This is a genomic window from Kitasatospora sp. NPDC127116 (genome assembly GCF_042677365.1).
In the GTDB taxonomy this organism is placed as follows: Bacteria; Actinomycetota; Actinomycetes; order Streptomycetales; family Streptomycetaceae; genus Kitasatospora; species Kitasatospora lactacystinica.
On record NZ_JBHXTL010000012.1, the window covers coordinates 36786 to 125246 of the forward strand.

Genomic DNA, 88461 nt, shown 5'->3' on the forward strand with positions numbered 1-88461 from the left:
GGCCGGCTCGCCCTCGCCGTGGCTCGGGCGCTTTTGGGTGGCGGCCCCGGGCCCGCGGCGCGCGTGCTGGGGTTCCGGGGCCCCGGCCCCGCCGCGGGTGGTGCCCAGGTGGTGGTCGGCGGGTGTGCAAGCCGTGTCGGAAGCCGCCCGCCAGGGCTGGAATCGTCGGACACACCCCAGGACGGCCACCCGCCCGGGACTCAGGACAGCCGCCGCCCGAGCGGGATGCGGGAGCGGGTGAACAGCGCCGCGAGCAGCCCCGCGACCACCGGCAGCAGCAGCACGATCAGCAGCAGTTCGCCCCAGGGCGCGGTGATCAGCGCCGGCTTGGCCCCGAACCCGCCGGCCCGGGACTTCAGCAGCCCCACCGCCGGCACGAAGCCGTTGACCGCGCCGAGCAGTGCGCCCAGCAGGGCGATCAGCGTGCACTGGAGGCCCGCCATGCTCCGCCGGATCCGCGGCGGCGCGCCGACCGCGGCCAGGGTGGCCTGGTCCTGCCGGGAGTCGGCGGCCGCCAGGCCGGTGGCGATCCCGGCCGCGCCGAGCACGACCAGTCCGGCGAAGCCGGTGAGCGCCAGGGTGAGCGCGTCGCTCTTCGGCTGGTAGCCGCGTTCCACCTCCAGCGTGGAGAAGCGGTCCAGCCGGGCGGCGGCCGCCTCGGCCCGTTGCTGCGCCTTGCGGTCGGGCGGGGTGGCGGGCAGCCAGACCGAGCCGGTCGGCCGGGCGGCGAGCCCGAGTCCGGGCAGCGCGGAGGGCAGTGCCAGGCCCTGGGCGAAGTCGGCGGCGGCCGGGTTGTCCACCAGCACCGCGTCGACCGGGACCTCCTGCAGGTCCGGCTTGGGTATCTCGCCGGGCTGCAGCGGAGCGCCGCCCCCGCCGCGAAGGATCATCACGGCCTTGCCGTCGGCGCCCACCAGGGCGCGGTCGAAGACCAGCAGCTTCCCTGCGGCCAGCGCCTGTTCGGCGGCCGGGTCATGGATGCCGAACAGGTTGTGCAGCACGGTCGCGTCACCGGTGGCGAGGTGCGGCGGTGCGCCCAGGCCGCGCCGCTCCGGCGGGCCCTTGAGCTGGACGGTGCTGGCGCAGTTGTCGCAGAAGCGGTACTCCACCTGGCCGAGGTCGCCGCGCGGGCCGAGCCCGGACAGCTGCTTCTCCAGCTCGGCGCGCTCCTCGGCGAGCCTGGGCCCCTCGGCGTGGCTGGTCAACTGGACGGCGCCGTAAGGGGCCTGGGGGCGGTAGTCGCGCCGGTTCTCGGCGTCGGTGCTGGTGGTGTAGACGCCGATGGCGACGGCCCCGGCCACCGCGGCCATCACCGCGGCCACCGCCGGAGCGGTGCGCGAGCGGTGCCGGGCGGAGTCGCGCAGAGCCAGCCGGGGGCCGAGCGGCAGCCGGCCGGCGGCCCGGCCGATCAGCGCGATCAGCATCGGGGTGCACAGCAGCAGGCCGAGTTCGGCGATCACCGAGCCGCCGAGCACGGTGAGGGTACGGGTGTCGTAGCCGCCGACGCCCGGCTGGTCGCGCTGCACCGAGGCCGCGCCGTACATCGCGAGCACCGCGCCGAGGGCGAGCAGTGCGACGCCGGACACGGTGACCAGGCGGTTGGGTCCGCGGACGGTGTCCCGGCCGGTCAGCCCGGCGGTGACGCTGCGCCGGGCGGCCTGCAGCGCGGGCAGCGCGGCCGCGAGCAGCGCGGTGACCAGGCCGATCCCGGCGATGGCGATCAGGTCCAGCGGCGGTACGGCGAAGTGGCCGAAGCGCGCGCCGCCGATCTGCTCGATCCACGGCCGCAGCACGGCGACCACCGCGGTGCCGAGCACCACGCCGACCACCGCTCCGGCCGCGCCGAGGACCAGGCCGCCGCCGAGCACCACCGCACCGACGTGGGCACGGCTCCCGCCGGCCGCGCCGAGCAGGGCGAGCTGGCGGCGCGAGCGGCGGGCGCCGACGGCGAACGCGGGCCCGGCGAGCAGGGCGACCTCCAGCAGGGCCAGGCCGGTGACGGTGGCGACGACCATCCTGGTGTTGTTGGCGGCCGTCGGGTCGCTGTAGCGGTGGGCGTCCCGGTAGTAGGGGACGGCCTGCTCCGGCGGCGGGGAGAGCGCCACCGAGCGTGCCGTGAGCGTGTAGCCGTGGGCGTTGAACCGCTGCACCTCGGACCAGCCGAGCGGGGCGCCGGCCGGCAGCCGGACCAGCCAGGCGGACCGGGCGGCCGAGGGCTTCTGCGCCGTGGGTCCGGCGGCGGCCAGCGCGGTGCTCAGCGGGTCGACCAACTCACCGGGCCGGGCGACGAGTTCGACCCGTCCCAGCTCGCCCGGGTGCTCCACGACACCGGTGATGGTGAAGGTGGTGCCCTCCAGGCCCTGGACGGTGGTGGTGGCGCCGGGCCGGAGCCCGGAGCGGTCCAGGAAGGCCCGGGTGACGGCCACCTCGTGCGGGGCACTCGGCGCGCGGCCCTCGACCAGGTCGAGCCGGCCGCGCCAGACCGGGTCGCCGAGATCGGCCTCGGTGGTGAGGGTGCGGACCAGGCCCTCGGGCGAGGTCGCGCCGGCCTCCGGACCGGGCCGGGCCGGGGTGAGCACGCTGCCGGGCGGCAGCAGGGAGGCGACCAGGGCGGCCGGGTCGGTGCTCGCGCCCTTCGCCTGCTCGGCCGTCGGCTGCTCCCCGGGGCGGGGCTGGACGGAGAAGGCGCCGTCCTCGGCGATCGGGGCCTGCTCGACCGTCTGGCCCGGGTCGAGCGAGGTGACCAGGGCGTCCGCGCCGCCCACCACCCGCTCGACCCGTTCGGCCGGGGTCAGCTGCCCGCTGCGGTGAACCACGTCGGCGCCGGTGACGCCGAGGACGGGCAGTGCGATCATGGCGGCGATCAGCGCGCTGCGGCCCTTGGCCCGCAGGGCGTCGCGGCGGGCGATGCGCAGGGCGACCCGCCAGGCTCCGATCCTCACGGTGCCACCTCGCCGAGCACGCCGGTCGGGTGCACCGCGGCGAGGCGGGCGGAGGACCGGCGGCCGGGGGTCTCCGAGGCGACCGCGCCGTCCCGCAGGTGGACCACCCGGTCCGCCCAACTGGCGTGGGCCGCTTCGTGGGTGACCATCATGGCGGCGGCGCCGGCGTCGCAGCGGGCGCGCAGGACGGCGAGCACCGCCTCGCCGGTGGCCGAGTCGAGGGCGCCGGTCGGCTCGTCGGCGAGCACCAGCCGGCGTTCGCCGATCAGGGCCCGGGCGATGGCGACGCGCTGCTGCTGGCCGCCGGACATGTCGTCCGGGAAGCGGTCGGCGAGTTCCCCGATGCCCAGCTCCTCCAGGGCGGCCAGCGCCTCGCGGCGGGCCCGGCGTCCCGGGACGCCGTCGAGTTCGCGCGGCAGGGAGATGTTCTCGGCGGCGGTCAGGGCCGGGATCAGGTTGTAGTCCTGGAAGACGTACCCGATCGATCGCCGCCGCAGGTCGGCGAGCCTGCCGCGGCCGAGGCCGCCGAGCGCGACCCCCTCCACCAGCACCTCGCCGTCGCTGGGCTGGTCCAGCCCGCCGGCCAGGGTCAGCAGGGTCGACTTCCCGGAGCCGGACGGGCCCATCACGGCGACGAACTCGCCCGGGTGGACGGCCAGGTCGATGCCGCGCAGGGCGTGCACCTCGGCGGCGCCCCGCCCGTGCACGCGGGTGACGCCCGCCAGGCGCAGGACGGGTGCGGGCCGGGTCGGATCGGTGTGGGACACACTTCCCCCTCGTGAGCTGCTCAACTGCATATGTCGGTGAACTATATATGCCGGAGGACGTGCTGCGCGGCGGGGTGGTTCCCGGAGGTTTCCGGATGGTTCTCCGGCGGGGGCGATCGGGTTCGGTCAAACTTCTACAAAGCTGTCGAGGATGTGGGCGAAAACCCGGCCCGGGTCGTTCGGGGGCGGTCTATGCTCGGGGCGGCTCGCGGCTCGCGGTTCACCGCTCGGGGGTCCGTGCCGTGTCGTGTCGCCGAGCGCGTCACCCGACGCGCGGTCAGCCCCGTGTGCGGCAACCGGCGGGGGGTCGGTACGACCGCCCTGCGCGCCTACCCGTCGGCCGCGGGGGCGATGGCCATCATCGAGGTCGTCAAGACCGCGCGCCGAACCGTCGGCGGTGCCGACCGCACGTCACCGCCCGCCCCGCACGGACGGTCGGTGGGCGGCGGCTCGCCACCCGTCCGTCCCCTCCTCCCGTGAAGGAGGTGCCGTCGTGCACACCCTGACCACCGTCGACTTCCTCGTCCGGCTCGCCACCGGCGTCGCCTGCGGCGCGCTGATCGGCGTCGAGCGCCAGTGGCGGGCCCGGATGGCCGGCCTGCGCACCAACGCCCTGGTCGCCGCCGGCGCCACCCTCTTCGTGCTCTACAGCGAGGCCGTCGTCGACACCGGCAGCCCCACCAGGGTCGCGTCGTACGTCGTCTCCGGCATCGGCTTCCTCGGCGGTGGCGTCATCCTGCGCGACGGCGCCGGCGTGCGCGGCCTCAACACCGCGGCCACGCTGTGGTGTTCGGCCGCCGTCGGGGTGCTGGCCGCCGCCGGCAAACTGCAGCTGGCCGTCCTCGGCACGCTCGCCGTGCTCGCCGTCCACCTGGTGCTGCGCCCGGCCGGGCGACTGCTCGACCGGGCCCCGCAGTCCGGCAGCGACCCGGACTCCACCAGCCGCGCCACCATCCACCTGGAGTGCGACCGCAAGTCCGAGACCCACATCCGGGCCCTGCTGCTCCAGGCCCTCGCCGCCTCCGGACTCGCCCCGACCGGTCTGCGGGCCCGCCGCACCGACAGCGGGGACGCCACCAGCCTGCGGGCCACCGTCGCGATCACCGGGTCGGTCGCCCCGGCGCTCGAACAGGTCGTCACCCGGCTGTCGTTGGAGCCGGGCGTGCGCGACCTGCACTGGCACCTGGAGGACGAACCGGAGGACCCCGGCAACCCGGCGCTCGCCTGAGGCCGTAGCGCCGTAGCGCCGTAGCGCCGTAGCGCCGCAGTGCCGCAGTGCCGCAGTGCCGTGCAGCCGTGCCGCCGTGGCACCGCAGGCCCCGCACACCCCGGAACCGCCGCCCGACCCCGCCCGAACCGACTGGAGGCCCGATGCCGACCCCCGACCCCGAGCACGGGCCGCTGGTTCCGATGCTGCTGGTGCTGACCGTGGTCACCGGAGTGGTGGACGCGGTCAGCTACCTCGAACTCGGCCACGTCTTCGTCGCCAACATGACCGGCAACGTGGTGTTCCTCGGCTTCGCCCTGGCCGGTGCGGCCAACCTCTCCGCCACCGCCTCGCTGGCCGCCCTCGCCGCGTTCCTGCTCGGCGCGCTGGCCGGCGGTCACCTCGCCCGTCGCCTGCCCGGTCACCGCGGCCACCTGCTGACCGTCGCCGTCGCCGTCCAGTCGGCGCTGGTCGCGGCGGCCACCGTGCTGGCGGCCGTGGCCGGCCACACCGGCGACCCGGCCCGCTACACCCTGATCGGGCTGCTCGGCTTCGCCATGGGCGGCCAGAACGCGGTGGTCCGCGCCCTGAAGGTGCCCGACCTGACCACCACCGTGCTCACCATGACCATCACCGCCCTGGCCGCCGACCGCACCGGCCCCCGCCGTCTCGCCTCCGCCGTCTGGATGTTCGCCGGCGCCCTCCTCGGCGCCGTCCTCGTCCTCCGTGCGAACGTCCCGCTCGCCCTCGCCCTGGCCCTCGCGCTGCTCCTCGCCGTCGCCGCCCTCACCCACCGCGCGGCCGGGTCCACCCCCGCCCCGGCCTGGACCCGCCCCCGCTGACCGGGCGGCGACGGCCCCCCGGAGCCGCGGTCCTCCCGGTACGCTGTCGTCCCGGCAGGCCGCGGCCTGCGGATCGTCGTGAGGGACAGGAGAGTTGCATGGGCGCCAGCGCCTGGTCGTACGCGGTTCCCCACCGGGAGGACCTCCAGGCCGCCCTGGACGCGCTGAGGGAGAAGGTCTTCAGCGAGGACGAGTCCTACCGGGAGGAGGGGCTCGGATCGCTCGCGGAGCTCATGGTCTCCGGCCGGCTCGACGAGCAGGGAGCCCACTCCGTGCTCGACGTGGTCACCGTGGTCCACTGCGCCGTCGACGAGGAGGACCACGGCGACGTCCGGGTGGTGGAGGGTGCCGAGGTCGTGGAGCTGTTCGGCACCGGCCGGCCTTCGCTGGACATCGTCCGCGCCGCCGAGGAGAAGGGCGTGGGTGACATCGACTTCCCGCCCTCCTTCCGGGGCTCGGGCTGCTGCACGGTCACCTACGGGCCGGACGGCGCTCCTGACGGCCTCTACTTCTGGGGCGTCACCGGCGACTGACGGGCCGGGCCCCGGGCCCGGTCAGTCCTCGCTGCGGTGGCCGGCGCGGCCGCTCCAGCGGGGTTCGAGGCGGGCCCAGCCGGTGCTCCAGGCGGTCTCGGCGCGGCGGTCGAGGGCGTGCAGGCGCAGCCGGAGGGCGAGCGCGAGCAGGGCCAGGAGAGCGAGGAGGGCTCCGGCGCCCGTGCAGGCGGCGGAGACCGCGAGGGCCGCGCGGTCGGCCGGGGGAGCGGAGACGGCGCCGGCCGGGTCGACCCAGACGGGGACGTGGCTGCCGGTGACGGCGGAGTGCGGGGCCTGGACGGTGCCGACGTGCCGGGTACCGTCGGGGGCGGTCCAGGCCGCGTCGGCGTCGATCCGGTTGCTGTAGCCGCCGGCGAAGCGGCTGCCGGCGGCGGTGGCGCGGTCCGGGACGCCGCGGACCACGGCGTCGACCTGCTGCAGCCGTGCGCGGTCGGTGTCGGCCAGGTGGGCGGTGGAGCGGTAGAGCAGCAGGGAGCCGCCCGCGGCGAGGGCGAGCGCGAGCACCGCGCCGAGCAGGGCGGACAGCCAGGCGCGGGCCCGGGAGCGGTCGAGGGGGCGGACGAGCGGCTCGTGCCGGGCACCGAGGGCCCGCCGCAGCTGTCGGCCGGCGCGTCGGGGGAGCGACGCGGGCCGGGCCGGACGGGGTGTGCTGGACACGGTGAGGGCTCCTCAGGGACGCGGGGGCGCGGGGTGGTTCCCGCCCCAATGTCCCCCCGGCGGGCCTCCGCGCACAAGACTCGTGCGCGCCCGGAGGATCGCCAGGGCCGCTCGGCCCCGCGGTCGGGACGTTCGGCCCTCGGCATTCGCCGGGCGGTCCGGGCAGGCTGGGTAGCGGCGGCGCCCTCCCGGTGCTTGGGCGCGGCCGTGGCCCGGTTCGGCCGTGGGGGCGCCGGGTCGAGGTAGGGGGCAGGGGGTGGTCGTGGGGTCACCCCCTGCCTGTGCCGTGCCCGGTACCTGCCCGCTCTCCGCCCCTGCCCCGCAGGGAAGCTGACGACGTCCCAGGTCATGGCTGTATTCTGCCCGGATATACACTCGGGGTATACGCCGGGTGTATGTTTCCCTCCATGAGTGTTCCTTTGACCCTCCTGGGGCTGCTGGAGCGTGAGCCCAGCCACGGCTACGACCTCAAGCGCGACTACGACTCCCTCTTCGGCCGCGGCAAGCCCCTTCCGTACGGTCAGGTCTACGCGACCCTCGGCCGACTGGCCCGCGACGGCAAGGTGATGGCCGGCGAGGCGGAGCCCGGCGACGGGCCCGAGCGCAAGCGGTACGTCATCACCGAGACCGGGGCGACCGAGTTCGAGACCTGGCTGCGGGAACCGGTCGCACCCGAGCCCAACCTCCAGTCCGTGCTGTTCACCAAGGTGGTGCTGGCCCTGATGCTGGGCCGCGACGCCGAGCACTACCTGGACACCCAGCGCGCCGCCCACCTGCGCCGGATGCGCGAACTCACCGAACTGCGCCGCACCGGCGCCCTGGTGGACGCCCTGCTCGCCGACCACGGCCTGTTCCACCTGGAGGCCGACCTGCGCTGGATCGACCTCACCGCCGCCCGCCTGGACGCGCTCGCCGCGGAGGTGAACGCGTGACCGCCGTGATCGAGGCCCGGGACATCGCCCTCGCCTTCGGGGAGACCCCCGCCCTGCGCGGGGCCAGCCTGTCCGTCCAGGCCGGCGAGGTGCTCGCCATCATGGGCCCCAGCGGCTCCGGCAAGTCGACGTTACTGCATTGCCTGGCCGGCATCCTGGTGCCCGACGCGGGGGAGGTGCTGTTCGACGGGCAGCGCCTGGACACCATGCCGGAGGCCCGGCGCAGCGCCCTGCGCCGGGACAGGTTCGGCTTCGTCTTCCAGTTCGGCCAGCTGGTACCGGAGTTGACGACCGAGGAGAACGTCGCGCTGCCGCTGCTGCTGAACGGCGTGCGCCGCTCCGCCGCGCTGGCCCAGGCCCGCCCCTGGTTCGCCCGGCTCGGCCTGGACGGCCTGGAGGAGCGCCGCTCCGGCGAGCTGTCGGGCGGTCAGGCGCAACGGGTCGCGCTGGCCCGCGGGCTGGTGGCCCGCCCGCAGGTGCTGTTCGCCGACGAGCCGACCGGCGCGCTGGACTCGCTGACCGGCGAGCAGGTGATGGAGCTGATGGTCGCCTCGGCCAAGGAGCAGGGCACAACCGTCGTCCTGGTCACCCACGAGGCCCGGGTCGCCGCGTACGCGGACCGCGAGGCGGTCGTCCGCGACGGCAGGGCCCGTACGCTCTCGGCCGGAGCCGGAACGGTGGCCCCGTGATCGCCTTCTCGCTCCGACTGGCCGTCAGCGGCGGCCGGGAGGCGGTGGCCCGGCTGCTGATGATCGCGGCGGCGGTCGCGGTCGGGGTCGGGCTGCTGCTGTCGACCTGCTCCGGAGTCAACGCGATCGGCCGCGCCAACGCGCGGCAGCTCTGGATGAACACGGGCGTCAAGGACGCGACCGCGGCCACCACGGCGGACCCGCTCTGGTGGGGCGCCCGGGCGGACTACTACCGCGGGAGGACCGTCTTCCGGGCCGATGTCGCCCCGACCGGTCCCACCTCGCCGCTGCCGCCCGGCCTGAGCCGGCTGCCCGCGCCCGGCGAGTACTACGCCTCGCCCGCACTGGAGAAGCTGCTGCGCGACACCCCGGCCGTCGAACTGGCCGACCGCTTCCCGGGGCGGCTGGTCGGCACCGTCGCCGACGCCGGGCTGCCCTCCCCGGACAGCCTCGTGGTGGTCGTCGGCCGCACGGTGGACGAGGTCAGGGCGCGGCCGAGGCCCACCACCGTCACGAGCATCGCCACCGCGATGCCCGCCGACTGCTCCCGCGACTGCTACGGCGCGGGCGTGCACGGCGACGCGCTCCTGCTGGTCCTCACCGTGGTCGCGGCGGCGCTGATCTTCCCGGTGCTGATCTTCATCGGCACCGCGACCCGGCTGTCCGCCGCCACCCGCGAGCAGCGCTACGCCGCGATGCGCCTGGTGGGGGCGACGCCCGGCCAGGTGTCGGTGATCTCGGCGGTGGAGTCCACGGTGGCGGCGGTGCTCGGCACGGCCGTCGGCTTCGGCCTGTACGTCGCGCTGAAACCGCTGGTGGCCGACGTGCCGTTCACCGGCGACCGCTTCTTCGCCTCCGACCTGAGCCTGACCCTGCCGCAGGTGGCCGGGGTGGTGCTGGGCGTGCCGACGGCGGCCGCGCTCGCCGCCCGGTTCGCGCTGCGCCGGGTCACCATCTCGCCGCTCGGGGTCTCCCGCCGGGTCACCCCGAAGCCGCCGAGCGCGTGGCGGCTGGCGCCGCTGGTGGCCGGTCTCGCCGAGCTCGGCTACTTCGTCGGCGACCATCCGAAGACCACCAACGGGCAGTCGTTGGCGTACCTCAGCGGCTTCGTCCTGGTCATGCTCGGCCTGGTGATCGCCGGTCCGTGGCTCACCATGGCGACCGCCCGGGCGGTGGCCCGGCGGACCAGCCGACCGGCCTCGCTGATCGCGATGCGCCGCCTGTCGGACGACCCGAGGGCGGGCTTCCGCTCGGTCGCCGGCCTGGTGCTGGCGCTGTTCGTGACCACCGGGACCCTGGCCATCATGAGCACCATCAACGCCAACCAGGGCATGCTGGACGGCGCCCCCGAGGTGCGCAAGGCGATCGTGGCCACCCCGTTCGGCAACCGGGAGGACGCGACCCCGCTGCCCTCGGTGCCCGATCGCGTGCTGGCGCAGGCCCGGGCCGTCCCCGGGTTCCGGGGGATCGCCCTGGTGCACGACAACCCGGCCGGGATCGGCGCGTACCAGCGGGGCGAGCGACGGATGGTGCCCAGCCTGGTGAACTGCTCGGAACTCGCGCAGATCCCCGTGGTCGGCCACTGCGCGCCCGGAGCCGCCGTCGCGGCCGTCGACCCGTTCCAGTTCGTCGACCTGCTGGACGCCTCCCAGCACGAGTGGCCGGCCGCGCAGATCCCCGCGGCGGAGGTGGCCGAACTTCCGGTGCGGATGCTCTACGCCACCACCGACGGGGCCGAGGCGGCCAAGGAGCAGCTGCGGACGCTGTTCATGAAGGAGTTCCCGACCTACGAGCCGCGGTTGGCCGAGGACTGGGCCTCCGGCGGGCAGAAGAAGCTCCAGGGCTGGCGGCAGCTGGCGAACGTGGTGCTGCTGACCACCCTGCCGGTCGCCGGGTGCAGCCTCGCGGTGAGCGTGGTCGCCGGACTGTCCGACCGCAGGAGGCCGTTCGCGATGCTGCGGCTGACCGGCGCACCGCTGCGGCTGCTGCGCCGGGTGGTCGGGCTGGAGAGCGCGCTGCCGCTGCTGGTGGTCTCGGCGCTCGCGATCGGTACCGGCTTCGCCGCGGCGGCGATGTTCCTCACGGCGCAGATGGGCTACGACCTGGTGTCGCCGGACCTGACGTACTACGGACTGACCGGCTTCGGCATCGTCGCCTCGCTCGGCATCATCGCCTCCACCCTGCCGCTGCTGAAGCGGATCACCGGGCCGGAGGCGGCCCGCAACGGCTGACCGCCCCGGCCCGGGGGCTGCCCCGCCGCCCGCCCTCAGCGGGCGACGGGGTAGCCGTGCGTCCCGGCCCGCACCCGCGGGGACAGCCCCGGCAGCCAGCTGCCGAGGACCAGCGCGGACGGGTAGAACATCGGCTCCGGCAGCGCGTCCACCGGGAAGCGCTCCCAGCCGGCGCAGGCGTGCGGCTCGGTGACCACGGCCTCGGCCAGGCTGGGCGGCGCCAGCACGGCCGCGGTCAGCCGGGGCCGGCCGAGCTCGTGGTCGAGGTGGACGGCGAGCACCCGCATCTCCTCGGCGGGCAGCACGATGCCGGTCTCCTCGGCGAGTTCGCGGGCCGCGGTCCGCTCGAAGGACTCGCCGAGGTCGACCTTGCCGCCGGGCAGGCTCCAGGTGGGCGGCTCGTCGGCGGTGGTCCGGCGGCCGATCAGCACCCGGCCGTCCCCGGTGGGCACGATGATCCCCGCGCCGAGCAGCGGTGCGGTCGGTGCTGTGCTCAACTCGCCATCTCCTTCAGCAGGTCACCAGTTGGCGCGGTCGTAGTCCTTGAGGAAGCAGCCGTACAGGTCCTCGCCGGCCTCGCCGCGCACGATCGGGTCGTACACCCGCGCCGCGCCGTCGACCAGGTCGAGCGGGGCGTGGAAGCCCTCGTCGGCGAGCCGCATCTTGTCCGGGTGCGGGCGCTCGTCGGTGATCCAGCCGGTGTCCACGGCGGTCATCAGGATGCCGTCGGACTGGAACATCTCCTCCGCGCTGGTGCGGGTGAGCATGTTGAGCGCGGCCTTGGCCATGTTGGTGTGCGGGTGGCCGGCGCCCTTGTAGCCGCGCGCGAACACGCCCTCCATCGCGGAGACGTTGACCACGTACTTGCGGCGGGACGAGGAGGCGGCCATCGCCGGGCGCAGCCGGCTGATCAGGATGAACGGCGCGGTGGAGTTGCAGAGCTGGACCTCCAGCAGCTCCATCGGGCCGACCTCCGAGACGGTCTGCACCCAGCTGTTGGTGTCCGCGAGGTCGGGCACCAGGCCGCCGGCGTCGATCGCGGTGCCGGCCGCGATCCGGGCGGGCGTGGCGGAGCCGGTGACCAGGGCCAGCGAGGTGACGTCCTCGGCGGTGATCCGCTCCACGTCGCCGCCTGCCTGGTGGGGGAGTGCGGGCAGGTCGACGCTGCCGCTGCCGAAGCGGCCGATGGTGGTGGCCTGCGGCAGCTCGCCGGCCGGCAGCGGCGCGGACTCCGCGTTCACCAGCTCGCGGTAGGACTCCGGCGGGCGGCGCACGGTCTGCGCGGCGTTGTTGATCAGGATGTCCAGCGGGCCGTCGGCGGCGACCTCGTCGGCCAGCGCCAGCACCTGGGCCGGGTCGCGCAGGTCGATGCCGACGATCTTGAGGCGGTGGATCCACTCGGCGCTGTCCGGCATCGCCTTGAAGCGGCGGATCGCGTCGTTCGGGAAGCGGGTGGTGATGGTGGTGTGGGCGCCGTCGCGCAGCAGCATCAGCGCGATGTACATCCCGATCTTGGCGCGGCCGCCGGTGAGCAGCGCGCGCTTGCCGGTGAGGTCGGCGCGGGCGTCCCGGCGGGCGCGGTTCTTGACCGCGCAGCTCTGGCAGAGGTTGTGGTAGAAGGCGTCGACCTCGACGTACCGCTGCTTGCAGGTGTAGCAGGAGCGCGGGCGCTCCAGGATGCCGGCGATCTCGGTGGTGGTGACGGTGGTCAGGCCGAAGGCGCCGGCCGTCTCGTCGTCGATCCGGCTCGGCGCACCGGTGGCGGTGCGGGCGGTGACCTCGCGGTCGTTGGCGGTCTTGCGGGCCCGGGTCTCCTGGCGGCGACGCTGCTTCAGGGTGCGGAATATGCCGCCGACGGCCTGGCGGACGGTGATCGCGTCCGGGTGGTCCACGTGCAGCTCGTCGAGCTCGGCGATCACCTCCAGGCAGAGCTTCAGCCGCTCGGGGTCGAGGCCGGGACCGTAGTCGATCTCCTCGGCGTCCCCGATCCGGTCCGGCGCGAGGTCCGGCCGCGCGATGTCCGTCTGTTCGATGTCCGTCTGCCCGATGCTCACGCCTGCTGCCGCTTTCCCGTTCGCCACGCCCACACGCGTGAAGCCATGCCCGTTACCGCGTGAATGCTACGGGAGCGGTCCGGACCGGGGCGAAAACCGGACGTCGGAGGGGGTCTTTGGATGATCCTCCATGTCTACGCGCGGAGCATTGATCACGGTTTGTGGACAGCCCCAGCAAAGCTCCTCGAACTGGCTTTTGACCCCGCCCTCACGGAGAATCGAATGCTGGGTGCCGGGCGCCCGAGTGCGCTCCGGCGGCATCGCCGCAACCGCACCCGAGGTGTATCCCCCAGCCAGAGAGCCCTTCTTCATGCGCTTCCTGAACGACCTCAAGCCCTCGTACGACCTGACGTACGACGACGTCTTCATGGTCCCCAGCCGTTCCGCCGTGGGCTCCCGGCAGGGCGTGGACCTCTCCTCGAACGACGGCACCGGCACCACCATCCCGCTGGTCGTGGCCAACATGACCGCCATCGCCGGCCGCCGGATGGCCGAGACCGTCGCCCGCCGCGGCGGCCTGGTCGCCATCCCGCAGGACATCCCCACCGAGGTCATCGCCGAGGTCGTCTCCTGGGTCAAGCAGCGCCACCTGGTCTTCGACACCCCGATCACGCTCGCCCCGGGCGCCACCGTGGCCGAGGCCATCTCGCTGCTGCCCAAGCGCGCCCACGGCGCCCTCGTGGTGGTCGAGGACGGCAGGCCGGTCGGCGTGGTCACCGAGTCCGACTGCCAGGGCGTGGACCGCTTCACCAGCCTGGCCGACATCATGTCCCGCGAGCTGCTGGTGCTGGACGAGGGCATCGACCCGCGGACCGCCTTCGACAGGCTCACCGAGGCGCACCGCAAGCTCGCCCCGGTCGTGGACGGCGAGGGCCGGCTGGTCGGCCTCCTCACCCGGAAGGGCGCGCTGCGCGCCACCCTCTACACCCCGGCCGTGGACGCGGCCGGCAAGCTGCGGATCGCCGCCACCGTCGGCATCAACGGCGACGTCGCGGGCAAGGCCGAGGCGCTGATCGAGGCCGGCGCCGATGTGCTGGTGGTCGACACCGCGCACGGCCACCAGGAGTCCATGATCAGCGCGCTGCGCGCGGTGCGCGGACTGGACCCGCAGGTCCCGATCGTGGCCGGCAACGTGGTCTCCGCCGTCGGTGTCCGCGACCTGGTCGAGGCGGGTGCCGACATCCTCAAGGTCGGCGTCGGCCCCGGCGCCATGTGCACCACCCGGATGATGACCGGCGTCGGCCGGCCGCAGTTCTCCGCCGTCCTGGAGTGCGCCGCCGAGGCCCGCCGGCTCGGCAAGCACGTCTGGGCGGACGGCGGCGTGCGCCACCCGCGCGACGTCGCGATGGCGCTGGCCGCCGGCGCCTCCAACGTGATGATCGGCTCCTGGTTCGCCGGGACCTACGAGTCCCCGGGCGACCTCCAGACCGCGGCCGACGGCCGCCAGTACAAGGAGAGCTTCGGCATGGCCTCGGCCCGTGCGGTGAGCAACCGCACCGCCCAGGACTCCTCGTACGACCGCGCCCGCAAGGCGCTGTTCGAGGAGGGCATCTCGCACTCCCGGATGTTCCTCGACCCGGCCCGCCCGGGCGTCGAGGACCTGATCGACTCGATCATCGCGGGCGTCCGCAGCTCCTGCACCTACGCGGGCGCCGCCAGCCTGGAGGAGTTCCACGAGAAGGCGATCGTGGGCGTCCAGAGCGCGGCCGGCTACGCCGAGGGCAAGCCGCTGCACTCCAGCTGGGCCTGATCGCCGCCGGCGCCCGCCGCGCCCGCGTCCGTACCGCCGGCCGTCCGGTTCCTCGCCTCGGGGAGCCGGGCGGCCGCGGCCGTCACGGGGGCCTGCCGCCCGGTGCCCGGCACGCCGTCCGGCCCGGTGCTCGGCACGGGTGGGAGCAGTGCTCCGAGCGGGAGCAGCAGGGCGCGGCCGAGCAGTCCGACCGAACCGTCCAGCGCGGCGGCGAAGGCCCGGGCCGCGCCCGGCAGGTACCGCAGCTCCCACAGCGCCTCCACGGCGCTCCAGGCGCCCTCCCGGGCGGCCCCGACCGACCAGACGCCGAGCAGGTGGGGGAGCGGCTCGGCGAGCTCCAGCAGGTCGGGCCCGGGCATCAGCTGCTCCCGGACGGCCGTCTCCACCTCGGCCAGCACCCGGTTGATCCGGTGGTAGTCCTCCTCGACGGCGGCGGGCTCGCAGCCCCGGCGGCGGCAGGTGTCCACGACGGCCAGCGGCAGGTCGTGCTGGATGTGGGCGTTCATCCCGGCCAGTGCGAACTGCAGCGGGTGCACTCCCGGGTGGGCGCGCAGCGCGAACAGCGGCCGCCAGCAGGCGGGCGGCTCCCGTCCGGCCGCGTCGGCGGCCACGGCCCGCAGGTAGTACCCGGCGAACACCACGTCCAGCTCGGCCGTCGCCCGCGGGTCGACGAAGCACCCGCGGTCCAGCCGGTCGCGGACCGCCTGCGTCACGGTGAGGTAGATCCGGTTGAAGACCGCCACCCCGTCGGCCGGGGGCAGCCCCGCCCCGATCCGCCGCAGCCGGTCGATCACCCGCCCGACCGCGGCCGTCCTCGTGGCCGCCCGCGCCCCCGCTGCCGTCGTACGATCCACCGTCGTGCCGGGCATGCGCCACCCTCCGATGCCGATCGTGCACTGATCGCATCATCGTGACAGCGCGGGCGGGTGCCCGGTGGACGCAGCACGAGCCCGTCGAGCCGGTGTCACACGATCAGGCTGATTCCGTCCGCGGCACGGCACGTATTCGGTCATGACGTTGCAGGGGCTTTGCCGATCCCCCACCTCCTGCCATCATCCCTGCCGTGATCAACCGACGAACCCTCATCGCCGCGTTCGCCGCGGCCCCGGCCCTCGGCACCCTCGGTGCCGTCGTGGGAAGCACCCCCGCGAGCGCCGCCGCCGACCTGTACCCCTCCAACACGGCCCTCTACGCCAGCCCGACCGTGGTCGAGGGCGTGGACTACGGCCGCCGCTACCGCCGGCACCTGATGGACGACCAGAGCCTGCAGGGCCGCACGTCCGTCGTCCGGACGACCGTCATCGCCCCGCACGGCGGCGGCATCGAGGTCGGCACCTCCGAACTCTGCCTGGCCGTCGCCGGCTACCACCCGGCCGATCTCGCGCCGACGCCGGCCGCCGGGCCGACGCACGACTTCTGGATGTTCGAGGGCCTGCGCTCCTCCAACAACAGCGAGCTGCACGTCACCTCGACCCACTGCGACGACGGCGTGGCCCGGGCGATGTGCGGCGGCAGCCTCAACGTGGTGTCGCTGCACGGCTGCACCGCCGCCCAGGCCGGCCTGGAGGCCGGTGCCCAGGCCGTGCTGGTCGGCGGCCTGAACGCCACCCTCCGCCAGTACCTGATGGAGGAGTTCGCGGCGGCGGGCATCCGGGCGGTGACCGCCTCCGGCGAGGAGGAGATCGCGGGCATCTCCCCGGAGAACATCTGCAACCGCAGCCTGCTCGGGATGGGCGCCCAGCTGGAGATGACCACCGAGCTGCGGGCCGCGATGTTCGCCCCGGGCAAGAACACCCGCGCCGACCGGGCGACCAACACCCTGCCGCTGTTCTGGAGCTTTGCGACCGCGGTCCGGGCCGCGATCCGGCGGCTGGAAGCGGGCCAGCCCGTCCTCTGACGGGCCGACAGCCGGACAGTCGGACAGCTGGGCAGCTGGGCAGCTGGGCAGCCGGCCGCGGCGCGCGCGGCCGGCGTCAGCCCGGCTCGTACGCCAGGACGTGGCGTCAGCCCAGCTCGTACTCCAGGACGTAGGTGTGGGTGCCGGACCCGTCGACGGCCAGCCGGAACTCCCCGGTGATCCCGGCCAGCTCGCCCGCGCCCGTGCCCGGCACCACGCGTATCGTCGTGCCGGTGGCGTCCCAGGCCGTGTGCTGGAGCACGAACGAGCCCGCGCGCCCGTCCAGTTCACCCGTCACGTGCTCCACCGCGACGTACGAGGCCGGGCTGCCGGAGGGGCCCGTGACGGAGAGCATCCGCACCTCGCTCGCCCCGCTCAGCCCGCCCGTGAAGGTCTTGGCGATCCGGACCCGCCCGAAGGCCGCGCCCTCCCGCTCCTCCGTCTCCACCGGCTCGAACGCGGTGAGCTCGAACGACCCGCTCGCCCTGTTCCCCATGGCACCGTCCCCTCGTCGACCGTCCACTGCTGGGCGGTCGGCTCCCCGCCGACCGCGAACCGAGCCTTGCACACCCCTCTGACAATCGCGTCCGGGCCGCTCGCCGGAGCCGCCGGAGCCGCCGGAGCCGCCGGAGCAGCCGGAGCGGCCGGAGCGGCCCGGTCACGGCTCCCAGCGGATCGCCAGCACCGCCGCGTCGTCGGCCAGCCCGGTGGCCCCGACCCAGTCGCCGACGTCCTCCAGCACGGCGTCCAGCAGGTCCGCCGGCGAGCCGCCGTGCAGGCCGGGCAGCCGCTCCGCGATCGGGTAGAACCGGCCTCCGGCGTCCCGGGCCTCGGACACCCCGTCGGTGTGCAGGAGCAGGACGTCACCCGGCTCCGGCTCGAAGCGCCGGTCCGGGTACCCGCCGCCGGTGAGCCCGAGCAGCCCCAGCGGCGGCGCCGGGAACGGCGGCTCCAGCTCGCTCACCCGGCCCGCCCGGCGCAGCAGCGGGGGCGGGTGGCCGCAGTTCACCAGCCGCACCGGCCCCCGGTCCGCCGCCACGTCGAGCAGCAGCGCGGTGGCGAACCGCCCCTCGTCCGACGGACGGGCGGCGAGCGCCGCGTCCAGCCGCTCGGCGAGCCGGCCGGGATCGGGTTCGGTCCGGGCGGCCTCCCGGAACACCCCGAGGACGTCCGCCGCCGTCTCCACCGCCGGCAGTCCGTGCCCCTGGACGTCCGCGAGCAGGATGCGCACCCCGAAGCGGGTCTCCACCACGGCGTACAGGTCCCCGCCGATCCGCGCCTCGGCGGCCGCCGCCACGTACCGCACCGCCACGCGCAACGGCCCGATCCGCTCCGGCGGCGGGCGCAGCAGGGCCCGCTGCGCCGCCTCGGCCACCGTCCGGACCTGGAACAGCTCCCGTTCGCGGGCCGCCACCAGGACGACACTGGCGGCGCTGGCCAGGGTCGAGGCCAGGACGGTGACCGGCACGCTGATCCGGACCGAGAGCGGCAGCTGCGCGTTGGCCGACTCCAGCAGCCCGACGGTGAGCAGCGCCACCGCACCGACCAGCAGCGGTACCCGGGCCCGCCGGGTGGTCGCGCCGGCCAGCACCGGGGCCACCGCGAGCAGCGGGGCCAGGGTGGTTCCGGGCCCGATCGCCAGTGCGGCCACGACGGCGGCGACCAGCAGCAGGAGCGCGCCGTAGAGCAGCAGCCGGGTCCGCCTCGGCAGGTGCAGCGGCGGCACCCCGTCCGGGCCGTCGGCGGTCACGCGTCCTCCAGTGGTGCCGGTCGGTCGCTCCGGCGGGTCGATCCCGGGGGTGGTCCGGCCGGTCGGTCTGCTGATCGGTCGGTCGGTCGGTCGGGGCGGGTCCGGCCGGGTCGGTCCGGCCGCACCCCGGTCCGCCGGCCGCCCGGCGTACGGTCGGAGGCCCCCGGCGGAACGAGGGCCTCCGGTCCACTGTCCCCGCCCGGACCCGGGTCAGCACCTCGGCCGCGGGCCGCGCGCCGGCGCGCACTACGCTGGGCCGGGAGATGAGACGCAAGAGCCGCCGACCGGCCTCCCCCCTTCCGCAGCGCCACGGCGTGGACCCGGTGCACCTCCGGCTGCCGCTCGAAGGCCCCTGGCCGACGGTGCGGGACCACCTGGTGGACCGGCTGCCCGCCGTCCCGGCCGAGCGGATCGACGCGGCCCTGCGGGACGGCGAGATCGTCGGCGAGCACGGCCCCGTCGCCCCGGCGGAGCCGTTCCGGCCCGGCGCCCACCTCTGGTTCCACCGGGACCGGCCCGAGGAGGTGCGCGTCCCCTTCGAGCTGGTCGTGCTGCACCGCGACGAGCACCTGGTGGTCGTCGACAAGCCGCACTTCCTGGCCACCACCCCGCGCGGCCGGCACGTGGCCGAGACGGCGCTGTCCCGGCTGCGGCACAGCCTCGACCTGCCCGCGCTCAGCCCCGCCCACCGCCTGGACCGGCTCACCGCTGGCCTGGCCATGTTCGTCGTCCGCCCGGAGGACCGCGGCGCCTACCAGACGCTGTTCCGGGACCGCCTGGTGCGCAAGGAGTACCGGGCGATCGCCGCGTACGACCCGGAGCTGAGCCTGCCGCGCACCGTGCGCAGCCACATCGTCAAGGAGCGCGGGGTGATCGCCGCGCGGGAGATCGACGCCCCGCCGAACAGCGAGAGCCGGATCGACCTGCTGGAGCGCCGCGACGGCCTGGCCCGCTACCGGCTGCGGCCGCTGAGCGGGCGCACCCACCAGCTGCGGCTGCACATGTGCGGCCTCGGACTGCCGATCCTCGGCGACCCGGTCTACCCGGTGGTGCTGCCCGAGCCGGCCCCGGACGACTTCCGCGGCCCGCTGCAGCTGCTCGCCTCGACCGTCGAGTTCACCGACCCGCTGACCGGCCGCGAGCGCCGTTTCGAGACCCGCCGCACGCTGGCCGCCTGGACCGACCCCCAGGGCTGGGCCGACGGCGCCGCGACCGGGTCCCAGGACGTTCACGGCCCCTGAGGGGCGGTCCGCGCGGAGCGGGCCGCGGTCAGGCCAGCAGCGTCCGGGCCACGTGGTCGGTGTCCAGGTACTCGCGGACGGCGGTGATCAGGCCGTCCGTCACGGTGAACACCCCCAGGCAGTGGTTCTCGTACGCGGCGCCGTTGGCGGCCGTGCCGACGGTGGTCCACTCGGCCACCGCCTGCGGGCCGTCGGCGAGGACGTGGGTGAGGGTGATGACCGGCAAGCCGTCGGCGGCGAACAGGGCACCGACCCGGCCGAGGAAGTCCCCGAAGATCTCCTGCTTGCCGTGCCAGGTGCGGGAGAGCGGGAGATCGCCCGGGTAGCTCCAGGTGGCGTCCTCGGCGAACAGGGCGATCGCGGCCTCGCGGTCGCCCGCCGCGAGGAGGGTGACGTAGTCGGTGACGACGGTGCGGGCGTCGGGGTGCTGCACGGTGGGCTCCTGCGGTTCGTCCGGGCGGGGCCGTCCCGCTCGTGGCACCAGACAACCGCCGGGGCGGCCCGCCGGGCCAACAACCGCGGCGGCGGCCCGACAACCGTCCGTTGTCCATGCGGGCGGGGCGGCCGCCCGGGCGGGTGGGCGGCTGCTCGCGCGGGTGGGCGGCCGTTCAGGCGGGCGGGGCGGTCCCCGGGGGCAGCTCCAGCTCGAACCAGACCACCTTGCCGTCCTTGGTCCGGCGGCTGCCCCAGCGGTGCGCGAGCTCGTTGACCAGGTGGATGCCCCGGCCGCCCTCGTCCTCGGTGCGGGCACGGCGGATCCGCGGTACCTCGGACTCCTGGTCGGCGACCTCGACGGTGAGCACCCGGTTGCAGTACAGCCGCAGCTGGGTGGGCGATCCGGCGTGCACCAGGGCGTTGGTGATCAGCTCGCTGGTGAGCAGTTCGGCCCAGTCGGCGAGCGCGTCGAGCCCCCAGGCGGTCAGCGTCTCGCGGGTGAAGCGGCGCGAGTGGGCGACCATGGCGTGGTCCCCGGTGAGCGGGAGGGTGGCGATCCGGTCGGCTCCCCGCGGCCGGACCTGCGCCATGATGACGGCGATGTCGTCCTCGCCGGTGGTCTCGGTGAGCCGGCTCAGGACGGCCTCGCAGGTCTGCTCCAGCGAGTCGCGCCGGTCGGCGACGGTCCGGCAGAGCAACTCCAGCCCCTCGTCCAGGTCCTGGCCCCGGCGCTCGACCAGGCCGTCCGTGTAGAGCGTGAGGATGCCCTCCTCGGGGAGGGTGAACTCGGCGTTCTCGAAGGCGACTCCGCCCACCCCGAGCGGAATGCCGGACGGCAGCTCGACCAGGTGCGCCCGCCCCTCGGTGTCGGCGACCACGGGCGGCAGGTGCCCGGCGCTGGCCGCGGTGCAGTGGCGGTCCACCGGGTCGTACACCACGCAGACGCAGGTGGCGAACTGGCCCTCGCCGACCGTCGCGGTCGCCTCGTCCAGCCGGTACAGCACCCGCGCCGGGTCCAGGTCCAGGGTGATCAACGTCCGTGCCACCGTGCGGAGCTGGCCCATCGTGGCGGCGGCCCGGATGCCGTGGCCCATCACGTCGCCGACGATCAGCGCGACCCGCCCGGAGGACAGCGGCACCACGTCGAACCAGTCGCCGCCGACCTCGCTGACCACGCTGCTCGGCAGGTAGCGGTAGGCGAGGTCCAGCCCGAGGGTGCGGTGCACCTCCTGCGGCAGCAGACTGCGCTGGAGGGTGAGCGCGGTGTCCCGCTCGCGGCGGTAGAGCCGGGCGTTGTCGATCGCCAGCGCGGTGCGGGCGGCCAGCTCCTCGGCCAGCGAGCGGTCCTCCGGGCCGAACGGTGCCGGGTTGCGGGTGCGGACGAACTCCGCGCCGCCCAGCACGTGTCCGCGCGCCACCAGCGGCACCATCAGGTACGAGTGCACCCCGGCGTCCAGGCTCGGCTGCACCCGGTCGGGCGAGGCGACGATCCGGCTCAGCTCCTCCTCGGTCACCTCGGCGACCAGGATCGAGCGCCGGGTGCGCAGGCTCTGCGCGTACAGGCCGGCCGACTGCGAGGTCTCGCCCACCTCGTCGGCGGCCTCGTGCATGGCGCCGTCCGAGCCGGTGTCGCCGACCGCGACCGCCCGCATCAGCACCGGTCCCTCCGCCGGGACGGCCCCGGGCTCCTCGCCGCTGAGCACCGCCTCGCGCAGGTCCACGGTGACGAAGTCGGCGAAGCGCGGGATCACCACCTCCACCAACTCCCGGGCCGTGCGGTACAGATCGAGCGTGGTGCCGATCCGGTTGCTGGCCTCGTTCAGCAGTGACAGCCGCTGCTGGGCGGCCCACGCCTCGTCCAGCGCCCGCTGCCGGGCGGCGGCCGCGTCGCGCTCGCGGGTGAACAGCAGCGCGTTGTCGATCGAGACGGCCGCCCGCAGCGCCAGCTCCCCGGCCAGCGCCACGTCGGCCTCCTCGTACGGGCGCTCGACCAGGGTGCGGTAGAAGCCCGCCACGCCGACCGGCGTGCCGCGCGCGATCAGCGGGACCGCCATGAACGACTGCACGTTCTGCTCCCGGACGGCGGCCCGGCGCACCGGGTCCTCGGCGAACCAGGCCATGCCCTCCTCGTCCATCCGCGGCACCAGCACTGGCTTGCGGTGCGCCAGGCACCACGCGTACGGCGAACCGGGCAGGAAGCGGTGCAGGTTGCCGGTGCGGTCGATCGGGGCCAGGGTCGAGCCGCGCACCGAGTGGAAGGCCATCCGCCGCAGCAGCGCCGAACCGTCCACCGGGGCGGTCGCCTCGCGCTCGCCGCGGACCAGTTCCTCCAGCACCTCCACCACCACCGTGTCGGCCAGCCTCGGCGTCGCCACCTCGGCCAGCTCCTGGGCGGTCTGGGCGAGATCGAGCGTGGTGCCGATCCGGGTGGAGGCCACGTTGACCAGCGCCAGGCGCTCCTGCGCGGCCTTGGCCTCGCGCAGCGCCTGCTGCCTTGCCAGCACCGTCCGGTGCTGGCGCAGGTACAGCCGGGCGTTGTCGATCGCGACGGCGGCGCGCGAGGCCAGCTCGTCGCCGAGCGTGATGTCGGCCGCCGCGAAGGACTCCCGCGAGCCGCGCCGCGAGTACACCACCATGCCGAGCGTCGTGCCGCGCGCCACCAGGGGGGTGATCCGCACCGAGCGCGGGCGGTCGCCGAAGAAGGCCTGGCGGCGGGTCTCGTTGAGGCGCTCGCTCAGCGCCGGCAGCTCCCAGGACGGTACCACCACCGTGCGCCCGCCGGTCAGCGCCCGGGCGTACGGGGAGTCCGGCGGCAGCTCGTACACGGCGTCCAGCGGCAGCGCCTCGGCCGGGTACTGGTTGTCGGCGGAGGCGATCGCCAGGCGCCGTACCAGCAAGGGGGTGTCCGGCGGGGACGGCTCGACGCTCCGGCCGGCCACCAGTTCCTCCAGCCCGAACACCGCGCTGATGTCGGCGACCCTGGGGACCATCGCGTCGACCAGTTCCCGGGCGGTCTGCCGCAGGTCCAGCGTGGTGCCGATCGAGGCGGTCGCGTCGACCAGCAGGGACAGCCGCTCCTGGGCGCGGGCCGCCCGGGCGTCGGCGTGGAACCGCTCGGTGATGTCGATGACGGTCGCGCACACCCCGAGCACCCGGCCGCCGCGGTCCCTCAGCCGGAAGTAGGAGGCCGACCAGGCGTGGTCGTGGCTCGGGTCGCCCGGGGTGCGGCCGTGCGCGAGGTCGTCCACCACCGGCTCGCCGCTCTCCAGCACCCGGCGCATCACCGCCTCGGACTCGGGGCCGTTGATCCTGGGCAGCACCTCGGTGAGCCGTCGGCCCAGCGGGCCTTCGACGCTCAGGCCGTTGGCGTCCGCCAGCGCCTCGTTCAGCCGGACGAAGCGCAGGTCGGTGTCGAACACCGCCATGCCCACCGGGGACTGGGTGAAGAACCCGTCGAGGAGGGCCAGGTCGGCCTGGAGCCGGTGCAGCGTGGTCACCTCGGAGGCGACCGCCAGCACCATCGGGGCGCCGCCGGGGCCGAGGATCGGATGGGTGCGGAACTCCAGGTCCACCAGGTGCCCGTCCCGGTGCCGGACCGGGAAGACCCCGGACCAGGGCCGGCCCGCCAGGATCTGCCGGAACAGCTGGAGCACCTCCGGCCGGTGCTCGTCGGAGGTCAGCAGGGTCGCCGCCCGGGCACCCACCGCCTCCCGCGCCGGGTGTCCGAGCAGTGCCTCCGCGTCACTGCTCCAGTGCAGGATGCGTCCGTCGGCGTCGATCAGCGCAGTGGCGATCGGCACCATCAGCAGGGCGTCCTGCCGAGGCTGCCCCGCGCGCTGCGCGTAGTGGTCCACCATGGCCAGAGAACCGTCCCAGAAACCGTCCGGAGATCGTTCCCACCAGCAACTGCCATCTTCGCACGCGCTCCCGGGCGGCCGCTCACCGTGGCAGCGGGCGCCCGGGGCGCTCCGGGAGGACGTCCGGCCACGGTCCGGGGTCGGCGTCCGGCGACCGGCCCGGGTGGCGCCCGGGCGGCGGCGCCGGTGGGAGCCCGGTCCGGTGGGAGCCCGGTCCGGTGGGTGGTCCGGTGGGTGGGACGTCGGGCGGGCCGACGTCCGGTGCGTCACCGCAGGGCCGTGCGCCGGCGGGCCGGCCGTGCGGTGTCCGTCCCCGCGCCCGAGCGGGCTTCGGCGGCGCGGGCGGCGAGGGCGAGCAGCGCGCCGGCCAGGCAGAGGGCGGCCGCGACCAGGACGGCCCGGTCGGCGCCCGCCGCCAGGGCGCGGGCCGCCGCCCCGGGGCCGGGCGAGCCGGGCCGGGCGGATCCGGCGACGGCGACCGTGACCGCCACGCCGAGGGCCGAACCCAGGTAGCGGGAGGTGTTGTTGGCGCCGGAGCCCATCGCCGCCCGGTGCGCCGGGACGCTGCCGATCGCCAGCCGGGCCAGGGCCGCGTTGAGCACCCCGCTGCCGACGCCCGCGACCGCGAGCCCCGGCACCAGCCGCAGCCAGGACGAGCCGGGCGCGAGCCCGTACAGTCCCAGCTCGCCCGCGCCGCAGACCAGCAGGCCGAGGGAGACCTGGGCGGTGGCGGACAGCCGGGCGGCCAGGCGGCGGGCCTGGAGCGCGGAGACCACCGACAGGCCCGACCACAGGGCCAGCACGCCGGCCGCGGCCGGACCGGACAGGCCGAGCACGCCCTGGAGCAGGCTGGGCAGGCAGCTCATGAAGCCGACCAGCGACAGCCCGGTGAACAGCGCCCCGCCGGTGGCCGCGACGAAGCCGGGATCGCGGAACAGGGCGAGGTCCAGCATCGGTTCCCGAACCCTCGCCTCGACCACCGCGAACGCCGCCAGCAGCAGCACCCCGCCGGTCAGCAGCGCCACCGCGGTGGGCCGCCCCCAGCCGTCGCGGCCCTCGGCCAGTCCGGCGATCAGGCAGGAGGTGCCGGCGGCGAGGGTGAGCACCCCGTACGGGTCGAGCGCTCGCGGCCGCTCGGCCCGCGACTCGGTGAGGACGGCGACGGCGAAGCCGGCCACCACGGCCGAGCCCGCCGCGATGCCGCCGCCGACCGCGCGCCACCCGGCCCACTGCTGGACCAGCGCGCCGTACACCGGCCCGACCGCGATGCCGAGGCCGACCGCCGCGCCCCAGACGCCGAGTGCCCGGATCCGGTCGGGCCCGGGCGGGTGGGCGTGGCCGATCAGGCCGAGCGCGGGGGCCAGGACGGCCGCCGAGGCGACGCCGAGGAGCACCCGGGAGGCCAGGTAGACGGCGCCGCCGGGGGCGAGTGCGGCCAGTGCCTCGGCGGCCGTGAACAGCAGCACGCCGAAGGTGAAGACCCGCTTGCGGCCGTGGTCGTCGGCGGCGCTTCCGGCGGTGAGCAGCAGCGCGGAGATGCCGACCAGGGTGCCGGTGAGGATCCAGGTGCGGCCGGCGGCGCCCAGGTGGACGGCCTGGGCGGTGGCGGCGAGCGAGGCGGTGGGGGCGGTGTACGCGACGGTGGTCAGGGCGGTCGCCGCCGCGGTGGTCGCCAGCGTGGCGGCGGGCCGGAGGAGCGGGCCCGGGGCGGCGGGTGAGGCGGGTGAGGAGCCAGGTGGTGCGGGGGACATGGGTGTTCCCTCCGGGGGCCGGACCCATTGGTCTGGTGAATGAACCTTCATCTCGGGCGGCACGCTACCACCGTCAGTCTGTTCATTGAACCCGCAACGGGGGTGGACTAGGCTGACGCCCATGGCCCTGGGAACCGACTACGAGCTGCAGGAGTGCGCACTGGCCCGCGCCCTGGAGGTGGTCGGCGAGCGCTGGAGCCTGCTGATCGTGCGCGACGCGTTCTACGGGGTGCAGCGTTTCAACGACTTCCTCGCCCACCTCGGCATCCCGCGCGCCGTCCTCACCTCGCGCCTCAACGCCCTGGTCGCGGCCGGGGTGCTGCGCAAGGAGCCGTACCAGCGGGCGCCGCTGCGCCACGGCTACCTGCTCACCGGGACCGGCCTCGAACTCTGGGGCCCGCTCTACCAGCTGAGCCGCTGGGGTGGCCGGCACGCCACCGACGGCGGCTCGTACCACCTCTTCGCGCACGCCGACTGCGGCACCGACCTCGACCTGGTCGGCGTCTGTCCCGCCTGCGGCGGCGGGCCCGTCCCGCCGACCGCGGTCGTCATGCGCCCCAACCCCGCCCGCGCCGGCTCCCACCGGGAGGACCCGGTCTCCCGCGCCCTGGTCCGCCCCCACCCGCTGCTCGAACCGATCGCCTCGGCGGCGCCCCCGACCGGCTGACCCGCCGGCCCGCACGCCGACGGGGCCCGCACGCCGACGGGGCCCGCACGCCGACGGGGCCCGCACGCCGACGGGGCCGCCGGCGTCGTGCCGACGGCCCCGCCCGGGCCGCTGTCACCCGGGAGCCAACGACCGGGGACAGCCCTCAGGAGGTGAAGCGCACCTCAGGGTTGGCGGCGCTCGGCCCGTCGAGCAGCGGCTGCGGGACGCCCTTCAGCTGGAGGTCGAAGAAGGCCCCGACGTACTGCCGGGTGAGCGCGAGGGCGCGCCCGCTCCCGAGGGTGGTGTACGGGCCCTTGGGGAGGCCGAGTCCCTCGAAGAAGACCGGGAGGTCGGTGAAGCTGCCGTGGTCGGAGCCGTCGACGGTCAGCAGGCGCTTCCAGCCGTCCAGCCGGGCCCAGCTCGTGACCCAGGACGGGTCCTCGGCGCCGTCGGCCAGCGGGTGGCCGATCATCATGAACGGCTTGCCGCCGAGGCCGGACTCGGGCACCAGGTAGTGCATGGTGCCGTCCAGGTTGACCCCGGCCCGGATCCGGTCGTCGGTGAGCAGGGCGGGGACGGTGGAGGCGCCACCGGCGGAGTGCCCGGCCATGCCGATCCGGTCGCGGTCGATCAGCCGGGCGTAGCGCCAGGCCGGGTGCGGGCGGTCGGTCAGCCGGTCGATGACGAAGGAGACGTCCTTCGCCCGGCCCGCCTCAAGGCGTGCCGCGGCCGCGTCACCGACGACGATGCCGCAGGCCGTGCAGGGGAGCGTCCGCCCGTCGGGGAAGGTGGTCCCGGTGTTCTCGTAGGTGTGGTCGATCACCGCGACGACGTAGCCGTGGCTGGTCAGGTCCTCGGCGAGGCCGCTGAGCGTGGCGCGCGGCATGGTGAAGCCGGGCGACAGGACCACCAGCGGGTAGTGGCCGCCCTGCGGGCGCGCCCCGGACTCCGACCACGTCCGGGTTCCGGACACCGCCTCGGTCGGGATGGTGTTGCCCGCCACCTTTCCGTCCAGCAGCGCCCGGGCGGCCGCGGGCGTCATGTACGGGGCGGGGGTGCCCGTCCCGGCGTGCGCGGGGTAGTACATCGAGACCATCAGCTGACGCGGACCGGAGGCGGGCACCCACGGGTCCGGACGGTTCCGGTCCACCAGGTGCAGGACCTCCTGCCCGACCGCGTAGGGCCCGGTCGGGCGGGGGAGTTCGATCCGGGCGGCGGCGGTGTCGGCGGCTGTGGTGCCGGAGTTGACGGGCGGCGCGGCCAGGGCCGGCGCGGCGGCGGCGACGGACAGCGGAAGTGCGAGCAGCAGGGCCGCCGCGGCGGCGGTCGTACGGAGTCGGCTCATGCCAGCGACGGTAGGTCGTGGGCAAGGGAACTGACGTCCACTCAGCGGCGTACTGATCCCTTCCGGGGAGGGCTGCCGGCGCCCCTTAGGGGTGGGCGCCGGAAGGGCGGGCGAGTGCCCTCCCGGCGGCGGTAAACCGACCGGGGTCAACCGGCGGCGGCCGCCCGGAGGTCCTCCAGGAAGTCCGCGGCCGCACGGGCGTTGGGCACCGCGAGGGCCAGCGGGAGACCGGCCGAGTGGGTCCGGATCTCCAACTCGCCGAGACCGGACGCCCGGGCCGAGCGCACCTCCGCCCACCGGTGGGCCTCCGTCGCGGCGAGCGGGTGCGGCGGCCGGTGCACCAGCCCGCCGGCCGTCACCGTCAGCCGCCCCCGGACGAAGCGCACGCTCCCCTCGGTGCGCAGCGTCTCGTGCAGCGCGGCCCGGAACCCGGGGGAGAGGCGCTCCTCCAGCTCCCGGAACAACGCGCCCAGGCCGCGCAGGTGCGCCAGCTCCAGCGGCTCGTCCGCGCCCGCCGGCCATATTCGCCCGTGCTCGGGCACCCCGCGCGGCCCGCCGGGGGAGTACTCGGTGGCCTCCACGGCGCCCCAGGGCAGCGACGTCTCCCCGCCCTCGGCCGGGACCAGCACCAGCCCGCCCTCGTGGACCCGGACGGAGCGCAGCCCGGGCGCGGGGCGCAGCCGCTCGTACCCGCTCACCGCCACCACCGCGGCGGCGGCCAGCACGGGCGAGGGCCACCACCCGCCGAGTGCCACGCAGACCGCCACGGAGACGACCACCCCGCAGGAGTGCAACCACACCCGCGCCGGCCAGGACAGCGGCCGGCACCTCCGGTGCACCCGCACCACCGGGCCGAGCCGACCGGCACCACCGCTCGTCCCGGTGGTGCGGGAAGCGCCGGTCGCACCGGCCGAACCGGAAGCGCCGGCCGACCGCACGCGCGTCGGCGACCACGTCACCGCCATGGCGACCCCCTCTCACTCGGCGGAATCCCCCGTCGGAACCGCGACCGCCGGATCCCAGCATCAACCGCTCGTCGCCGCTGGCGACAGTGCCGATCGGCACCTTTTGGCCCGAATCGGCCCCGCCATCATCGCGCCCCGGCCGGGGCCGCCCACCAGCGGGGGTGCGAACGGGGCGGGCCCGCCCTCACCCCGCCGTCGCGAACCCGTTCTGCAGCCCGCGCAGCAGCGCCGTGCCCGCCGGATCGGCCGACCGGCGGGTGTTGACCAGCACCACCACGCCCACCTGCTTCTCCGGGTCGAAGGCGACGAAGGAGCGGAAGCCGCCCGTGCCCCCGTTGTGCCAGATCTGGAGGTGCCCGCCCTGCTGGGCGCGCAGCCGGTGCCCGAGCCAGCCCAGGTGCGTCCAGGCGAACGGGTTGACCCGGTGGCGGGTGTCCCGGGTGAGGGCGATCGCCGGCGACAGCGGCGCGTCCGGCTCGCGCGCGGCGGCCAGTTGGGCCCGCAGGAACACCGCCAGGTCGGCGGCGGTCGAGCGGAGCCCGCCCATGCCGGGCACGGCCGCGAAGGTCCAGGGCGGCACCGGCCGGCCGCCCGGCGTGTGACCGTGCGCCAGGCGTGCGGACCGTTCCCCGTCCGGCCGCAGACCGGTGTCCGCCAGGCCCAGCGGCGCACCGACCTCGCGCGCCACCAACTCCTCGTACCCGAGGCCGGAGCGCTGCGCGAGGGCCAGGCCGAGCAGGCCCGCACCGAGGTTGGAGTAGCGGAATCCACGCCCGGGCGCGGACCGCAGTCGTGTCCGCGCGAGCCCGTCGAGCACCCGCTCGGCGGTGCAACCGGCGTACGGATCGGGCACGTTGGGGGACAGCAGCGACTGCAGCGCCATGCCCCGGGGCAGTCGGGGGAGCCCCGAGGTGTGGGTGGCGAGGTGCCGCAGGGTGATCGGGTCCAGGCCCTTAGCCGGGACGACGGCACGACCGCCCGAGGGCCCGGTGAGCACCTCGGCGAGCGGGTCGTCCAGCCGGACCGCACCGTCGAGGGCCAGCCGCGCGAGCACGAGCGAGGTGAACACCTTGGTGACGGAACCTATCTCGAACAGGGTGCGCGGCCCGGGCACCCCACCACCCGGACCGGTCCGCCCGGCGCCGCGGATCTCCACGTCACCACCGGCCAGCCCGGCGACCACCGCGCCGACGTGGCGGCCCGCGAGCCGGTCGGCCGTCTGCTGCACGAGGCAGGCGAGTTCGTTCATGGTCGCGAGCCTAGACACCCTCACCGGCCGGATCGTCCGCCCGGAAAACGATATCGACCCCCGCCGGTGCTCCCGCGGACGTATCCCCGCCGGTGTTCCCGCAGGCGCACGCCCGGCAGTGGCCCGCACGCCGGCGACGTCCTCGACCCGCCGCGCCGCTCAGTCCTCCAGCGCCTCCCGCAGCCGGCCCGCGACCTCCGCCGCCCCCGCCTCGTCCGGATACCGCCGCCGCGGCCAGAAGAACCCGCGCAGCCCGTCCTTCGGATTGCGCGGCACCACGTGGACGTGCAGGTGCGGCACCGACTGGCTGATCCGGTTGTTCGCCGCGACGAAGCTGCCCGCCGCGCCCAGCCCGCGTTCAACGGCCGACGCCACCCGCTGCACCCGCAGGAAGAACGGTCCCACCTCCGCGGCCGGCAGGTCGGCCAGGGTCGGGTGGTGGGCGCGCGGCACGACCAGCACGTGCCCGGGGAACAGCGGCCGGCGGTCCAGGAAGGCCACCGCGGTCTCGTCGTCCAGCACCCGGTGCGCCGGCTCCTCGCCCGCCACCACCGCACAGAAGACGCAGTCCATCCGTCCATTCAAACCACCGGCGGCCGCCCCGGCACTCCCGCCGGCCCCCGTGGATCCGGCTTCACCCGTCCGGCTCCCGCCCGGGTGCGGCCGCCCCGGCGCCGGGCGCACGGTGGCGCCGGGGCAGGACGGCGGGCGCATCGAGCGTTCCGCGAGGAGGCCCCGCGAGGAGGTGGCCCGGATGCCGGGCAAGTTCGAGGTCTATCAGGACGCCGGCGGCAAGTACCGGTTCCGGCTCAAGGCGGGCAACGGCGAGATCGTCGCCACCGGCCAGGGCTACGCCAGCAAGGACGCCGCCCACAAGGGCGTCGAGGCGGTCCGGCGGGCCGCCGACGGCGCGGCCGTGGAGGACCTGCCCAGGGCGGCCTGAGCGCGCGCCGCCCGGCGACCGGTCCGCCCCGGGGCCGGTCGCCGGGCGTCCCGCTGCGGAGCGGGGTCCGTACCGAGCGGGGTCCGTACCGAGCGAGTCCGTGCGGCCCCGGCACCTCACTCGTATCACTCGTACCGGTACAGCAGCGCCTCCCGCTCGTACTGCTCGATCATCTCCACGGTCAGCGACTCGTCCCGCAGGTGCGAGAGCGTGACCTCCGCCGAACTCGGCTGCGCGTCCTTGGCGAGCCAGTTCTCCGGCTTCCACGCGGAGGAGCGCAGGAAGGCCTTCGGGCAGTGCCCGTACACCTCCTCGACGGCGACCACGATCGCGCTGCGCGGCGGCTTGCCGACGGCGGTCAGCTGCCGGAGCAGCTCCGGGTCGGTCGAGACGCAGGCCCGCCCGTTGACCCGCAGCGTGGCGTCCCGGCCCGGGACGACGAAGAGCAGCCCGACCCGGCCGGTCTCCAGGATGTTGTGCAGGGTGTCCAAGCGCTTGTTGCCGGTGGCGTCCGGAATGGCCAGGGTGTACGGGTCGAGCACCGAGACCAGCCCGGCCGGCCCGCCGCGCGGGGAGACGTCGCAGCGTCCGGCGGCGTCGGTGCTGGCCACGAACACCAGCGGGGAGCAGGCGATCAGGCGCTGGGCGACCTCGTGCAGGCGGTCGACCTGCTTGCGGCGGGCCTGGTCGCCGGGCTGCTCGTAGATCTCCCGCAGCTGGGCGGGATCGCTGAGCGCGCCCGCGTGGAGGGCGTCGAACAGGCCGCCCGGCCGGTCCGGCGCGGAGGTTGACGAAACGGCAGATTCCGGTGTGGTCGTCATACCGGGAATGTAGCCGAGGCCGCTCGGCGCACCCCGCCCCCGCACTCCCGCGGCCCTCCGTGAAATTCCGCCCTCGCCCCTCCCCACCAGCGGTTCCACGCTCATAATGGGGGCCAGGGAGCACTGGGACAAGGCCCGCCGGGCAGCCGGAGGTGGTGGTCGTGATCGTCAGAATCTGGGCCGGGCAGGTCCTCGCCGATCGACTCGATGAGTTCTGCGCGCACCTGGCCGCCCAGGTGATCCCGCAGCTCGGTCGGACCGAGGGCTGCCTCGGCGGCGAGCTGCTGCGCTCGGTGTCCGAGGACCGGCACCGGGTGCTGGTGCTGAGCCGCTGGCGCGACGAGGAGGCCCTGCGCGGGTACGCGGGGCCGATGTGGCGGATCCGGCCGGTCTGGTCGGAGGGTGAGCTGAGCTACCTCGCCCACCCGCCGGAGGTCACCCACTTCTTGCAGATTGCCGCACCGGCCACGCTCTGAGCCGGGCTCTCACACCGACAGCGGCACCGAATGGATCTCGTCCGCCGGGTGCCCGGAGCGGTCGTGGACCCGCTGCACGGCCTCCTTGGAGGGTGCGTCGGAGAGGCAGTACACCGTGCCCGATTCCGGGTCCGCCCAGGCCTGCTGGAAGTGGACGCCCTCCTCGCCCTGGATCGCCAGGTCGGCCATGTGGGCCTGTTTGAGCTGCGCCTCCGTGATGCCGGTCATCCCGTGGTGGACGTCCATGAACTTCGCCATCGCCCTCGCCTCCGTAGCTTCGACGTGTCATCGGCAGGGCCCCGACTACCAGCCTCGCCCCCGCCGTCCGCCTGCGCCACCAGACCGCCGGGCCCGCGCCCGCGGACCGGCTCGCGCGAGCCGCGGACGGCACCCCGCCGCGCATTCCCGGCACGCCCGTGAAACAGACCACAGGCACGGGGCCTCCCTGCCGTTGCGCCGACCGTGGCACAATGACGGCATCAAGCAGTGACGTTCAGCGCACTCCGGGGTCGGTGAAAATCCGAACCGGCGGTTACAGTCCGCGACCCGTCCGCAGCCAGCGGCCGGTTGACCAGGTGAAATTCCTGGACCGACGGTTAAAGTCCGGATGGGAGGCGTGCGCGGGCGGACGAAGAGCAGTACCCGTGGGTCCAGTGGCGGAGAACCGTCCTCCGGGCCCCGGTCAGGTGAACGACGGGAGCGGTGTCTCCCGTGCCGGGCGAGCGATCTCCCGGCGGTCTCGGCATCCCCGGCGACGGGTGGTGTCCCGGGTCCGTACGCCGGTGCCCGTCCGTGTCATCTCCCATGCCGCCCCGGAGTCCGCGCCCCAAGCGCGAGGAGAACCCGGGTGTTCACCGGCATCATCGAAGAGCTCGGCGAGGTCGTGTCGATCCAGGAGATCGGCGACTCCTCGCGGATCCGCCTGCGCGGCCCGGTGGTCTGTACGGGTGCCCGGCACGGCGACTCCATCGCGGTCAACGGCGTGTGCCTGACCGTCGTCGACGGCCCGGCGGAACTGGCCGCCGGAACCGGTGAGTTCAGCGCCGACGTGATGGCCGAGACGCTGCACCGCTCCAGCCTCGGCGAACTGGCGCCCGGCTCCCGGGTCAACCTGGAGCGCGCCATGGCGCTCGGCGACCGGCTTGGCGGTCACCTCGTCCAGGGCCATGTCGACGCCACCGGGCGGCTGTTGAGCCGCGAGCCCGGCGAGCGCGACGCGGCGGGCGACCTGCGCTGGGAGGTGCTGCGGTTCTCGCTGCCCGGGACCATCTCCCGCTACCTGGTGGAGAAGGGCTCGATCACGGTCGACGGCGTCAGCCTCACCGTGGTGGAGGCCGCGCAGGACAGCTTCACCGTCAGCCTCATCCCGGCCACCCTCGCGCTCACCACGCTCGGCGCCAAGGGCGTCGGGGAGAGCGTCAACCTGGAGGTGGACGTGCTGGCGAAGTACGTCGAGCGGCTCCTGGAGTCCCGCACCCTCCCGAACCTGCCGAACCTGTCCGACCTGTCCGACCTGTCCAACCCGTCCGGCCGGCCGGTCGACGGAACCCCGGGGGAGTCCAAGTGAGCTGGCTCAGCGGCGAGGCGTTCACCGTCCTCGGCGAACACGTCAAGTGGGCCGACATGTTCGGCAACATCCTCGGCCTCGGCGGGCTCGCGCTCGGCTGGCGCCGCTCGGTCTGGAGCTGGCCGGTCCAGCTGCTGTCCGGCGCCGTGCTGATCGCGGCCTACTTCGGCGGCCACGTCCCCGGCCTGATCGGCAAGCAGCTGATCGTGATCGCCACCGCCGCCTGGGGCTGGGCGCAGTGGCGTCGGGGCCGCCGCGACGGCGGCACGATCGCCGTACGGTTCGCGAGTTGGCCCGAGCGGCTCGTGCTGGCGGCGGGCACCGCGGCCGGCACCGTCGCGCTCGCCCTGCTCTTCACGTCCTTCCCCAGCCTGTCCTGGAGCCCCTGGTCGGACGCCTACATCTTCGTCGGCACGCTGGCCGCGATGGTCGCCCAGGCCCGCGGCTGGGTGGAGTTCTGGTTCGCCTGGATCGCGGTCGACGCGGTCGGCGTGCCGTTCGCCTTCAACAGCGGCTACACCTTCTCCGGCCTCACCTACTCCGTCTACTTCGTCCTGGTGCTGCTCGGCCTGCGTTCCTGGTGGCTGAGCACCCGTGAGCCGCGCGCCAAGTCCGCCACCGTCCCGCAGGGAGCCACGGTATGACCGAGATGACCGAGAACCAGTCCAGCAACGGCGCCACCGGGTCCGAGCCCGAACTCGTCCTCGACCCGGTCGAGCGGGCGATCGCCGACATCGCCCTCGGCCGCGCCGTGATCGTGGTCGACGACGAGGACCGCGAGAACGAGGGCGACATCGTCTTCGCCGCGTCCGCCGCGACCCCCGAGCTGATGGCCTTCACCGTCCGCTACAGCTCCGGCGTGATCTGCGCCCCGATGACCGGCGAGGAGCTGGACCGCCTCAAGCTCCCGCCGATGACCCAGGTCAACGAGGACCGCAAGGGCACCGCGTACACCGTCTCGGTGGACGCCCGCGAGGGGGTCGACACCGGCATCTCCGCCGCCGACCGCGCCCGCACCGTACGGCTGCTCTCCTCCTCCGGCACCCAGCCCGGCGACCTCACCCGCCCCGGGCACGTCTTCCCGCTGCGCGCCGTCGAGGGCGGCGTGCTGGTCCGCCCCGGGCACACCGAGGCCGCCGTCGACCTGGCCCGGCTGGCCGGGCTGCCGCCGGCCGGCGCGATCGCCGAGGTGGTCAACGACGACGGCAGCATGGCCCGGCTGCCCGAGCTGGTCGCCTTCGCCCGCGAGCACGGCCTGGCGATCATCTCCATCGAGGACCTGATCGCCTACCGCCGCCGTACCGAGCTGCACGTCGACCGGGCCGCCGTCACCGCCCTGCCCACCGCGTACGGGGAGTTCACCGCCGTCGGCTACCGGGGCACCATCGACGGCGTCGAGCACCTCGCGCTGGTGGCCGGCGGTCTGGACGCGCAGGGCCGGCTGCCGGACGACGAGGACGTCCTGGTGCGGGTCCACTCCGAGTGCCTGACCGGTGACGTCTTCGGCTCGCTGCGCTGCGACTGCGGACCGCAGCTGCAGGCCTCGCTGCAGCGGGTCGCCGCGGCCGGGCGCGGCGTGGTGCTGTACCTGCGCGGCCACGAGGGGCGGGGGATCGGCCTGGCCCACAAGCTGCGCGCGTACGAGCTGCAGGAGCGGGGGCGGGACACCGTCGACGCCAACCTGGACCTCGGCCTGCCCGCCGACGCCCGGGACTACAGCATCGCGGCGCAGATGCTGGTGGACCTCGGCGTCCGCTCGCTCACCCTGCTCACCAACAACCCGCAGAAGCTGACCGCGCTCACCGAGCACGGGCTCAAGGTCAAGGGGCGCGAAGCGGTCGAGATCGCGCCCGGCGAGCACAACCTGCGCTACCTGCGCACCAAGCGCGACCGGATGGGCCACGAGCTGCCCGGCCTCGATTCCTGACCCCGGCCCCGGGCCCTGACCACCCGCACCCGCACGACAGCCACCCGCACGACAGTTACCCGCACGACAGCCACCCGCACCCGCACGACAGACAGAACGGACGAAGAGACATGAGCGGCCACGGAGCCCCCGAGCTGACCATCGACGGCGCCGCCGACCTCAAGGTCGCCGTCGTCGCCGCCCAGTGGCACGACACGGTGATGAACGGCCTGCTGGACGGCGCCCACCGCGCGCTCAAGGAGCTGGGCGTCACCGAGCCGACCGTGCTGCGGGTGCCCGGCACCTTCGAGCTGCCGGTCGCCGCCAAGCGCCTCGCCGAGCGCGGCTACGACGCCGTGGTGGCCCTCGGCGTGGTGATCCGCGGTGGCACCCCGCACTTCGACTACGTCTGCCAGGCGGCCACCGTCGGTCTCACCCAGGTCAGCGTCGACACCGGCGTCCCGGTCGGCTTCGGCGTGCTGACCTGCGACAACGAGGAGCAGGCGATCGACCGCGCGGGCCTGCCCGGCTCCGCCGAGGACAAGGGCCACGAGGCCGTCACCGCCGCCGTCGCCACCGCCGCGGTCCTGCGCGCGGCGCTCTGACGACGAACCGCCCGGTCCCGGAGCACGGACGTCCACTGGACTGTCCACGCTCCGGGACCGTTTACCGTCCGTCCGCCCGCACGCCGTAAGGTGGCCCCATCATGGCTTCGAAGACATTCGAGGAGCTCTTCGCCGAGCTCCAGCAGAAGGCCGCCACCGGCGACCCCTCGTCCTCCCGTACCGCGCAGCTCGTCCAGCAGGGCGTCCATGCGATCGGCAAGAAGGTCGTCGAGGAGGCCGCCGAGGTCTGGATGGCCGCCGAGTTCCAGTCGGACGAGCAGACGGCGGAGGAGGTCTCGCAGCTCCTCTACCACGTTCAGGTGATGATGATCGCCCGCGGACTGACGCTCGACGACGTCTACAAGTACCTCTAGACACCCCGCTCCCCAGAGCACACCCATCCTCCCAACAGGTAAGGAAGCAACCTCCCATGCTGCGCATCGCCGTCCCCAACAAGGGTTCTCTCTCGGGTCCCGCGGCGGAGATGCTCCATGAGGCCGGCTACCGCCAGCGGAAGGACCCCAAGGAGCTCGTCCTCGTCGACCCGAACAACGAGGTGGAGTTCTTCTTCCTCCGCCCGCGGGACATCGCCGTCTACGTCGGCTCCGGCCGCCTCGACGTCGGCATCACCGGGCGTGACCTGCTGCTGGACTCGCACTCCAACGCGGAGGAGGTGCTCGCCCTCGGCTTCTCCGGGTCGACCTTCCGCTTCGCCCGCCCCGAGGGCGTGGACGTCGAGGACGTCAAGGGCCTGGAGGGCCTGCGGATCGCCACCTCCTACACCGGCCTGGTCGAGCAGCACCTCGCCGACCACGGCGTGAAGGCGACGGTCACCAAGCTGGACGGCGCGGTCGAGACCGCGGTGCAGCTGGGCGTCGCCGACGTGATCGCCGACGTGGTGGAGACCGGCACCAGCCTGCGCAACGCCGGCCTGGAGGTGTTCGGCGAGCCGATCCTGGTCTCCGACGCCGTGGTGATCCGGCCCAAGGGCGCGGGCGAGGACACGCGGGTGGAGCAGTTCCTGCGCCGCCTCCAGGGCGTGCTGGTGGCCCGCCGCTACGTGCTGATGGACTACGACATCCGCGCCGAGAACGTCGGCTCCGCCGTCGCGCTCACCCCGGGCCTGGAGTCGCCGACCGTCTCCCCGCTGCACACCGAGGGCTGGGTCGCGGTCCGTTCGATGGTGCTCCGCAAGGAGGCCCAGCAGATCATGGACGACCTGTGGGGCATCGGCGCCCGGGCCATCCTGGTCACCAACATCCACGCCTGCCGCCTCTGACCCGGGGGCCCGCCGCCCCCGAACCGCGCGTCCGGGTGACCTGCCCGCCGGCCCGCGGGTAAAGAACGGTTCAATGGGGCGGGGACGCCGACCGCGTCCCCGCCCCTCGTGCTGCCGCAACCAGAACCACCCCGGAGACCCCACGTGTCCACGCCGCCCGTCCAGTTCCCCGTCACCTGGGCGCCGCGCCGCACCCGCGCCGTGCTGCTGCCGGTCTGCGTGCTGCTGGTGGCGCTGTTCTCCGCGATGGCCGTGCTGCTCCCGGAGAACTGGCAGCTCAACGACCGGATCATGATGATGGCCAGCGGCGTCCTGTTCGCCGGCGTCGGCCTGATGCTGGCCCGCCCCCGGGTGAGCGCCGACGCGGAGGGCGTGACGGTGGTCAACTTCGTCCGCCGCCGCCGGCTCGCCTGGGCCGAGATCGTCCGGGTCAACTTCCGCCAGGGCGACCCGTGGGCCACCCTCGACCTCGCCGACGGCACCTCGCTCGCCGCGGTCGGCATCCAGTCCGGCGTCGGCAAGGACCGGGCGATCGCGGACGCCCGCGCGCTGCGCGACCTGGTCGAGCAGCACGCCCGGGTCTGAAGCCGGACCCGCCCCCACCGGGGGTTCTCCGTTCCCGGCGGGCCGAACAGGCTCCTTACCCCCATCCGGGTATGGTCTACGCTGGTAAAAGCAGGGCAAACTTCGCCCTGCCCGAAATCGAGTGCCCGAACCCGACCAGAGGAGTGACACTCCCCCTCGATGGACGATCCGTCCGGTAGTACCTGCGCCGCCTCGCTTCCCGATCCCGGAAGGCAGGCGGCACTGTGATCACCGCTTGGCTGCTGTTGCTCGCGGCCGTTCTCCTGATCCTCGCCAACGGCCTCTTCGTCGCCGCCGAGTTCGCCTTCGTGACCGTGGAGCGCGGGGAGGTCGACCGGTCCGCCGAGGCGGGCGACGCCAAGTCCCGCCGCGTCGCCGGGGCCCTGCGGCACCTCTCCTTCGAACTCTCCGGTGCCCAGCTCGGCATCACCGTCACCTCGCTGGTGGTCGGCATGCTCGCCGAGCCGGCGCTGTCCACCCTGCTCGCACCCGTGATGTCCGCCATCGGCGTGCCCGACTCGGCCGCCCGCGGCGTCTCCGTGATCGTCGGCATGGTGCTGGCCACCGTCGTCCAGATGGTGATCGGCGAGCTGGTGCCGAAGAACTGGGCGATCTCCCGCCCGCTCCAGGTGGCCCGCGCGGTCGCCGCCCCGCACATGGCCTTCTCCTTCGCCTGCCGCCCGCTGATCAGCTTCCTGAACGGCGCCGCCGACCGGACCGTCCGGGCCTTCGGCATCGAGCCGCAGGAGGAGCTGGCGCACGCCCGCACCCCGGACGAGCTGGTCTCGCTGGCCCGCCACTCGGCCAGGGCCGGCGCCATAGACGAGGAGTCGGCGACCCTGTTCGTCCGGACCCTGGGCCTGCGCGAGCTGACCGCGGAGTCCGTGATGACCCCGCGCGTCGACGTGGCCGCGCTCCAGCGCGACGCCACCGCCTCCGACGTCATCAACCTGACCCGGGCCACCGGCCTGTCCCGCTTCCCGGTCTACACCGACAGCCTGGACGAGGTCACCGGCACCGTCACGCTCAAGGACGCCCTGGCCGTCCCGGCCGCCCGGCGCGGCCTGGTGCGGGTCGGCGAGCTGGCCTCGCCGCCGCTGCTGGTGCCCGAGACGCTGCCCGCCGAGCGGCTGCTCGACCAGCTGCGCCGCCTCCAGCCGATGGCCATCGTGGTCGACGAGTACGGCGGCACCGCCGGCGTCGTCACCGTCGAGGACATCGTCGAGGAGATCGTCGGCGAGGTGCAGGACGAGCACGACCCGGACGACCACCCCGAGCTGCTCCCGCTGCCGCCGGTCAACGGCCTGCCGGTCTGGGAGGCCGACGGCCGCGCCCGGACCGACCAGCTGGAGCGGATCGGCCTGAACGCCCCGGACGGCCCGTACGAGACCCTGGCCGGTCTGGTCTCCGACCTGCTCGGCAAGCTCCCCGAGGTGGGCGAGCAGGCCGAGCTGCCCGGCTGGCGGTTCACCGTCACCGGTGTCGACCGCCACCGCACCACCGAGGTCCGGGTGGAGCGCACCACCGCGCCCGCGCAGTTCGACGAGGACCGGGAGGAGGGCCGATGACCGCCCTGCAACTGGCCGTCGCGCTGCTGCTCCTGCTCGGCAACGCCTTCTTCGTCGGCGCCGAGTTCGCCGTGGTGTCGGTGCGCCGCAGCCAGATCGAACCGCTCGCCGAGGCCGGGCACAAGCGCGCCCGCACCGTGCTGCACGCGCTGTCCAACGTCTCCGCGATGCTGGCCGCCGCCCAGCTCGGCATCACGGTCTGCTCGCTGGGCCTCGGCGCCCTCGCCGAGCCGACCATCGCCTCCCTGCTGGAGGGCCCGTTCCACGCGATCGGCGTCCCGTCCACGCTGATGCACCCGCTCTCGTACGGGATCTCGCTCGCCGTCGTGGTCTTCCTGCACATGGTGATGGGCGAGATGGTGCCGAAGAACATGGCCATGGCCGGCCCGGAGCGGGCCGCGCTCTGGCTCGGCCCGCCGCTGGACCGGCTGGCCCGCTGGCTCGCCCCGGTGATCCGGGTGCTGAACGCCCTCGCCAACGGCATCCTCAAGCTGTTCCGGGTGGACGCCAAGGACGAGGTCGAGTCGGTCTTCACGACCGAGCAGCTGATGTACCTGCTGGCGGACTCCCGGGACGCCGGGCTGCTCGACGAGGGCCGCCAGGAGCGCCTGGAGGACGCGCTGGAGCTGGGCCACCGCCCGGTCACCGAGGTGCTGCTCAAGCCCGAGCAGCTGGTCACCGTGGACACCAAGGCGACCGCCGCCGAGGTCGAGGAGCTGGCGCTGCGCACCGGCTTCTCGCGCTTCCCGGTCACCGACGGCGACCCGGCCGGCCACGGCTACCTCGGCTACATCCACCTCAAGGACGTCCTCGACGTGGAGGACACCTCTGCGCCCGTCCCGGCCCGCCTGTGGCGGCCGATCACGGTGCTGCGCGGCAGCCTCCCGCTGGACGACGCCCTCGGCGCGATGCGCCGGGCCACCTGCCACCTGGCCGCCGTGCTGGACCAGGACGGGCGCACGCTCGGCGTGGTCATGCTGGAGGACGTGCTGGAGGAGCTGGTCGGCGAGGTGCACGACCCGGACCACCGCGCCACGGCCTGACGCCCGCCCGGCAGGTCCGGGCCCCGCTGACGGTGTGTTCGCTCCCGGCGATTTCGCCCAGAGCATGCAGCCGTTCCATGCCGGCCACCCTGGGAGCAGGGTGGTCGGCATGAGACTTCTCCTGCTGGGTGGAACCGAGTTCGTCGGACGGGTCGTCGCCGAAGAGGCGCTGGCCAGGGGATGGGAGGTGACGGCCCTCAACCGCGGCACGCGGCCCGCGCCCGAGGGCGTCCGCACACTGCTGGGCGACCGCACCGCCGAGGGCGGCCTCGCGGCGCTCGGCACCGGGGAGTGGGACGCCGTGGTGGACACCTGGTCCTGGGCCCCCGCGGCGGTGCGCGACAGCGCCCGCCTGCTGAACGGCCGGGTCGGCCACTACGCGTACGTCTCCAGCCGGTCGGTGTACGACTATCCGCTGCGGGCCGGGGCCGGCGAGGCCTCGCCGGTGGTCGCCTCCTCCCCGGACCTCACCGGCGAGGTGCCCTACGCCGAGGCCAAGCGCGGCGCCGAACTGGCGCTGGAGGCGGAGTTCGGCGGGCGGGCGCTGCTGGCCAGGGCCGGGCTGATCCTCGGCCCGCACGAGAACATCGGCCGGCTGCCGTGGTGGCTCAACCGGATCGCCGAGGGCGGCCCGGTGCTCGCCCCGGGGCCGCGCGGGCTGGCCCTGCAGTACATCGACGTCCGCGACCTCGCGGCCTGGACCCTGGACGCCGCGGCGGCCCGCCTCGCCGGCCCGTACAACCTGGTCGGCCCGTCCGGCCACGCCACCATGGGCGAGCTGCTGGAGGCCTGCGTACGGGCCACCGGTTCGGACGCCGAGCTGCGCTGGACGGACCCGGAGCGGATCCTCGCGGCGGGCGTCGAGCCGTGGACCGAGCTGCCGATCTGGCTGGCGCCCGGCGAGCTGTACGACTTCCTGCACACCGGCTCGGTCGAGCGCGCGCTCGGCGCGGGGCTGCGCTGCCGCCCGGTCGCCGAGACCGTGGCGGACACCTGGGCCTGGCTGCGGTCGATCGGCGGCAGCGCGCCGCGGCGGTCCGACCGGGTCAGGGTGGGGCTGGACCGGGAGCGGGAGGCGGCGCTCCTCAACGGCTGAACGGGCGGGCGGGCCGGTCCCCGGGCGGGCGGGGGCCGGCCCGCCCGCAGACCGGCTCCGGCTCCGCCCGGCTCCACCCGCCGGTCAGCTCCGGCCGTCGATCAGCTCCCCGTACGCCTGGACCAGGTCCGGCAGCCGCAGGGTGGCCAGGTCCTCCCGGCCCGGCGGCTCGCGCAGCAGCGACAGCCGCAGGTCCCGGTAGGCGCAGGACTTCTCGTACAGGGTGCGGATGAACCGGCCGTTGCCCAGCTCGTCGATCCAGCCCTCGCGGACCACGTGGGTGCAGATGCTGGCCAGCTCCTCGGCGGCGTCCTCGTCCCAGCCGTCGCCGTCCCGGCCGGCCAGCGAGGCGCCGATCGCGGTCAGTTCGCTCGGGCGGTAGCTGGGGAAGTCGACCCGGGTGGTGAAGCGGGAGTTGAGGCCGGGGTTGGTGGCGAGCAGCCGGTTCATGCCCTCGGGGTAGCCGGCGAGGATCACCACCAGCCGGTCGCGGTTGTCCTCGGCACGCTTGAGCAGGACCTGGAGCGCCTCGTCGCCGTACGCGTCGCCCTTGGTGTAGCCGGAGTTGGAGAGGCTGTACGCCTCGTCGATGAAGAGCACGCCGTCCAGCGCGGAGTCGATCAGCTCGTTCGCCTTCACGGCGGTCTGGCCGAGGAACTCGCCCACCAGGTCGGCGCGTTGGGCCTCCACCAGGTGGTCGCCGGAGAGCAGCCCGAGGGCGTGGAAGACCTGGCCGAGGATGCGGGCCACGGTGGTCTTCCCGGTGCCCGAGGGGCCGGAGAAGACGAAGTGGCGCTTCGGTGGCTGGACGGGCAGGCCCTGCTCGGCCCGCAGCCGAGACATCCTCAACTGCGCGGACAGCGCCCGCACCTGGCGCTTGACCGGCTCCAGGCCGACCATCAGCGAGAGTTCGGCCAGGGCCGCGTCCAGCTCCCGTTCGTCGCCGGCGGACCGGGGCTCGGGCACGGCGGCGGTCCGGGGCTGCGCCCGGCCGAGGGCGGGCAGCGGCGGGGGTGCGGCGGAGGCCGGCGGCGCGCCGGAGCCGGAGCGTTCCCCGGCGGCCTGCGCGGCGCCGTCGGCCGCACCGCCGTCCAGCAGGGCGCCGCCGGCGGTGAGGGCGCCGTCCGCCGGGGGCACGTCCACCAGTCCGGCGTCCACCAGCCCGGCGTCCACCGAGGGCCCGCCGCCCGACGGGAAGCCGCCGGGCAGGGCGCCGGTCGACACCCCGTCGCCGGAGACGGTCGGCCCGCTCGGCCCGCCCGCGTCCCCGAACTCCTCGCCGTACCCGGTCAGCTCGCCGTACCCGGGCAACCCGGCGAACCCGGCCTCGTCCGGGTACTCGGTGTCGAAGCCGGGGGCGTCCGGCAGGGCGGCGTCGGCCGCTCCCGGGCGCCCGCCGGCCGGCAGTCCGTCCGCGAGTCCGTCCGTGAGCCCGTCCGCGAGCGCGTCCTCGGCGGCGATTGCCGTCAGCCGGGTCGCGGTGTCCATGAACGCCGGGTCCGCCCGGTGCACCGCCCGGTAGAGCGGCAGCGCCGCGGCGCTGCGTCCGGCGCCCTCGTACGCCCGGGCCAGCCAGTACCGCAGCTCCTTGCGCTGGGGCTGTTCGGAGCGGCAGCGGGCCAGCGAGACGGCCAGCGGCGCCTGCGCCTGGGCGCACATGTCGAGGCGCACCCGCGCCATGCCGGCGAACAGCCCGGCCTCGATGCCGAGCAGCGGGTCGTCCAGCAGGCGGTCGGTGTCCCTGATCAGCTGCTCCCAGTCCTTGAGCAGGTAGGACCGGCAGGCGTACAGGAAGCGGGCGCAGGGGTCCTCGCCGGGTGCCGGGCACTGTTCCAGCGCCCGGTCCAGCTCGGCCAGGTGGCGGCCGTCCAGCCAGTGCGAGGCGTGCGCCAGCGCGAGGTCGCGGGCGTCCTCCAGCACCGGCTGCACCCACCAGCCCAGCCAGTACCAGGAACTGAGCGGCCGTCGGTGCAGCCGCCGCTGTTCGCCGAACCGCTTCTGGTGGCGGTACATGGCCAGCAGCGCGGCCGAGGTGTCGCTGCGCAGCGCGTGCAGTCCGAGCCAGGCGTCGGCCATGCCCGGGTCCAGCCGGACGGCGGCCCGGAACTCCTCCTCGGCCCGGGTGTACGCACCGGCCGTGTAGGCGTCCATGGCGCGCAGCCAGGCGCGGTCGGCGAGCCGGTCGGGCCCGCCCGCCGTGCTGTCGGAACTGTCCACCGTCGTCACTCACGCCCCCCGCGGTGCGGCCCGGGGCTCGGCCGGCGGGTTGCCTGCGCCTAGCCTGGCCGGTGGTCGTCGACCCCCTTGCGGCGCATCTGCGCCTGCCAGGAATCGTACCGGCGCGGCGCTGATCCGGAAGGGTGCCGAACAGGGTCAAATGCGATCGCGCGAGCGGCCGTTGAGCGGCCGGGCGACGAAACGGGCTGCCGGGGAGCGAGTTTCGGAAGGGGACCGGACGGCGTCCCCGGCTCACGGGGGAACAAGCCGGGGGCGCCGGGTCCGAGGCAACCGGAAGCTTTCGTTCCGGCGGCTGAGGAGAACCTAGATCCTGGCGATGTCGCAGGTCAAGGCGATGGTTGAAGTTTCACCGACGGTGCCCGGGGCGATCCGGCCGGTCACCCCGTCGACCCGCGTCGCGGCGTACGGACGGCTCGGATCGGCGGCGAAATGCGCCGATTCGGCCCGGGCCCAGCCCGCCCAGAACTCGGCCAGTTCCGGACCGTCCCGCTCCTCCCCGCGCCGCCGGGCCGAAGCGGCGTCCAGCTCCATCCAGATCACCCGGGCCAGCCACGGCCGCACCGCCCGCCGGCCCGCGCCGACCCCCTCGACCAGCACCACCGGGGCGGCCGGCGCCGCGGCCGTGCCCGCGAAGCGGCGCAGCGTCCAGTCGTACACCCGGTACTCGGCGTCCCGCCCGGCCGCCAGCGGCTCCAGCACCTGCCCGCGCAGCCGTCCGGTCCACCCGAACGGCTCGCGGTGGGTGGCCAGGTCGTCGAGGTGGACCACCGGGGCCCCGCCGAGCGCCGCCGCCAGCCGTCCGGCGAAGGTGGTCTTGCCGGACCCCGCGTGCCCGTCCACCGCGACCAGCCGCACCGGCCCGCAGGAGGGCGGCAGCGCGCGCAGCTCCGCCGCGAGCGCGGCCGGAAGGTCGTCCGGAGCGGGCCGGAGCGGGGGCGGGAACGGTTCGGATGCAGCCACAACGTCAACCCTACGGTGCCGTAGCCCGCCACTGCGGACAGTTCATCTGTGCAGGTCGTGACGGCAGCGCGGGTTTCGGGCATACTCGCCTTCGCCACGACTGTGAACGGCCGTTCACCGCAACCCGGTGCCGGTCGGTCCGACAAGCCGCACCCCCGCCGGGTCAGCCGACACCTCGGTCCGGCGCCCGATCGAGGAGGCGACCACCGCCATGACCCCCTCCCCTGTGAAAGCCGTGGAGCGCCAGCTGCCGAGCGAGGAGGCCCGCGAGCTGCTGAGCCTCACCCGTGACCTGGTCCAGCGCGAGCTCCAGCCGCGTGCGGCGGAGGACGAGGCCGCCGACCGCTTCCCGCGCGACGTCTTCCGCACCCTCGGCGAGGCCGGCCTGCTCTCCCTCCCGTACGACGAGAAGTACGGCGGCGGCGAACAGCCCTACGAGGTGTACCTGCAGGTGCTGGAGGAGCTCGCGGCCGGCTGGCTGGCCATCGGCCTCGGCGTCAGCGTGCACACCCTCTCCTGCCACGCGCTGGCCACCTTCGGCACCGACGAGCAGCGCGACGCGTGGCTGCCCGCCATGCTCTCCGGCGAGCAGCTCGGCGCCTACTGCCTCTCCGAGCCGCAGTCCGGCTCGGACGCGGCCGCGCTGCGCACCCGCGCCGACCTCGACGGCGAGGCGTACGTGGTGAACGGCACCAAGGCCTGGATCACCCATGGCGGCCAGGCCGACTTCTACAGCGCCCTGGTGCGCACCGGCGTCGACGGCCCCAAGGGCATCAGCTGCCTGCTGGTCCCCGGCACCCAGCAGGGCCTGTCCGCGGCCCCGCCGGAGCACAAGATGGGCATGCGCTCCTCGCCGACCGCGCAGCTGCACTTCGACGGCGCGCGCGTCCCGCGCGAGCGGCTGATCGGCGAGGAGGGGCAGGGCTTCCAGATCGCGCTCGCCGCGCTGGACTCCGGCCGCCTCGGCATCGCCGCCTGCGCGATAGGCGTGGCCCAGGCCGCGCTCGACCTCGCCGTCGACTACGCCCGCACCCGGCGCCAGTTCGGCCGCCCGATCGCCGAGTTCCAGGGCCTGTCCTTCATGCTCGCCGACATGGCCACCCAGATCGAGGCCGGGCGCTCGCTCTACCTGTCCGCCGCCCGGCTGCGGGACGCCGGCCGGCCGTTCTCCAAGGAGGCGGCGATGGCGAAGCTGTTCTGCACCGACGCGGCGATGCGGGTGACCACCGACGCCGTCCAGGTGCTCGGCGGCTACGGCTACACCCAGGACTTCCCGGCCGAGCGCTACATGCGCGAGGCCAAGGTGCTGCAGATCGTCGAGGGCACCAACCAGATCCAGCGCCTGGTGATCGGCCGCCACCTCACCAAGGGCTGACGCCCGGGGGCCGTCCGGCGGGGGAGCCGCCGGACCGCCCCGATCCCCCCGTACGGCCTCCGGCCGTCACTCCAGGGTGCGGAGTGACGGCCGGAGGCGTTCCCGGCGGAGCGTCAGCTCGCCTTGGCGGTGCGGCCGGTCAGCGCCGGACGACGGCGGCGCTGCTCCGGGATGGCGGCCCGCAGCGCCGCGACGGCCGGGACGGCGGACGCCACCGGGGCGGCCCCGGGGACCGCGGCGAGCCGTACCGGGCAGTGCGCGACGGCGTGCGAGAACGGCTGGGTGCGCCAGTCCAGCCCGCTCGGAAGCTTGAACAGCGCGTCGAAGCCGGCCGGTTCGGCGTCCTCCTGGGCCTCGACCTCGGCCAGGTCGTCCGTCGGCGTGCCCGAACCCGGGCAGATCGCGGGGGAGAAGGGGTTCCAGGCGGTCGGCAGCAGCGCGTGTTGCGGCAGCCGCTCCTCGTCCGCCACCAGGGCGATCGGGCGGCGGCACTCGGGGCAGTCGACCCGGAAGATGTCCCAGGTCTCCGCCTCGCCGGGGTCGGTGCCCGGCAGGTGGCCGACCGCGAGGTCCTCGCGGTCGGCCATATCGTCGGTCTCGTCGGAGCCCAGCACACGCTGGTCGGTAGCAGGCATGAGGATCCCCCTAGGATCGGGCCCGGCGTGGTCGTCCAGGGCCACAACCAGCACTTCCCTGTGATCCGGACTCATAATCCTGCGGTCCCGTGCACCGTGATGCACTGGGTGTGTCCTTGGCCACACCGGATGCCACATTCGCCCGGCATGTGCCCGCCCGGCACCTGCGAACCCGTCCTGTGCCACCGCGTGCGCCCCCCGTGCTCCCGACCGGGTAGGTTTGCGCACTGTGGAGGATCTCGACCAACGCATCGTCCAGCTGCTCCTCGAAGACGGCCGGATGAGCTACACGGACCTGGGCAAGGCCACCGGCCTGTCCACCTCGGCGGTGCACCAGCGGGTGCGCCGCCTCGAACAGCGCGGGGTGATCCGCGGCTACACCGCGATCATCGACCCCGACTCCGTCGACCTGGCGCTGACCGCGTTCATCTCGGTCAAACCCTTCGACCCGAGCGCCCCGGACGACACCCCCGAGCGGCTGGCCGGCCTGCCCGAGATCGAGGCCTGCCACAGCGTCGCCGGCGACGAGAACTACATCCTCAAGGTCCGCGTCGGCGCCCCCGGCGACCTGGAGGACCTGCTCGCGCGCATCCGCAGCGCCGCCGGCGTCTCCACCCGCACCACCGTCGTCCTGTCCACCCCGTACGAGGCACGCCCCCCGAAGCTCTGACCGCGAACCGGTGGGGTGCAGACTTGGCGGCATGACCGAACGCACCTCCTGGACCGTCCTGCTGCGCGGCGGCGCCGTCTACAGCCCCGCCGACCCCTTCGCCACCGCGATGCTCGTGGAAGGCGGGCACGTCGCGTGGGTCGGCAGCGACGGCGCCGCCGAGGCGTACGCCGCGACCGTCGACGAGATCGTCGAGCTGGACGGCGCCCTGGTCACCCCCGCCTTCGTGGACGCCCACGTGCACGCCACCGCCACCGGCCTGGCGCTCACCGGCCTCGACCTCACCGGCAGCCCCTCGCTCGCCGCCGCCCTGGCCGCCGTCACCGCCTTCGTCGACGCCCGGCCCGAGCCCGGCGGGGTGCTGATCGGCCACGGCTGGGACGAGACCGGCTGGCCCGAGCGCCGCCCGCCCACGCTCGCCGAACTCGACGCCGCCGCCCGTGGCGCCGCGCTCTACCTCTCCCGCACCGACGTGCACTCCGCGCTCGCCACTACCGCGCTGCGCACCCTCACCGAGGGCCTGGCCGAGGCGCCCGGCTTCGACCCCGAGGGCCCGCTCACCAAGGACGCCCACCACGCCGTGCGGCAGACCGCGCTGGCCCGCCTCACCCCCGAGCAGCGCCGCCGGGCCCAGCGCGCCACCCTGGCCCGCGCCGCCGAACTCGGCATCGGCGCCCTGCACGAGTGCGCCGGCCCGGAGATCTCCTCGGAGGCCGACCTGGCCGCCCTGCTGGCCCTGGCCGCCGAGGGGGACGGGCCCGAAGTATTCGGCTACTGGGGCGAGTTGGGCGGTGTCGAGACCGCCCGCAGGCTCGGTGCGGTGGGCGCCGGAGGCGACCTCTTCGTGGACGGCGCGCTCGGCTCGCACACCGCCTGCCTGCACGCCCCGTACGACGACGCGGAGCACACCGGCACCGCCTACCTGACCGCCGAGCAGGTCGCCGACCACGTCGCCGCCTGCACCGAGGCCGGGATCCAGGCCGGGTTCCACGCCATCGGCGACGCGGCGGTCACGGCGGTCCTCGACGGCGTCCGGGAGGCCGGCGCCCGGGTCGGCGCCGCCCGGGTCAAGGCCCTGCGCCACCGCGTCGAGCACGCCGAGGCCCTGGACGACAAGGCCGTCGCCGCCTTCGCCGAACTCGGCCTGACCGCCTCCGTCCAGCCCGCCTTCGACGCCGCCTGGGGCGGCCCGGAGGGCATGTACGTCCAGCGCCTGGGCGCCGAGCGGGCGGCCGCCCTCAACCCCTTCGCCGCGCTGCTGCGGGCCGGCGTCCCGCTGGCCTTCGGCTCGGACGCCCCGGTCACCCCGCTCGACCCCTGGGGCACCGTCCGCGCGGCCGCCTTCCACCGGACCCCGGAACACCGGATCTCGGTCCGCGCGGCCTTCACCGCCCACACCCGCGGCGGCTGGCGCGCGATCGGCCGCGACCAGGACGGCGTGCTCGTCCCCGGCGCCGTCGCCAGCTACGCGATCTGGGCGGCCGGCGAGCTGGTCGTCCAGGCCCCCGACTCCCGGGTGGCGGGCTGGTCCACCGACCCGCGCTCCGGCACCCCCGGGCTGCCCGACCTCACCCCGGGCCACCCGCTGCCGACCTGCCTGCGCACCGTGGTCCGCGGCCGCACGGTGCACCAGCGGTAAACCCCGTGGAACGTCGGGCGGGCACGCCCTAGGTTGATCGGCATGATCGAACTGGTGCCCGCCGACTTCACCGTCCCGCGCGAGCTGCTCGCCCCGGAGTTCCGACTGGAGCCCCTGGGCGAGCGGCACAACGCCTCCGACCACGCCGCCTGGACGAGCAGCATCGACCACATCCGCGCCACCCCCGGCTGGGCCGGCCGCGGCTGGCCGCCCGCCGACGGGATGCCCCCGGAGCGCAACCTCGACGACCTGCGCCGCCACGCCGCCGACTTCGAGGCCCGCACCGGCTTCACCTACACCGTCCTGGAGCCGGACCGCGACGAGGTGATCGGCTGCGTCTACATCTACCCGGACCGCGAGGACCCCTCGGTGGTCTCGGTCAGCTCCTGGGTCCGGGCCGACCGCGCCCACCTGGACGAGCCGCTGCACCGCGCCGTCTCCGACTGGACTCACCGCGCACTGGCCGCTGCGGGATTTCCGCTACGCCCCGCGCTGACCCCGCCGTCACCCCTCACCTCACGGGCCACCGACGTTCCGGGGTACCTTCTTCGCACAGCGTCCGAACAGCAAGCCCCAGGAAGATGGTGCGCCGGTGGCCACTCCCGTCACCCAGGAACGGCCCGAGGCCGTACCCGAGCCGCAGGAGCCGGCGCCCCGACCGAGCCGCGGAGCCCGCGCGCTCGCCAGGATCCGCGCCGGGCTCCCCCGCACCGGCCTCGCCGTCCTGGCCGGCCTGCTGCTGGCCCTCGCCTTCCCGCCGTACGACCTGTGGCCGCTGTCGCTGCTCGGCGTCGCCGCGCTCTCGCTGCTGACCCGGGGCCGCACCTTCCGTCAGGGCCTCTGGACCGGCTTCGCGTTCGGCCTGCCGTTCTTCCTGATGCTGCTCAGCTGGCTGCGGGTGGTCGGCTGGGACGCCACGGTCGGCCTGTCCGTCGTGGAGGCGCTGTTCCTGGCCCTGCTGGGCGGCGCCCTGGCCGTCACCTCCCGGCTGCCGGGGTGGGCGCTCTGGGCGGCCTGCCTGTGGGTCACCCAGGAGTGGGCCCGCGACCGGCTGCCGCTCGGCGGTTTCCCCTGGGGCCGGCTCGCCTTCGCCAACACCGCCAGCCCGTTCACCCCGCTGGCCGCGCTCGGCGGCGCACCGCTGGTGACCTTCGCGGTCGCCCTCTGCGGGGCCCTGCTGGGCTGGGCCGCGCTGCGGGTGCGCGGGCCCGGCAGGGCTCCGAGGGCGGCCGCGCTGGCGGCGCTCGGCGCGGTGGCCGCGCTGCTGGCCGGCTACCTCGTCCCGGTGCCCACGGCCGCGGACGACACCGTCAAGGTCGCCATCGTCCAGGGCAACGTGCCCAACCCGGGCATGGACTTCCTGGGCCGCCCGATGATGGTCCTCAACAACCACGCCTCGGCCACCGAGCGGCTCGCCGCCGACATCAGGGCCGGCAAGGTCGAGCGCCCCGACATCGTGATCTGGCCGGAGAACTCCTCCGACCTCGACCCGTTCAGCGATCCGCTGGCCCGCCAGCGGATCGACCAGGCGGTCAAGGCGGTCGGGGTGCCGACCCTGGTCGGCACCCTGGTGGACGGCCCGGACGCGCAGCACGTCCAGAACGAGGGCATCGTCTGGGACCCGGTCACCGGCCCCGGCGCCTCCTACACCAAGCAGCACCCCGTCCCGTTCGGCGAGTACGTGCCCTTCCGCGCCCAGCTGATGACGGTGATCACCCGCCTCCAGCGGGTCGCCCGGGACTTCTACCCCGGCGACCACAACGGCGTGATGCAGCTCGGCCCGGCCAGGATCGGCGACGTGATCTGCTTCGAGGTCGCGTACGACGAGATCGTCCGCGACACCGTGGACAGCGGCGCCCGGGTCCTGGTCGTCCAGACCAACAACGCGACCTACGCGAAGACCGGGCAGCCCGAGCAGCAGCTGGCGATGAGCCGGCTGCGGGCCGTCGAGCACGGCCGGGCGGTGCTGATCGCCGCCACCAGCGGCATCAGCGCGGTGATCGCCCCGGACGGCAGCGTCCAGCAGCGCACCGAGGAGCTGACCGCGGCCGAGCTGTCGGCGACGGTCCCGCTGCGCGACGGCACCACCGTCGCCGACCGGGTCGGCGCCGCCCCGGAGTGGACGCTGGCCGTCGGCGGCCTGCTGGCCTGCGGCGCGGCCCTGCTGGTCGGACGGCGCCGGAAGGCGTAGGGCGCGGCAGCCGAGCCCGGCCGCCGGAACACCGGCGGCGCGGGAATCGTTGGAGCAGGTGGTGCCGTAGCCGGCCCGGACCTCCCGTGCGGCGCGCAGAGCACCGCTTGGAGTGGATTCGTACCGTGACCCAGCAAGCTACCCCCACCCGTCCGGCCCCGCGCAGCAGGCTCCGCCGGGTGCTGCCGCTGCTGATCACCGCCTGGCTGGTGCTGGAGATCTGGCTGCTGGTCCAGGTCGGCTCCTGGCTGGGCGGCTTCACCGTCGTGCTGCTGCTCGTCGCGGGCGCCCTGATCGGCGGCTCGCTGATCAAGCGGGCCGGGCTGAAGGCGCTGTCGGCGGCGATCGAGCAGAGCAAGAACCCGCAGTCCCAGCAGCCGCAGACCGGCACCAGCATGACCGTGCTGGCCGGCCTGCTGCTGATCGTCCCCGGCTTCCTGTCCGACCTGCTGGCGCTGACCCTGCTCCTCCCGCCCACCCGGGCCCTGTGGCGGGTGCTCGGCCGCCGCGTCGCGGACAAGGCGCTGCGCAGTGCCTCCGTGGCCGGCGCCGACCCGTTCGCGGACGCGATGCGGCTGCAGGAGCAGCTGCGCATCCACCGCCCGGACGGCAAGGTGATCCAGGGCGAGGTCGTGGACCCGGAGGCCGGCCCGCGCGGCCCGCAGGGCCCGGACACCACCTACCGCCCGCCGATCGCCGGCTGACCCGCCCGTTCCGACGCGAGCCCCCGGGGGCGCGGAGAACCCGCCACCGGGGGCTCCTCGCGTGCACGGCACGGTCCGGCGGACGGCGCCGGACAACGCGAAAGGGACCCTGGTGACCAGGGTCCCTTTTCGCGTCCTCCCGCTCGGGGCGGGAGCGAGGTGTCAGGCGCTCTTGCGGGTGTCTCGCGGGTGCACCGCGAGGTTCATCCCACCGGAGCGGAGCACGGCCAGCCGTTCGGCCAGCACCTCCTCCAACTCCTCGCGCGTCCGGCGCTCCATCAGCATGTCCCAATGGGTGCGCGTCGGCTTGATCTTCTTCTCCTCCGGCTCGTCGCCGTCGAGAAGTGCCGCCTCCTGGCCGCAGAAGCGGCATTCCCAGGTCGCGGGGATCTCCGCCTCGACCGAGAAAGGAACCTCGAAACGGTGTCCGTTCTGACATGCGTACTCGACGGTCTGGCGGGGAGCCAGATCGATACCACGGTCGGTCTCGTAGCTAGTGGCCCCGAGTCGCGTGCCGCGGAGAGCTCGCTCGCTCATGAATCGTGCCTCCCGGGCTTATGGCCCACAGGACTAGTGGTCGCTGTTCTTCGTCGTTCGGTCAACGCTCGGCTTCCGACGAAGATTCCCGTCCCGGGACATGCGTCGTCTTGTAGTGCCGCCCCTGTTTGTACCCACCCGCGCCCGATTTGTCACATCTGGCCGGTGATATCACCCCAGGTGTCACCTATTTCACATCTGGTGATCGTGCGGACTTTCTGTGACGAGCGTACCGGGACGGGATTCGGCGCCGGGCGCCGACCCCTGCCGGGAGCCGAGAACCGGCCGGGGGAGGCGGCCCGGCCCTGCCGTCAGGAGATCGGCCGTGAACGGATCATCGGCTCGCCCTTGGCCAGGTCGACCGGACGGGCCGGATCGGCCGCGGGTACCACCGGCGGGCGGTCCGGGCGGGGTGGCTCGGCGGCGGCCGCCTCGGTGCGGGTGTCCCGGTGCGGCAGCAGGGCGATCACCGCGTCCCGCAGCGCGGCCGGGGCCTCGTCGTCCAGCGGATCGACGGTGGCCGGCACCTGGAGCCGGAGCGGGGCGCCGTTGCCGATCCGGGCGTAGCCGCGCCCGATCGGGGCCTGGGCGGCGGGCACGATGTCCAGCGGCGCGCCGAGCGCTTCGCGCCCCTCGTCCGGGCCGGCCGGGCCGAGCACCACGCGGGCCCGGGTGGTGGCGCGGACGGTGGCGGTGATCCGGTCCCGGGCCTCCAGGTCGTCGGCGACCACCACGGTGACCCGGGCGGCCCGGCCGTGGCGCAGCGGGAGCTCCAGGAGGTCCTGCGGGTCGGGGCGGCCCTCGGCCCGGGCGAGCTCGCTCAGCTCGGTCGGGTGGTCCAGCAGCAGCCACAGCGGCCGGGTGACGTCCTCGGGCGGGGCGGTTCCGGCGTGCCGGGCGGCGTTGAGCGCGGCGAGCCTGCGCTCGGTCTCGCCGACGGCCCAGTCCAGGGCGGCCAGCGCGCCGTGCAGGCTGGTCTCCACGGTGTGCACGCCGGGCCGGTTCACCAGGCAGGCGTGCTCGCCGGTGCCCGCACCGTCGACCACCACCAGGTCGGCGTACGGGAGGGCCTGGAGCGCCACCGAGCGCAGCAGGCTGGAGGTGCCGTAGCCGGTGACGCCGAGCACCAGCAGGTGCGGCTCGGCGGAGCGCGGGCCGGTGCGCCAGACCACCGGCGGCTGCTGGACGGTGGTGCCGCCCCGGACGACCGGGATGGTCCGGGCGGTGCCGCCCTCGTCGGTGAAGCCCAGCACGATCTCGCCGGGGGCCGCCACGAAGCGCTGGGCGGCGATGTCGGCGGCCAGCGGGGCGAGGGCGGTGATCCGCAGCCGGTTGGACTCCTCGTCCCAGTCGAAGCGGTACTCGCGGGCCCGGCCGGCCTTGCCCTGGACGACCTGCTCGATCCGGGCCCGGGCGGCGGGCTCGGTGTCGGTGAAGTAGGCGGGGTAGGTCATCTCCAGCCGGGAGAGCCGGCCCTCGCCGTCGAAGTCCCACGCACTGAAGGCGTTCTTGTGGCTGCCCTCGAAGTGGTACAGCGGGTTGGCGTCCTCGGGTCCGCACAGGTACGGGGTGAGCGCCGCGTAGAGGGCCGCGAGCTTGACGTCGGCGACGTCCGGTGCGGGCGGTGCGGGCGTCGCCCGGGGGGCCCGGCCGGCCCAGGCGGCGCTGGCCATCAGGGTGATCAGGGCGAACAGCAGGCCGTGCGGCAGCAGGTAGACGCCGATCAGCAGGGCGGCGGTCAGGAACAGCGTCGGCCCGCGGCGGTCCTTGGGGGTGGCCTGCCAGCGGGACTTCGCCCAGTCCGCGTGGTGGCGCAGGCCGCGGCCGATCACGGAGAGCGGGGCGAACATGTCCGAGGCGTGGTCCCCGGCGGTCCGGGCGATCGCGCGGCCCTTGGTGAGGTGGCGGTGGAGCGGCATTCCTTGACTCCCCAAACGGTGGGACGGGTGGGGTGGCGCGGGTGGGCAACGACGGGGCCCGGGGCGGTGGGATCCGCGCCCGGGCCGGTACGGAGGAGATCTGGACGCGGTCAGAACTTGATGCCGCTGAGCAGGCTGGCGAGGCTCGCGCCGCCCGCGGTGATGCTCGGTGCGATCGAGGAGCCTGCGATGTAGAAGCCGAAGAGGGCGCAGACGATGGCGTGGGAGACCTTTAGTCCGTCCCGGCGGAAGAAGAGAAAGGCGATGGTGCCGAACAGGACGATGCCGGAAATCGAGAGGATCACGTTCCGCTCCTCAGGAAGGGGGGACAAGCGGGGGTGTTACGGAAAGTGCACCAATCGTGACAAAAAGTAATAGATGATGGAACGGTGCAAATGGGTGGTTCTGCCGTCCAATACCGTTCCGGTGGCCGGGTGGCGGTATGCGACCCGGCCGGGGTGGGGCCGGGTGCCGAGGGGATTCGATGCGCCGAGGCATTCCCGGGCGGAGGGCGGGAAGTTTCCGGGGGGTCCGGGAAGTTCGCTCGAATGGCTGCGCAACGCGCGCGGCCGTGTGTCGTGGCGGGCGCGGGCCGTCATCCGGATTCCGGACGCCCGCTGGCCCGTTCCGGCGCTGGCCGCTACCGTGCCCTGGGCGCAGCCCCGAGACCGCCCGACGACCCGACCGGAAAGGCCGCCCGTCATGACCGACGCCGCCAGCCAGCAGCCCGCCGACGCCCCCGACGCCGAGGTGATCGCGCTCGCCGGGAAGCTCTTCGACGCCGCCCGGACCGGGGAGACCGAGACCCTGTCCGCCTACCTGGACGCCGGGGCCCCGGCCGACCTCACCAACGGCCGCGGCGACACCCTGGTGATGCTCGCCGCCTACCACGGCCACGCCGCGACGGTGGCGGAGCTGCTCCGGTACGGCGCCGACCCGAACCTCGCCAACGACCACGGGCAGACCCCGCTGGCCGGGGCCGTCTTCAAGGGCGCCACGGACGTGCTGGACGTCCTGCTGGCCGGCGGCGCCGACCCGCAGGCCGGCGCCCCGAGCGCCGTGGACACCGCCCGGATGTTCGGCAAGGACGACCTGGTCGCCCGGTTCGAGGCCCGCTGAGCGGGGATCGTAGGCTTTTCGGCATGAGCACCAGCACCGCCCGGGACACCGGCACCGTCGAGTTCCGCATCACCGGCTACGCCCACCCCGACGCCCAGACCCTGTCGGCCGAGGTGCAGCAGGAGTACGTGCGCCGCTACGGCGACCCGGACGAGACCGTCATGCGCCCCGAGGACTTCGAGGCGCCGGCCGGCCTGTTCATGATCGCCTACCTGGACGGCCGTCCGGTCGCCTGCGGCGGCTGGCGGGCCAAGCAGGCCGGTCCGGACGGCCTGCGCGACGGCGACGCGGAGCTGAAGCGGATGTTCGTGATCCCCGCGGCCCGCGGCCGCGGCCTGGCCCGCGCGGTGCTGGGCCGCCTGGAGCGGACCGCGATCGAGGCCGGGCGGACCCGCTTCATCCTGGAGACCGGCACCGAGCAGCCCGAGGCCGTCGCGCTGTACCGGTCCGAGGGCTACGACGCGATCCGGAAGTTCGGCATCTACAAGGAGCACGCGCAGAGCATCTGCCTCGGCAAGGAGCTGGCCGCGGCGGTCTGAGCGACCGCTGCGCGGGGAAGGCTCCCGTCGGCCCGAAGGGGGAGACGGATGAGTCACCGAGCACCCGGAGCCGACCGGCTCCCCGACCCGGCCGCGCCCGGCGGGGAGCTGGACCGGCTGGTCGGGGAGGGCGCGCGCACCGTCGGGGCGGGCGCCGTCTGGGCCGTCGGCGACGCCGGCGGCACACTCGGCGGCGGCAGCCACGGCGTGCTCGGGCAGGGGCCGTACGCGCGGCTGCGGCCCGGGCCCGACACGCTGTACGACCTCGCCAGCCTCACCAAGGTCGTCGCGCTCTGGCCCTGCGCGGGGGTGCTGCGGCAATCCGGGCGGCTTCCGCTGGACGAGCCGCTCGGCCGCTGGTGGCCACCGGCCGCCGGGCACCCCGCCGGCGAGGTGACGGTCCGTCAACTCCTCGCCCACACCGCGGGGATGCTCCCGTACACCCGCTTCGAGCAGCTCTACGGACGCGACCCCGCGGCGATCCGGGCCGGGGTGCTCGCCGCCCCGCTGCACCGCCCGCCGGGCACGGCCGTCGAGTACACCGACCGCGCCGCCGTCCTGCTCGCCCACCTGGTCGAGGACCTCGGCGGCGCGCCGCTGGACGAGCTCGCCGCACGCTGGGTCTGGGGGCCGCTCGGCATGACCGACACCCGGTACGGCCCGCTCGACGGCGCGCTCGCCGCCCGCACCGCGCCCACCGAGTACGAGGAGGGCGCCGGCACCCACCTGTGCGGCGTCGTCCACGACCCCTCCGCCCGGCTGCTCGGCGGGGTCTCCGGCAACGCCGGGGCCTTCTCCACCGCCCGCGACCTGGCCCGCTTCCTCACCGCGCTGCTCGCCCCGCCGCCCGGGGCGCCCTGGGGCGAGCCGTGGATCGACGAATCGCTGCGCGAGCACACCGGCGGCCTCGCCCCCGCCCGCGGCCTGTCCTGGCTGCACGCTCCCGGCACCGACCCGGCCGAGGGCACCTTCGTCCACTACGGCTTCACCGGCACCGGCTTCTGGGTCTCCCGCAGGCTCGGCCGCTGGGCCCTGCTGCTCACCAACAAGGTGCACTACGACCGGGGGATCCAGCAGCTCACCGACCTGCGCAACGCCTTCCGGCGGGCCGTGTTCGGGCAGGCGGGGCCACCGGCACTCATTCGGGTGGATTAGGGGCCGATCGGCTCTCCCGGGGCCGTGATCGCGGCAGAGTGGCCGCGAGGACGGGAACCCGGCGGAGGAGGCGCGATGACGGACACCTGGGCACTCTCGGAGGAGGAGTGGCTCGCCGGGATGGTGCGCGCCTACGTCGGCTGCAGCGTCCTGCTCACCGACGAAGCGGGCCGGGTCCTGCTGCTGAAGGCCAGCTACCGCGACCAGTGGCAGTTCCCCGGCGGCGGGATGGACCGGGGGGAGGGGCCCGCCGAGTGCGCGGCCCGCGAACTGTACGAGGAGACCGGGCTGTTGGCCGGGCCGCTGCGGCTGCTCGTCGTGGAGTGGCGCGACTCGATCCCCGACCAGGGCGAACACGCCCACCCCGCCGTGCAGTTCATGTTCGACGGCGGGACGGTCGCGGACGGCACGGCGGTCCGGGCGCAGGCCGAGGAGGTCGCCGACCACGGCTGGTTCACCCCGGCCCGGGCGGCCGTCCTGCTGCAGCCCGGTGCGGCGCGCCGGCTCACCGCGGCCCTGGAGGCCCGGCGGACCGGCGCCGCCGCACTGCTGCACTCGGACGGGTACGTGGGGTGACGGACGGTCAGAGCAGCGTGCTCCAGTAGGACCAGAACCGGTTGAGGACCAGCAGCGCGATCACCGCCGCCCACAGCACCGGCAGCGCCCAGTGGTAGCGTGCCGCCTCCCGGACGACCACCGCCGACCGCGGGCCCGCCGGAATCACGCCCGTGCGCAGGTTGTGCAGCGTCGTGTACCAGAACAGCACCACCACCGTGGCCCACACCACCATGCAGTACGGGCACAGCGCGCCGATGTCGTACAGCGCCTGGTGGATCAGCCAGTGCGCGAACACCACGCCCAGCGCGGTGCCCGCGTTCAGGCCCAGCCAGAACCAGCGCCGGTACCCGGCACCGGCGAGCAGCCCCGCGCCGATCGCCGTCAGCGCGCCGAAGGCGGCCAGCCCGAGCAGCGGGTTCGGGAAGCCGAAGACCTCCGCCTGCTCGGTGCGCATCACCGAACCGCAGCTGATGATCGGGTTGATGTTGCAGCTGGGGACGTAGGAGGGGTTCTCCAGGATGCGGAGCTTGTCGAAGGTCAGGACGGCCGAGGCGGCCAGCCCGACCAGCCCGCCCAGGAACAGCAGGAGGGCGTAGGCCCGGCTCGCGCCGATCGGGGCCCGGGCGGCGGCGGCGTCGGGAGCGGAGCGGGACGGGTGCACGGTGGTAGCGGCGGTCATGACAGCACACTCCGGTGGCTGGCTGGGAGGAGCCGGCCCGGCCGGGAGTTCGGCCGGGCCGGGTGGTGCCGTACGGTGCGGGGAGGGTGCGGCCTACTGGAGGCCGGCGGCCTGCTTCACCTGCGCGGCGAACTGCTCGGCCGGGACCACGGCGTTGCCGGCGAACAGGGTGATCTGCTTGCCGTCCACCTTGACGGTCGGAGTGCCGGTCACCCCGCTGCCGTTGAACGCGTCGGAGACCTTGGCCGCCCACGGGGCGTAGGTCTTGTCGGTCACCGCCTTCACGAAGGCGTCCGTCTTCAGCCCGGGCACCTGGCCGGCCAGGTTCAGGATGTGGTCGACGTCGCCGAAGCCGTCCTCGCGCTCGTCCGGCTGGTTGGCGTACAGCACGTCGTGGAACGCCTTGAACTGGTCCACGCCCTCGTTCAGCGCGGCGCCGGCCGCGGCCAGCGCGGTGCGCGAGCCCTTGCCGCCGAGGTTCTTGTCCAGGAACGCCGCCAGGTGGAACTCCACCTTGATCCGGCCGTCCTCGGTGAGCTTCTTGACGGTCTCGCCGTTGGCCGCCTCGAAGTGCTTGCAGACCGGGCAGCGGAAGTCCTCGTAGATCTCCATGGTGTGCGGGGCGTCCGCCTTGCCGTAGGTGATCACCGTGCCGTCCGGGCCGGAGGCGTTGGCGGGCACGACCAGCGGCGCCGACGCGGCGGCGGAGGACTTGTCGTTCTTGTCCGAGGCCGAGTTGATCGCGACGGCGACACCGCCCGCGAGGGCCAGCACGACGACCGCGGAGACCGTCACGACGATCCGCTGACGGCGCTTGGCGGCCTGCTGCTCGCGGCGCTGCGCCTCCTGGATCCGCTCACGGGCACTGATGCGCTTGGACTGCTGCTTGCTGGGGGCCTGAGCCATGGGGAAGTCAACTCCTGTACGCGGCGCGCGGGTGCGCGCGGGGAGCCGCAGCTGCTGCGGCGGGGTCGGTGAACGCGGGAGTCGTGCGCACTGCCTGCGGGCGTACCGGGGCCGTCCGGCCGGGTACGGGGGTGATCAGGTCGGGACGGTGATCAGGTCGGGACGGTGATCAGCAGGCAGGCGCGAAGGCGGGCGGGCCGCGCCGGGGCGCCGGGCTCAGCACCACGTCCTCGCGGCGCGGCCGGGCACGGTCCGACACCGGCAGCGGCACCCGCAGCACCGGACGCACCGGCGCGGGGAGCAGCAGGACGACCAGGGCGCGCAGCGGGCCGGCCAGCGACTGCCGCAGCGCGCACAGCGCCCGGGCCAGGCCGGACAGGGCGGCGTCGCCCATCCGCAGCCAGGCCGAGGCGGCGAGGGCGATCACCACGTGCACCAGCAGGAGCAGCAGCTGGGTCGCGGCGGGGGCCAACTGCCCGGCGTGGCCCAGCGGGCCGCTCAGCAGCGAGCCGTCCACCGAACCGCCGCCGCAGACCAGCAGGTTCACCCCGCGGGCGGGCACCTGACCGGCCAGCACCGGCGAACAGCCGGCCTGGCCCAGGTTGAACGTGGTGTTGAGCAGCAGCTCGACCGGCACCATCACGCCGGAGATGTGCAGCATCCGCCGTTCCCCGCCGGCCAGGACGGCCGCGACCAGGAAGACGACGGCACCGGCCGAGGCCACCAGCGACAGCGGCAGCGGGCGGCCCGTGATGACGACCTGGCCCAACGCGGCCATCGGCACGGCGAGCGCGGTGAACACCGCGGCCCGCAGGGCCCTGGTCGCACGGGAGGAGGTCGTCACGCTCCGGAGTATGTCATGGCGCTCGCATCCGGCACGAGGGCCCGTAGGTCCCTGTTCCGGCTGACGTGCGATCAGTAGCCTGCGGGGTTCGACAGCGGGCCCGACAGCGGGCCCGGCCGCCCGCGGGGTCGCCCGCCCGGCTGCCGCGCGGTCGACAGCGGCCCGACGCGGATTAGCCTGGAAGGCGTTCCCGCTGACCCGACGAGGGGGCGAGCGTCCATGGCGAGACCCGACACCACGGTGGGGCAGGTGCTGCTGGCCCGCCTGGAGACGCAGGCGGCCGTGCTGGCCGGCCTGGACGACGCCGTCCGGGCGGACGAGCCGGACGCCGTGCACCGGATGCGGGTCGCCTGTCGGCGGCTGCGCAGCGCCCTGCAGACCTTCCGGCGGCTGGTCGCCCCCGGAGCGGCCGACGAGCTGGTCGCGGAGCTGCGCTGGCTCGGCGGCGTCCTGGGCCGGGCGCGGGACCGCGAGGTGCTGGCCGAACGGCTGGTCGCCGAGGCCCGCGAGCTGCCCGCCGGGTGCGGCCCGCAGCGGGTCGCCGCAGCACTGGACCGGTGGGGCGAGGCCGAGTACCGCGCCATCTGGCCCGAGGTGGTCGCCGCCCTGGACAGCCCCCGCCGCCGGGCGCTCGGCGAGGCTCTCGCCGCCTTCCTCGCGGATCCGCCGCTGCGCCGGCGTGCCGCCCGCAGCGCCGTCCCGGAGCTCTCCCGCATCGCCGCCCGCGAGCAGCGGCGTACGGCCGGGCGGGTCGGGGCGGCCCTCGCCGCCGCCCCCGACGAGCGGACCCGCGCGCTCCACGAGGCCCGCAAGGCGGCCAAGCGAGCCCGCTACGCCGGTGAGGCCGCCGCCCCGGCGGCCGGCGCCCGGGCCGAGCGCTACGCGCAGCGGATGAAGGCCGTCCAGGAGGTGCTGGGCGAGCACCAGGACGCCGTGGTGGCCGCGACCGCCCTCGCGACCCACGCGGTCACCGGTGGCGAGCCGTTCGGGTACGGCGCCCTGTACGGGCGTCAGCTGGCGTCGGCCGAGGCCGCCCGGCGGCGCCTGCCGGACGTCTGGCGGCGGGCGGGCAAGCGGAAGCTGGCCCGGTTCGGGTAGGGCGTGTCCGGCGGATCTCCGCCGGGTGCGCGAAGACCCGCAGGACAAGCCCCGGGGCCGCGGCCCGCGCGCCACCGACCGGGCCGCGGTCGCGTGCGGTGCGCGCGGCGGCTACCCCGGGGCGGTGGCGGTCCGGAGCAGGTCCCCGCCGGCCGCCGCGAAGGCGTGCCGGGTGGGGCTGTCGGGCGGGGCGAGGAAGGCGAAGAGGTGGCGGCCGTCCTCGGGGAGGGGCAGGACGGTGTAGTCGAGGACGGTGGCGGCGAGGGCCGGGTGGCGGACGTGGAGGCGGCCGGGGCGGGGCGGCGCGGCGCGGTGGCGGTCCCAGAGCTCGGCGAAGACGGGGCTGTCGGCCGACAGCCGGTGGACCAGGGCGAGCAGGGCGCGGTCGCGGGGACGGTCGGCGTGCTGGGCGCGCAGTGAGGCGACCAGGTCGGCGCCGATCGAGCCCTCGGCGGCCGTGTTGCCCTGCGAGCGGTCCCGGTACGGGCAGCAGAACACCTGCCAGAGCAGGTTCCGCTCAGGGGCCGGCCGTCGTTCCGGCTCGGCCAGCAGCAGGGCGGCGGGCCGGTTCCAGGCCAGCAGGTCGAAGGTGGGGCCGGTGACGAAGGCGGGCGCGGCGTCCAGGGTGTCCAGCAGGGCGAGGGTGGTCGGAGGGAGCGCCGGGGCTTCGGCGGGCGGCGGGGCCGGGCGGTGCGGGCGGGCGGCCAGCCGGTGCAGGTAGCCGCGCTCGGCGGCGGTCAGTTGCAGGGCCTCGGCGAGACCGTCGAGGACCGGGCCGGTCGGCACCCGTTGGCGGCCCTGTTCCAGGCGGGCGTAGTAGTCGGCCGAGATCCCGGCGCGGGCGGCGACCTCCTCGCGGCGCAGTCCGGGGGTACGGCGGCGTCCGGAGGCGGGCAGGCCGGCGTCGGCGGGCGCGAGTCGGGCGCGGCGGGCGCGGAGGAAGGCGCCCAGCGGGGTCTCGGGCATGCGCGTCAGGCTGCCACAGCTCGCCTGGGACAGCCAGGACCTGGCTGTCCCAGGAAGCCGGTTCCCGGGGAGCGTCCGGCCGCTGGTGGGCCGGCGGGCACGGCGGCAGGCTCGCCGCATGGGACTTCTCGACGACAAGGTCACGATCGTCACCGGCGCCGGGCGGGGCATCGGCGCGGCCGCCGCCCGGCTGTTCGCCCGGGAGGGCGCGCTGCTGGTGCTCGCCGCCCGCTCCGGCGCCGAGGTGGAGGAACTGGCCACCGAGCTGCGCGCCACCGGGGCCGGGGCGGTGGCGGTCGCCGCCGATCTGACCACGGCCGCCGGTGCGCAGCGGACGGTGGACACCGCGCTGGAGGCCTTCGGCCGGCTGGACGCGGCCTTCGACAACGCGGGCAACGGCCTGCCGCCGGCCCCGCTCACCGAGCGTTCGGAGTCGGAGTGGGACGACACCCACGCGCTCAACCTGCGCGGCACCTGGCTCTGTCTGCGGGCCCAGCTGCGGGCGATGACGGCGGCCGGGCGCGGCGGCGCGGTGGTGCTCAACACCGGTGTGGGGGCGCTGGTCGGGGGCTTCGGCGACGGCGCCCAGCAGGCCGCCAAGCACGGCCTGAGCGGTCTGGTGAAGGCGGCCACCGCCGATCACGCCCGGCACGGCATCAGGGTCAACGCCGTCGCGCCCGGGGTGGTGCGCACGCCGGGCACCGAGCCGTTCTTCGGGTCCGGGCCGGAGTTCGCCGCGCTGGTGGAGCGTTCCACGCCGCTGGGCCGGCCGGGTACGGACGAGGAGGTGGCGCAGGCGGCCGCCTGGCTGCTGAGCGACCGGGCCTCGTACGTCGCGGGCGTGACGCTGCCGGTGGACGGCGGGATCACGGCCACCCGGCGGTTCGACTGACCGGCCCGCGCCGGGAGCGGTTGCCCGCGGGCCGTGCCGGCGTGGGCGAGCGAGCGGGGTCGCGCGAGCGAGGCCGCCGGCGGGGGCGGGCTACCGGGGGTCGAGCCCCGCCGAGCGGGCCGCCTCGCGCAGCAGGTCCCGGAGCATCGCGGTGGTCAGCCGGCCGGTGTTCGTGTTGCGCGGGCTCACGTGGTAGCAGCCGTACATCCGCAGGTCCGGGCCGCCGTCGCGGGCCGGGAAGACGGCCAGGGCGGCGTGGCCGAAGGCCGGGCGGGGGCGGGGGACCCGCCAGCCGGCGTCCGCGATCACCGGCAGCATCGCCTGCCAGGCGAAGCCGCCGAGGGCGACCACGGTGCGCACGGTGGGGCGCATCAGCTCCAGCTCCCGGGTGATCCAGGGCCGGCAGGTGTCGCGTTCGGCCGTGCTGGGCTTGTTGTCCGGCGGGGCGCAGCGGACCGGGTCGGTGATCCGGACGCCGGACAGTTCCAGGCCGTCGCCGTGGCGGACGGACTCGGGGCGGTTGGCGAGCCCGAGTTCGTAGAGGGCGGCGTAGAGCAGGTCGCCGGAGGGGTCGCCGGTGAAGATCCGGCCGGTGCGGTTGGCGCCGTGGGCGGCGGGGGCGAGGCCGACCAGGACGAGCGGGGCGTCCGGCGGCCCGAAGCCCGGGACGGGGCGGGCCCAGTAGTCCCAGTCCCGGTAGGCGCGGCGCTTGGTCCGGGCGGTCTCCTCGCGCCACCGGACCAGGCGCGGGCAGGCCCGGCAGCCGGTGACGACGCGGTCCAGCTCGGCGAGTCCGCCGGCCCGGACGGCCGCCTCGGCGGGATGGCGGGGGTCGTCGGGGTCGTTGGCGGGGTCGTCGGCGGGGTCGTCGGCGGGCGAGGAGGACGCGGCCACGGTCGGCATGGCCAGGATCCTAGAGGCTCCGGGACGTTCGTTCCGGCGCGGACCGGGCAGGCGTAGCGTGGAATCAGTTGCTCCCGGCGGTCCCCGGCCGGTCATGGCCGGCGGCGGCCGGGCGCGCCGGTGCGCGCGCAGGCCGCGAGGAGGCCGCGATGATCGTCGATGCGGTGCTGGGTGTCCTCGGAGGGCTCGCCGGACTGGGTGTGATCTGGGCGGGCCTGAGCATCAGGGTCGTCCAGCAGTTCCAGAAGGGCGTGGTGTTCCGCTTCGGGAAGGTGCGCGACGAGGTGCGCGATCCCGGGCTGGTGGCGCTGATGCCGATCGCGGACCGGCTGCGCAGGGTGAACGTGCAGATCGTGACGATGCCGATCCCGGCGCAGGAGGGCATCACCCGGGACAACGTGACCGTGCGGGTGGACGCGGTGGTCTACTTCCGGGTGGAGGACCCGGTGAAGGCCACCGTCAACGTGCAGGACTACAACTTCGCGATCTCCCAGGTCGCGCAGACCTCGCTGCGCTCGATCATCGGCAAGAGCGAGCTGGACGACCTGCTGGCCAACCGGGAACCGATCAACCAGGGGCTGGAGTTGATGATCGACAGTCCGGCCCTGGGCTGGGGCATCGAGATCGACCGGGTGGAGATCAAGGACGTCGCGCTGCCGGAGTCGATGAAGCGCTCGATCGCCCGGCAGGCGGAGGCCGAGCGGGAGCGGCGGGCCCGGATCATCACGGCGGACGGCGAGTACCAGGCCTCGGAGCGGCTGTCGGACGCCGCGGCGGTGATGAGCAAGACCCCGGCCGCGCTCCAACTGCGGCTGTTGCAGACCGTGGTGGAGGTGGCCGCGGAGAAGAACTCGACGCTGGTGCTGCCCTTCCCGGTGGAGCTGCTGCGCTTCCTGGACAGCGCGACGGAGGTCCAGCAGCGGAACCTGCTGACGGCTGCCGCGGTCGCGGCCGGGGCGAAGGCCGTGGAGGAGGCGGTGGAGAGCGGCGAGGTGTCGGAGGAGGAGCTCGAACCGGAACAGCCCAGGCACGAACCCCCGCCCCTGGAGGAGGTGTTGGAGAAGTCGCCGCTGGTCGGTCCGGAGTCGCCGGACGGCCGGGTCGGGCAGGGCGACGGGGTCGAGCAGGGCGGTCGTACGGGCCCGGCCGGGGGCGGCTGAGCGCGCCGGTCCCGGTGGCGTCGGCCACCGGCCCGGACCACGATGGACGGGGGAAGGGAAGCCAGGCCAGGAGGCGGACCATGACCATAGCCAGCGACATCATGCACCCGGGCGCCGAGTGCATCCGCGAGCACGAGACGCTCGCGGCCGCCGCCCGGATCATGCGGGAACGCCATGTGGGCGCCCTGCCCATCTGCGGGCCGGGCGACAAGCTGCTGGGGATCGTGACCGACCGCGACATCGTGCTGCGCTGCGTCGCCGAGGGCCGTGACCCGGCGTCCGTGACGGCGGGCGAGCTGGCGCAGGGGCGCCCGATGACGGTGGAGGCGGACGAGGACTGCGAACAGGTGCTGCGGGTGATGGAGCAGTACCAGGTGCGCCGGCTGCCGGTGATCAACCACCCCGAGCACAAGCTGGTCGGCATGATCAGCGAGGCGGACATCGCGCGCGGTCTGCCGCGGGCGCGGGTCGCCGAGTTCGTCTCGGCGGTCTGCGCGGAGCAGGAGCCCGCGGGGGCCGCCCAGGGCTGACGCCGCCGAGCGCCCGCGGGCGGCGGGGCCCGCCCCCGTGAACGCCGGTGAGGGGCGGGGCCGCCGTCGTGCCGGTCAGACGGCCGGGGCGGTGGGGCCGTGCGCCTCCGCCGAGAGCCGGGCCCATGCGTCCCAGGTGGTGAGCCGGTCGGCGTAGGCCTGCCGCACCATGGGGTGGCCCCCGGTGCCGAAGAACACCCGCAGCGGCGGCTGATCGGCGTCGACGAGCCGCAGCAGGGCCCGGCCGGCCGCGGCCGGGTCGCCGACGTCGAGCGCCGCGGCCCGACCGGCGGAGGCGGCGCGCAGCCCGTCGTACCGGGGGTCGGCCTCGGCGTGCACGGCGGAGGCGACCGCGTCGGTGGCGTAGCTGCCGGGCTCGACGACGGTCACCTTGACGCCGAACCCGGCGACCTCCTGGGCGAGCGCCTCGCTCAGGCCCTCCAGGGCCCACTTGGAGGCGCAGTACCCGCCGCCGAGCGGGAACGCGGCGACGCCGGCGACCGAGGAGATCTGGACGATGTGCCCGGAGCCCTGGGCGCGCAGCAGCGGCAGCACGGCTTGGACGACCCGCAGCGGGCCGAACAGATTGGTGTCCAGCTGGTCGCGCAGCTGCCGCTCGGAGAGTTCCTCGACGGCTCCGGACAGGCCGTAGCCGGCGTTGTTGACGACGACGTCGAGCCGGCCGAAGTGCTGGTGGGCCCGGAGGACGGCGCGGTGCACGGCCGCCCGGTCGGTGACGTCCAGCGGGAGCGGGAGCACCGCGTCCCCGTGGGCGGCGGCCAGTTCGGCGAGCCGGCCGGTGTCCCGGGCGGTCGCGGCCACCCGGTCGCCGCGGGACAGGGCCGCCTCGACGAAGGCGCGGCCGAGGCCGCGGGACGAACCGGTGACGAACCAGACCTTGCTCATGATTTCCGCTCCACTCTGTCCGAGGACCTGGTGACATCAGGACACCGTGGGGCGGGCCGGTGTGACATCCGGGCGCGGAAGCCGGGTGCCGGTCGGTCAGCCCAGGGCGTAGACGGCGGTGGCGTGGGCGGCGGGGTCCTCGGTGCCCCTGGTTCCCTCGGTGCCCCTGGTTCCCTCGGTGCCCCTGGTTCCCTCGGTGCCCTCGGGGAGGAGGGTGATGTCGAGGAAGGCGAGCCGGCGGCCGAGCCTGGTGATCCGGGCGTGCACCAGCACGTCCCGGGCGAGGACCGCGCGCTGGAAGGTGGTGGACTGCTGGACGGTGGTCATCGGGCCGAATCCGCCGCGGGCCGCGCACAGCGCGATCACGCAGGCCGTGTCGGCGGCGGCCATCAGTACCTGGCCGGACAGCGCGCCGCCCTCGCGGGCGAGCCGGTCGGACCAGGGCAGCCGCAGGACGGCGTGCTGCTCGCCGGCCTCGACGGTCGACAGGCCCAGGTCCCGCACCCAGGGCGCGAAGTGGTCGGCCAGAATCCTGTCCGCCTCGGCGGTGGTGAGGGTCATCGCGCCATTGTGCCGGGGGTGTTGGCGCGGTGTCAGGAGGCCGGAGCGGCCAGGGTGTCGAGGTGGCGGCGCAGCACCGCGCGCAGCTCGTCCGGGCCGACCAGGTCGGGGTGCTGGACGGCCTGGAGGGTGAGGCCGTCCAGCAGGGCGGAGAGCCGGCGGGTCTCGACGCCGAGGTCGAGGCCGGGGGCCAGGCCGCCGGAGCGCTCGGACTCGGTGAGGACGCGGCGGACCAGGTCGTCGAGTCCGGCCTGCATCTCGGCGGCGCGGGGCCGCAGGTCGGGCCGGGTCCGGGCGGCGGTGACGAAGGAGAGCCAGAGCGCGGACTCCTCCCGGCGTCCGGCGTCCAGCGGGAGGGTCTCGGCGAGCAGCCGGACGGTCCGTTCGCGCCGGTCGGTGCCGGCGGTGGCCGGGTCGAGCAGGACGGCGGCGTGGGTCCGGACGCGGGCCTCGATCCGGTGGGCCAGCTCGCCCATCGCGAAGATCATCAGCTCCGAGCCGCCGGCGAAGTAGTGCCGTACCGAGCCGACGGCCAGTCCGGCCTCCTCGGCGACGTTGCGCAGGGAGGCGTGCTCCAGCCCTTCCCGGGCCGCGACGCGCAGGACGGCGTCGGCGACGGCCTGGCGGCGCTCGGCGGGGTCGACGATCTTCGGCATGTTGCCGTTATAGCACGGGCGAGCTAAATTGCTGATTTAGCACGGTCGAGCTACAAAACTTCGGGGGAGTGGGAATGGACAACTGGGTGTACGTGGGGCTGGTCGCCGCCGTGGTCGTGGTGGTGGTGATCAGGCGGCTGCGCGGCGAGCCGCTCAACGCCCGGGACCTCTTCGCGGCGCCGGTGATCCTCACCGGCCTCGGCGCTTGGGCGCTCGCCCAGCGGCACGGCCTCGGTGCGGCCGACTGCGGCTGGATCGCGGCGGGTGCCGCGCTCGGCCTCGCGCTGGGGGCGGTGCGCGGCGCCACCATCCAGGTCTACGAGCGGGAGGGCGTGCTGTGGCAGCGCTACACCGGGCGGACCTTCCTGGTCGCGGCGCTCTCGCTCGCGGTGGTGGCCTGTTTCGCCGCGCTCGCCGGGCACTTCGGCCTGGCCCCTGATGCCAGGCCGGTCCAGCTGTCGATCGGCGTGGGCTTCCTGGGGGAGGCCCTGGTGGTGGGCCGGCGCGGGGTCTCCTCGGGCACTCCGTTCGCGCCCGAGCGGCGGGGTTCGAGCCCCCTCGACCGGCTCCGCCGGTAACTTTGGTTGTCAGAGCTGGATTTGGTAACTAGGGTTGTCGGCATGACGATCGCGGAGATCACCCATGAGGAACAGGCCGAGCTGGCCAAGGCCCTTCTCGACGCCCTCGGCCCCCTTGCCGCCGCCGTGCGCGCCCGCGCGACCGGCCTGCCCGCGGAGCGGATGTGGGACGCCGAGCCGGTCGAGGCCGCCCTCTCGGTGCTGTCCGCCTGGAAGCTGGTGGACGCCGAGGTCAAGCGGCTCACCGCGGGCGCGGCCGCCACCGCGGGCTCCTACGGCGCCGGGTACGAACAGCTCGGCGCCGCCTGGGGCATCACCCGGCAGGGTGCCCGGAAGAAGTGGCCGGAGGCCGTCAGCCGTCCGGTGGCGCGCCCGGGATCGCTTCGACTGTTCGGCGGAACGGTCGAGTTGATCGAGGACGCGGCCGCCGGGGGCTGGCGCTGGACGGGCACCGGCGCCGACGGCACGACCGGCGGGGCCGCCGTCGGCCACCGGACCCGGGAGGAGGCCGCGGCGCACGCCGGGGCCTTCCTCGCGGCGCACGCATCCGGCAAGGAGCCGCAGGGCACCCGGTAGGGCGTGTCGGACACGCCCTCGTCACCTCGCGGACCGCAGCTCCCGGGCGATCAGCTCCGCCAGGTGCAGGGCCTGCCGCCCGTCGGCGAGTTGGGCGATCTGGGTGCGGCAGCTGAAGCCGTCCGCGAGGACCACCGTCCGCGGCCCGGCGGCCCGCACCTCGGGCAGCAGCACCCGCTCCGCGATGGCCTCGGACACCTCGAAGTGGCCCCGCGCGAAGCCGAAGTCGCCCGCCAGGCCGCAGCAGCCGGAGTCCAGCACCCGGTTGTTCAGGCCGAGCCGGGCCTCCACCCGGCGGTCGGCGGCGCTGCCGAGCACCGCGTGCTGGTGGCAGTGCGTCTGGGTGAGGGCGTCCAGCGGGATCCGGGGGAGCGGGGCGTCCGGGGCGTACTCGTCGAGGAACTCGGCGAAGGTGCGGGTGCGGTCGGCGAGCGGGCGGCCCTGTGCGCCGAGCAGCCGGGGCAGGTCCTCGCGCAGCGTCGCGGTGCAGCTGGGGTCCAGGCCGACCACGGGGGTGTCGGCCTGGATCCCGGATCCCGTCAGCGCCCGCAGGCTGCGCCGCAACACCCGGCGGGCGGTTCCGAGTTGGCCGGTGGAGTACCAGGTGAGGCCGCAGCAGACCGGTCCAGCGGGCAGCCGGACGTCGAAGCCCAGGTGCTCCAGCACCTCGACGGCCGAGCGCGGCACGTTCGGCTGGAGGTGGTCGGAGAAGGTGTCCGGCCACAGCAGCACCGGCCGGGCGCCCGCCGGGGCCGGGTGGGCGGCGCGGTGCCGCCGGTACCAGGCGGTGAAGGTCTCCGGCGGGAGGACGGGCAGCACCCGGCGCGGGTCGATCCCGCCGAGCCGCTTGATCAGCCCGCCGGCCCGGGAGCGGGCGATCGTGTTGGCCGCCCCGGGGGCGAGCGCGACGGCCCGCAGCCAGAGCGGCAGCCAGCCCATCGAGTAGTGCGCGAGCGGCCGCGGCCGGTGCCGGTAGTGCTGGTACAGGAACTCGGACTTGTAGGTCGCCATGTCGACGTGGACCGGGCAGTCGCTCGCGCAGCCCTTGCAGCTCAGGCAGAGGTCCAGCGCCTCCCGGACCTCCTCCGAACGCCAGCCGTCCGGGACGGCGTCCCCGCGCAGCATCTCGGCGAGCAGCCGGGCCCGCCCCCGGGTGGAGTGCCGCTCCTCGCCGGTGGCCAGGTAGCTCGGGCACATCACCCCGCTGCCCGGGGCCACGCACTTGGCGACGCCCACGCAGCGGTGCACCGCCCTGACCAGGCTGCCGCCGTCCTGTTCGTACGGGAGGGCCAGCGGCAGCGTGCGGCGCGGGGCGGTGACGAAGCGCAGGTCGGTGTCGAGCGGGCGGGGATCGACCAGGGCGCCCGGGTTGAGCAGGTTCTCCGGGTCCCAGATCCGCTTGAACTCGCCGAAGAGGCCGATGACTTCGGGTGGGTACATGCGTGGCAGCAGCTCGGCCCGGGCCTGGCCGTCGCCGTGCTCGCCGGAGAGCGAACCGCCGTACGAGACCGCCAGATCGGCCGCCTGCTCCAGGAACTCCCGGAAGACCAGCACCCCTTGGGGTTCGTCCAGCGGGAAGTCGATCCGCAGGTGCACGCAGCCGTCGCCGAAGTGCCCGTACGGGACGCCGCGCAGGCTGTGCCGCCGCAGCAGGGCGCGCAGGTCCCGCAGGTAGTCGCCGAGCCGCTCGGGCGGGACGGCGGAGTCCTCCCAGCCGGGCCAGGCCTCGCCGCCCCCGGGCAGCCGGGTGACGATTCCCGCGCCGGCCTCCCGGACGGCCCACAACTGGCGCTGCTCGACCGGGTCGGTGACCAGGGCGACGGAGGCCGAGCGCTCGCGGCGCACCGCGTCGCCCAGCCTGCGGGCGGCCTGGTAGGCGGCCAACGGGGTGTCGCCGCCGGTCTCCAGGAACAGCCAGCACTCGCCGGCGGGCAGCCGGTCCAGTGCGGGCGGACGCGGGCCGGCGGCGAGCAGCGCGGCGATCAGGTCGGCCGCCATGCCCTCGGCGGTCAGCGGACCGTACGGGAGCAGTGCCGGGACGGCGTCGGCGGCGGCGCCCTCGTCGGGGTAGCCGGCCACCACCAGGGCCCGCGCGGGCGGGTCCTCGACCAGGCGGACGGTGGCGCCGAGCAGCAGTGCGCAGGTGCCCTCGGTGCCGGTGAGCGCCCGGGCCAGGTCGTGGCCGTGCTCGGGCAGCAGCGCGTCCAGCGGGTAGCCGGAGGTGCGGCGGGGCAGTTGCGGCATGCCCTGCCGGATGACGGCGAGGTTGCGGTCGGTGAACTCCTGCAGCTCGGTGTGGAGTTCGCCGACCCGTCCGGGCCGTGCGGCGAGCGCGGCGCGCTCCGCGGCGGTGAGCCGCCCGCCGACGGTCAGCTCGGTGCCGTCCGCGAGCAGCAGCTCCAGCCGCTCGACGTTGTCGGCGGTGCGGCCCCAGGCCAGCGAGTGCGAGCCGCAGGAGTCGTTGCCGATCATGCCGCCGAGGGTGCAGCGGCTGTGCGTGGACGGGTCGGGGCCGAAGCGCAGCCCGTGGGGCCGGGCGGCGCGCTGGAGGTCGTCCAGCACGGTGCCGGGCTGGACGCGCGCGGTGCGGGCCCGCGGGTCGAGCTCCAGCACCGCGCCGAGGTGGCGGCGGAAGTCCAGCACCACCGCCCCCGGGCCGATCGCCTGCCCGCCGATGCTGGTCCCGGCCCCGCGCGCCACCACCGGCACCCGGTGCCCGCGGCAGAGCGCCAGCGCGGTGCGCACGTCGTCGAGGTCGGCGGGTTTGACCACGCCGAGCGGCAACTGCCGGTAGTTGGAGGCGTCCTGACTGTAGACGGTGCGTTCGGCGGCGCCGAAGCGGACCTCGCCGCGCAGCACGGCGGACAGCGCGCGGGCCAGCTCGGCCCCGGGGTCGGCGGACGGACGGCTCACCAGGGACCTCCCAGGAGTACGGCTCCGCCGATGATCGCAGCCGTACCGCCGCACCGGTACCGGGCACGACGGGGGTACCGCCGACAGGGTGTCCTGTGGCACGCTCGGCGGTCATGATCGAAGAATCCGCGGCCGCGGACCCGGCCGGCCCCGACGCCTACCTCGCCCGCCTCCCGATCGGCGAGCCGCTGCCCTTCCCGGCGGACGGCGCGCCCTCCTGGGAGATCTTCCCGTACGAGGGCGAGCTGACCGTCCGGGAACTCCGGGCGCCGGAGCTGCCCGAACCGCCCCGGAACGGCGAGGACGGCCCGGAGAGCTGCCCGGACTGCGCCCGGCCGGACGCCGACTTCCTGTGGACGGACGAGCACTGGCGGCTCGGCACCACCGAGGAGCCGGACGGACTGCCCGCCACGCTGCTCCTGTGGCCGCGCGCCCACCACGACCTGCTGGACCTGCCGGCCGAACTCTCCGCGGGGCTGGGCCCGATGCTCCAGAGGGTGGAGCGGGCCGTACGGTCGCTCGGCGGCATCGGCCGGGTCCATGTGAACCGCTGGGGCGACGGTTCCGCGCACCTGCACCTGTGGCTGCTCGCCCGGCCCGAGGGGATGGCGCAGCTGCGCGGCTCGACCCTGCCGCTGTGGATGGACGTGCTGCCGCCGATGCCCGTCGGGGTCCGGGCCGAGCGGGCCCGCCGGATCGCCGCCGCGATGGCCGCCGGGGGCGGCGTGGCGCAGGTCTGAGCGGGGTCATTTCCGCCCGGTGAGCGTGCCCCGCGCGATGTGGGAGAGCTTGGCCACCTCGAAGGCCGGGTAGGCGCCGCCCGCCAGCAGCGAGAACTTGATCCCCTCGCGGCCGCCCGGCCGGCGGTGGCCGGGCGGCTGGAAGCGGCGGTGGTGCTCGGCGGCGCGGTGGAAGAACTGCGGCCGCTCGGCACGGGTGACGCAGCCGGCCAGGTCGAAGACGAACAGGTAGTGCCGGATCATCCGGACGAACAGCGCGTCGCGCACCGCGTACAGGTGCGGCTGCTCCTCCAGCAGGGCGAAGCTGCGCTCGTACTGCTCGAACAGGTCGAAGACGCTGCTGCCCGGGCCGCCCGCCGGGTGGACGGTCTCCCGGCGGCGCAGCTGCACGCACTCGCGTGCCAGCACGGCGGCCTTCCGGGCGCCGAGCAGCGCGGCGTGCGCGACCGGGACCTCCTCGTAGCGGCCGGGCGGGAAGGCCAGGCCCAGTTCGGCCCAGTGGCCGCGGCGGATCAGCCGGTCCCAGATCAGCGGCGGCGCGCCGAACAGGGCGGGCCGGTCGAAGGGGGCGAACGGTTCGGGGCCGGCCTCGGCGAGCAGGGCCTCGGCCCCGCCGGGCCAGTCCCGGTCCTGGTGCCGGCGGGAGTGGCCGAACAGCAGCACGTCCACCGGGCCGGTCTGCCGGAGCCGGTCGGCGAGCGTCCGGAGCGCGTCCCGGGGCAGCAGGTGGTCGGCGTCCAGGAACAGCAGGTACTCGCCGCTCGCCCGTGCCGCGCCCGCGTTCCGGGCGGCCCCGACCCCGACCGCCGCGGTCAGGTGCAGAGCCGACACCCGCGGGTGCCGGGCCGCGTACGCGTCGGCGAGCCCGCCGGCCGTCCCGGGGGACCGGTCGGCGACGACGATCACCTCGACGTCGGCCAGGGACTGTGCGAGCAGCGAGTCCAGGCAGTCGGCGAGCTGTTCGTGCTGGTCGTAGGCGGGGAGCACGACGCTGATCAGGGGTGAGGGCATGACGCCGGAGCGTAAGAGGGCCTGCGGACCGTGGCAAAGGTCTGACGGTCCGTAATTCCGATCAATCAGTGGCAAATCGTACGAGTGCGCGCCATATCTTCACGCCGCCTTCCGGACGTGTCCACGCCCGTACCGGGCTCCCGGCCTGCGGGAACGTGCGCCGGGGCCCGCGACGCGGGTGCGTCACGGGCCCCGGGGAGCCGGACCGGTGGCTGGGGCTGATGCCGGGTTCGGCCTAGTACCAGTGGTGGGCCTGCCAGAACGACCAGGCGGCGCAGGGGCTGCCGTAGCGGGTGTTCATGTAGTTCAGGCCCCACTTGATCTGGGTGGCCGGGTTGGTGCGCCAGTCGGCGCCCGCGGAGGCCATCTTGGAGCCGGGCAGGGCCTGGACCAGGCCGTAGGCGCCGGAGGAGGCGTTGACCGCGAGCGGGTTCCAGCTGCTCTCGCGGAACACGATGTTGCTGAAGCACTGGAGCTGGCCGGCGGGGACGATCTGCGCGGCGATCTGCTGCGGGGTGCCGGAGTAGGCGGCCGGGGCGCTGGTGAGGTTCTGGCGCTCCTGGGAGCGGGAGGCGGCGGCGTCGGCGTCGGCCTTGGCCTTGGCGTCCGCCTGGGCCTGCGCCTCGGCCTGGGCGGCGGCGTCCGCCGCGGCCTTGGCCTGGGCCTCCTGGGCGGCCTGTTCGGCGGCGGCGGCAGTGGCGGCGGCGTCGGCCCGGCCCTGGTCGGCGACCGGCTCGCTGTCCACCGAGACGGCGGCCACGGGGGCGGCCCCGGTCGCGTTCCCGGCCTGCGGGATGGCGAGGGCGGCGGCGGCGGCGCTCGCGACCACGAGGGTGGCGACACCGGTGATCAGGGAGTTGCGGCGGGCATGGCTGAGCTGCATGGGGCGGGCGGTCCTTCTCCGTCGGGGGCCGTGCCGGTGGCACCGGGGGCGGGGCGTCGCACGGGCTCCGGGCGGGCGGGGCTCGTGCGGCCGCCCTGGGCGGCCGTGGCGCCCCGGCGGTAGCGGCGGGGGCGGGCGGGCCGTGCGGCGGCGGAGGTGGTCGGCTGCGCTGCCTGGCGACGGGCCATTCTTGGCAGGGCCGAGGACGGGTGGCAAAGGCGTTCGCTACTACGCGGCATCGTGGTTGCGGGGTGGCCGCGGCGGGCTTCGGCGATGGCTTTGGTGGTATTTGTCCGAATTGCGCACCCTGAAGTGGAGGCCGGGTCGGCGGCGACGGATCGCAGGGGCGGCAGCCGTGGTGGCCTGTGTTCTTCAGGCGGGGCGGGGCCGTGGGCGGTCCGGCCCGGGTGCCTCGGCGGCGCCGGGCGGGGCGTTCGAGGGGGCCCGTCCACTATCGGGGATCGTGGATGGCGATCCCCCTGTGGGCGGGCTCACACGCGGGCGGGGGCGAGGTCGGCGCAGCGTGACCGGCCGGTGACGGCCTCAGGGGGTCGCGTACGGGTTGCCCGGCACGGGCCGCGCGGTGGCGGTGGGGAAGTCGGGGGCCGGGCCCGGCTGCTGCTCCTCCTTCTCCTCCTCCGGTGCGGTCGGGACGAGGTCGCGGGCCAGCAGGGTGGCCCCGGCGACGGCCCCCGGCATGGCGAGCACGGTGACCAGCGGCACCAGGAAGGCCAGCACCAGCGGCGTGCCGAAGCCCAGTGCCAGCCCGAGCCGGGCGCGCAGCAGTCGGATCCGCTCCGGCTGTGGCACCCGGCGCCGCTGCAGGGCGACGGCCGTCAGCTCGACGGTCAGGAAGAAGCCGGACACCAGGAAGCCGAGCGCGGGGACCACCGTCTGCCCGACCAGCGGGATGAATCCGCAGGCGAACAGCGCCACGCCGAACGCGGCCACCCGCACCAGCACGTACACGCTGTCGCGCACCGCGATCAGCAGCTCCCGCCAGAGCGCGGTGTCCGGCGGGGTGGGCGCGCCGCCCTCGGTCTCGTCGACCGCGGCGCAGAGCGCCTCGTAGAAGGGCTGTCCGACCAGCAGGGTGACGGCGGTGAAGGTGAGCAGGGAGAACAGCAGGCCGCCGCCGAAGACGACCGCCGCGAGCGCGTCGCGCAGCAGGCCCCGCCAGGGAGCGCCCCAGTGGTCGGCGAACGGGGTGGCCCAGTCCGCGAGGTCCCGGGACCAGGCGCCGAGGAAGGCGAGCGCGACGACGTAGCCGACCAGCGCGAGCAGGGCCGGCAGCATGCCGAAGCCCCACCAGCGGCCGTGCCGGCCCACCCACTTCTGGCCCTCGACCAGGTACTTCATCCCCGCCGCAAGATCTCGCATGGGCGATCACCTTAGGGCTTCCGCACCCGGAACCACGCATTGCCGTGTTCCTGCCAGTTCTGACCGGCAAGGACCGCCCCCTCCTGCCGCGCCGCCCGCCGGGCCACTCTCGGTCTTCCCCCACCTGCAAGGAGGATCTGATGAAGCGTCAATTCGGCAGAGTGGTCGGCCTGCTGGCCGGCCTGGTGCTCGGCGCCGGCATGCTCGTGCTGCCCGCCGCCGCCTCGCCCGCGCCGTCGCCGAGCGTGGTCGGCGGCACGCGGGCGACGCAGGGCGAGTTCCCGTTCATGGTGCGGCTCTCGATGGGCTGCGGCGGCGCGCTGTACACCTCGCAGATCGTGCTCACCGCCGCCCACTGCGTCGACGGCACCGGTGCCGACAGCAGCATCACCGTCACCGCCGGAGCGGTCGACCTGAACAGCGGCAGTGCGATCAAGGTCCGCTCCTCGTACGTGTACCAGTCGCCCTCCTTCACCGGCGCCGAGAACGGCGACGACTGGGCGCTGATCAAGCTGGCCTCGCCGGTGAACAGCAGCCTGGTCAGCACCCTGCCGATCGCCACCTCCACCGCCTACGACACGGGCACCTTCACCATCATGGGGTGGGGTGCCGCGCGCGAGGGCGGCGGCCAGCAGCGGTACCTGCTCAAGGCCACCGTGCCGTTCGTCGACGACGCCACCTGCGCCCGCGCCTATCCGGGCCTGAACACCGCCGGCTCGCTCTGCGCGGGCTACGTCGCCCAGGGCGGCGTCGACACCTGCCAGGGTGACTCCGGCGGCCCGATGGTCCGCAAGGACGCGGCGGGCCGCTGGGTCCAGGTCGGCATCGTCAGCTGGGGCAACGGCTGCGCCCGCGCGGGCTACCCGGGCGTCTACAGCCAGGTGAGCACGTACGCGGCCGACATCGCCGCGGCGGCGGCCGGCCTCTGAGCCCACCCGCCGGGCCCGGTCCGACCGGTGCGGCAGGGCCGGCCACCACTCCCGCAGGTGGTGGCCGGTCCTGCTGTTCCGTGGCGGACCGGGCGCCGCCGTGCCCGGGCGGTCGCCGCCGTGCCCCGGCAGCGGCCGTCGCGTCCGGGCCGGGGGGCTCGGCGCGGGCGTTCACCGGCGCAGCCATTCCCCGGCCCGCCGCTGCTCGCGGGCGATGCGTCCGGTGGTGGTCGGAGGCAGCCGGGCGAGCAGGGCGAGGGCGGCATCGGCGTGACCGGCGAGGGCGTGGGCGCCGGCGAGGCGGGCGGTGACCAGGGCGTGGTCGCGCGGGTGGGCGGCCCGGTCGAGGAGCCGCAGGGCCGCCTCCAGCCGGGCCGCCGCGGTGCGGGCGTGGGCGGTGCGGCCGGTGCGGAGGGCGAGGTCCCGGTGGCAGGTGCCGTGGGCGACGGCCAGGACCAGCTCGGCGCGCGCCGTCCAGGGCGTCGGCACGCCGGTGAGCAGTGCGGCGTCGGTCAGCCGCCGGGCGTCGGCCAGCGTCCGGTCGGCCTGCGCCGCCCGGCCGGCCAGTGCGTGGGCGTGGGCCTGGACGAGGGCGGCCCAGGCCCACAGCCCCGGCAGGGGAGGGGCTGTGGTCCGGGCGGCCTCGGCCAGGGCGAGTGCGGTGGCCGGGTCGCCGAGCCACCAGTACAGGGCGCTCTGGCGGACGAGCAGGGAGGCCGCGGTGGCCCGGTCGCCGGTCGCGCGGGCCCACTCCAGCCCGGTGGCGTACCAGCCGAGCGCGCGGGCGGGGCGGTCGCCCTCGAAGTGGGCCCAGCCGGCGAGCTCGGCGTACTGGGCGGCGAGCGAGCGGTCGGCGCCGGGGGCCTCGCGGGGGCCGGGGTGCCGCCCGCCGAGCAGGGTGTGGGCGTGGTGCTCCAGGACGGCGGCCAGCTCCTCGCCGCCGATCCGGCCCGCGGCGGCGCGGTAGGCGGCGAGCAGGTGGGCGAGCACCTCGACGGTGGCGGCGTCCGGTGGTGCGGCGCGGGCGGCGGGCGGTGTCCGGGCGGCGGCGCGTTCGCCGAGGCGTTCGCGCTCCTGCCGTACGGTCTGCCAGAGTTCGGCCAGCTCGCCGCCGGCGAGCAGGAGTTCGTCGGCCCGGGCGGGCATCCCCGGCGGCGGCCAGCGGCGGGCGTTCTCCACCCGGCTGATCAGCGAGTCGTGGTAGCCGAGCAGCCGGCCGAACTCGGCCTGGCTGAGGCCGCGGGCCTCGCGCCAGTGGCGCAGCCGGCGGCCGAAGCGCAGGCGGGCGGACTCGGGTTCCGTACGGGGCGGCGGGGGTGGCGGGGCCGGGGGCGGTGGGGGCGGTGCGGGAGTGGGCAAGGGCGGCACGGGGTCTCCCGGAGGGGGCGGGGGAGCGCTCGTGGGGGAGCGTCATGCCCTGGTATCCCCGTTGACGTGCCTTGGTCAAACGAGAGGGGCGGGTGGCGGGCCGGGAACGGCGCCGGGCCCGGGAGCCTTCTCAACGGCTCCCGGGCCCGGCGTTCCCGCGCGGGGCGGACGGGTCAGGAGCCCGCCGCCACCGCGGCCCGCCGCCGTCGGCCCACCACGGCCGAGGCCGCCAGCACGATGGCTGCGGCGACCAGCGACAGGTACATCTGCTTGCGCCCGTCGGCGTCGGTGAACATGTACGCCATGACGAACCCGATCATGCCCATGGCCGTCCAGGTCAGGTACGGGTACAGCCACATCCGGACGGTGTGCCGCTCGGGCATCTCGCGCTCGATGATCTTCCGCATCCGCAGCTGGGTGGCGCAGATCACCAGCCAGACGAAGAGCGCCACGGCGCCGGAGGAGTTGAGCAGGAAGGCGAACACGGTGTCCGGCGAGGTGTAGTTGAAGAAGACCGCGACGAAGCCGAAGACCACCGAGGAGAGGATGGCCACCCGCGGCACGCCGCGCGAGGTCACGGTGGCGAAGGCCTTGGGCGCGTCCCCGCGCTGGCCGAGCGAGAAGGCCATCCGGGAGGCGGTGTACATCCCGGAGTTGAGGCAGGACAGCACCGCCGTCAGCACGATCACGTCCATCACCTGGCCGGCGCCCGGGATGCCGATGTGGTCCAGCACCGCCACGTACGGGCTGGACTTGACGTCGGCGGAGTCCCAGGGGAGCAGGGTGACCACGAGCAGGATCGAGCCCAGGTAGAAGATCCCGATGCGCCAGATGACGCTGTTGGTGGCCTTGCTGACCGCCTTCTCCGGGTCCTCCGACTCGCCGGCGGCCAGGGTGACGATCTCGCTGCCCATGAAGGCGAAGACCACGGTGAGCATGCCGGTGAACACCGCGCCCACCCCGTGCGGCAGGAAGCCGCCGTGACCGGTGAGGTTGCTGGCGCCGACCGCGTGGGTGCCCGGCAGCAGACCGAAGGCGGCGAGGGTGCCGATCACCAGGAACGCGGCGATCGCGACCACCTTGATCCCGGCGAACCAGAACTCGAACTCGCCGTAGGAGGCGACCGAGAAGAGGTTGGTGGCGGTCAGCACCGCCATCACTATCAGCGCCCAGCCCCACTGCGGCACGCCGGGCACCCAGTTGTTGAGGATCTTCGCGCCGGCGGTCGCCTCGACCGCGAGCACCACGACCCAGAAGAACCAGTACAGCCAGCCGATGGAGAAGCCGGCCCAGCGGCCGAGCGCGCGGTCCGCGTACGCCGAGAAGGAGCCGCTCTGCGGGTCGGCCGCGGCCATCTCGCCGAGCATCCGCATCACGAGCACGACCAGAGCGCCGGCCAGCGCGTACGAGAGCAGGATGCCCGGGCCGGTGGTCGCGATGCCCGCGCCGGAGCCGACGAAGAGGCCGGCGCCGATCACGCCGCCGATGGCGATCATCGACAGGTGGCGGTTCTTGAGTCCGGCCTTCAGGTGGCCGTCGCCGCCCTCTCCGGTCGGACTCGGCTGGTGGGGGAGCCTGGTGGCCGTCGTGGGCTTGGTGGTGTCCGCACTCATCAAGGTGCCCTGTGCCTTTCCAGCGCGGTGTGACCCTCGGCTCGTCGCGCCGGAGGGTGGGGGACTTGCCCGCGCATTGCGTCGCAACCTAACTTCTACGCCCGAGTATCGGAACAATGCTTTGATAACTGTTCGCTTACCGGACGTAAAAAGCCTGGTCAGGGTGGGTGGAAAGGTGGCATGGAAACCTCAGATCTGACGCATCGTCAGTATTCGAAAAGGTTGCCAAGCTCTGTTGGGGCTCAAATCGCCCGCACCTGCGCGGTCAGATCGGCCGCGCGTCGAGGACGGTGATCGCGGCCCCGTCCGCCGGTCGCCCGGTCAGCCGGGCGGCCAGGATCCGGGGGATGTCCTCCTCCTGCGAGTATCCGGGCAGGACGGTCACCTCCGCGCGCCGTGTGCCGGGCTCGCCCCGCACCGCGTACGTCACCAGGTAGCCGTACCGCTCCGGCGGCGGCGCCTGGTCCCGGTCCTGCCGGTCCCGCCGGCTCCGGACGGTCATCCGCATCGACCTCCTCGGCCCATTGTCGGCGCGGTGTGGACGATCCGCGCGAATCCGGGCAGAGTGGGACTCTCGGGACATGCCGTAGGAGCATCCCGAGCGTGCTCGGCGCCGGCCGGTTCCCGGCGCCGGTCAGGAGCGACCCCATGCAGACCACCTGGAAGGGGACGATCAGCTTCGGGCTGGTCAGCATCCCCGTCCACCTGTACTCCGCGACCCAGGAGCACGACGTCCCGCTGCACCAGGTGCACGCCAAGGACGGCGGCCGGGTGCGGATGAAGCGGTACTGCGAGCAGGAGGAGAAGGAGGTCCCGTACGCGGAGATCGCCAAGGGCTACGAGTCCCCCGACGGGCGGACCGTCACGCTCTCCGACGAGGACCTCGCCGACCTTCCGCTGCCCAGCAAGAAGATCATCGACGTGCTGGCCTTCGTGGACGAGGGCGAGATCGATCCGCTGATGTTCTCCAAGGCCTACTACGTGGGCGTCGCCGACAAGGCCGCCGCCAAGCCGTACGCGCTGCTGCGCGACGCGCTCACCGAGTCCGGGCAGATCGCCGTCACCAAGATCGCGCTGCGCACCCGGGAGTCGCCCGCGGTGCTGCGGGTGCACGACAACACCCTGGTGCTCCAGACCTGCATCTGGCCCGACGAGGTCCGCCCGGTGGCCGGCATCGCGCCCGAGGGGGACGTCACCGTCCGGCCGCAGGAGCTCAAGATGGCGCGGTCGCTGATGGACACCCTCTCCGAGGACTTCGACCTGGCCCAGCTCCACGACGACTACCAGCAGGCGCTGCAGCAGGTGATCACCGCGCGGCTGGAGGGCGTGGAGGTCCCGCACGAGGAGGAGCCGGGCGAGGCGCCGGACAACGTGATCGACCTGATGGAGGCGCTGCGCAGCAGCCTCAAGCAGGCCAAGGGCGGGCGGGGAGCCGAGGGCGCCGGAGCCGGGGAGGCCGGCGCCGGGGAGGAGCCCGCGCCGCGCAAGCGCGCCCCGGCGAGGAAGACCGCCCCGAAGGCGAGCCCGAAGTCCGCCGAGAAGTCCGCCGAGAAGTCCGTCGAGAAGACCTCCGAGAAAGCCTCCGCGAAGACCTCCGGGACGGGCGCCACGAGGAGCCCGGCGGCGAAGAGGACCGCCACCCGGAAGTCCTCGGCCCCCCGCAAGGCCTCCTGACCCTCCCGGGTCAGGCGTTCCTCCCATCCAGCCGTCCAGCCTTGGAGGCGATCCCGATGGACCTGCTGACCTACCAGGAAGTCGAAGCCCAGGCCGACGCCGCCGAGGGGCCCGAAGCCCGCAGGGCCCGGGGTTTCGGGCACCGCGTCTGGCACTGGCTGCTCAGCCTCAGCCCCACCGTGGTGACGTTCATGATCGCGCTCTCGATCGGCCTCTGCATGGTGGCCGTCCAGGTGAGCCTGCTGCCGGTGCTGGTGCCGATGGCGATCTTCTGGGGCCTGACGCTCATCGCGATGGGCGGCGTGATCGCCCGCTGGATGACCCCCGGGCCGGGCCGGCACCGCATGGCGTCCTGACCCGGCCGGGACGGGCACGGGGCCGGGAGGTCCGGCTCAGCCGATCCACACCGTGGTGACGTTGCAGAACTCCCGGATCCCGTGCCCGGACAGCTCCCGCCCGAACCCGGAGCGCTTGACGCCGCCGAACGGCAGCGCCGGGTGGGAGGCCGTCATGCCGTTGAAGAACACCCCGCCGGCCTGGATGTCCCGGACGAAGCGCTCCCGCTCGGCCTCGTCGGTGGTCCAGACGTTGGAGCTGAGCCCGAACGGCGAGTCGTTGGCGGCCGCCACCGCCTCGTCCAGGTCGGCCACCCGGTGGACGGTGGCGACCGGGCCGAAGGTCTCCTCCTGGTGGATCCGCATCGCCGGGGTGATGCCGGTCAGCACGGTGGGCTCGAAGAACCAGCCGGTGTCCCAGCCCTCCGGGCGTCCGCCGCCGCACTCCACCCGGGCGCCGCGGGTGCGGGCGTCCTCGACCAGTTCCTCCAGGTCGTCCCGGCCCTGGCGGCTGGCCAGCGGGCCGACGTCGGTGTCCTCGTCCATCGGGTCGCCGACCTTCAGCGCCCGCATCGCCTCGGTGAAGGCGGCGGTGAAGCGCTCGTAGACGTCGGTGTGCACGATGAAGCGCTTGGCGGCGATGCAGGACTGGCCGTTGTTCTGCACCCGGGCCCGGACGGCGGTGCGCACCGCGGCGTCCAGGTCGGCGCTCGGCAGCACCACGAACGGGTCGCTGCCGCCCAGTTCCAGGACGGCCTTCTTGACCTCGTCCGCCGCGGTGGCCGCGACCGCCCGCCCGGCCGGCTCGCTGCCGGTGAGGGTGACGGCGGTGACCCTGCGGTCCCGGATCACGCCCTCGACCGCGCCCGAGCCGATCAGCAGCGTCTGGAAGCAGCCCTCCGGGAAACCGGCCCGCCGGAACAGCTCCTCGATCGCCAGCGCGGTGCGCGGCACGTTGGACGCGTGCTTGAGCAGGCCGACGTTGCCCGCCATCAGGGCCGGCGCGGCGAACCGGACGACCTGCCAGAGCGGGAAGTTCCACGGCATCACGGCCAGCACCGGGCCGAGGGGGCGGTAGCGGACGTAGGCGCGGCTGGCGCCGGAGTCTGCGACGTCGGCCGGGGCCGGGTGCTCGTCGGCGAGCAGCGCCTCGGCGTTGTCCGCGTACCAGCGCATCGCCTTGGCGCACTTGGCGGCCTCGGCGCGGGAGGCGGCGAGCGGCTTGCCCATCTCCTCGGTCATGGTGCGGGCGACCGCCTCCTGCTCCCGGTCCAGCAGGTCGGCGGCGCGGTGCATCAGTTCGGCGCGGGCGGCGAAGGTGGTGCCGCGGTAGCCGTGGAAGGCGGCCTCGGCGCGGGCCAGCCGCCGCTCGACGCCGGCCGCGTCGAGCGGTTCGAAGGTCTGGAGGGTCTCGCCGGTCGCGGGGTTGACGCTGGCGATGGGCATGCGGGGCTCCCAGGTGGGTCGGGGTCCGGTGCGTCTGCCCTCACACCCTCCCTGACCGCCCGGCTCCGGGCACGCCTCGGCGCGCCCGGCGTGTCCCGGCGGGCGGGCGATCCGCTCCGCTCACTCCGGCAGCGACTCCACCCGGGCCGCCGCCTCCCGGGCCCTGGCCCCGGCCCTGGTCCGGGCCGCGGTGACCTGCCGGCCGGGGAAGCGGTGCAGGAACTCGGCCTCCAGCTCCCCGGTGCGCAGCGTGTGCCGCTTCAGCGCCTCCTCCGAGCCGTACAGGAAGGTCTCGTGGCGCGTGCGGTGGAGCTGTTCCAGCTCGTGCAGGAGCGTGTCGTTGCCCAGGGCGTGCGGGGAGATGCCCGCGGGCCGGATGTGCGGGTCGTCGGCGTGCCGCATCTCGGTGCCTCCTCGGCGGAAGTCCCCTCCTCCAGGGTGCCCGGGGACCGTCGCGGCTGCACCCGGCCGGTGGGCACGGATCGTAGGATGAATCCTTCCGCGTTCCTCAGAAACCATCCCGCCGACGCTCGGACAGATCGCACATGCCGCTTCCCAAGGCCGAACTCCACCTGCACATCGAAGGCACCCTGGAGCCCGAACTCGCCTTCGAACTCGCCGCCCGCAACGGCGTAGAGCTGCCGTACGCCGACACCGAGGCGCTGCGCGAGGCGTACTCCTTCAGCGACCTCCAGTCCTTCCTGGACCTCTACTACGCGCTGATGGCCGTGCTGCGCACCGAGGACGACTTCGCCGACCTGGCCGACGCCTACCTGGCCCGGGCCGCCGAGCAGGGCGTCCGCCACGCGGAGATCTTCTTCGACCCGCAGGCGCACACCGCGCGCGGGGTCCCGCTGGGCGCGGTGGTGGACGGACTGACCCGGGCGCTGGAGCGCGGCGAGGAGCGGTACGGCATCAGCGCCCAGCTGATCATGTGCTTCCTGCGGGACGAGTCCGCCGAGTCCGCGCTGGAGACCTTCGAGGCCGCCCGCCCGTACTTCGACCGGATCACCGGCATCGGCCTGGACTCCGCCGAGGTCGGCCACCCGCCGGTGAAGTTCCGCGAGGTGTACCGCCGGGCCGCCGAGGCCGGGCTGCGGAGGGTCGCCCACGCGGGCGAGGAGGGCCCGGCCGCGTACATCACCGAGGCGCTGGACGTCCTCGGCGTCGAGCGGATCGACCACGGGCTGCGCTGCCTGGAGGACGGCGAGCTGGTCGCCCGCCTGGTGCGCGAGCAGATCCCGCTGACCCTCTGCCCGCTCTCCAACGTCCGGCTGCGCTGCATCGACACCCTCGCCGACCACCCGCTGGACGAGATGCTGGAGGCCGGGCTGCTGGTCACCGTCAACTCCGACGACCCGGCGTACTTCGGCGGCTACGTGGAGGACAACTTCCGCGCCGTGCGCGAGGCCCTCGCCCTCGACCAGGAGGCCCTGCGCCGGCTGGCCGCCAACTCCTTCCGCGCCTCCTTCATCAGCGAGCGGCGCCGGGCCGAGCTGCTCGCCGAGGTCGAGGCGTACGTCTTCTGACCCGCCCGTCCGTCGCGCCGGCCCGTCACCCGTCCAGGGGCGACGGGCCGACGCGCTCGTAGCGCAGCAGCGTCACGCCGTTGGTGAAGCGGTGGGTCTCGGTCAGGGCGAGCGGGGTGGGGTGGTCGGTCGGGCGGAAGAAGAGCGTGCCGCGGCCGAGCACGACGGGGTGGACGTAGAGCCGGAACTCGTCGATCAGGTCGAGGGCGAGGAAGGACTCGGCCAGGTTCGCGCCGCTGAGGCAGAGGTCGCCGCCGGGGCCGGCGGTGAGGGCGGCGACCGACTCCGGGGTGACCTCGTGGACGACGGTGGTGTTCCAGTCGGCGTGGTCGAGGGTGCGGGAGAAGACGGTCTTCGGCATCGCGCGCCAGATGCCCGCGAACTCGGCCGTCGGACCGTCGGCGGCCGGGTCCTGGTCGGCGGTGGGCCAGACGGAGGCCATCAGCTCGTGCGTCACCCGGCCGGAGACGAAACCACCCATTCGGGCGAGCTCGCGATTGAAGTGGGTGTGCACCTCGTCGTCGACGAGGTTCCAGCCGAGGTCGTGGTCCGGGCCCTCGAAGTAGCCGTCCACGGACAGGGAGACGAAGAGGACGATCCTGCGGCGCATCGGCGGCCTCACCGGGAGACGGTCCGCCGCCCCTGCCGCGGGGGAAGGGGCGGCGGACGGGATCAGATCAGGGTGCTCCAGTAGTACCAGAACCGGTTGAGGATCAGCAGCGCGATCACCGCGTACCAGAGGGCCGGGACGACCCAGTGGTAGCGGGCCGCCTCCCGGACGGCCGTCCGCAGCCGCGGGCCCACCGGGATCACGCCCGAGCGCAGGTTGTGCAGCGTGGTGTACCAGAACAGCGGGATCACCGCGGCCCACACCACCATGCAGTACGGGCAGAGCGCACCGATCCGGTACAGCGCCTGGTACATCAGCCAGGTCACGAAGCCGACCCCGAACACCGTCCCGGCCTGCAGGCCGAGCCAGAACCAGCGCCGGAACGCCGCCCCCGCGAGCAGCCCGGCACCGACCGCGACGACCACCCCGAAGGCGACCAGCCCGATCAGCGAGTTGGGGAAGCCGAAGGCCTCCGCCTGCGCGCTGCGCATGATCGAACCGCAGCTGATGATCGGGTTGATGTTGCAGTTGGGGACGTAGGACGGGTCCTCCAGCAGCCGGATCTTGTCCAGGGTGAGGACCGCCGAGGCGAACAGGCCGACGGCGCCGCCGATCAGCAGCAGCCAGGCGAACGGGCGGCTCGCGCCGTACGTGGGCCGCACGGCGGGCGCGCCGGCCGTCATCCGGTCACCTGCTTGACCATCGCGGTGAACTGCTCGGGGGAGACGGCCTTGCCGTTGGAGAGGACGTCCAGCTTCCTGCCGTCCAGCTTGACGGTCGGGGTGCCGGTGACGTCGCTCTTGTTGAACTCCTCGTTGACATTGGCCGCCCACGGCGCGTAGGTGCCGTCCTGGACGGCCTTCACGAAGGCGTCCGTCTTCAGGCCGGGCACCTGGCCGGCCAGGTCCAGGACGTGGTTGACGTCGCCGAAGGCGTCGCTGCGCTCGTCCGGCTGGTTGGCGTACAGCACGTCGTGGAAGGCCTTGAACTTGTCCACGCCCTCGTTCAGCGCGGCGCCGGCCGCGGCCAGCGCGGTGCGCGAGCCCTTGCCGCCGAGGTTGTTGTCCAGGAACGTCGCCAGGTGGTACTGGACCTTGTACGTGCCGTCGTCCGCGAGCTGCTGGATCGCCGTGCCGGTGGTGGTCTCCAGCTGTTCGCAGAACGGGCAGCGGAAGTCCTCGTAGACGTCCAGGGTGTGCGGGGCGTCGGCCTTGCCGTAGGTGACCACGGTGCCGTCGGTGCCGCTCGCGTTGGCCGGCACGACCAGCGGGCCGTTCGCGGCGCTCGAACCGGAGCCGGAGGAGCCGCCGACGGCGAAGGCCACACCCGCCGCGAGGGCGAGGACGGCGGCCGAGGCGCCGCCGACCACCACCCGGCGGCGGATGCGCTCGGAGCGCTCGGCCTGGGCGCGGGCGACGCGCATGCGGTCCGTGGCGGAGGCCTTCTTGGCGGTCTTGCGGGTGTTGCTCATGGGGTGTCGTCCTGTGCTCTCGGGCGTACGGGGCGGCGCGGCCGGTCGGGGCCTGCGCGGGGGGGAGAGAACAGCCGACTGAGCGGGCGGGGAGGCCCGCGGCTCAGACGGCCAGGGCGAACACCGGCGGACCGCGCCGGACGGCCGGGCGGACGACGACGTCCTCGGCGGGGACCAGCGCGCGGCTGGCCCGGGGGAACGGCACCCGCGCCGGCGGACGGGCCGGCAGCGGGGCGGCCAGCAGCCGCAGCCAGCGGGCGGCGGCCGGCAGATGGCGGTGCAGGAACTCGCCCACCATCCGGACGGCGCCGGCCAGGCAGCACAGCGCGGCGTCCGCACGGCGCAGCCAGTAGGCGCCGGCCAGCGCGATCACCGTGTGCAGCAACAGGAGCAGCAGCACACCGGCCCGCGCGGAGACGCCGTGACCGAGCAGGAAACCGCCGAGCGAACCGCCACCGCACAGCAGCGGCTGGAGGCCGTGCCCGGCGCCGGGCGGCAGCGAGGGACACGTGCTCTGCGCGAGGTCGAACAGCGCGCCGGCGCCCAGCTCCAGGGGCAGGAACACCGCCGCGATCGCCGGGAAGCCGCGCTCGCGGCCGGCCAGCGAGAAGGCCACCGCGAAGACGGCGGCCGAGGCCAGCAGCATCGGGCCGACCGGGAGCGTGCGGCCGGTGACCAGGACCTGGCCGAGCCCGGCGAGCAGCACGACCAGCGCGGCGAAGACCGCCGCGCGGAGCGTCCTGGTGACCGGCCCGATGTCCATGGCACCCGAGTCTGCCACAGGTTGAAACCGAAACGGTCTGCCGGACGGTGCGCTGTGAAGAGCCTCACCGCCCGCGCTGAGCTGGGCTTATCCGATGCTTACGGGTCGGCCCCGACGGCGTTCACCCGCGCCTCGACCAGCTCCCGGAAATGGTCCAGATCCTCGCGCACCGCCCGCTCGATCGCCCCGGCCTGGGCGAAACCGCGCGGCCCGCCGAACTCGCGCCGCACCGCCTCCGGGTCGTACTCCACCCGGATCTGCAACCGGGTGTGCCGGGCATCGAGCGGCAGCAGCGCGAAGGCGCCGCGCAGCGGAAGCTGACCCAGGGTCCGCCAGGCCATCACCCGGCCCCGGCCGCGGTCGGTGATCTCGGCATCGACCGAGTGCCGCTCGCCGTCGACCTCCACCCCGAGGTGCGCGAGGTTCCGGCCGTGCGGCTGGGCGCTGCTGACGCCGTCGACGAACCGGGGGTACTCGTGCACCCGGTGCAGTTGCTCCCAGGCGGCGAGGACGGGGGCGGCGATGTCGATCTGTTCCTCAAGGGTGCTCATTGTGCGCGGCACCTCCCTGGGTCCAGCGTGCGCCTCGGGGTGGGGGTGGGCAAAGGGGGGTGGTTGGTGTTGTTGGGGGCTTTCGGGAGGGTGGGGGG

The 88461-nt window shown here is 74.8% G+C and carries 86 protein-coding genes, 1 pseudogene and 1 riboswitch; of the genes and pseudogenes, 42 read left to right on the top strand and 45 right to left on the bottom strand.

The genetic code is table 11. The features are described 5' to 3' along the window. Positions 1 to 200 precede the first annotated feature (200 nt). Both ACFVHV_RS07750 and ACFVHV_RS07755 read right to left on the bottom strand, forming a co-directional pair. Entirely contained in the window at positions 201 to 2942 is a 2742-nt protein-coding gene (locus ACFVHV_RS07750; RefSeq protein ID WP_380349621.1) for an FtsX-like permease family protein, read from the bottom strand. Further along, the gene (locus ACFVHV_RS07755) at positions 2939 to 3739 is read right to left on the bottom strand and encodes an ABC transporter ATP-binding protein (RefSeq protein WP_380349624.1); all 801 of its coding nucleotides are present in this window, start codon (positions 3737 to 3739) and stop codon (positions 2939 to 2941) included. Before ACFVHV_RS07755 ends, ACFVHV_RS07750 begins: the two co-directional genes overlap by 4 nt. 463 nt (positions 3740 to 4202) lie before the next feature. Between ACFVHV_RS07755 and ACFVHV_RS07760 the strand changes: the two genes are divergently transcribed. The 3 genes from ACFVHV_RS07760 to ACFVHV_RS07770 all read left to right on the top strand — a co-directional run bounded on the left by ACFVHV_RS07760 (position 4203) and on the right by ACFVHV_RS07770 (position 6291). Then, complete coding sequence (locus ACFVHV_RS07760; RefSeq protein WP_359898728.1) at positions 4203 to 4937, top strand: MgtC/SapB family protein; 735 nt, start codon at positions 4203 to 4205, stop codon at positions 4935 to 4937. Positions 4938 to 5080: 143 nt separating this feature from the next. Further along, entirely contained in the window at positions 5081 to 5758 is a 678-nt protein-coding gene (locus ACFVHV_RS07765) for a YoaK family protein (RefSeq protein ID WP_359898726.1), read from the top strand. Between the two features lie 98 nt (positions 5759 to 5856). Next, positions 5857 to 6291, top strand: coding sequence for a hypothetical protein (locus ACFVHV_RS07770; RefSeq protein WP_359898724.1), 435 nt, complete (start codon positions 5857 to 5859; stop codon positions 6289 to 6291). Between the two features lie 21 nt (positions 6292 to 6312). Here ACFVHV_RS07770 and ACFVHV_RS07775 read toward each other — a convergent pair whose 3' ends face one another. Continuing rightward, complete coding sequence (locus tag ACFVHV_RS07775) at positions 6313 to 6969, bottom strand: DUF3592 domain-containing protein (protein WP_359898722.1); 657 nt, start codon at positions 6967 to 6969, stop codon at positions 6313 to 6315. A 407-nt stretch (positions 6970 to 7376) separates the two neighbouring features. Here ACFVHV_RS07775 and ACFVHV_RS07780 point away from each other — a divergent pair, with 407 nt between their 5' ends. From ACFVHV_RS07780 to ACFVHV_RS07790, 3 genes are read left to right on the top strand one after another with little or no spacing between them, the layout of a single operon-like run. Next, entirely contained in the window at positions 7377 to 7901 is a 525-nt protein-coding gene (locus ACFVHV_RS07780; protein ID WP_359898720.1) for a PadR family transcriptional regulator, read from the top strand. Further along, complete coding sequence (locus ACFVHV_RS07785) at positions 7898 to 8590, top strand: ABC transporter ATP-binding protein (protein WP_380349630.1); 693 nt, start codon at positions 7898 to 7900, stop codon at positions 8588 to 8590. Before ACFVHV_RS07780 ends, ACFVHV_RS07785 begins: the two co-directional genes overlap by 4 nt. Next, positions 8587 to 10821: an FtsX-like permease family protein gene (locus ACFVHV_RS07790; protein ID WP_380349633.1), complete on the top strand. Its 2235-nt coding sequence runs from the start codon at positions 8587 to 8589 to the stop codon at positions 10819 to 10821. Before ACFVHV_RS07785 ends, ACFVHV_RS07790 begins: the two co-directional genes overlap by 4 nt. A 35-nt stretch (positions 10822 to 10856) precedes the next feature. On the opposite strand, the gene ACFVHV_RS07795 is transcribed toward ACFVHV_RS07790, so the two are convergent. Together ACFVHV_RS07795 and ACFVHV_RS07800 are read right to left on the bottom strand one after the other, a co-directional pair. Next, positions 10857 to 11318 carry an NUDIX hydrolase gene (locus ACFVHV_RS07795; protein ID WP_380349635.1) on the bottom strand — a complete coding sequence of 154 codons (462 nt, stop codon included), beginning with the start codon at positions 11316 to 11318 and terminating at the stop codon, positions 10857 to 10859. Positions 11319 to 11339: 21 nt separating this feature from the next. Next, on the bottom strand, positions 11340 to 12809 hold the full coding sequence (locus ACFVHV_RS07800) for an SDR family NAD(P)-dependent oxidoreductase (RefSeq protein ID WP_359898860.1): 1470 nt from the start codon (positions 12807 to 12809) through the stop codon (positions 11340 to 11342). Positions 12810 to 13185: 376 nt separating this feature from the next. Here ACFVHV_RS07800 and ACFVHV_RS07805 point away from each other — a divergent pair, with 376 nt between their 5' ends. Continuing rightward, positions 13186 to 14625 carry a GuaB1 family IMP dehydrogenase-related protein gene (locus tag ACFVHV_RS07805; RefSeq protein WP_380349638.1) on the top strand — a complete coding sequence of 480 codons (1440 nt, stop codon included), beginning with the start codon at positions 13186 to 13188 and terminating at the stop codon, positions 14623 to 14625. 155 nt (positions 14626 to 14780) lie between these two features. Here ACFVHV_RS07805 and ACFVHV_RS07810 read toward each other — a convergent pair. Beyond that, positions 14781 to 15494: pseudogene (locus tag ACFVHV_RS07810) on the bottom strand (DUF5995 family protein); the annotation flags it as partial. 197 nt (positions 15495 to 15691) lie between these two features. On the opposite strand from ACFVHV_RS07810, the gene ACFVHV_RS07815 reads away from it, so the two are divergent. After that, positions 15692 to 16522 carry a poly-gamma-glutamate hydrolase family protein gene (locus ACFVHV_RS07815; protein WP_380349766.1) on the top strand — a complete coding sequence of 277 codons (831 nt, stop codon included), beginning with the start codon at positions 15692 to 15694 and terminating at the stop codon, positions 16520 to 16522. Between the two features lie 106 nt (positions 16523 to 16628). Here the strand turns inward: ACFVHV_RS07815 and ACFVHV_RS07820 are convergent, their stop codons facing one another. Beyond that, positions 16629 to 17018, bottom strand: coding sequence for a DUF3224 domain-containing protein (locus ACFVHV_RS07820; protein ID WP_380349641.1), 390 nt, complete (start codon positions 17016 to 17018; stop codon positions 16629 to 16631). A gap of 162 nt (positions 17019 to 17180) precedes the next feature. After that, positions 17181 to 18272 carry a PP2C family protein-serine/threonine phosphatase gene (locus tag ACFVHV_RS07825; RefSeq protein ID WP_359898707.1) on the bottom strand — a complete coding sequence of 364 codons (1092 nt, stop codon included), beginning with the start codon at positions 18270 to 18272 and terminating at the stop codon, positions 17181 to 17183. A gap of 263 nt (positions 18273 to 18535) precedes the next feature. Between ACFVHV_RS07825 and ACFVHV_RS07830 the strand changes: the two genes are divergently transcribed. Beyond that, positions 18536 to 19513 carry a pseudouridine synthase gene (locus ACFVHV_RS07830; RefSeq protein ID WP_380349644.1) on the top strand — a complete coding sequence of 326 codons (978 nt, stop codon included), beginning with the start codon at positions 18536 to 18538 and terminating at the stop codon, positions 19511 to 19513. 28 nt (positions 19514 to 19541) lie between these two features. Here ACFVHV_RS07830 and ACFVHV_RS07835 read toward each other — a convergent pair whose 3' ends face one another. The 3 genes from ACFVHV_RS07835 to ACFVHV_RS07845 all read right to left on the bottom strand — a co-directional run bounded on the left by ACFVHV_RS07835 (position 19542) and on the right by ACFVHV_RS07845 (position 25556). Then, positions 19542 to 19946 carry a nuclear transport factor 2 family protein gene (locus ACFVHV_RS07835; RefSeq protein WP_380349647.1) on the bottom strand — a complete coding sequence of 135 codons (405 nt, stop codon included), beginning with the start codon at positions 19944 to 19946 and terminating at the stop codon, positions 19542 to 19544. A gap of 175 nt (positions 19947 to 20121) precedes the next feature. Then, on the bottom strand, positions 20122 to 23805 hold the full coding sequence (locus tag ACFVHV_RS07840; protein ID WP_380349650.1) for a SpoIIE family protein phosphatase: 3684 nt from the start codon (positions 23803 to 23805) through the stop codon (positions 20122 to 20124). A 266-nt stretch (positions 23806 to 24071) separates the two neighbouring features. Beyond that, positions 24072 to 25556 (bottom strand): MFS transporter, encoded by a 1485-nt coding sequence (locus ACFVHV_RS07845; RefSeq protein WP_380349653.1) that lies wholly within the window; start codon positions 25554 to 25556, stop codon positions 24072 to 24074. Between the two features lie 121 nt (positions 25557 to 25677). Between ACFVHV_RS07845 and ACFVHV_RS07850 the strand changes: the two genes are divergently transcribed. Further along, positions 25678 to 26223 carry a winged helix-turn-helix transcriptional regulator gene (locus tag ACFVHV_RS07850; protein ID WP_380349656.1) on the top strand — a complete coding sequence of 182 codons (546 nt, stop codon included), beginning with the start codon at positions 25678 to 25680 and terminating at the stop codon, positions 26221 to 26223. A 145-nt stretch (positions 26224 to 26368) separates the two neighbouring features. Here the strand turns inward: ACFVHV_RS07850 and ACFVHV_RS07855 are convergent, their stop codons facing one another. The 4 genes from ACFVHV_RS07855 to ACFVHV_RS07870 form a co-directional block, all read right to left on the bottom strand. Next, a complete protein-coding gene (locus ACFVHV_RS07855) occupies positions 26369 to 27550 on the bottom strand; it encodes an alpha/beta hydrolase family protein (RefSeq protein WP_380349659.1) in 1182 nt (393 codons plus the stop codon). 146 nt (positions 27551 to 27696) lie between these two features. Then, positions 27697 to 28329, bottom strand: a complete 633-nt coding sequence (locus ACFVHV_RS07860) for a hypothetical protein (protein WP_380349662.1) — start codon at positions 28327 to 28329, stop codon at positions 27697 to 27699. A gap of 370 nt (positions 28330 to 28699) precedes the next feature. Continuing rightward, positions 28700 to 29764 carry a serine hydrolase domain-containing protein gene (locus tag ACFVHV_RS07865; RefSeq protein WP_380349665.1) on the bottom strand — a complete coding sequence of 355 codons (1065 nt, stop codon included), beginning with the start codon at positions 29762 to 29764 and terminating at the stop codon, positions 28700 to 28702. Between the two features lie 159 nt (positions 29765 to 29923). Further along, the gene (locus ACFVHV_RS07870) at positions 29924 to 30337 is read right to left on the bottom strand and encodes an HIT family protein (protein WP_359898690.1); all 414 of its coding nucleotides are present in this window, start codon (positions 30335 to 30337) and stop codon (positions 29924 to 29926) included. Positions 30338 to 30518: 181 nt separating this feature from the next. On the opposite strand from ACFVHV_RS07870, the gene ACFVHV_RS07875 reads away from it, so the two are divergent. Beyond that, positions 30519 to 30707, top strand: coding sequence for a DUF1508 domain-containing protein (locus ACFVHV_RS07875; protein ID WP_359898688.1), 189 nt, complete (start codon positions 30519 to 30521; stop codon positions 30705 to 30707). 125 nt (positions 30708 to 30832) lie between these two features. On the opposite strand, the gene ACFVHV_RS07880 is transcribed toward ACFVHV_RS07875, so the two are convergent. After that, a complete protein-coding gene (locus ACFVHV_RS07880) occupies positions 30833 to 31528 on the bottom strand; it encodes an MSMEG_1061 family FMN-dependent PPOX-type flavoprotein (protein ID WP_359898686.1) in 696 nt (231 codons plus the stop codon). A 161-nt stretch (positions 31529 to 31689) separates the two neighbouring features. Between ACFVHV_RS07880 and ACFVHV_RS07885 the strand changes: the two genes are divergently transcribed. Then, the gene (locus ACFVHV_RS07885; protein ID WP_359898684.1) at positions 31690 to 32004 is read left to right on the top strand and encodes an antibiotic biosynthesis monooxygenase family protein; all 315 of its coding nucleotides are present in this window, start codon (positions 31690 to 31692) and stop codon (positions 32002 to 32004) included. Positions 32005 to 32013: 9 nt separating this feature from the next. On the opposite strand, the gene ACFVHV_RS07890 is transcribed toward ACFVHV_RS07885, so the two are convergent. Further along, the gene (locus ACFVHV_RS07890; RefSeq protein ID WP_359898682.1) at positions 32014 to 32262 is read right to left on the bottom strand and encodes an SCO4226 family nickel-binding protein; all 249 of its coding nucleotides are present in this window, start codon (positions 32260 to 32262) and stop codon (positions 32014 to 32016) included. 237 nt (positions 32263 to 32499) lie between these two features. After that, positions 32500 to 32627: riboswitch (FMN riboswitch) on the top strand. Positions 32628 to 32851: 224 nt separating this feature from the next. Between ACFVHV_RS07890 and ACFVHV_RS07895 the strand changes: the two genes are divergently transcribed. The 10 genes from ACFVHV_RS07895 (at position 32852) to ACFVHV_RS07940 (ending at position 41653) form a co-directional block, all read left to right on the top strand. Further along, positions 32852 to 33571 carry a riboflavin synthase gene (locus tag ACFVHV_RS07895; protein ID WP_380349670.1) on the top strand — a complete coding sequence of 240 codons (720 nt, stop codon included), beginning with the start codon at positions 32852 to 32854 and terminating at the stop codon, positions 33569 to 33571. A 56-nt stretch (positions 33572 to 33627) separates the two neighbouring features. Then, entirely contained in the window at positions 33628 to 34215 is a 588-nt protein-coding gene (locus ACFVHV_RS07900) for a nicotinamide mononucleotide transporter family protein (protein WP_359898858.1), read from the top strand. A 5-nt stretch (positions 34216 to 34220) separates the two neighbouring features. Beyond that, positions 34221 to 35498, top strand: coding sequence for a bifunctional 3,4-dihydroxy-2-butanone-4-phosphate synthase/GTP cyclohydrolase II (locus ACFVHV_RS07905; protein WP_359898856.1), 1278 nt, complete (start codon positions 34221 to 34223; stop codon positions 35496 to 35498). Between the two features lie 110 nt (positions 35499 to 35608). Next, positions 35609 to 36082 (top strand): 6,7-dimethyl-8-ribityllumazine synthase, encoded by a 474-nt coding sequence (gene ribH / locus ACFVHV_RS07910; protein WP_359898679.1) that lies wholly within the window; start codon positions 35609 to 35611, stop codon positions 36080 to 36082. A 101-nt stretch (positions 36083 to 36183) separates the two neighbouring features. Beyond that, the gene (locus tag ACFVHV_RS07915; RefSeq protein ID WP_280685086.1) at positions 36184 to 36456 is read left to right on the top strand and encodes a phosphoribosyl-ATP diphosphatase; all 273 of its coding nucleotides are present in this window, start codon (positions 36184 to 36186) and stop codon (positions 36454 to 36456) included. A gap of 56 nt (positions 36457 to 36512) precedes the next feature. Continuing rightward, the gene (gene hisG, locus ACFVHV_RS07920; RefSeq protein ID WP_359898677.1) at positions 36513 to 37361 is read left to right on the top strand and encodes an ATP phosphoribosyltransferase; all 849 of its coding nucleotides are present in this window, start codon (positions 36513 to 36515) and stop codon (positions 37359 to 37361) included. 144 nt (positions 37362 to 37505) lie between these two features. Next, complete coding sequence (locus tag ACFVHV_RS07925; RefSeq protein ID WP_359898675.1) at positions 37506 to 37946, top strand: PH domain-containing protein; 441 nt, start codon at positions 37506 to 37508, stop codon at positions 37944 to 37946. Between the two features lie 224 nt (positions 37947 to 38170). Next, a complete protein-coding gene (locus ACFVHV_RS07930; RefSeq protein ID WP_359898673.1) occupies positions 38171 to 39514 on the top strand; it encodes a hemolysin family protein in 1344 nt (447 codons plus the stop codon). Continuing rightward, positions 39511 to 40557: a hemolysin family protein gene (locus tag ACFVHV_RS07935; protein WP_359898672.1), complete on the top strand. Its 1047-nt coding sequence runs from the start codon at positions 39511 to 39513 to the stop codon at positions 40555 to 40557. Before ACFVHV_RS07930 ends, ACFVHV_RS07935 begins: the two co-directional genes overlap by 4 nt. Positions 40558 to 40666: 109 nt before the next feature. Further along, complete coding sequence (locus tag ACFVHV_RS07940; RefSeq protein ID WP_359898670.1) at positions 40667 to 41653, top strand: NAD-dependent epimerase/dehydratase family protein; 987 nt, start codon at positions 40667 to 40669, stop codon at positions 41651 to 41653. 84 nt (positions 41654 to 41737) lie between these two features. Here ACFVHV_RS07940 and ACFVHV_RS07945 read toward each other — a convergent pair whose 3' ends face one another. Continuing rightward, positions 41738 to 43804 carry an AAA family ATPase gene (locus tag ACFVHV_RS07945; protein ID WP_380349770.1) on the bottom strand — a complete coding sequence of 689 codons (2067 nt, stop codon included), beginning with the start codon at positions 43802 to 43804 and terminating at the stop codon, positions 41738 to 41740. A 390-nt stretch (positions 43805 to 44194) separates the two neighbouring features. Continuing rightward, positions 44195 to 44851, bottom strand: a complete 657-nt coding sequence (locus tag ACFVHV_RS07950) for a uridine kinase (RefSeq protein ID WP_380349677.1) — start codon at positions 44849 to 44851, stop codon at positions 44195 to 44197. 211 nt (positions 44852 to 45062) lie between these two features. On the opposite strand from ACFVHV_RS07950, the gene ACFVHV_RS07955 reads away from it, so the two are divergent. After that, positions 45063 to 46226 carry an acyl-CoA dehydrogenase family protein gene (locus tag ACFVHV_RS07955; protein WP_359898668.1) on the top strand — a complete coding sequence of 388 codons (1164 nt, stop codon included), beginning with the start codon at positions 45063 to 45065 and terminating at the stop codon, positions 46224 to 46226. Between the two features lie 113 nt (positions 46227 to 46339). On the opposite strand, the gene ACFVHV_RS07960 is transcribed toward ACFVHV_RS07955, so the two are convergent. Next, positions 46340 to 46861 carry a hypothetical protein gene (locus tag ACFVHV_RS07960; protein WP_380349679.1) on the bottom strand — a complete coding sequence of 174 codons (522 nt, stop codon included), beginning with the start codon at positions 46859 to 46861 and terminating at the stop codon, positions 46340 to 46342. Between the two features lie 229 nt (positions 46862 to 47090). Here ACFVHV_RS07960 and ACFVHV_RS07965 point away from each other — a divergent pair, with 229 nt between their 5' ends. From ACFVHV_RS07965 to fxsA, 4 genes are all read left to right on the top strand, one after another. Then, positions 47091 to 47531, top strand: a complete 441-nt coding sequence (locus ACFVHV_RS07965; protein ID WP_030243361.1) for an Lrp/AsnC family transcriptional regulator — start codon at positions 47091 to 47093, stop codon at positions 47529 to 47531. A gap of 31 nt (positions 47532 to 47562) precedes the next feature. After that, positions 47563 to 49170, top strand: a complete 1608-nt coding sequence (locus ACFVHV_RS07970) for an amidohydrolase (protein ID WP_380349682.1) — start codon at positions 47563 to 47565, stop codon at positions 49168 to 49170. A 592-nt stretch (positions 49171 to 49762) separates the two neighbouring features. Then, the gene (lnt, locus tag ACFVHV_RS07975; RefSeq protein WP_380349685.1) at positions 49763 to 51361 is read left to right on the top strand and encodes an apolipoprotein N-acyltransferase; all 1599 of its coding nucleotides are present in this window, start codon (positions 49763 to 49765) and stop codon (positions 51359 to 51361) included. Between the two features lie 125 nt (positions 51362 to 51486). Next, positions 51487 to 52065 carry an FxsA family membrane protein gene (gene fxsA / locus ACFVHV_RS07980; protein ID WP_380349688.1) on the top strand — a complete coding sequence of 193 codons (579 nt, stop codon included), beginning with the start codon at positions 51487 to 51489 and terminating at the stop codon, positions 52063 to 52065. Positions 52066 to 52227: 162 nt separating this feature from the next. Here the strand turns inward: fxsA and ACFVHV_RS07985 are convergent, their stop codons facing one another. From ACFVHV_RS07985 to ACFVHV_RS07995, 3 genes are all read right to left on the bottom strand, one after another. After that, positions 52228 to 52602, bottom strand: a complete 375-nt coding sequence (locus ACFVHV_RS07985) for an RNA polymerase-binding protein RbpA (RefSeq protein WP_049655293.1) — start codon at positions 52600 to 52602, stop codon at positions 52228 to 52230. A gap of 311 nt (positions 52603 to 52913) precedes the next feature. Then, positions 52914 to 54521, bottom strand: a complete 1608-nt coding sequence (locus tag ACFVHV_RS07990; protein WP_380349691.1) for a hypothetical protein — start codon at positions 54519 to 54521, stop codon at positions 52914 to 52916. A 110-nt stretch (positions 54522 to 54631) separates the two neighbouring features. After that, positions 54632 to 54826 carry a hypothetical protein gene (locus ACFVHV_RS07995; RefSeq protein WP_359827363.1) on the bottom strand — a complete coding sequence of 65 codons (195 nt, stop codon included), beginning with the start codon at positions 54824 to 54826 and terminating at the stop codon, positions 54632 to 54634. A gap of 397 nt (positions 54827 to 55223) precedes the next feature. On the opposite strand from ACFVHV_RS07995, the gene ACFVHV_RS08000 reads away from it, so the two are divergent. From ACFVHV_RS08000 to ACFVHV_RS08015, 4 genes are all read left to right on the top strand, one after another. Then, the gene (locus ACFVHV_RS08000) at positions 55224 to 55640 is read left to right on the top strand and encodes an ankyrin repeat domain-containing protein (protein ID WP_359909030.1); all 417 of its coding nucleotides are present in this window, start codon (positions 55224 to 55226) and stop codon (positions 55638 to 55640) included. Positions 55641 to 55663: 23 nt separating this feature from the next. Then, the gene (locus ACFVHV_RS08005) at positions 55664 to 56179 is read left to right on the top strand and encodes a GNAT family N-acetyltransferase (protein WP_380349694.1); all 516 of its coding nucleotides are present in this window, start codon (positions 55664 to 55666) and stop codon (positions 56177 to 56179) included. 48 nt (positions 56180 to 56227) lie between these two features. Continuing rightward, positions 56228 to 57334: a serine hydrolase domain-containing protein gene (locus ACFVHV_RS08010; RefSeq protein ID WP_380349697.1), complete on the top strand. Its 1107-nt coding sequence runs from the start codon at positions 56228 to 56230 to the stop codon at positions 57332 to 57334. A gap of 75 nt (positions 57335 to 57409) precedes the next feature. Beyond that, entirely contained in the window at positions 57410 to 57910 is a 501-nt protein-coding gene (locus tag ACFVHV_RS08015; RefSeq protein WP_380349699.1) for an NUDIX domain-containing protein, read from the top strand. A 7-nt stretch (positions 57911 to 57917) separates the two neighbouring features. Here ACFVHV_RS08015 and ACFVHV_RS08020 read toward each other — a convergent pair whose 3' ends face one another. The 3 genes from ACFVHV_RS08020 to ACFVHV_RS08030 all read right to left on the bottom strand — a co-directional run bounded on the left by ACFVHV_RS08020 (position 57918) and on the right by ACFVHV_RS08030 (position 60321). Beyond that, positions 57918 to 58571 carry a vitamin K epoxide reductase family protein gene (locus ACFVHV_RS08020; RefSeq protein ID WP_380349701.1) on the bottom strand — a complete coding sequence of 218 codons (654 nt, stop codon included), beginning with the start codon at positions 58569 to 58571 and terminating at the stop codon, positions 57918 to 57920. A 93-nt stretch (positions 58572 to 58664) separates the two neighbouring features. Beyond that, on the bottom strand, positions 58665 to 59477 hold the full coding sequence (locus ACFVHV_RS08025) for a thioredoxin domain-containing protein (protein WP_380349704.1): 813 nt from the start codon (positions 59475 to 59477) through the stop codon (positions 58665 to 58667). Positions 59478 to 59646: 169 nt separating this feature from the next. Next, positions 59647 to 60321 (bottom strand): hypothetical protein, encoded by a 675-nt coding sequence (locus ACFVHV_RS08030; protein ID WP_359909048.1) that lies wholly within the window; start codon positions 60319 to 60321, stop codon positions 59647 to 59649. Between the two features lie 219 nt (positions 60322 to 60540). Here ACFVHV_RS08030 and ACFVHV_RS08035 point away from each other — a divergent pair, with 219 nt between their 5' ends. Beyond that, on the top strand, positions 60541 to 61419 hold the full coding sequence (locus tag ACFVHV_RS08035) for a CHAD domain-containing protein (protein ID WP_380349707.1): 879 nt from the start codon (positions 60541 to 60543) through the stop codon (positions 61417 to 61419). Positions 61420 to 61530: 111 nt separating this feature from the next. Here ACFVHV_RS08035 and ACFVHV_RS08040 read toward each other — a convergent pair whose 3' ends face one another. Then, positions 61531 to 62385, bottom strand: a complete 855-nt coding sequence (locus ACFVHV_RS08040) for a helix-turn-helix domain-containing protein (protein WP_380349710.1) — start codon at positions 62383 to 62385, stop codon at positions 61531 to 61533. Between the two features lie 118 nt (positions 62386 to 62503). On the opposite strand from ACFVHV_RS08040, the gene ACFVHV_RS08045 reads away from it, so the two are divergent. Further along, positions 62504 to 63277 carry an SDR family NAD(P)-dependent oxidoreductase gene (locus tag ACFVHV_RS08045; RefSeq protein ID WP_380349713.1) on the top strand — a complete coding sequence of 258 codons (774 nt, stop codon included), beginning with the start codon at positions 62504 to 62506 and terminating at the stop codon, positions 63275 to 63277. A gap of 90 nt (positions 63278 to 63367) precedes the next feature. Here ACFVHV_RS08045 and ACFVHV_RS08050 read toward each other — a convergent pair whose 3' ends face one another. After that, positions 63368 to 64180: a uracil-DNA glycosylase gene (locus ACFVHV_RS08050; protein WP_380349716.1), complete on the bottom strand. Its 813-nt coding sequence runs from the start codon at positions 64178 to 64180 to the stop codon at positions 63368 to 63370. Positions 64181 to 64332: 152 nt separating this feature from the next. On the opposite strand from ACFVHV_RS08050, the gene ACFVHV_RS08055 reads away from it, so the two are divergent. Continuing rightward, complete coding sequence (locus ACFVHV_RS08055) at positions 64333 to 65340, top strand: slipin family protein (RefSeq protein WP_380349773.1); 1008 nt, start codon at positions 64333 to 64335, stop codon at positions 65338 to 65340. 80 nt (positions 65341 to 65420) lie between these two features. Further along, on the top strand, positions 65421 to 65870 hold the full coding sequence (locus ACFVHV_RS08060) for a CBS domain-containing protein (RefSeq protein WP_359909066.1): 450 nt from the start codon (positions 65421 to 65423) through the stop codon (positions 65868 to 65870). Positions 65871 to 65945: 75 nt separating this feature from the next. Here the strand turns inward: ACFVHV_RS08060 and ACFVHV_RS08065 are convergent, their stop codons facing one another. The 3 genes from ACFVHV_RS08065 to ACFVHV_RS08075 all read right to left on the bottom strand — a co-directional run bounded on the left by ACFVHV_RS08065 (position 65946) and on the right by ACFVHV_RS08075 (position 67993). Next, the gene (locus tag ACFVHV_RS08065; protein ID WP_359909069.1) at positions 65946 to 66776 is read right to left on the bottom strand and encodes an SDR family NAD(P)-dependent oxidoreductase; all 831 of its coding nucleotides are present in this window, start codon (positions 66774 to 66776) and stop codon (positions 65946 to 65948) included. A 96-nt stretch (positions 66777 to 66872) separates the two neighbouring features. Next, on the bottom strand, positions 66873 to 67337 hold the full coding sequence (locus ACFVHV_RS08070) for a PaaI family thioesterase (protein WP_380349720.1): 465 nt from the start codon (positions 67335 to 67337) through the stop codon (positions 66873 to 66875). A 32-nt stretch (positions 67338 to 67369) separates the two neighbouring features. Further along, entirely contained in the window at positions 67370 to 67993 is a 624-nt protein-coding gene (locus ACFVHV_RS08075; RefSeq protein ID WP_380349723.1) for a TetR/AcrR family transcriptional regulator, read from the bottom strand. 74 nt (positions 67994 to 68067) lie between these two features. Here ACFVHV_RS08075 and ACFVHV_RS08080 point away from each other — a divergent pair, with 74 nt between their 5' ends. Next, positions 68068 to 68571, top strand: coding sequence for a DUF1453 domain-containing protein (locus ACFVHV_RS08080; protein ID WP_380349725.1), 504 nt, complete (start codon positions 68068 to 68070; stop codon positions 68569 to 68571). Positions 68572 to 68613: 42 nt separating this feature from the next. Next, positions 68614 to 69147, top strand: coding sequence for a hypothetical protein (locus ACFVHV_RS08085; RefSeq protein WP_380349728.1), 534 nt, complete (start codon positions 68614 to 68616; stop codon positions 69145 to 69147). A 21-nt stretch (positions 69148 to 69168) separates the two neighbouring features. On the opposite strand, the gene ACFVHV_RS08090 is transcribed toward ACFVHV_RS08085, so the two are convergent. Next, positions 69169 to 72060 (bottom strand): FAD-binding and (Fe-S)-binding domain-containing protein, encoded by a 2892-nt coding sequence (locus tag ACFVHV_RS08090; protein ID WP_380349731.1) that lies wholly within the window; start codon positions 72058 to 72060, stop codon positions 69169 to 69171. A 113-nt stretch (positions 72061 to 72173) separates the two neighbouring features. On the opposite strand from ACFVHV_RS08090, the gene ACFVHV_RS08095 reads away from it, so the two are divergent. After that, the gene (locus tag ACFVHV_RS08095; protein WP_380349734.1) at positions 72174 to 72800 is read left to right on the top strand and encodes a hypothetical protein; all 627 of its coding nucleotides are present in this window, start codon (positions 72174 to 72176) and stop codon (positions 72798 to 72800) included. 6 nt (positions 72801 to 72806) lie between these two features. Here ACFVHV_RS08095 and ACFVHV_RS08100 read toward each other — a convergent pair whose 3' ends face one another. The 3 genes from ACFVHV_RS08100 to ACFVHV_RS08110 form a co-directional block, all read right to left on the bottom strand. Then, positions 72807 to 73811 (bottom strand): glycosyltransferase family A protein, encoded by a 1005-nt coding sequence (locus ACFVHV_RS08100; RefSeq protein WP_359909090.1) that lies wholly within the window; start codon positions 73809 to 73811, stop codon positions 72807 to 72809. 235 nt (positions 73812 to 74046) lie between these two features. Continuing rightward, complete coding sequence (locus ACFVHV_RS08105) at positions 74047 to 74694, bottom strand: transglycosylase SLT domain-containing protein (RefSeq protein ID WP_380349738.1); 648 nt, start codon at positions 74692 to 74694, stop codon at positions 74047 to 74049. A 543-nt stretch (positions 74695 to 75237) separates the two neighbouring features. Continuing rightward, on the bottom strand, positions 75238 to 76074 hold the full coding sequence (locus ACFVHV_RS08110) for an EI24 domain-containing protein (protein WP_380349741.1): 837 nt from the start codon (positions 76072 to 76074) through the stop codon (positions 75238 to 75240). Between the two features lie 140 nt (positions 76075 to 76214). Between ACFVHV_RS08110 and ACFVHV_RS08115 the strand changes: the two genes are divergently transcribed. Next, positions 76215 to 77003, top strand: coding sequence for a serine protease (locus ACFVHV_RS08115; protein WP_359909099.1), 789 nt, complete (start codon positions 76215 to 76217; stop codon positions 77001 to 77003). 171 nt (positions 77004 to 77174) lie between these two features. Here the strand turns inward: ACFVHV_RS08115 and ACFVHV_RS08120 are convergent, their stop codons facing one another. The 3 genes from ACFVHV_RS08120 to ACFVHV_RS08130 all read right to left on the bottom strand — a co-directional run bounded on the left by ACFVHV_RS08120 (position 77175) and on the right by ACFVHV_RS08130 (position 80486). Then, positions 77175 to 78362, bottom strand: a complete 1188-nt coding sequence (locus ACFVHV_RS08120; RefSeq protein ID WP_380349744.1) for a helix-turn-helix domain-containing protein — start codon at positions 78360 to 78362, stop codon at positions 77175 to 77177. Between the two features lie 182 nt (positions 78363 to 78544). Then, the gene (locus tag ACFVHV_RS08125) at positions 78545 to 79984 is read right to left on the bottom strand and encodes an amino acid permease (protein WP_359909105.1); all 1440 of its coding nucleotides are present in this window, start codon (positions 79982 to 79984) and stop codon (positions 78545 to 78547) included. 265 nt (positions 79985 to 80249) lie between these two features. Beyond that, positions 80250 to 80486: a hypothetical protein gene (locus tag ACFVHV_RS08130; protein ID WP_359909108.1), complete on the bottom strand. Its 237-nt coding sequence runs from the start codon at positions 80484 to 80486 to the stop codon at positions 80250 to 80252. A 146-nt stretch (positions 80487 to 80632) separates the two neighbouring features. Between ACFVHV_RS08130 and ACFVHV_RS08135 the strand changes: the two genes are divergently transcribed. Both ACFVHV_RS08135 and ACFVHV_RS08140 read left to right on the top strand, forming a co-directional pair. Continuing rightward, positions 80633 to 81658 (top strand): Ku protein, encoded by a 1026-nt coding sequence (locus tag ACFVHV_RS08135; RefSeq protein ID WP_380349748.1) that lies wholly within the window; start codon positions 80633 to 80635, stop codon positions 81656 to 81658. A gap of 56 nt (positions 81659 to 81714) precedes the next feature. Next, positions 81715 to 82014 carry a hypothetical protein gene (locus ACFVHV_RS08140; protein ID WP_359909114.1) on the top strand — a complete coding sequence of 100 codons (300 nt, stop codon included), beginning with the start codon at positions 81715 to 81717 and terminating at the stop codon, positions 82012 to 82014. 36 nt (positions 82015 to 82050) lie between these two features. On the opposite strand, the gene ACFVHV_RS08145 is transcribed toward ACFVHV_RS08140, so the two are convergent. Both ACFVHV_RS08145 and ACFVHV_RS08150 read right to left on the bottom strand, forming a co-directional pair. Next, complete coding sequence (locus ACFVHV_RS08145) at positions 82051 to 83439, bottom strand: NADP-dependent succinic semialdehyde dehydrogenase (protein WP_359909116.1); 1389 nt, start codon at positions 83437 to 83439, stop codon at positions 82051 to 82053. 120 nt (positions 83440 to 83559) lie between these two features. Next, positions 83560 to 83841, bottom strand: a complete 282-nt coding sequence (locus ACFVHV_RS08150; protein WP_359909119.1) for a DUF6158 family protein — start codon at positions 83839 to 83841, stop codon at positions 83560 to 83562. A gap of 143 nt (positions 83842 to 83984) precedes the next feature. Here ACFVHV_RS08150 and ACFVHV_RS08155 point away from each other — a divergent pair, with 143 nt between their 5' ends. Next, complete coding sequence (locus ACFVHV_RS08155; protein WP_359909122.1) at positions 83985 to 84968, top strand: adenosine deaminase; 984 nt, start codon at positions 83985 to 83987, stop codon at positions 84966 to 84968. Between the two features lie 25 nt (positions 84969 to 84993). Here the strand turns inward: ACFVHV_RS08155 and ACFVHV_RS08160 are convergent, their stop codons facing one another. The 5 genes from ACFVHV_RS08160 to ACFVHV_RS08180 form a co-directional block, all read right to left on the bottom strand. After that, positions 84994 to 85578 carry a dihydrofolate reductase family protein gene (locus tag ACFVHV_RS08160; RefSeq protein ID WP_359909125.1) on the bottom strand — a complete coding sequence of 195 codons (585 nt, stop codon included), beginning with the start codon at positions 85576 to 85578 and terminating at the stop codon, positions 84994 to 84996. A 62-nt stretch (positions 85579 to 85640) separates the two neighbouring features. Next, the gene (locus ACFVHV_RS08165; protein ID WP_359909128.1) at positions 85641 to 86261 is read right to left on the bottom strand and encodes a vitamin K epoxide reductase family protein; all 621 of its coding nucleotides are present in this window, start codon (positions 86259 to 86261) and stop codon (positions 85641 to 85643) included. Then, positions 86258 to 87049, bottom strand: a complete 792-nt coding sequence (locus tag ACFVHV_RS08170) for a DsbA family protein (protein WP_380349754.1) — start codon at positions 87047 to 87049, stop codon at positions 86258 to 86260. The genes ACFVHV_RS08165 and ACFVHV_RS08170 overlap by 4 nt, the downstream gene beginning before the upstream one ends. A gap of 103 nt (positions 87050 to 87152) precedes the next feature. Further along, positions 87153 to 87812: a hypothetical protein gene (locus ACFVHV_RS08175; RefSeq protein WP_380349757.1), complete on the bottom strand. Its 660-nt coding sequence runs from the start codon at positions 87810 to 87812 to the stop codon at positions 87153 to 87155. A gap of 98 nt (positions 87813 to 87910) precedes the next feature. Further along, on the bottom strand, positions 87911 to 88363 hold the full coding sequence (locus tag ACFVHV_RS08180; RefSeq protein ID WP_380349760.1) for an SRPBCC family protein: 453 nt from the start codon (positions 88361 to 88363) through the stop codon (positions 87911 to 87913). Between the last annotated feature and the right edge of the window lie 98 nt (positions 88364 to 88461).

Bases quoted from the DNA above. Each gene is read 5' to 3' on its own strand.
- ACFVHV_RS07755 (WP_380349624.1), bottom strand. From the start codon at position 3,739: ATGCAGTTGAGCAGCTCACGAGGGGGAAGTGTGTCCCACACCGATCCG.
- ACFVHV_RS07765 (WP_359898726.1), top strand. From the start codon at position 5,081: ATGCCGACCCCCGACCCCGAGCACGGGCCGCTGGTTCCGATGCTGCTG.
- ACFVHV_RS07770 (WP_359898724.1), top strand. From the start codon at position 5,857: ATGGGCGCCAGCGCCTGGTCGTACGCGGTTCCCCACCGGGAGGACCTC.
- ACFVHV_RS07780 (WP_359898720.1), top strand. From the start codon at position 7,377: ATGAGTGTTCCTTTGACCCTCCTGGGGCTGCTGGAGCGTGAGCCCAGC.
- ACFVHV_RS07805 (WP_380349638.1), top strand. From the start codon at position 13,186: ATGCGCTTCCTGAACGACCTCAAGCCCTCGTACGACCTGACGTACGAC.
- ACFVHV_RS07820 (WP_380349641.1), bottom strand. From the start codon at position 17,018: ATGGGGAACAGGGCGAGCGGGTCGTTCGAGCTCACCGCGTTCGAGCCG.
- ACFVHV_RS07830 (WP_380349644.1), top strand. From the start codon at position 18,536: ATGAGACGCAAGAGCCGCCGACCGGCCTCCCCCCTTCCGCAGCGCCAC.
- ACFVHV_RS07840 (WP_380349650.1), bottom strand. From the start codon at position 23,805: ATGGTGGACCACTACGCGCAGCGCGCGGGGCAGCCTCGGCAGGACGCC.
- ACFVHV_RS07845 (WP_380349653.1), bottom strand. From the start codon at position 25,556: ATGTCCCCCGCACCACCTGGCTCCTCACCCGCCTCACCCGCCGCCCCG.
- ACFVHV_RS07850 (WP_380349656.1), top strand. From the start codon at position 25,678: ATGGCCCTGGGAACCGACTACGAGCTGCAGGAGTGCGCACTGGCCCGC.
- ACFVHV_RS07855 (WP_380349659.1), bottom strand. From the start codon at position 27,550: ATGAGCCGACTCCGTACGACCGCCGCCGCGGCGGCCCTGCTGCTCGCA.
- ACFVHV_RS07865 (WP_380349665.1), bottom strand. From the start codon at position 29,764: ATGAACGAACTCGCCTGCCTCGTGCAGCAGACGGCCGACCGGCTCGCG.
- ACFVHV_RS07870 (WP_359898690.1), bottom strand. From the start codon at position 30,337: ATGGACTGCGTCTTCTGTGCGGTGGTGGCGGGCGAGGAGCCGGCGCAC.
- ACFVHV_RS07875 (WP_359898688.1), top strand. From the start codon at position 30,519: ATGCCGGGCAAGTTCGAGGTCTATCAGGACGCCGGCGGCAAGTACCGG.
- ACFVHV_RS07880 (WP_359898686.1), bottom strand. From the start codon at position 31,528: ATGACGACCACACCGGAATCTGCCGTTTCGTCAACCTCCGCGCCGGAC.
- ACFVHV_RS07890 (WP_359898682.1), bottom strand. From the start codon at position 32,262: ATGGCGAAGTTCATGGACGTCCACCACGGGATGACCGGCATCACGGAG.
- ACFVHV_RS07900 (WP_359898858.1), top strand. From the start codon at position 33,628: ATGTTCGGCAACATCCTCGGCCTCGGCGGGCTCGCGCTCGGCTGGCGC.
- ACFVHV_RS07905 (WP_359898856.1), top strand. From the start codon at position 34,221: ATGACCGAGAACCAGTCCAGCAACGGCGCCACCGGGTCCGAGCCCGAA.
- ribH (WP_359898679.1), top strand. From the start codon at position 35,609: ATGAGCGGCCACGGAGCCCCCGAGCTGACCATCGACGGCGCCGCCGAC.
- ACFVHV_RS07915 (WP_280685086.1), top strand. From the start codon at position 36,184: ATGGCTTCGAAGACATTCGAGGAGCTCTTCGCCGAGCTCCAGCAGAAG.
- hisG (WP_359898677.1), top strand. From the start codon at position 36,513: ATGCTGCGCATCGCCGTCCCCAACAAGGGTTCTCTCTCGGGTCCCGCG.
- ACFVHV_RS07935 (WP_359898672.1), top strand. From the start codon at position 39,511: ATGACCGCCCTGCAACTGGCCGTCGCGCTGCTGCTCCTGCTCGGCAAC.
- ACFVHV_RS07940 (WP_359898670.1), top strand. From the start codon at position 40,667: ATGAGACTTCTCCTGCTGGGTGGAACCGAGTTCGTCGGACGGGTCGTC.
- ACFVHV_RS07945 (WP_380349770.1), bottom strand. From the start codon at position 43,804: ATGGACGCCTACACGGCCGGTGCGTACACCCGGGCCGAGGAGGAGTTC.
- ACFVHV_RS07955 (WP_359898668.1), top strand. From the start codon at position 45,063: ATGACCCCCTCCCCTGTGAAAGCCGTGGAGCGCCAGCTGCCGAGCGAG.
- ACFVHV_RS07960 (WP_380349679.1), bottom strand. From the start codon at position 46,861: ATGCCTGCTACCGACCAGCGTGTGCTGGGCTCCGACGAGACCGACGAT.
- ACFVHV_RS07970 (WP_380349682.1), top strand. From the start codon at position 47,563: ATGACCGAACGCACCTCCTGGACCGTCCTGCTGCGCGGCGGCGCCGTC.
- ACFVHV_RS07985 (WP_049655293.1), bottom strand. From the start codon at position 52,602: ATGAGCGAGCGAGCTCTCCGCGGCACGCGACTCGGGGCCACTAGCTAC.
- ACFVHV_RS07990 (WP_380349691.1), bottom strand. From the start codon at position 54,521: ATGCCGCTCCACCGCCACCTCACCAAGGGCCGCGCGATCGCCCGGACC.
- ACFVHV_RS08000 (WP_359909030.1), top strand. From the start codon at position 55,224: ATGACCGACGCCGCCAGCCAGCAGCCCGCCGACGCCCCCGACGCCGAG.
- ACFVHV_RS08005 (WP_380349694.1), top strand. From the start codon at position 55,664: ATGAGCACCAGCACCGCCCGGGACACCGGCACCGTCGAGTTCCGCATC.
- ACFVHV_RS08010 (WP_380349697.1), top strand. From the start codon at position 56,228: ATGAGTCACCGAGCACCCGGAGCCGACCGGCTCCCCGACCCGGCCGCG.
- ACFVHV_RS08015 (WP_380349699.1), top strand. From the start codon at position 57,410: ATGACGGACACCTGGGCACTCTCGGAGGAGGAGTGGCTCGCCGGGATG.
- ACFVHV_RS08020 (WP_380349701.1), bottom strand. From the start codon at position 58,571: ATGACCGCCGCTACCACCGTGCACCCGTCCCGCTCCGCTCCCGACGCC.
- ACFVHV_RS08025 (WP_380349704.1), bottom strand. From the start codon at position 59,477: ATGGCTCAGGCCCCCAGCAAGCAGCAGTCCAAGCGCATCAGTGCCCGT.
- ACFVHV_RS08035 (WP_380349707.1), top strand. From the start codon at position 60,541: ATGGCGAGACCCGACACCACGGTGGGGCAGGTGCTGCTGGCCCGCCTG.
- ACFVHV_RS08040 (WP_380349710.1), bottom strand. From the start codon at position 62,385: ATGCCCGAGACCCCGCTGGGCGCCTTCCTCCGCGCCCGCCGCGCCCGA.
- ACFVHV_RS08045 (WP_380349713.1), top strand. From the start codon at position 62,504: ATGGGACTTCTCGACGACAAGGTCACGATCGTCACCGGCGCCGGGCGG.
- ACFVHV_RS08050 (WP_380349716.1), bottom strand. From the start codon at position 64,180: ATGCCGACCGTGGCCGCGTCCTCCTCGCCCGCCGACGACCCCGCCGAC.
- ACFVHV_RS08060 (WP_359909066.1), top strand. From the start codon at position 65,421: ATGACCATAGCCAGCGACATCATGCACCCGGGCGCCGAGTGCATCCGC.
- ACFVHV_RS08065 (WP_359909069.1), bottom strand. From the start codon at position 66,776: ATGAGCAAGGTCTGGTTCGTCACCGGTTCGTCCCGCGGCCTCGGCCGC.
- ACFVHV_RS08070 (WP_380349720.1), bottom strand. From the start codon at position 67,337: ATGACCCTCACCACCGCCGAGGCGGACAGGATTCTGGCCGACCACTTC.
- ACFVHV_RS08075 (WP_380349723.1), bottom strand. From the start codon at position 67,993: ATGCCGAAGATCGTCGACCCCGCCGAGCGCCGCCAGGCCGTCGCCGAC.
- ACFVHV_RS08080 (WP_380349725.1), top strand. From the start codon at position 68,068: ATGGACAACTGGGTGTACGTGGGGCTGGTCGCCGCCGTGGTCGTGGTG.
- ACFVHV_RS08085 (WP_380349728.1), top strand. From the start codon at position 68,614: ATGACGATCGCGGAGATCACCCATGAGGAACAGGCCGAGCTGGCCAAG.
- ACFVHV_RS08095 (WP_380349734.1), top strand. From the start codon at position 72,174: ATGATCGAAGAATCCGCGGCCGCGGACCCGGCCGGCCCCGACGCCTAC.
- ACFVHV_RS08100 (WP_359909090.1), bottom strand. From the start codon at position 73,811: ATGCCCTCACCCCTGATCAGCGTCGTGCTCCCCGCCTACGACCAGCAC.
- ACFVHV_RS08105 (WP_380349738.1), bottom strand. From the start codon at position 74,694: ATGCAGCTCAGCCATGCCCGCCGCAACTCCCTGATCACCGGTGTCGCC.
- ACFVHV_RS08110 (WP_380349741.1), bottom strand. From the start codon at position 76,074: ATGCGAGATCTTGCGGCGGGGATGAAGTACCTGGTCGAGGGCCAGAAG.
- ACFVHV_RS08115 (WP_359909099.1), top strand. From the start codon at position 76,215: ATGAAGCGTCAATTCGGCAGAGTGGTCGGCCTGCTGGCCGGCCTGGTG.
- ACFVHV_RS08125 (WP_359909105.1), bottom strand. From the start codon at position 79,984: ATGAGTGCGGACACCACCAAGCCCACGACGGCCACCAGGCTCCCCCAC.
- ACFVHV_RS08130 (WP_359909108.1), bottom strand. From the start codon at position 80,486: ATGACCGTCCGGAGCCGGCGGGACCGGCAGGACCGGGACCAGGCGCCG.
- ACFVHV_RS08135 (WP_380349748.1), top strand. From the start codon at position 80,633: ATGCAGACCACCTGGAAGGGGACGATCAGCTTCGGGCTGGTCAGCATC.
- ACFVHV_RS08140 (WP_359909114.1), top strand. From the start codon at position 81,715: ATGGACCTGCTGACCTACCAGGAAGTCGAAGCCCAGGCCGACGCCGCC.
- ACFVHV_RS08145 (WP_359909116.1), bottom strand. From the start codon at position 83,439: ATGCCCATCGCCAGCGTCAACCCCGCGACCGGCGAGACCCTCCAGACC.
- ACFVHV_RS08150 (WP_359909119.1), bottom strand. From the start codon at position 83,841: ATGCGGCACGCCGACGACCCGCACATCCGGCCCGCGGGCATCTCCCCG.
- ACFVHV_RS08155 (WP_359909122.1), top strand. From the start codon at position 83,985: ATGCCGCTTCCCAAGGCCGAACTCCACCTGCACATCGAAGGCACCCTG.
- ACFVHV_RS08160 (WP_359909125.1), bottom strand. From the start codon at position 85,578: ATGCGCCGCAGGATCGTCCTCTTCGTCTCCCTGTCCGTGGACGGCTAC.
- ACFVHV_RS08165 (WP_359909128.1), bottom strand. From the start codon at position 86,261: ATGACGGCCGGCGCGCCCGCCGTGCGGCCCACGTACGGCGCGAGCCGC.
- ACFVHV_RS08170 (WP_380349754.1), bottom strand. From the start codon at position 87,049: ATGAGCAACACCCGCAAGACCGCCAAGAAGGCCTCCGCCACGGACCGC.
- ACFVHV_RS08175 (WP_380349757.1), bottom strand. From the start codon at position 87,812: ATGGACATCGGGCCGGTCACCAGGACGCTCCGCGCGGCGGTCTTCGCC.
- ACFVHV_RS08180 (WP_380349760.1), bottom strand. From the start codon at position 88,363: ATGAGCACCCTTGAGGAACAGATCGACATCGCCGCCCCCGTCCTCGCC.